Consider the following 115,343-nt stretch of genomic DNA (forward strand, 5'->3'; position numbering starts at 1 on the left):
GCATACCCCTGTCCAATTCGCGTACGCGTGCCCGATTCTGAGTACGCGCGTTGCCGTACACGCATGACGGGGAAAGTACGGGAAAGTACGTGAAAGTACGGGGAGGCGATCGCCATGCGGTCGGATGCGGTAAAAGCCGAGTTCTCGCTCGAACTGCTGGTGCACGGGGTCGGGGGTACGACCCCGCAGACGATGCTCAACGACCCACGGATCACACGGGTCTGCGGTGACGACACCGCCGGGATTTACCGCCGCGCCGACGACGCCGACGCCGAGAGCCGCCCGGGCGACTACGCCGACGCCCCGGTGCCCGACGCGTACTCGTGGTGCAATCTGACCTCAGGGGACGGCAGTCGCGCTCTGTGGCTGCTGCTGCTCCCCTTCATGGTGGCCAATCTCGCGCACTGGATGCGCCCGCCGGTCGACCGCGGCCGGCTGGACCGGGCCTACGACGTGCTGGTGCGGCTGCTCGCCCTCTCGCTCACCGTGCTGCTCGTGGCCGCCGCCTGCGAGGTCGCGATGGATCTGGTCGCCTGGCAGTGTGCGGGCAACGCGGCCTGCGTGCGAGGGAAGAGCTGGCTGAGCTTCCTCGCGGGCGGTGAGCCGGGGCGTCGCATCGCCGCGGGCGCCGCGCTGCCGGTCGGCCTCACACTGCTGCTCTGGTGGCTCTCCCGGCACACCTGGTACGCGTACGAGTCCCAGCGCCCGCTGCCGCTCCCGCCGACGGCCCAGGCCCTGCCGGCGACCGCAGACGTCACCCCGCTGTCCCGGCGCGGTTTCTGGTACGGGCGGCGGCTGGTGGCCCGGCTGCGGGCCGCACACACCGCGGCGGGACTGCTCACGGTGGCGGTCGCGCTCGTGGTGCCGCCGCTCCAGTACGACATGGCGCCGCAGGGCGGCCCGGTGGCGGCCTCCCTGGGGTGGCTGCTCACCGGGAGCCTGGCCGGGCTGACGGTCGCCGTGGTCGCGGTGACCTGTGGGATGGGACGCAGCGAGCACGCGCCGGACGAGGCGCTGGACCCCCGACTGGCCCGCGCGATGCTGGGCGGCACGGCTGCGGCACTCCTGACCGCGGCCCTGTACGCCTGCTGGCACCGCCCGGGCTGGATCTCCACGGGCAGACTTCCCGTCGGGGACGCTTTCGCCTGGCTCGCGCTGCTCCAGATGCTGCTGCTGGCCGTTCTCGGCACCGTCTCCCACCGGATGCACCGGGCCGGGGGCGGGCCAGGAGAACTGAGCGGGCTCGCTGGCCCCGTGGTGGCGCTTCTGGCCTGCGCCCTCGGCGGCGTGCTCAGCGGCGGCATCGCCCAGCGCGTGGCGGACTGGCTCGACCGGGACGGAATGCCCGGTGCCGCGGGCGGCACGGTGGCCGGGCCGCCGGTGCTGCTGTCCTGGCAGGCGGCCGTCATCCCGGCGCTGCTCCTGGTACTGGCCGCGGTCGTCGTGCTGCGGGCACGGCGTCTGTTGCACCGTGGGCGGGAACTGATGCCGCGTGTCGAGGCCGACTACCCGGACGAGGAGCACGAGCCGGCGCGCACCCGGCAGATCGCCATGGCCAGGGCCCGGGCCGAACTCACCGATCAGGCCTCGGTCTTCATCGGGGTCACCGGAGTGGTGTCCTTCCTGCTCGGCGCGGGCGCCCTCGCCGGGGCGTGGCTGAGCGACACGGTGCCGGGCGAGGCGAGCCTCGGAGCTCCCGACGTGGTGCGTACGGCCGCGCAGACAGCCCAAGCCCTGGGCTCCTGGCTGGTGGGCGCGGGCGTGGTCGCCCTCATCGCGCTGGGGCGCAGGGCCTACCGTGACGCGGGGGCGCGCCGGACGATCGGCATCCTGTGGGACGTCGGCACCTTCTGGCCACGTGCGGCGCACCCCTTCTCACCGCCCTGCTACGCCGAGCGGGCCGTCCCCGATCTCACGTGGCGCATGACGACCTGGACCGAGGCGCACCGCGGCCCGATCATCCTCTCCGGGCACTCCCAGGGCAGCGTGCTGGCCGCGGCAGCGGTGTGGCAGCTCGATCCGGCGACCAGGGGACGGATAGCCCTGCTGACCTACGGCTCGCCCCTGTCCCGGCTGTACGGTCGGTGGTTCCCCGCGTACTTCGGCCCCGAAGCGCTGGCGGCCCTCCACCGGGAACTCCAGGCGTGGCGGAACCTGTGGCGCAGTACCGACCCGATCGGGGGCCCGGTCCACATCGACGAACCCGGGCCGCCGGTCGACCGCGGGCCGCTGGCGGACCCGGCGGCGTACGGGCGCACGGAGCAACATCCGCTGCCCGCACCGCTGCTGACGCACTTCGACTACCAGGCCGACCCCGCCTTCGCCGCCGAGCGCGGCGCCCTGCTCGCGTGGGTGTCGGAGCATCAGAAGGAGGTGGTGCCCGCGCAGGCTCAGGGCAGCGGCGGCAGATCCTCCGGATAGAGGAGCTGAAGCTCCTCGTGGCTCGGCTCGCTCACCTGGGCGAGACGCCCCGCGTGGCGCTCCACCATGGCCTCGAAGGTCTGCCGGGCGGTGCGTCCGTTGCCGAACGCCGGGCCCTTGGGGATGGCCGTGAAGTACTTGTACAGCGCCTCGGCGGCGTCGTCGGCGAGCTGGTACTCGTGTTCGTCGGCCTGCGACCGGACGATGCGCAGGAGTTCGACGGGTGTGTAGTCGTCGAAGGTGATGGTGCGGGAGAAGCGGGAGGCGACACCGGGGTTGGCGGACAGGAAGTGCTCCATCTCCGCCGTGTAACCGGCCACGATCACCACCACGGCATCCCGGTGGTCCTCCATCAGCTTGACCAGGGTGTCGATCGCCTCGCGCCCGAAGTCACGCCCGGAGTCCTCGGGGGCCAGCGCGTAGGCCTCGTCGATGAACAGCACACCGCCGCGCGCCCGGTCGAAGGCCTCCTGCGTGCGGATCGCGGTGGAGCCGATGTGCTCGCCGACCAGGTCGACACGGGCGACCTCGACCAGGTGGCCGCGTTCCAGGACGCCGAGCGCGGCCAGGATCTCCCCGTAGAGGCGGGCGACGGTGGTCTTGCCGGTGCCGGGGGAGCCGGTGAAGACCAGGTGGCGGCGCGGCGAGGGCGCCTTGAGCCCGGCCTTCTGGCGGCGACGGCCCACGGCGATCAGGTCGATGAGCGAGCGCACCTCGCGCTTGACGCTGTCCAGGCCTACCAGGGCGTCGAGTTCGCCCAGCACCTCCTCCGAGGGCCGGCTGTCGGGAGCCGGTGGCGTGGGTGCCGAGGACGCGGGGGCGGTGAACGTGGGCTGTACCGGCACACCGCCGAGCAGCCCGAAGGACTGCGTCGCGGGCTGCCGTTCAGCCGAGGGAGAGCCACCGGAGGGGGTCTCTCCGGCGCTCCCGAACTCGCCGCTCTGGTCGCCCGTGCAGTCCTCGGTGACCGGGCCGGGCTCGGCGAACTCGTAACCGCCGCGCGCGCAGCGCTCGGTGCGGCAGCGGGTGAGCGACGAGCGGCAACCGTCGATGATGTGGAAGCCGTAGCCGCGGCTGCCCGTGACGCGACACGCGGTGAAGGTGCCGCGTCCGCCGGCAGAGACGTAGAAGCCGGCCTCGCCGGGGTTGGTAACGACACACCGGTCGATGGAGGGGTCGGCGCCCTTGGTGACGATGACGCCCGTGGCGGTGTCGTCGATGGTGCAGCCGGAGAGTGTGCCGCCGCTGCCGTGGTCGCGGAACCAGGCGCCGGTGGAGGCCTCGCGGATGCGGCAGTCGTCGAGCTGCACGAGGGCGCCGTCGCTGACCGAGACGGCCGTGTTGCGGACCTGGGTGATGTCGCTGTCGACGACATCGGCGCGCGAGCCCCGGTCCAGGACGAACAGGGCGTCGGGCACGTCGTGGACGCGGCAGGACTCGAGGACGGCCGCGGCGCCGTCACTGACCCAGACCGCCGGGTAGTCGCCCTGACTGTCGTGGATCTCGCACTGGTTGGCGTCGGCGCGGGTGCCGGGGTCCCAGACGGACAGGCCGTTGCGGCCGAAGCGGCGCACCGTGGTGCGGGTGAGTGTGAGCACCGAGCGCGAGCGCAGGTCGATCGCGTTCTCGGGGATGTCGTGGATGTCGCAGTCGGAGAGGGTCAGTACGGCGTCGGTGTCCAGGGTGATGCCGTCGCCCGTGGTGCGGTGCACCTGGCAGTCGGTGAGGTGCCCGGCCGCGCGGGAGGCCACCTGCACGCCCGTGCCCTTGACCTCGTAAATCTCGCAGCCGATCGCCTCAGCAGTGGTCCCCTCACCGGTGAGGGCCAGCCCGGCGCCGGAGGTGTTGCGGATCCTGCAGCGCTCCAGCCGGGGTGACGCCCCACCGCGCACGGAGACTCCGCTCTGGCCGGCCGCGACGACCTCGCAGTCCTCGAAGAGACCGCCCGAGGCCTCCAGGATGCTGATGCCGAGTCCGGCGGGGTTGTCCACCGTGCAGCGGCGCACCGTGGGGCGCGCGCCGCCGCGCACCTCTATGCCCACCGCGGAGCGGGTGCTGACGCGCAGTCCGGAGAGTTCGGGAGTGGCGGAACCCTCGATCAGCAGGGCGGCCGCTGAGATGTCCTGGCCCTCGACGGACAGGTCCTGGACGGTCGCCGACGCGCACACGGTGAGCGCGACACCCGAGGGCGGGGCGATGCGCACCGACCCGGCACCCTCGGCTCCGCGCAGCGTTATGGCCTTCTCCACGACGAGGTTTTCCCGGTAGGTGCCGGGGTTGATCGACAGCACGTCACCGTCGGCGGCCGCTTCCAGGGCGGCAGCCAGGCTTTCGTACTCTCCCGTGCGGCGGCGCCACCGTGAGCTGCTGGTATGCGTCACCTGAACCACGCCTTGTGCCATGGAGATGCTGTGCCCCGTCCTCTTGCGCTGCGCCGACCTGGGGGCCTCCACGGTAGCGTGCGCCGGGTGCCCGCCAGCACCGAGACGGGGATCGATCACCTGCCGGATACGTCAGCCGCCGGCGCCGGCCCGGCCCCAGCTCTGCCCCGCGGCGGCCCACTCCCGTTCCCACTCCGCGAGACGCCGGCGCATCAGGTGCCACATGAGTACCTGGCGCCCCATGAGCCCCAGGACGCACGCGGCGATGAAGGTGCCGATCCCGGCGAGCGTCGCGTGGGTGTCCGCGGTCCCGGCGTCCAGCGGGGCGGGAGCGGGTGCCTGCCCGGCCCGGTCGGTCCACAGGGCGATGCGGTCGCCCTTGCCCCGGTCGGCCGAGATCAGCACGTGCGCGGTGTGGGCGCGGCCGTCGGCGGCTGTCCAGCGGACGACAGCCGGGCGGCGCTCCTCGCGCACCTGGCCGGACTCCGGGTCGCTGTCGGACACCGCGCGGGGGCCGACCGTGAGCACCACCGCGGGAAGCTGGGTGCGCTGCGCGTGCTCGGCGCGCACGGTGTTCCTCAAGGAGCTCCCGACGGCTGCGCCCGCGGCCCAGCCCGCGGCAGGCGCGCCCAAGCCGATCACGCACGCGGTGGTGAGCGCCGCCCAGGCCTCGAAGAGATCGGACCGGCGGCGCAGCGCATTACGCCGCCAACGCCATGCCAGCACGCTCCCGGCCATTGCACCGCACCCCCTTCACCGTACAAGTACCGCACACGGCACGGGACATGCGCGGCACCGACCGGGCCGGAGAGAGCCATCTCACCCTCGGCCGGTCCACTGGGATGCCCGGACCGCGCCGCGGCCACGTGACGCGCATCACTCCATAATGGACAACGCGTCGCCGACCCGCAGTGTTCCGGTCCCGAAGGGCACGACATTCTGTCCGAAGACCAGGCCGCCGCCGATCCGGCGGTGCCGGGCGAGCGACCGCAGGGGCTCTTTGCCGCGCTCGGCGGTCCCCTGGTCGGTTGTCGTGACCACACAGCGCCCGCATGGTTTCGCGACGCGGAATTCGACTTCCCCGATTCGGATACGCCGCCATGTGTCCTCCGCCCATGCCGCCGTACCCGCAAGGACGGCGTTGGGGCGGAATCGGTTCATCGGGACCGGCCCCTCATCCGCGTGATCGCCCGCGGCGATCAGCATGTTGAGGGCGTCCAGTGACGCCTCGGTGGTCAGCAGCAGCGGAAACCCGTCCGCGAAACTCACCGTTTCCCCGGGGTGGCCGAAGTCCGGGTCGACCGGGCGCCGGCGGGCCGGGTCGTCGAGGTGGACAAGGGTGACCTCCATGCCCAGGTACGCGCCGAACCAGGCGGCTGCCGCGACCCCCGCGGTCACGGCCTCCACCTTGTCGCGCCAGATCGTCACCGGCGCGGTCGCCCCCGGACCGGGCACGTCCACGATCAACGGGTCCTGCCCCGGGGCGTGCAGCAGCAACCCGCCGTGCGGCAGCGACGCCGCGCGTGCCAGCGCCAGCCGGGGCTGCTCCCGCTGCGTGATGAACTTCCCCGCAGCGTCCACGAGCATCCACCGGCGGTCCCCGGCGAGCCCCCACGGCTCCACCATCGCCTCGGACAGCCGCACGCCCGCGGTCGCTTTGACCGGGTAGACGTGCAGTGCGCTGAGGCGTGGTGGCGGCGTCGGCGTCGTCATGCCGCCATCGTGCCAGCCGGCGCGGTCACCCGTCGGGGGGAAACCGGCCGTCCGGCGTCATGCTCAGCCCGGGTAGTAGCCCTGGCCGAGATTGCGTCGCTGCTGGTAGGGCTGCTGCTCGTCGTAGCCGCCCGGCGCCATCTGGCGCGGGGGCACGGGGCGGGGCGCCACGGGGCGGGCCTGCTCGTAGCCGGCCGGGCCCTGGTACTGCTGCGGGGCCGGCTGCTGCTGCTGGTAGCCGCCGTTGAACGCCGCGGGCCGCGGAGCGCTGGCCTGCTGCGGGATGTAGGGGGCAGGCGCCTGCTGCAGCGGAGGCTGCTGCTGGTAGCCGCCGGGCGCCTGGTAGCCCGAGTACGTGCTCTGGGGCGGCGCGCTCGGGGCCTGGTTGTACGAGGACGGTCCGGCGGGCAGTGCCAGGGGCGCCGCGGGCAGGGCCGGGAGATTGCTGCCGACGCTGCTGCCGACGTCGTACGCGGACGGAACGCGGATCGGCGCGATCTGGGGGGTGCCCCGCTCCGCGACAAGGCTGTCGTAGATGGGCGTGTCGGGAAAGAACGGCGACGTGTAGTAGCCACCGCCGTAAGAACCGCGGGGGGAGGTCATAGCCCATAAGTTAAGCCCACGATGTGCTGGTTGGGGAGACCGATTAGCGGGTCATTTCATGTGCAGCGAGTGACGGGTGAAGCCGATTGTGAGCGAAAGGGAGAAAAACGGGCCACGGTCTCCGTTTCGATCGCGTCAAAGCCCCGGGCCTGGGGTGTTGCCGGTTGTCCGTGGGGCGGTGCGGGCGGGCCTCCGCGGCATTTCCGGAAGCCTTTCCGCCCGTTGCCCTGTGTGACCGAACGGCCACTCATTCGGTCCAACAGGTCACCCGCACGAGGGAGCTGTCAAGCCCTTGGGGTGACTCCGGCGAACTCCCTCGGACCCCACGCCCGGTGTGCCACAGTGGGCCATGCGCGTCGCCATGTTCTTCGGGCAGGCACGTCCCGTCAGGCCGGAGGAGTGGCGCAAGGCCGCGGCCACCGTCGCCGAGGTCGTGGACGTGGTCGCGGTCCGGGAGCTGACCCTGCCCACCCTGCCAGGGCTCCCTTTCGCCGGCCGCGATCCGGAACGGCCCCACCACTACCAAGTCGCTCTTCCCCTCGGTGGCTTCGCCGCGCGGCGTGTCACCGTCGGGCGGATCGGGAGCGTACTGCGGTACGAGGCGGCGGAGTGCGGCCGCGTCGACGTCCTCCACGGTCATGTCCCCGGAGCCGACGACCTCTTGCCGTGGGTCGCGCGCGCCGTGGGGCTGCCCTACGTCCTCAGCGAGGACGACGTCCGCTGGTTCGACAACCCCTCGCGGATGCGCCGCGGCCGGGCCCGCGCCTACCGCGAGGCCGCCTCGGTGCTCGCGGTCAGCGACGCCCTCCTCCTGCGGCTGGGCGAACAGCGGATGCCGGGGCGCCACCGTGTCGTGCCGCACCCCGTCGGCCCCGACACCCTGCCCCGCGTCCCGGCCCGCGCCCGGATCAGCCAGGACCCGGTGCGCGTAGCCGCCGCGGGGAGCTTCGGGCCGCACGAGGGATGGGAGACGCTCGTCCACGCCTTCGCCGCCGCCCGGCTTAAGGACCCGCGGCTACGGCTGGACATCATCGCGGAAGGGAACGCCGAGGTCCCCACCGATATGCGCGGTCTCCTGCGCCGATGCGGCGCGGCCTCCGCGGTCACCGTGCGGCGGACACGCGGGCGTGCCGAGGCGCTGCACGCGGTCGCCCACGCCGATCTCTACGCGGTCGCCGGCGATGCCGAGAGCTTCTGCCTGCGGGCCCTGGACGCCCTGGGCTGCGGCACGCTGGTGGTGGGCACAAGGACCGGCGCCCTGCCCGAACTCGTCGGCCACGACGGGGGATTCCTCGCGCCCCCCGGGGACCCCGCGGCCTTTGCCCACGCCTTGGTGGAAGCCGCCGCGGCGCTGCCCCGGCACCAGCCCGCCGCCCTCGCGGACCGCACCTTGCGCCGGTTCGGCACCGCCGCGGTCGGCGCCCGCCTTGCCGTCGCCTACGCCGAGGCGTCCGGCCGCGCATAGGTGCGGCCTTTCCAGGCCGCCCCGCGGCCGCGGTAGTGCTGCACGGCGGAGTCGACCGTCATCAGCAGATAGAGCACCGCAGTGAACGGCAGCAGCGGCACGAGCCACAGCGGCTGCCGGTAATAGCGCAGCATCGGCACATAGGTGCCGCACATCACCGCCCATGCCGCCGCCCCCGCGGCACACAGCCACCACGCTCCCGCCAGTGCCCCGCCGACGGCGGCGACCGGGGGCAGGACGTAGATCAGCAGCAGTCCCAGCACCGTGCCCGCGAGCAAGGCCGTGCTGTGCCGCAGTTGGGCGTACGCGCTCCGCGAGACCATCCGCCACAGCTCGGACAGCCCGGGGTAGGGGCGGACGCTGTCCACCTCGTCGGCCAGCCCGAGCCAGATCCGGCCGCCACCGCCTTTCACCGCCCTGGCCAGCGCCACGTCGTCGATCACCGCGTGCCGGATCGACTCCGGGACGCCGGCCCGCTCGACGGCCGTCCGGCGGATCAGCACGCAGCCGCCCGCCGCCGCCGCGGTCCGGGAGCGATCGCGGTTGACCCTGCGGAACGGGTACAACTGCGCGAAGAAGTAGACGAAGGCGGGCACGATCAGCCGCTCCCACGGCGTGGCCACCCGCAGTCGCGCCATCTGCGAGACCATGTCGAGCCCGTGGGTCCGTGCCGCGGTCGTCAAGTGGCGCAGCGAATCCGGGGCATGGGCGATGTCGGCGTCCGTGAGCAGCAGGAACTCCGGCGCCACGGCCGGCTGCCCGGCCACCTCGATGCCGTGCCGGACCGCCCACAGCTTGCCCGTCCACCCGGGAGGCGGCGGCCCGGGCGAGACCACCCGCAGCGGCAGTCCGCCCGTCTTCTCCGCCAGGTGCTTCGCCAGTTCACCGGTGCCGTCCGTGCTGCCGTCGTCCACGAGCACCACCTCGGCGCGGCCCGGATACCGCTGCGCCAGCACGCTGGGCAGGCTGAGCGGCAGCACCCCGGCCTCGTCCCGCGCCGGTACGACGACGGTCACGTCGGGCCACGCCCCGGGCCCGTCGGCGTCGCTCGGGGGGAGCGGAGGCAGCCGTACGTCGGTTCGCCAGAACATCCCCTGCGCCAGCAGCAGCCAGAGCCATGCCAGCAACGACATCACGGTCGCCCACGTCAGCCACGTCACCCCGGCAGTCTGCCGCCAGGGCCCCCACCCGCGCGGCATTTCCCCGGCGCACGCCGGAAGCCGCCGGGCCGCCGGGCCGCCGGGCCGACAATCGGATCACGTAAAGTGGTGCCCCGTGAAGATCGCGCTGATGGACTCCGGAATCGGGCTGCTCGCAGCGGCCGCCGCGCTCCGCCGGATGCGGCCCGACGCGGACCTCGTGCTGTCGAGCGACCCCGACGGCATGCCCTGGGGCCCGCGCACCCCCGAGGACGTCACCGAGCACGCGCTGGCCTGCGCACGCGCGGCCGCGGCGCACGGCCCCGACGCCCTGATCGTCGCCTGCAACACCGCGACCGTCCACGCGCTGCCCGCGCTCCGCGCCGAGCTGGAGCCCTCGATCCCGGTCATCGGCACCGTGCCCGCGATCAAGCCCGCCGCCGCCGGGTCCCGCACCGTCGCGATCTGGGCGACCCCGGCGACCACCGGCAGCCGCTACCAGCGCGACCTGATCCGGGACTTCGGCAACGGGGCGTCCGTCACCGAGGTGCCCTGCCCTGGTCTCGCGGACGCCGTGGACCGGGCCGACGAGGCGGCCGCCGCGGCCGCGATCGCCGCCGCGGCGGCGCTCACCCCCTCCGACGCCGAGGCCGTCGTGCTCGGCTGCACGCACTACGAACTGGTCGCCGACCGCATCCGGGCCGCCCTGGACACCACGGCCCCGCTGCTCGGCTCCGCCGACGCCGTCGCGGCGCAGACGCTGCGCCGGATCGGGGCCGCGCCCGCCCCGGCGAATGCACCGACCGGCGGCCTCGCGGTCATCCTCAGCGGCCGGCCGGGCGCGATGACGCCGCAGGCCCTGGCCTACGCGGAGGGACGGTATCTCGCGGAGTCCGCCTCCGCCGCGTCCCGTACGGCGCCCGTCCTCTGACGGTCCACGGCTCCCGGTCGCGTTCGCACGGCTGCCATCCGCCCCGCGGATGAGTACCCTGCTCACATGACGGACGCGCAGCGTGACGACGCGCGTACGCCCCAGGTGTGGACGGGCCACGCCAGCAACCGATTCCAGTGGCTGCTGGCGGGCGTGGGTGCTGCCTGCATGGCGCTGGGCATCGAACTCGCCGTGGACTCCGCCTACACCTCGGGCGTCGCGCCGCTGATCATGTCGGTGGTGGGCTGCATCGCAGCCGGGCTCCTGGTGCTGTTCGGCACCGTGGCGTTCACGCATGTGCGCGTGAAGGTGGACCGGGACGGACTCCAGGTGCGCTGCGGCCACATCGGCGTGCCACGCCGCAGCATCCCGTGGGACGAGATCAACGACGCCCACCTCGCACCCCTGGTGAGCCCGCGGCACTGGGGCGGCTGGGGCTACCGCTGGCGCCCCGAGCAGGGCACGGCGGTGGTCGTCCGGCGCGGACCCGGGGTCGTGCTCGACCTGGGGAACGGGCGGCACTTCACCGTCACCGTGGACGACGCCGAGGGCGCCGTCACGGCCATCCGCACCCGGCTGGGCCTGCGCCCGTAGGCGGACTGCCGCCCGCCCACGGGTTCACCCAGGTGGCCCAGCGCGCCCCGCGGCTCGTCAGGACCGCGTTCCGGTCCGTGCGCGGTGGGCGGCGATCAGGTCGCGGTACCAGGCGTAGCCCGTCTTCGTGATCCGCTCGGCCCCGTGGTCGTGGTCGACGTGGACGATGCCGAAGCGATGCCCGTACCCGCGGGCCCACGCGAAGTCGTCCAGCAGCGACCAGACGGAGTAACCGCGTACGTCCACGCCCGCGTCGATAGCGGCGGCCGGCGCGTGGAGGTGGCCCTTCGAGGAGCGCGACGTCCTCGGTGCGGCGGTGGTAGTGGTCGCACGCGATGTCGCCGGTGGCGCCGTCCACCGTGTGCCTGGGGTGTGGCCGAAGGTGTCTTGGACGGACGGCCCGCCGCCGTCCTCGTCGTGGGCGCCCTCGATCTGGTGGGCCCCGGTCGCGGCGCCGAAGGAGAATCCGGCCGGGAAGGACGGGGAGTTCGGTGGGGTACGGGCAGGCGGTTCAGGCTTGTGCTCCCCGGACGCGTTCAAGATGCTCCAGGCGCACCGGCAGGGCGAGTCCGACCTGATCGAGCGCGACGGCGTGTTCTACCTCGTCGCCACCTGTGACGTGCCCGAGGCCGCGCAGTACGAGCCGGACGGCTTCATCGGCGTGGACCTCGGGATCGAGAACATCGCCACCGCCTCCACCGGCTACCTCGCCGCCGGGCGGGGGCTCAACCGGTACCGCAAGCGACAGCTTGCCCTGCGGGCCAAGCTCCAGAAGAAGCGCACCAAGAGCGCCAAGCGGCGGCTGAAGTCCCGTGCCCGCAAGGAAGCGCGGTACGCCGCGAACATCAATCACATCATCTCCAAGACGATCGTGACCGAGGCTGAACGCACCGGACGCGGCCTGTCCCTCGAAGAACTCAAGGGCATCCGCAACCGGGTACGGCTCCGCAAGCCCCAACGGGTCGCACTCCACTCCTGGGCCTTCGCCCAGCTCGCAGACTTCATCGTCTACAAGACCAAGCGGGCCGGGGTGCCCCTGGTCTTCGTTGATCCCGCGTACACGTCGCAGACGTGCGCCGAGTGCGGCCACGTCGACAAGCGAAACCGTGTCGACCAGGGGCTTTTCATCTGCCGGGGGTGCGGGGGCGTTGCCCACGCCGACCGGAATGCTTCCCACGACATCGCCATCCGTGGCGAGAGCGCGTGGAATGCGGGGGGTGAGTCACGCGTCCCTGCCACCCCATAGGGGTGTCTGGACGGAGGAGTCCACCCCAGCAGCCAGCTGGGCACTACCTCCAAGCCCGGTCCTTCAGGGCCGGGTCAAGTTGACCGCCGGCCGGGGCGCGGACGGGGCGGCGCGACGCAGTCCCGCGCCAGCAGGACGGGGGCGATCAGCCGGGACGTCGCGGCCCCGGGCGGGAAGCCCTGCGCACGGGAGCCGATCGCCTCCACGGCCAGGCGCACGACCTCGGCGGACATCTCCTCCACGGGCAGTTCGACGCGCGGCAGTTCACTGCCGACGACGTCGTCCGGGAGGTTGCCGACCGCCACGACCGACAGGTCCTCCGGGACGCGCAGCCCCTCGGCGGTGAGGGCGGCCAGGATGTGCGGCAGCGCGGCGACGTGCTGCACGACCAACGCGGTCGGCGGCCGTTCGCCGCAGAGCAGGGCGCGGAGCAGGTGCGGCAGTCGCGGCATGTCGCCGGTCGACTCGCGGACCGCGACGTCCGCGCCGGTCTCCGCCGCTGCCCGGCGGGCACCGGCGACCCCGCGCACCGCGTAGCCGCGCCGGGACCGGAGTTCGTGGTCGGTAGTGGCGAGGAACGCCACGTCGCGGTGCCCGGCCGCCACGACGGTACGCACCGCCAGGGCGGTCGCGGCCTCCCAGTCCAGATCGGTCCACGGCTGCGAGTCGTCGGCCGGCCGTCCCAGCAGGGCGGTGGGGAACGAGAGTTCGCGCAGCGCCTCGATGCGGGGGTCCTCCATCTCGACCGCCATGAGGATCGCGGCATCGGCCTGCCGGCCGCCCGCGATCCGGCGCAGCCCAGGGACGCCCTCCCGCGCGGTCGTCAGCAGGACGTCGTAGCCGTGTGCGCGGGCCGCGTCGCTGATGCCGATGGCGAAACGACCGTCGACGGCCCGGTAGCCCCCGGCGACCCGCGGCAGCGCGAGGGCCAGCACCTGTGTCCGCGTGCTGCGCAGCGTCCGCGCGCTCGCCCGCGGGTGGTACCCCAGTTCGTCGATCGCCTGGCGCACGGCGCGGCGCGTGTCCTCGGAGATCTTGCGGGACCCGCTCAGGACGTACGACACGGTGCTCGGTGCGACCCCCGCGCGCTCCGCGACATCCTTGATCGTGGCCATGCGGCTCCTCTCGGGGCGGGGGTATGCGGCGGCGCAGCGGTTGTCGAATCGATTCGACAACCCCATGATGGTAAGCCGCCCTCCTGACCTGCGGCAAGTGCCTCCCCACGGGGCCGCCGTCCGCCTAGTGTGGAATGTCTCGGGTCACGGGGGTGGGATCATGATGTGGTCGGCGGCCGGGGACACGTCCCTCGCGGGGGAATCGGTCATCGCGGTGATCGGCTTCGCCGCGGGTGTGGTGCTCGCCTCCGTCAACGCGCTCCATGCCCGCCGCAATGAGAGCCGCCGCCAGCGTGCCGAACGCGCGGGCGACGCCCTGGTCGACTTCATGCGCGGCATCGCGGAGAACGCCCAGTACCGCGGACGCCTCTATGGCGCCGGACAGGCCGTGACGGCGGAACGAGCGGCCGCACTGGAGGACCGGATCACCGAGTCCCTCGTGCTCGTCTCCTCGGCGAAGGCCCGCCTGGCGACCTACGGCAACGCCGAGGCCGGCCGGATACTCGCCGCGATCGAGCGGGACGGCGGGTTCGTCGGCTCCGATCCCGTGGCCCAGCGCCGCCTGTCCGAACTCGTCGCGGCACTGCGCGCGGAGCTGCGGCTCAGCGGCAATCTGGAGGCGCAGGAGATCCGCGTCATCCTCTTCGGCGCGCCGCCGGGCCCGTCGGCGGCCTGAACAGGCCTTCGCGCGGCAGGCGACGTTCAGCGGACCGGCGGGGGGCCGTCGCGGGTGGGGCGCGAGGTGGTGAGGCCCGCGAGGAGGCCCGCACCGGCGGTGACGGCGGCATAGCTGAGGACGTGATCGACGGCCGACTGCATGGCGAGGCCGGTCAGCGCGGCCGCGGCCGTGAGGACGACCGGTGTGGTGCGGGGCGAGCGGCGCAGGGCGCACAGGAGCCAGGCGTAGGAGGCGGCGAGGAGGGCGACGCCGGGGACACCCTGCTCGGCGGCGAGCTGGAGCGGGGCGGACTGGGGCCTCCCGTCGCCGGAAGGGGTGTCGGCCTCCGGCGCCTGCCCGGCGTCCTCCACCTCCGCGAACCGTCCGGGTCCGATACCGCGCAGCGGGCCGGCTCCCGCGGTGTGCAGGGCCTCGTGCCAGAGCCTGACACGCGCGGGCGTGAGCTGGCCGGACAGGGACGCGGACAGTCCTGGCGGCAGGGCGTCCACGGCGACCGCGTACGTGCCGCCGACCGCCACGGCGGTCGCCAGTGCCAGTCCGGCGAGCCCGATCACCCGTGGCGTGCGGTCGGCGGCGAGGGAGCACAGGAGCACGCCGAGCGACGCGGCGAAGCCCGCCGCCGAGCCGAGGCCGAGAGCGAGCAGCGCCGTCAGGGCGCCGAGCAGTCGCAGTCCGAGCCGCACGGGGCCCAGGCGGCAGGCCCATGCGGCGCAGCACGCGGCGCCGGTGGCGAGCACCATGAGGGCGGCGTCGGCGTTGGCGTACCCCAGCGGCGGGGTCTGCGGTCCGCCCGACAGACGTCCGGGCAGGAGCAGTGTGAGCGCGATCGCGCCCAGGGCTGCGGTCGCGGGCACCGCGACGGGCCGCAAGGCCCCGCCGATCCTCCCGGCGGCGAATCCGGCGGCAACCGCGAGCACCGCGAGCAGGAAGCCCTCGGGCCGCGCGGGACGGCCGACCGCCGAGACCAGCGCCCACACCGCGCTCGTGACCAGGAGCGCCGCCCCGACGGCGTCGGTCCGGCCCGATCGCGGGTTGTCGGGCGGGGCCTCGTCGCCGGCGATGCCGGCCGCGTCGCCCGTTGTCGTGTTCATCCCCGAACCCCCTGACGCCACCCCGCGCGGGCGGGGATCCCCCGGGCTCACGGTAACCGCTGTGGCGTGGTGGTGTGGATATGTCGTGCGGTAACACCGTGGCACTCGCGGCGTCCGTCCGGTACGGCGGACATGATCCAAGTGACCCCGTAGGCTCAGGGAGTGCCGATTCCCGAATTCCTCCGTGAGCTTCGCGCCCTCGTCGGCCACCGGGAGCTGCTGCTGCCAGGTGTCACCGCCGTCGTCTTCGACGACGACAACCGCGTCCTGCTCAACCGCCGTGCCGACAACGGACTCTGGTCCCTGATCGGCGGTATCGGCGAACCAGGTGAGCAGCCCGCGGAGACCGCCGTCCGGGAGGTGCTGGAGGAGACCGGGGTCCGGGTGGTGGCCGAACGCGTCGTCCTGGTGCAGACGATCAAGCCGGTGCGCTACCCCAACGGCGACCGCTGCCAGTACGTGGACATCACCCTGCGCTGCCGTGCCGTGGGCGGCGAGGCCCATGTGGCGGACGACGAGTCGCTGGAAGTCGCCTGGTTCGACGTGGACGGTCTGCCCGAGCTCGGCGGGCACGGCCGGCTGCGGCTCAAGCACGCGCGCGCCGACGGGCCCACCTGGTTCGAGCCGGCGGGGCCGCCGGAAGAGTGAGTGTGGGCGGCGCCCACCAGCTCGTACGCGACTGTGGGCATTGCCCACATCGGTGCGGGCGCCGTCGTTGCCTAGCCTCGTGGCCATGACGGACTCCACCCCCCAGCCCGGCGTCCCCGACCTGGGCGGCCGCACCGCTCTTGTCACCGGCGCCGCGGGCGGCATCGGCCGGGCGTGCGTGCTGCGCCTGGCCGCGGCGGGCGCCAAGGTGCGCGCCGTGGACCGCGACGCCGAGGGCCTGGCCGCCCTCGTGGAACGGGCCACGGCCGACGGCCGCCCCGGCACGGTCGAGGCGCTCACGCTGGACCTCACCGACCTCGACGCCGCCGAGCACGCAGCGGCCGGCACCGACATCCTGGTCAACAACGCCGGGCTCCAACTGGTGCGGCCCATCGAGGACTTCCCGCCGGAGGTCTTCTCCACGGTGCTGCGGGTGATGCTGGAGGCCCCGTTCCGACTCCTGCGCGGCGCGCTGCCGCACATGTACGGCCAGGGCTGGGGCCGCGTCGTGAACATCTCCTCGGTGCACGGGTTGCGCGCCTCGCCGTACAAGAGCGCCTATGTCGCCGCCAAGCACGGCCTCGAAGGACTCTCGAAGACTGCCGCGCTCGAAGGCGCCGCGCACGGCGTCACCTCCAACTGTGTGTGCCCCGGCTATGTGCGCACCCCACTGGTCGAGCGGCAGATCGCCGACCAGGCGGCCGCGCACGGCATCGCCCCCGAGCGGGTGGTCGGCGAGATCCTGCTCGCGGACTCGGCCGTGAAGCGGCTGGTGGAGCCCGAGGAGGTCGCCGAGATGGCCGCCTATCTCTGCTCCCCGCAGGCGTCCTTCGTCACCGGCGCGTCCCTGACCATGGACGGCGGATGGACGGCACATTGATCAACCGGTATGCCTGACAGCGTGCCCGACCACGACGACCCATCCGAGCGCGACGACCACGAGGACACCAGCGGACCCATGCCTCCGTACGGACCCGCCGACGCGCCCTACCTGCGGCTGCTGGCCCGGGGTGCGCCCGCGGAGGAGTACGAGCGCCCGGTACTGGCCGCCCGGGCCGAGGGCGCCGCGCCCACCGTGCTCGCCGAGCTGGAGCAGGCCAAGATGCTGGCGCTGCGGGTGCGGGCCGAACTGGAGGGCCGACGGCGGCGCGAGGCCGAGCTCTCGGCGCTCTTCGAGACGGCCGGCGACCTCGCAGGGCTGCGCGACCTGGACTCCGTACTGCAGGCCATCGTGCACAGGGCCCGCTCCCTGCTCGGCACAGAGGTGGCCTACCTGAGCCTGATCGACCGCAAGGCCGGCGACACCTACATGCGCGTCACCGAGGGCTCGGTCTCCGCACGCTTCCAGCGTGTGCGGCTCGGCATGGGGGAAGGGCTCGGCGGACTGGTCGCCCAGACCGCCATGCCCTACGTGACCGAGTCCTACTTCGACGACGAGCGCTTCCGCCACACCTCCCCGATCGACTCGGCGGTGCGCGACGAGGGCCTGGTCGCGATCCTCGGCGTGCCCCTTGTGCTCGGGACCGGGGTCATCGGCGTGCTGTACGCGGCGGACCGGCGGGCCCGGGTCTTCGAACGGGAGCAGATCGCCCTGCTGGCCTCGCTCGCGTCGCTCGCCGCGGTCGCCATCGACACGGCCAACCTCCTGGAGGAGACCCGCTCGGCCCTCGCCGACCTTGGCGCGGCGAACGAGACCATCCGCACCCACAGTGCGGCGCTGGAGCGGGCCTCCGAGGTGCACGACCGTCTGACCGAACTCGTACTGCGCGGCGGTGACGTCGACGACGTCGCCCACGCGGTCGCCCAGGTGCTCGCCGGAACCGTCCGCGTGGTGGGCCACGACCACGAGGCCATCCCCGGCGAACTGGTCGACGCCATCGCCCGCTCCCGCAAGGACGGCCGCGCCGTCCGCCAGGGCGGCACCTGGGCCGCCGCCGTCACCGCGGGCGGCGAACTCCTCGGTGCGCTGCTCCTGCGGGGCCATCCGGAACTCGGTCCCGTCGACCAACGCACCCTGGAGCGGGCCGCGATGGTCACCTCCCTGCTGCTGCTCGCCCGCCGCAACGCCGCCGAGGCCGAACAGCGCTTCCGCGGCGAACTGCTGGACGACCTGCTGGACGCCCCGCACCGCGACCCCCGGCTGCTGCGGGAACGCGCCGGACGGCTCCACGCCGACCTGGACGCCCCGCACATTGTGCTGGCCGCCCGCATCGACGACGAGACCGACGGCGGCTCCGACCGGCTCCGCCTGTGGTCCGCCGCCTCCCACATCGCGGCCACGCACCGGGGCCTCGCGGCGGCGAGGGACGGCGGTACGGTGCTGCTGCTCCCTCTCGAACGGGACGCCGACGCCTCGTCCACGGCGCGCCGCATCGCCCGCCAGCTCGGCGGCGCGGTCCAGGCCGCCGTCACCGTGGGAGCGTCCCACCCGGTCGCCGCGCCGGTCGGCCGCCCCGGATCCGTGGCACTGGCCTATGCGGAGGCCCAGCGATGCGGCGACGCCCTGCGGGCACTCGGCCGCGCCGGAGACGGCGCCGCGGGGGCCGACTTCGGATTCCTCGGCCTGCTGCTCACCGACGCCCGGGACGTCGACGGCTTCGTCCGCCGGACCATCGGGACCGTCGCCGACTACGACGTCCGCCGCGGCACCGAGCTCGTGCGCACCCTTGACGCGTACTTCTCCAGCAGCATGAGCCCGGTGCGCACCAAGGACGCCCTCCACGTGCACGTCAACACCGTCGCCCAGCGCTTGGAGCGGATATCCCATCTCCTCGGGCCCGACTGGCAGTCGCCGGACCGCGCTTTGGAGATCCAGCTCGCGTTGCGCCTGCACCGCCTCTCCGCGGTTCAGGACTGATCCGCGGCCACGACCAGTTCCACCTCAAAGCCGTCGTCGTTCTCCAGATACGCGGCGCAGTGTCCCTCCCCGCCCGCGTACGGGTGGCGATCGGGGAACAGCAGCCGCCAGCCGTGGCCCGCGGCGCCCTCCACCAGTGCGTCCAGCGCGACCCGGTCCGCGACGTGGAACGCCAGGTGGTTGAGCCCCGTCCGGCGCCGTTCGTACGGGCCGGGGACGAGATCAGGCGACTGCTCGACGACGACATAGGTGGGTCCGAGCCGCCAACTGCGGCCCGCCGGCCACTCCTGGTAGGGCCGGTAACCCATCTCTCCCAGCAGCCAGCCCCATTCGGCGCTCGCCCGCCCGATGTCGGGCACCCACAACTCCACATGGTGCAGCACCCCGGTCCGTCCTCCGTGTCACACGCCGTTACTCACGGTCATGACAGTAGACCCCGCCACCGACAAAGGTGGCGGGGTCCGTGCCGGACCGTGTACGTCCGGGTCGGGCGGCCTCAGTTCGCCGGGGCCGACCGGGCCAGGGGCGCCTCGTCCGCGGCCTCCGGTTCGACGGCCGCCAGGTCGCGGCCGCGGGTCTCCTTGGCCACGGAGACCGCGACCAGGGTGATGACGGCGGCGAGGATGACGTACAGGGCGATCGGTGTGGCGCTGTCGTAGTCGGCGAGCAGCGCCGTCGCGATGAGCGGTGCCGGGGCCCCGGCCGCGACGGAGGCGAACTGCGCGCCGATCGAGGCGCCCGAGTAGCGCATCCGGGTCGCGAACATCTCCGAGAAGAAGGCGGCCTGGGGCGCGTACATGGCGCCGTGCAGGACCAGACCGACGGTGACGGCCAGCAGCAGCGCCGGGAAGCTCTTGGTGTCGATGAGAGCGAAGAAGGGGAACGCCCACAGGCCGACCCCGGCCGCGCCCAGCAGGTAGACCGGCTTGCGGCCGATCCGGTCCGAGAGCGCGCCCCAGGCCGGGATCACCGCGAAGTGCACGGCGGAGGCGATGAGCACGGCGTTGAGCGCGGTCTGCTTGCCCAGGCCCGCCTGGGTGGTCGCGTACACCAGGACGAAGGCCGTGATCACGTAGTAGCTGATGTTCTCGGCCATGCGCGCGCCCATCGCCACCAGCACGTCGCGCCAGTGGTCGCGCAGCACGGCGACCAGCGGCATCCGCTCCACCGTGGCGGTCTCGGTCTTCCGGGCCTCGGCCCGCGCGAGGGCCTCCTTGAAGACCGGCGACTCGTCCACGGAGAGGCGGATCCACAGTCCGACCACGACCAGGACGCCGGACAGCAGGAAGGGCACGCGCCAGCCCCAGGAGGTGAAGGCGGCATCCGACAGCAGGGCGGTCAGTGCGGACAGCACACCGGTGGCCAGGAGCTGTCCCGCGGGCGCCCCGGTCTGCGGCCAGGATGCCCAGAAGCCGCGCTGCCGGGCGTCCCCGTGCTCCGACACCAGCAGCACCGCGCCGCCCCACTCGCCGCCGAGCGCGAATCCCTGCACCAGGCGCAGCGCGGTGAGCAGCACGGGAGCGGCCGCGCCCAGGGTGGCGTGGGTCGGCAGCAGGCCGATGCAGAAGGTGGCGCCGCCCATGAGCAGCAGGCTGAGCACCAGGAGGCGTTTGCGCCCGAGGCGGTCCCCGTAGTGCCCGAAGACCAGCGCGCCGATGGGCCGCGCGGCGAAGCCCACCGCATAGGTGAGGAACGACAGGAGGGTGCCGACCAGCGGATCCGAGCCGGGGAAGAACAGCTTGTTGAAGACGAGGGCGGCGGCGGACCCGTAGAGGAAGAAGTCGTACCACTCGATGGTCGTGCCGATCAGGCTCGCGGCGACGATCCGCCGGAGGCCGGCCGGCGGTGGGGGAGCGGTTGCGGGGGAAGCCATGTGCACCACTTCCAGGCGGTTGTCGGGGACGTTTCCGTGTCGGCACAACGTAGAAAGACGCAGGTCACCGGCCCATGTGGTGGGACACCATAGTTAACGTGCCTGATATGCGCGCGGCCACCACGGCAGGGCGGCGGCCGGAAGCCGGAAGGGCGTCGGCTGGGGGTCGGCAAGGGGTCGCCCGAGGTCGTGGGCGACATATGAGCGGCATATGGGCGGCGGGCGTCACCGCTGCGGGCAGGGTCCCGTCGAGAGGGGTGCGGTCACGAGATATCTTGATGTCGAGCAATGTGGCAATGTGGCAGACGTGGAGCGGAGCACCCGGTGACTGACTCGACCATCATCTATACGCACACCGACGAGGCGCCGGCCCTGGCGACGTACTCGTTCCTGCCCGTGATCCAGGCGTACGCCTCCACGGCCGGAGTCGCCGTGGAGACCCGCGACATCTCCCTGGCCGGCCGGATCATCGCCAGCTTCCCCGAGTACCTGGAGGAGGGCCAGCGCATCCCCGACGCCCTCGCAGAGCTCGGTGAGCTGGCCAAGACCCCCGCGGCCAACATCATCAAGCTGCCGAACGTCTCGGCCTCGATCCCGCAGCTGAAGGCCGCGATCGCGGAGCTGCAGGAGCAGGGCTACGCGCTGCCGGGCTACCCGGACGACGCGAAGTCCGACGAGGACAAGGACGTCCGCGCCCGTTACGACAAGATCAAGGGCAGCGCGGTCAACCCGGTCCTGCGCGAGGGCAACTCCGACCGCCGTGCCCCCGCGTCGGTCAAGAACTACGCCAAGGCGCACCCGCACCGCATGGGCGCCTGGTCGGCCGACTCCAAGACCAATGTCGCGCACATGACCGGTGACGACTTCCGGTCCACCGAGAAGTCCGCGGTCATCGCCGAGGACGGCTCCCTGCGCATCGAGCTGCTCGGCGACGACGGCACCACGACGGTGCTGCGCGAGTCGGTGCCGGTGCTCGCCGGCGAGGTCGTGGACGCGTCCGTCCTGCGCGTCGCGGTGCTCCGCGAGTTCCTGGGCGAGCAGCTCGCCCGCGCCAAGGCCGAGGACGTGCTGTTCTCCGTGCACCTGAAGGCCACGATGATGAAGGTCTCCGACCCGATCGTCTTCGGCCACGTGGTGCGTGCGTTCTTCCCCAAGACCTTCGCGCAGTACGGCGAGGCCTTCGCCGCCGCCGGCCTGACCCCGAACGACGGTCTCGGCGGCATCCTCAAGGGTGTCGAGGCGCTGCCCGAGGGCGCGGCGATCAAGGCGTCCTTCGACGCCGAGCTCGCCGAGGGCCCGGCCCTGGCGATGGTCGACTCCGACCGCGGCATCACCAACCTGCACGTCCCGAGCGACGTCATCGTCGACGCCTCCATGCCGGCCATGATCCGCACCTCCGGCCACATGTGGGGCCCGGACGGCCAGGAGGCCGACACCCTTGCGGTGCTCCCGGACAGCAGCTACGCCGGCATCTACCAGGCCGTCATCGACGACTGCCGCGCGCACGGCGCCTTCGACCCGGCCACCATGGGCTCGGTGCCCAACGTCGGCCTGATGGCGCAGAAGGCCGAGGAGTACGGCAGCCACGACAAGACCTTCGAGATCCAGCACACCGGCACCGTCCGCCTGGTCGACCAGGCCGGCAACGTCGTGCTGGAACAAGCCGTCTCGGCGGGCGACATCTTCCGCGCCTGCCAGACCAAGGACGCGCCGATCAAGGACTGGGTCAAGCTCGCGGTCACCCGCGCCCGCGCGACCGGCGACCCGGCGGTGTTCTGGCTGGACGAGGAGCGCGCCCACGACGCGAACCTCATCGCCAAGGTGAAGCAGTACCTCACGGAGCACGACACCGAGGGCCTGCAGATCGAGATCAAGTCCCCGGTCGAGGCGATCACGTTCTCGCTCGAGCGCATCCGCCGCGGCGAGAACACGATCTCCGTCACCGGCAATGTGCTGCGCGACTACCTGACCGACCTCTTCCCGATCCTGGAGCTGGGCACCAGCGCCAAGATGCTGTCGGTCGTCCCGCTGATGAACGGCGGCGGCCTGTTCGAGACCGGCGCCGGCGGCTCCGCGCCCAAGCACGTGCAGCAGCTGGTCAAGGAGAACTACCTGCGCTGGGACAGCCTGGGCGAGTTCCTGGCCCTCGCCGTCAGCTTCGAGCACCTGGCGACCACCACGGGCAACGCCCGCGCCCAGGTCCTGGCCGACACCCTGGACCGCGCCACGGGCACCTTCCTCAACGAGGACAAGTCGCCCAGCCGCAAGCTCGGCGGCATCGACAACCGCGGCAGCCACTTCTACCTGGCCCTGTACTGGGCCCAGGAGCTGGCGGGGCAGACGGACGACCCGGAGCTGGCCAAGGCCTTCGCCCCGCTCGCCCAGACGCTGGCCGAGCAGGAGGAGACCATCGTCGGCGAGCTCATCGCCGTCCAGGGCTCCCCGGTCGACATCGGCGGCTACTACCGGCCCGACGCCGTGAAGGCCGCGGCCGTCATGCGTCCGTCGGCCACCCTCAACGAGGCTCTGGCGATCCTCGGCTGACCGGCCCGAGGCCCGTACGACGCGAACCGCCCCGGCTGAAGTCCAGCCGGGGCGGTTCGCGTCGTCTCTGCGCGACGGCTCCAAGGCGTGTCAGGCGAAGACGCCGTCGAGCCAGCGCTGCCAGCGCTCCCCGGCGTCCTTGCCGTCGGCGCCCGCGGAGAAGTCGTGCACGCTGATGCCCACCGGCGCGCCGAAGTGGTTGCGGCCGAAGACCCGGTACATGGCGTCGGCGGTGCGCACACCGACGAAGTACGGGTTGCGGAAGTCCACGACGGCGTCCACGGGGGCCGCCGCGCCGGGCAGTCGCAGACGGAGCACGGTGCCCTCGGCGGCGTCGTCGGGCACGCCGAGCGCGCGGCTGACGGCTTCCAGTGCGTCCGGGGCGGTGGAGGCGGCGGGGCCGTTCACGGTGGCGAAGGCGGCGGGGCGGCCCGCGAAGTGCGCCAGGTACTGGCCAAGGGTGTGCAGGTAGAAGTCGGTGTGCTTGCTCGCGCCGTCGTACTGGTTGTCCCAGTCGTCCACGAAGATGCCGCTGTGTACGTAGCGCACACGGGAACCGCCGCCCTCGCGCGCCTCGATGACATGCTCGAGCTGGTTGAAGGCCTGGTTGTCGACGGCGTCGGTGAACTCCGCGCGGGCGGTCAGGTGGTGCGGCGGGTCCCAGACGGTGAGGACACCGCCGAAGGGCGCGGCGCCACCTTGACGGGGCTCGAACTCCTGGGGCCACAGCCAGCCCGCCGAACCGGTGGTGACGGCCTCCCAGACCTCCTCCGGTGCCGCCTCGACCTCGAACTCGCGGACGATCTCGAATTCCTTGCCCATGGTGGTGCTCTCTCCTCGTGCCCGTTGCCGCGCGGGGCGGATGTGGTGTGCGGGGCGGACGTCCGGTCCGGACGCCGGTGCGGTGCGGTGCGGTGCGATGCGGTGTGGGCACGGCGCTTTACGGCGACTCCCCGATGGCCGGCGTGGCCTGCCGCGTGGACTCGGGCGTGGACTCCTGCTCGGGCACCGGGTCCTTGACGGTGGGATGGAGCGCGACGACGATGCGGTGCTCGCGTCCGCCTTCGGCGTTCGCGTCGTGGTACCGGGCGATCAGCGCGCCGACGCCGCGGGTCAGTTCCTCCACGAAGGCGGCCCGGTCGGCGGCGGAGGCGAAGCGCACCTCGCCGTCCAGGGCGTAGGTCGCCAGCCGCTTGCGGGCCTTGGCCGCGCCGGTGATCAACGTGCCGACGTCGCGCACCAGGCGGGCGGCCACGGCCAGCAGCCAGCGGGCGGACAACTGGTCCCGGAAGCGGCCGGGGTCGGGCTGCACGGCGGCCAGCGCGAGCGGCGAGATGACGTACGAGGCGGCGGTCGCCTGCATCAGCCGCTCGGTGACGTTGCCCTTGCGGCGCTCCCCGGCCAGCTCGACCAGGCCGTGCGATTCCAGGGCCCTGAGGTGGTAGTTCACCTTCTGCCGGGGCAGCCCGACCCGGGCGGCGAGCATCGTCGCCGACGCGGGGCCCCCGGCCAGCTCGGACAGGAGCCGGGCCCGTACGGGGTCCAGGGAGGCGGCGGCCGCCGCGGAGTCCTCGATCACGGTCACGTCCAACATGGCCCCAGCGTCTCACCGACGAATATTTTTGTCCAGACTCATGGTCTTGTCGGTGGCGCCACGGCATCGCACCGTCATCCCCGAGGCCGGGACGAAACGCCGATTTCACCGGGCGGGCGATCAGCCCTGACATTGCCCTGATCGCCATCCGCGCAGGTGACGCGACGGAACGCCGGGGCCCGCATCGCGTTACAGCGTGGTACTCCACCCCGCGCTCCCCGGCTCCTAGTGTCAGCCGACAAGCGGCCCGGAGCCGGTCTCCGGGGCCCGCTCACCGCCGCGATTTCGGAGGGAAGACCGATGAGTCGAGTTGTGCGCGCAGCGCTCGTGCAGACCAGGTGGACCGGCGACAAGGAATCGATGATCGACCTGCACGAGCGGTATGCCCGCGAGGCCGCCGCCCAGGGGGCGCAGGTGATCGGTTTCCAGGAGGTGTTCAACGCCCCGTACTTCTGCCAGGTCCAGGAGCCGGAGCACTACCGCTGGGCCGAGCCCGTGCCGGACGGCCCGACCGTGCGCCGTATGCAGGCGCTGGCGAAGGAACTCAACCTGGTCATGGTCGTGCCGGTGTACGAGGTCGAGCAGGCGGGGTTCTACTACAACACCGCGGCCGTGATCGACGCCGACGGTTCGTACCTCGGCAAGTACCGCAAGCACCACATCCCGCAGGTCAAGGGCTTCTGGGAGAAGTTCTACTTCAAGCCGGGCAACCTGGGCTGGCCCGTCTTCGACACCGCGGTCGGCAAGGTCGGCGTCTACATCTGCTACGACCGGCACTTCCCCGAGGGCTGGCGCGCCCTCGGCCTCGCCGGGGCGGAACTGGTCTACAACCCCTCCGCGACCTCCCGCGGCCTGTCGGCCTACCTCTGGCAGCTGGAGCAGCCGGCGGCCGCCGTCGCCAACGAGTACTTCATCGCGGCCATCAACCGCGTGGGCCAGGAGGAGTACGGCGACAACGACTTCTACGGCACCTCGTACTTCGTCGACCCGCGCGGCCAGTTCGTTGGCGACGTGGCCTCGGACAAGGAGGAGGAACTGGTCGTGCGCGACCTGGACTTCGGGCGGATCGAGGAGGTCCGTCAGCAGTGGGCCTTCTACCGGGACCGCCGTCCCGACGCCTACGGCCCGCTGACCGAGGCCTGAGGGGAGGGACGGAACACGTGAGCAGGATTCTGATCCGCGGCGGACTGGTCGTCACCGCCGCCGAGGAGACCCACGCCGACGTGCTCGTCGAGGACGAGCGGATCGTCGCCCTGGCCGCCACCGGCAGCACCGTGGCCGAGGGCTGGACGGCGGACACCGTGATCGACGCGACCGGGACGTACGTCATCCCCGGCGGTGTCGACGCGCACACGCACATGGAGCTGCCCTTCGGCGGCACCCATGCCTCGGACACCTTCGAGACCGGCACGCGGGCCGCCGCCTGGGGCGGCACCACGACGATCGTGGACTTCGCCGTGCAGTCCGTCGGCGAGTCGCTGCGGGCCGGGCTCGACACCTGGCACGCCAAGGCCGAGGGCAACTGCGCCGTCGACTACGCGTTCCACATGATCATGTCCGACGTCACCGAGGACAGCCTCAAGGAGATGGACCTCCTCGTGGACGAGGGCGTCACGTCCTTCAAGCTGTTCATGGCCTATCCGGGCGTGTTCTACAGCGACGACGGCCGCATCCTGCGGGCCATGCAGCGCGGCGCCGACAATGGCGGCCTGATCATGATGCACGCGGAGAACGGCATCGCCATCGACGTCCTGGTCGAGCAGGCGCTGGCCGCCGGGAGGACCGACCCCCGCTACCACGGCGAGGTGCGCAGGGAGTTGCTGGAAGCCGAGGCCACCCACCGTGCCATCAAGCTGGCGGAGGTGGCGGGTTCGCCGCTGTACGTGGTGCACGTGTCGGCCGAGTCGGCGGTCGCCGAACTGGCGGAGGCACGCGACCGCGGCCTGAATGTCTTCGGTGAGACCTGTCCGCAGTATCTGTTCCTGTCGACGGACCAACTCGCGGAGCCGGACTTCGAGGGGGCGAAGTACGTGTGCTCCACGCCGTTGCGGCCGAGGGAGCACCAGGCTTCGTTGTGGCGCGCTCTGCGGACCAATGATCTCCAGGTGGTGTCCACGGACCACTGCCCGTTCTGTTTCGTGGGGCAGAAAGATCTGGGCCGGGGGGATTTCTCGAAGATTCCCAATGGTCTGCCGGGGGTGGAGAACCGTATGGATCTGCTGCATCAGGCGGTGGTGGACGGTCATATCTCGCGGCGGCGGTGGATCGAGATCGCGTGTGCCGCTCCGGCGCGGATGTTCGGTCTGTATCCGCGCAAGGGGACGATCGCGCCGGGGGCGGACGCGGACATCGTGATCTACGATCCGGCCGCCGAGCAGGTCATGTCCGCCGCGACCCATCACATGAACGTCGACTACTCGGCCTACGAGGGCAAGCGTGTGCGCGGAAAGGCCCGCACCGTCCTGTCCCGCGGCACCGTGGTCGTCGACCAGGACCGCTATCTGGGCCGGGCCGGTCACGGCCGCTACCAGACCCGTGCGACCTGCCAGTACCTCGTCTAGCCACGCCCAGCCACCAGGGGAGCAGAGCAATGGAATTCGGTCTCGTCCTGCAGACGGACCCGCCCGCCTCGGGCGTCGTGGAGCTGATGAGGCGTGCGGAGCGCAACGGGTTCAGTCACGGCTGGACCTTCGACTCGGCGGTGTTGTGGCAGGAGCCGTTCGTCATCTACAGCCAGATCCTGGCGCAGACGGAGCGGCTGATCGTGGGGCCGATGGTCACCAATCCGGGTACGCGGACGTGGGAGGTGACCGCGTCCATCTTCGCGACGCTCGCGGACATGTTCGGCAACCGGGTGATCTGCGGCATCGGCCGCGGTGACTCGGCGATGCGGGTGGCCGGGCGCAAGCCCAACACCCTCGCCCGCATCGAGGAGGCCATGCACGTCATCCGCGAGCTCGCCGAGGGCCGCGAGGCGGACCTCGGCGGGGCCTGCGTGCGCATCCCGTGGGTGAAGGAGGGTGCGAGCCTGCCCGTGTGGATGGCGGCGTACGGGCCGAAGGCGCTGGCGCTGACCGGCGAGAAGGCCGACGGCTTCATCCTCCAGCTCGCCGACGTCTACCTGACCGAGTGGATGGTCAAGGCGGTCAAGGATGCCGCGGAGCGGGCCGGTCGCAATCCGGACGAGGTGAGGATCTGCGTCGCCGCCCCGGCGTACGTCACCGAGGACGACTCACCGCAGGCGCTGGCCCACGCCCGCGAGCAGTGCCGCTGGTTCGGCGGCATGGTCGGCAACCATGTCGCCGACCTCGTCACCAAGTACGGCCACCAGTCCGGCGCGATTCCGCAGGAGCTGACGGATTACATCGCGGCCCGTCAGGGGTACGACTATGCCCACCACGGCCGCACCGGCAATCCCGACACGGCTTTCGTCCCGGACGAGATCGTCGACCGCTTCTGCCTGATCGGCACCGCGGAACAGCACATCGAGAAGCTCACCGCCCTCAAGGCCCTGGGCGTCGACCAGTTCGCGCTCTACAACATGCAGGACACCAAGGAATCGGTCATAGACGTCTACGGCACGACCGTGATCCCCGCCGTCAGCGGCTGATTCTGCCGCCCCGGCCGACCCCGGCCACCCGCATCCCCCCGCTACCCGTACGGCAAGCGTTCGATCCCCGTCCGCGTCTCGAACAAAGGGGCTGCTGCCATGACAGCCACCGCTCCACCACCCGCAGGAAGAACCGGGGCCGAAGGCCGCGTCGAGCTCGCGCCCGACGCGATCCCTACCGGCCGCTACGCCAACGAGGACCTGCTCCCGGTCCCCCTGGCCCAACGCAAGTGGACCACGTACAACTTCGCCGCGCTGTGGGTCGGCATGGCCCACAACGTCGCTTCCTGGACGCTCGCTTCCGGCCTGGTCGCGCTCGGCATGGACTGGAAACAGGCGGTGTTCACCATCGCCCTGGCCAACCTCGTCGTCCTGGTGCCGATGCTGCTCACCGGCCACGCCGGGCCCAAGTACGGCATCCCGTTCCCCGTCTTCGCGCGTGCCTCGTTCGGTGTGCGCGGCGCGAACCTGCCGGCCCTGGTGCGCGCGGCGGTGGCCTGCGTCTGGTTCGGCATCCAGACGTGGATCGGCGGCTCCGGCATCTTCCTGCTCGCCGGGAAGCTGTTCGGCGACGACTGGGCGAGCGCCGGCCAGATCGGCGGCTACCCGTGGACGCAGTGGCTGTCGTTCGTGATCTTCTGGATCCTGCAGGTCGCGATCATCGTGCGCGGCATGGAGACGGTCCGGCGGTTCGAGAACTGGGCGGCGCCCTTCGTGATCGTGGGCGCCATCGCCCTGCTGGTCTGGATGAGCGTCAAGGCCGGGGGCTTGGGCCCGCTGCTCGACCAGCCCTCCTCGCTCGGCTGGGGATCCGGCTTCTGGAAGGTCTTCTTCCCCGCGCTCATGGGCATGATCGGCTTCTGGTCGACGCTCTCCCTCAACATCCCCGACTTCACCCGCTACGCCGCAGGCCAGCGCGCCCAGCTGTGGGGCCAGTCGCTGGGGCTGCCGACCACGATGACGCTGTTCGCGCTGCTCTCGGTGCTGGTCACCTCGGGCTCGCAGGCCGTCTACGGGGAGCCCATCTGGGACCCGGTGGCGCTGGCCGCCAAGCTGGACAACTGGGCCGGGGTGCTCTTCGCGCTGATCACCGTCCTGGTGGCCACCTTGTCGGTGAACATCGCGGCCAACGTGGTCTCGCCCGCCTTCGACCTGTCCAACATCGCGCCGCGCCGGATCAGCTTCCGCGCCGGCGCGCTGATCACCGCCGTCGTGGGCGTCGTCATCTTCCCCTGGAAGCTGCTGGCGAGCCCGCAGGCGTACATCTTCACCTGGCTCGGCACGGTCGGCGGTCTGCTCGGCACCGTGGCCGGCATCCTCATCGCCGACTACTGGATCGTCCGTCGCACCCGGCTCGAACTCGCCGACCTCTACCGGGCGGAGGGCCGCTACTGGTACGACGGCGGCTGGAACTGGCGAGCGGTGGTGGCGTTCGTGGCCGGCGGCCTCCTCGCCATCGGCGGCTCGCACTCCGGGCTCGACGCCAAGGGCGTCAAGCAGGGGCCGTTCCCGGTCGACGGGATGATCCCCTTCCTCAAGCCGCTCGCCGACTACGGCTGGGCCGTCGGCCTCGCCGCGTCCCTGGTCGTCTACCTCCTGCTGACCCGGCTCGCCCCGGACCGCAGGACCTGACCCCGGCCGCCCCGCACGCGGGGTCCTGGCCCGGCCGCCTCAGCGGTCGGCCCCGGGCCCCGCGGCGCGCTGCGCCTCGTGCGCGAGGAGCGCGACGTACAGGGAGGTCAGCTGCTCCCAGTCGTCCAGGTCGATGCCGAGCAGTGTCTCGATGCTCTGCAGCCGCCGGTAGAACGCCGGGCGGCTGACGTGCTGCATCTGCGCCGCCGCCGACTTGTTGCGGCCGGTGTCCAGGTAGGTGCGCAGCACGTCCAGCAGTGCCGGGTTCCGCAGCAACGGCCCCAACTCCCGGCCGATGAAGGCCTGGAGCTCCGGTTCGTCCCGCATCAGGCGGACCAGGCCGCGCAGCCGTACGTCCCGCAGCCTTGCCACCGGCGCCGCCGGGGGCCCGGCCACCGCCGCGTCCGCGACGTGCACCGCCTCGACGAAGGAGCGCCGGACCTCGTCCAGTTCCCGGCAGCCGAAGCCCGCCCCCGCGACCGCCGTCCGGCCCCGGACCGCCAGTTCCTCGTGCACCCGGACGGCGACCCGCCGCACGGCGGCGTCGGTGTCCTGCCCGTAGGGGACGCTGAGCAGGACCGCCGTCCCGGCCGGGCCGATCCGGGCCACCAGGCCCGCGACGTCGGGATGCTCCACCAACGCGTGTTCGATCAGCTCGGGCAGGTCGTCCCGGCCGTCCGGTGCCGGGCCGAGGGGACGTACGACCACGGGCACGAGGACGCGCCGGTTGACCGGCAGCCCGGCCGCGCGCACCCGGGTCAGCAACTGCTCCGGGCGGGCGGTGCCCGAGGCCAGGTCGAGCAGCAGCGACTCGGCGGCCTGGTCCTCCCAGCCCCGGTCGCGGTCGCCCAGCAGGCGGTGCACGGCCAGCGCCTCGGCGGCGCGGGCCCCGAGCACATGACCCGACTCCTCCGTGCCCTGGTGGCCGACGAGCACCAGCCGGCCCCACTGCTGCCCCCTGGCCTCCAGCGGTGCCACGATCCAGCCGTCCGGGCCGACCGTCACCGCCCCGCTCCCCGCGAGTTCGGCCACCTGCCGGGAGACCCGCTCCCAGTCGCGCAGGAGGCCGTTGAGCGACCCCTGGTCGCCGGCCGAGGCCAGCACGCGCTGCGCGAGGTTCACCACGAGGGCCGGGCAGCCGCTGAGCGCGGCGATCTCGTCCAGCACCCGTTGCAGTGTCACCCCGGAGAGATTGAGCACGGTCAGCGAGGACCGTATCCGCTCCGACAGGTCGAGGGCCGCGAAGCGGCCGTGCACCAGGCGCGCGTGCACCTCCTCGGTCAGCCGGGCGAACGGCGCCGGCCGGTGCAGCACGATCAGCGGCACCCCGCAGCGCTCCGCGGCCCGGCGCATGGGCTCCGGCGTGGTGCGGAAGGCGCGGCCGAGGCCCAGGACCACGGCGGCGACGTCGGCGCGCTGCATCGACTCGATGTACTCGCGCTGCGCCCGTTCGTCGCCCGCCAGCAGCAGGCCGGTGGTGAGCACCATCTCGCCGCCGCTGAGCATGACCCCGACGTCCAGCGCCTCGGCCACGTGCAGCCAGCGCACGGCGCGATGGAGATGCGCGGAGCCCGCGACGACCTCGGGCCCCCAGGGTGTGACGAGGTCCAGGTCCAGGACGTCGCGCACGGTCAGCCGACCCGCCGTGTGCGGCGGGGGTGCGTCCGGTCTGTCGTCGCCCACGCGATCACGCCCGTCCCTCGTCCTGCCAGGGGTGGGAGTCTAGTCACCGTTGCGGCGGCCGAGCGGGTGCGGCGGCCGCGGACCCCGGGCTGCCGGACCCGCTCGGCCGGAGTCCGTAGACGCGGCGCGCGGTTGCGGAGAACACCGCGTCCCGTTCGGCCGGTGCGAGGCCGTCGGTCAGGGTGCGGGCGGCGTCGACGACCTCGGCGTACGAGGCGGCGAGCCGCGAGACCGGCCAGTCGGAGCCGAACATCAGGCGGTCCGGGCCGAAGGCCTCCAGCACGGTCGCGGCGTAGGGCGCGAGGGCGGCGGTCGTCCAGGAGTCCCAGTCGGCCTCGGTGACCATGCCGGACAGCTTGCAGACGGCATTGGGCAGCGTCGCAAGCGCCCGCACGTCGTCCGCCCACGGCCGCAACGTGCCCGCGGCGATGGGGGGTTTGCCCAAGTGGTCCAGGACGAACACCAGGTCCGGCAGGAGCGCCGCGGCCTTGGCGGCCGCCGGCAACTGCTCGGCGAGCACCACCAGGTCGTACACCAGGCCGGCTTCGGCCACGGCGCGCAGCCCGCGCTGCACGTCCGGGCGGAGCAGCCACTCCGGGTCGGCCTCGCCCTGCACCTGGTGACGGATGCCCACCAGGCGCTCCCCGCCGGGCAGTTCGCGCAGGGAAGCCAGCCGGTCGGCGACAGCCGGGTCCGTGAGGTCGGTCCAGCCGACGACCCCCGCGACGAGACCGCCCCGCGCGGCGAGGGCCAGGAACTCCGGCGTCTCCTCGGCGACGGTGACCGTCTGGACGAGGACGGTGGCGGTGACGCCGGCCGCCCGCGCCTCCGGTTCGAGGTCGGCGACGGAGAACGAGCGGCGCAGCGGGGCCAGCCGCTCGCCGGTGATCCAGTCCTGGTCGCGGACGGCCAGGTCCCAGATGTGGTGGTGGGCGTCCACGACGCCGTGCGGCACGGTCACAGTCGCCACTCCACGGGCAGGCCCGCCCCGGCACCGTCCGCCGAGTAGTCGTGTGCGACCTCCAGAGGCTCGGCCGTCCGCGCCTGCCAGGCGATGTTGACGGGCAACCGCTCCAGTGCGGCGATCATCGCCGGGTAGTCGTCCACGTCCAGGGGAGGGAACAGGCCGGTGCCGCTGCGCCGGATCGTCCACTCGCGCACGCCGGCGGCGCGGGTCGCGGCGGTGAGCTCCCCTGGCACTTCGCGGTGCGCCGTCTCGTACTCCTCGATCCGGTCCGTGCGGACCCTGGTGTGCAGTGCGACCCTCACGGCGCCTCCCCGGCGGGGACGGGCACATCGGCGCCGAGCAGTCCCTCGGCGCGCAGGTCGTCCCAGAGCGCCGCCGGGAGCGGGTGCCGGTACATCTCCTCGGCGTCCCGCACCTCCGCGGGCGAGCGGAGTCCCAGCAGCACGCTCGACACGGCCGGATGCGCGGCCGGGAAGCGCTGGGCCGCCGCGCGCAGCGGGACGCCGTGGCGTCCGGTGACGGTCTGGAGACGGCGGGCACGCGCCAGGACGGGGGCGGGCACCGGCCCGTACTCGTACCGGGCGTCCGGGCGCGGGTCGATCAGCAGGCCGGAGTTGAAGACGCCGCCGACGACCACGCTCTTCCCCCGTGCGGCCGCCTCCGGCAGCACCTCGGCGAGGCCCTCCTGCTCCAGCAGCGTGTAGCGGCCGGCCATCAGCACCACGTCCACGTCGGTGTCGCGCAGGAAGCGCGCGAGCATGGCCGTCTGGTTCATTCCGGCGCCGATGGCGTCCACGACGCCCTCGGACCGCAGCTTCTCCAGGGCGGGGTAGCCCTGTCCGAAGGCCTCGTCCGCGTGCTCGTCGGGATCGTGCAGAAAGACGACGTCGACGCGGTCGAGGCCGAGGCGTTCCAGGCTGTCCTCGACGCTGCGGCGCACACCGTCGGCGCTGAAGTCCCAGACCCGGCGGTGGCCGGCGGGGACGGCGAAGCCGTTCGCCAGGTCGTCGCCTGCCGCGCCCCCGTCCCCGACGGGCTCCAGGAGGCGCCCCACCTTGGTCGAGACGGTGTACTGCACACGCGGACGGTCGCGCAGCGCCGCGCCGAGCCGGCGCTCGGACAGCCCCAGCCCGTAATGCGGGGCGGTGTCGAAGTAGCGGATGCCCGCATCCCAAGCGGCGTCCACGGCCTGCGCCGCCGACTCGTCGGTGACGGGCGTGAAGAGGTTGCCGAGGGCGGCGGCGCCGAAGCCCACCGCCGTCACCGGGACGCCGCTGCGGCCCAGGGTGTTGCGTCGCATCCCGGCCGCTCCCATCACTGCCCGGCCGGGCGCACGCGCAGCCCGGCCATGCCGCCGTCGACCGCGAGCGCGGTGCCGGTGACCGAGGCGGCGGCGGGGCTCGCCAGGTACACGATGGCCGCGGCCACCTCGTCGGCGGTCACCAGGCGGCCCATGGGCTGCCGGGCCCGCAGCGCCGCGCGCTCGGCCTCGGGGTCGTCGGCGGCGTCCAGCAGCCGGGCCACCCAAGGGGTGTCGGCGGTACCGGGGTTGACGCAGTTGACGCGGATGCCCTCGCGGACGTGGTCGGCCGCCATCGCCAGCGTCAGCGACAGCACCGCGCCCTTGCTCGCGCTGTACAGGGCGCGCTGGGGCAGACCCGCTGTCGCGGCGATCGAGCAGGTGTTGACGACCGCCGCGTGGGCGGAGTGCCGCAGGTGGGGGAGGGCCGCGCGGGTGGTGCGGACCATGCCGAGGACGTTGACGTCGAGGACGCGGTGCCACTGCTCGTCCGGGTTGTCCTCGACGGTGCCCTCGGCGCCGATCCCGGCGTTGTTGACGACGATGTCGAGACCGCCCAGCTCCTGCGCCGCCGCGTCGACCGCGGCCCGTGTGGAGGCGTCGTCCGAGACGTCCGCCTTGAAGGCCAGCAGCGGTTCCGGCAGCGCGCCGGGCGCGAGATCGAGCACGGCGACCCGGGCGCCGCGCTCCGCGAGCAGCCGCGCGGTGGCCAGTCCGATCCCGGAGGCGCCGCCGGTCACCAGGGCCGCCAGTCCGCTCAGCCCGTCCAGTTCGCTCATGCCTTCTGTCCCTCCTGCGGTGCCCGGTCGGCCACCCAGAACGTACCGTCCGGGTAGCGGAATTCGTCGATCGATTCCGGTCTCATCTGCGCCGAGAAGCCGGGTTCCACCGGTGCGGTGTAGTGGCCGTGCCGGATGACGACCGGGGTCACGAAGTGCTCGTGGAGATGGTCCACGTACTCGATGGCGCGGTCCTCGGTGGTGCCGGACAGCGCCACGTAGTCGAACATCGACAGGTGCTGCACCAGCTCGCACAGCCCCACGCCGCCCGCGTGCGGGCAGACCGGCACCCCGAAGGCGGCGGCGAGCAGCAGGATGGCCAGATTCTCGTTGACGCCGCCGACGCGGGCCGCGTCGATCTGCAGCACGTCGATCGCCCCGGCCTGGAGCAACTGCTTGAAGACGATGCGGTTCTGCACGTGCTCGCCGGTGGCGACCCGCACCGGGGCCACGGCCTGGCGGATGGCGGCGTGGCCGAGGACGTCGTCCGGCGAGGTCGGCTCCTCGATCCAGTACGGATCGAACTCGCCGAGCGCGTGCACCCAGGCCACGGCCTCGCCGACGTTCCAGCGCTGGTTGGCGTCGATCGCGATGCGCACGTCGGGGCCGACGGCGGCGCGGGCGGCGCGCAGCCGGCGGACATCGTCGTCCAGGTCGGCGCCGACCTTCAGCTTGATCTGGGCGAAGCCGTCGGCGACCGCCTGCTTGGCGAGCCGGGTCAGCTTCTCGTCGGAGTAGCCGAGCCAGCCGGGCGAGGTGGTGTAGCCGGGGTAGCCCCGTTCCCCCAGCGTGGCGGCGCGGCCGGCCGCGCCCTCCTTGCCGCGCCGCAGCAGTTCCAGGGCGCGTTCGGGGGTGAGGGCGTCGGCGATGTAGCGGAAGTCGACCTGGGAGACCAGCCATTCGGGCTCCGCGTCGGCCAGCAGGCGCCACAGCGGCTTGTCGGCGCGCTTGGCGGCCAGGTCCCACACGGCGTTGACGACGGCGCCGATCGCCATGTGCATCACGCCCTTCTCGGGGCCCAGCCAGCGCAGCTGGCTGTCGCCGGTCAGGTCGCGGGCGACCGAGCCGGGGTCGGCGCACACCTCGTCCACCGGGCGGCCGATCAGATGCGGGCGAAGCGCCTCGATCGCCGCCACCTGGACGTCGTTGCCGCGCCCGATGGTGAAAACGAAGCCGTGCCCCTCCAGGCCGTCGCCGGCGTCGGTGCGCAGCACCACGTACGCGGCGGAATAGTCGGGATCCGGGTTCATCGCGTCCGACCCGTCCAGTTCCCGTGAGGTGGGGAAGCGGATGTCGTGGGTGTCGATCGCGGTGATACAGGCGGAGGTCGCGGACAACTGGCTGCCTTTCACGCTCGGCCATGGGCGAGACATCGGAGGTCTCGCGCCAGGGTGACTGTAAGCGCCATCGGCCGGGGCTGGCAATCCATTCCTCGGATGTCTGTGGCGGATGCGCGTACCCCGCCCCCTGGGCAACGGATTCGTCCGATCGTGTCCGTACAGGGGGTTGTCATGGCCGCACGACGGACTTACTTTCCTTCTCGTCCGCGATACCTCGGATGAATCGCCCCGCCCTGGGCAAGGAGAGAACACGGCCATGAAGCTCGCCCGTACGCGCTCCACCGCCGCGATTGCCGCGGCCGCTCTCGCGATGGCCGCCCTCGCCACCGCCTGCAACCGCGGCAGCGACAGTGCCGCCGGGGCAGGTGGGGACAAGCCGGCCATCGGCATCGACCTGCCGCGCTCCGACTCCGACTTCTGGAACTCCTACGCGCAGTACATCGAGAAGGGCATCAAGGACGACGGCCTGAACGCCCTGCCGCGCAGCAACTCCCAGAACGACGTCACCAAGCTCGTCGCCAACGTCCAGGTCTTCGAGAACACCGGTGCGAAGTCCGTCGTGATGGCCCCGCAGGACACCGGCGCGATCGCCTCCACGCTCGACACCCTGGCCGGCAAGAAGATCCCGGTCGTCAGCGTGGACACCCGTCCCGACAAGGGCGACGTCTACATGGTCGTCCGCGCCGACAACAAGGCGTACGGCACCAAGGCGTGCGAGTTCCTCGGCGAGCAGATGGGCGGCAAGGGCAAGGTCGCCGAGTTCCAGGGTGCCCTGGACTCCATCAACGGACGCGACCGCTCCGAGGCGTTCGCGGCCTGTATGAAGGAGAAGTTCCCCAAGATCCAGGTCTTCGAGCTGCCGACCGACTGGAAGGGTGACGTGGCGTCGGCCAAGCTCCAGAGCCTGCTCGCCCAGCACCCCGACCTCGGCGGCGTCTACATGCAGGCCGGCGGCGTCTTCCTGCAGCCCACCCTCGCCCTGCTGAAGCAGAAGGGTCTGCTCAAGCCTGCCGGGGAGAAGGGCCACATCTTCATCGTCTCCAACGACGGCATCCCGCAGGAGCTCGACGCGATCCGCAAGGGCGAGATCGACGCCACCGTCTCCCAGCCCGCCGACCTGTACGCCAAGTACGCGCTCTTCTACGCCAAGGCCGCCGCCGAGGGCAAGACCTTCCAGGCCGGCCCGACCGACCACGACTCCACCATCATCACCATCCCCAACGGCCTGGAGGACCAGCTCCCGGCGCCCCTGGTGACCAAGGACAACGTCGACGACAAGGGCCTGTGGGGCAACAACATCGGCTGATCCGCGGCCCGGGGCCGAACCCGGCCCGGCCGGGTCGTACCGCACCCGCACCCGCACGCCCGCACCGCACCGCACCCGCCCGCACCGCATCCGCAGAACGGAATCCACCATGGCGGACCCCGCCACCGCTCCGCCCCCCGTGGCCGAGGCGACCGGGATCGGCAAACGCTTCGGCGCCACCGTGGCGCTGCGCGACGCCCGCATCTCGGTCGCCGCCGGCGAGTCGCACGCACTCGTCGGCCGCAACGGCGCGGGCAAGTCCACCCTCGTCAACATCCTCACCGGCCTGCACCACCCCGACGCGGGGAGCCTGCGCTTCTCCGGCGAGCCGGCTCCCTCGTTCGGGGACACCGATGCCTGGCGCGCCCGCGTGGCGTGCGTCTACCAGCGCTCCACGGTCATCGGTGAACTGTCGGTGGCCGAGAACCTCTTCCTCAACCGGCAGAGCGCCACCGCCCTGCGGCCCATCCGCTGGAGGACCCTGCGGCGGCGGGCCACGGACCTGCTGGCCGAGTACGGGGTCGATATCGACCCCGCCGCACGGGCCCGCGACCTCACCGTCGAACAGCGGCAGTTCGTCGAGATCGCGCGCGCGCTCTCCTTCGGCGCGCGCTTCATCATCCTCGACGAGCCCACCGCACGCCTGGACGCCCGCGGCATCTCGCGTCTGTTCGACAAGCTCCGCGACCTGCAGCGCCAGGGCGTCGCCTTCCTGTTCATCTCCCACCATCTGCAAGAGGTCTACGATCTCTGCAGCACCGTCACCGTCTACCGGGACGCCCGCCACATCGTCACCGCGCCCGTGGCCGAGATCGACCACGACGCCCTGGTGGAGGCGATGACGGGGGAGTCCGCCGGGTCGGGGCAGCCGCGGGGGACGGCGGCCGCGGCCGCGGTGGCGGCGGAGGGGCCCGAACTTCTCTCCGTCTCCGGACTGACGCTCGACGGGGCGTACCGGGACGTCAGCCTCTCGGTGCGCGCAGGCGAGGTGGTGGGTCTCGCGGGAGCCACCGCCAGCGGCAATGTGCGGCTCGGCGAGACGATCGCGGGGCTGCACCGCGCCGACACCGGGCGGATCGCCGTCGCCGGGCGCCCGGTACGGGCCGGCGGGGTCCCCGACGCCCTCGCGGCGGGCGTGGGCCTGGTGCCCGAGGACCGGCACCACCAGGGACTGGTCGGCAACCGCAGCGTGGCCGAGAACGCCACCTTGACGGTCACCGACCAGCTCGGGCCGTTCGGCACCGTACTCCCCTCGCGCACAAGGGACTTCGCCGAGCGGATGATCGAGGACCTGGACATCAGGACGCCGGGCTTCGCCACTCCCGTCGCGGCACTGTCCGGCGGCAACCAGCAGAAGGTCGTGGTCGCCCGCGCCCTCGCCACCGACCCGCACGTCCTGGTGGCGGTCCGCCCGACCAACGGCGTGGACGTGCGGTCCAAGGAGTTCCTGCTCGGCAGGATCCGCCAGGTCGCCGGCGCGGGCCGGGCAGCACTGATCATCTCCGACGAACTGGACGACCTGAGGGCCTGCGACCGGATCGTGGCGATGTTCCACGGCCGGGTCGTCGCGGAGTTCGGCCGGGGCTGGCGGGACGAGGAACTGGTCGCCGCCATGGAGGGTGTGTCCCGCGCCCCGTCCGCCGGAGCGACCGACACCGCCGGTGTCCCCGGCCCCTCAGAGCAGGAAAGGTAGTCATGTCCGCCACCACCGACGTCACCGAACCCCAGGTGCCCGCCGCGAAGAACTCCGCGGCGGACGAGCCGCGCCGCGGGCCCGGCGGCCTCGCGCGCTTCCGTGAACTCTCCCTCGTGCCGGCCATCTTCGTGCTCGGGATCATCGGGTTCATCGTCTCGCCCGCCTTCCTGACCTCCGACAACCTGATCGGTGTGGCCCAGCAGTCCACCGAGCTGAGCCTGCTGGTGCTCGCCGAGGCGCTGATCCTCATCGCCGGGCGCATGGACCTGTCGCTGGAGTCCACCATCGGCGTCGCCCCGGTGATCGCCGTGTGGCTCGTCCTGCCCTCCTCCGGCGGCCGTTTCACCGGCCTGGAACTCCTTCCCGTGTGGACGGCGATCCCGCTGTGCCTGCTGGTCGGCGCGGTGATCGGCGCGGTGAACGGCTTCCTGATCCTCAAGCTGCGCCTGAACGGGTTCATCGTCACCCTGGGCGCCCTCACCATGCTGCGCGGTCTGCAGATCGCCATCTCCGAGGGGCGGTCCATCGTCGAACTGCCCGGCTCGTTCACCTATCTGGGTCACGCCTCCTGGCTCGGCGTGCCCGCCGCGATCTGGGTCTGCGCCGTGCTCTTCGCCGTCGGCGGTTGCGCGCTGGCCTGGCTGCGCCACGGCAGGGCGCTGTACGCGATCGGCGGCAACCCCGAGGCCGCCCGCACCGCGGGCATCCGCGTCGACCGGATCACCTGGGTCGTGCTGATCGTCGGCGGGGTGCTCGCGGCCTTCGCGGGCGTCCTGTACAGCGGGCACTACGGGTCGATCTCCGCCGACCAGGGCAGCGGCTGGATCTTCCAGGTCTTCGCCGCGACCGTCATCGGCGGCGTCAGCCTCAACGGCGGGCGCGGCACGCTGTTCGGGGCGCTGACCGGTGTGCTCACCCTGCAACTCGTCGTCAACGTCATGACGCTGGCGGGCGTGCCGCCGCTGTGGAACCAGTTCCTCAACGGCGCCATCATCATCGTCGCCCTGGTCATCTCCCGCTTCGCCTCCGGGGAGAAGCAGGAGTAACGCCGGCCGGCTCCCGGTCAGTAGTAGCCCTCGACCGGGACGCGGGCCTCGTCGTAGAGGGCCGGGCCCTCCTGCGGAACGCGCGGGAACCCGGCCTTCGCGGCGGGCGACTTCAGGCCCGTGAGCTGCTCGCCGGACAGGGCGTACACCACCCGGCCGAGGCCGGACCGCTCCAGGGCACCCGCGCACATGCCGCAGGGCTGGCAGCTGGTGTACATCGTCGTGGCGGCCGCGGTTGCCGGGTCCAGTTCCCGCGCCGCCCACCGGGCCAGTTTCAGTTCGGGATGGGCCGTGATGTCGTCGTCGGTGACGCTGCTGTTGCGCTCCTCCGCGAGCACCGTGCCGTCCGGGCCGGCCAGCAGCGATCCGAAGGGCGGATTGCCCGACGCGCGGGCCTCGGCGGCCAGTGCGACGGCCCTGAGCAGCAGGCGTGTGGTCTCGTCGTCCATCGTCACTCCTTCTCCTTCTCCGTGTCCGTGTCCGTGTCCTTGTCGGTCTCCGTGCGCCGGGCGGCCACCGCCGCGAGCGCGTGCCATGCGCGCTGCGGGTGCAGCGTCTCGCGGGGGTCGCCGCCGAAGGGGTCGAGGACGACCGACTCGGCGCCCATCAGGCGCAGTTCCCGAAGGTCGTCCATGACCTGGTCGAGGGTGCCCTCACCGGCCCGGCGGCCGGGCGCGGTGACCGGGGCGTCGGTGAGCCGCAGGAGGATCCGGGGGGTGAACGCCGGTACGGGCCAGTCCGCCTCCCGCGCCGCCGACGCGAGCCTGCCGAGTGCCTCGCGCAGCCAGGGCATGGTGGCGCGCAGCGGATGCCAGGCGTCGCCCAGCCGGACCGCCCTGCGGATGCCCGCGTCGCTGTTGCCGCCGACCCACAGCGGGACCGGCCCGCCGGCGTAGTCGGCTCCGTCCCGCCAGGCCGCCCGGATCACCCCCAGATACTCGTCCGTCAGCCGGCCGCGCCGCTCGAAGGGAACGCCGAGCGCCTCGAACTCCTGCCGCGCCCAGCCGACGCCCACTCCCAGTACCAGCCGCCCGCCGCTCAGCGCGTTGAGGTTGGCGGCCATCCGGGCCACGGCCAGCGGGTGCCGGTACGGGACGATCAGCACCGTGGTCCCGAGGCTCACCCCTTCGGTGACCCCGGCCAGCCACGAGAGCGCGGTGAACGGCTCGTAGAACGGAGCCGGGTACTGCTCGGCCACATCGGGTGTCACCGCGAGGTGGTCGGAGACCATCAGCAGGTCGAAGCCGAGCCCCTCCACCGTTCGCGCCCAGTCGCGCAGCACACCGGGATCGGTACCCGGCCCAAAATTCGGGACGTTCACACCAAAGCGCATGACGGTCAGGCTATCCAGCGCAGGCGGCCGTCCGTAAGGCATTCTCCACGGTCTGAAGGCCAAGTCGCCGTGGATCCAACGGTATTCTGCGCCCATGGCCGAGACTCTTGACGCGACCGACTGGGCGATCCTGAATGAGTTGCAGCGCGACGGACGAGTCCCCTTCACCGAACTCGCGCGCCGGGTCAGCCTCAGCGCCTCGGCGACGACCGAGCGGGTCCGCCGGCTGGAGGCGCTGGGCGTGGTCACGGGCTACCGGGCCGAGGTCGACCTGGACAGGGCGGGGTTCCCGGTGCTCGCCGTCGTCCGGCTGAAGTACCCCGGCAGCCGGCACGAGCCGATGCACCGGCTGCTCGGCGAACGGCGGGAGATCCTGGAGTGCCTGCGGACCACGGGCGACGACTGCTACGTGCTCAAGGTCGCCGCCACGTCCATGGCCCATCTGGAGAAGGTCATGGACGAACTGGCCGGCTTCGGCAGCACGACCACCAGCGTGGTCTACCGGCAGACCCTCCCGTACCGGGGGCCGGGCGGCCCGGCCCCCGAGGCGGAGTGACAGGGCCGGGACCAAGGCGCCGGACCGGACCGGACCGGCTGCCGGGGACACCGTCGCGCAGTGGCCTGTGGCCGGTGGCCGGTGGCCGGTGATCGGTGAGCCGTGAGCCGTGGGCGCCTCGCCGGCAGGGCGAACATCGTCGCCGTCGACCGCGGCCACCGGTCGAGCCCGGTCAGCGGTCCGCGCCCTTTGTGGCGGGCGTGCCGGGTCGAGCCGGTGTGACAGCGCCCGACCGCGGCCCGGCGGGATGCCGGGCGGCGGCCGGGCGTGCGCTGCGCGCGGTCAGCGGGCGGCGATGGCCGGGTCGCTGGTGCTCGTGTAGCCGCTCTCCACGTGCGCGGCCAGCCGGCGCACGAAGGTGCCGTCGTGGTCAGCGGTGACGGTCAGGTCGTACCAGCCCTGGCTGCGCTTGGTCTCCGCGGAGTGCACGACGCGGGCACCGGGACGCAGCGTGTAGCCGGCCGCCTTCTCCTTGCCGTAGCCGTCCGCCACCGTGAACTGCACCGTGCTGGGGCCGTCGTTGGTCAGGACCAGCCGTGCGATGCCGAGGTCTCCGTCGTGGCGGGCGCTGACCTCCGGGCCCGCGCCGGTGACCCGGCCGGCGAAGCGGCGCAGGAAGCCGTTGGGGCCGTGGACGGTGAAGTCGTAGCCGCCCTGCGCGTCCTCGGCGACGCTCCAGGAGTCGGACAGCGAGCGCCCCGACTCGACGGTGTACGTCCACGGTCCGGTGGTGTGCGACGCCGACGTCACCAGGAAGCCGGCCCCCGCGGTGCCGTGCGAGGCGAAGTCGATCCGCAGTGTTCCGGTGGCGGTGCTGACCCGGCCGTCGGCCGACAGGTCGTACGGCAGGGCCCGCGCCGCGCGCATGCCGCCCTCCTGGCGGGGCAGCGCACCCTTGACCGGCGGGGTCGGCACGTAGTCGGGGTGGCGGTCGTTGTCCGGCGGGAGGTAGCCGCTGGTGTCGGGCAGTTCCGCCGCGTCGGTGTCGGTGTGGCGGAAGTCGAACGCGGAGGTCAGGTCGCCGCACACCGCGCGCCGCCAGGGGGAGATATTGGGCTCGGTCACCCCGAAGCGGCGCTCCATCAGCTGGAGGATCGAGGTGTGGTCGAAGGTCTGCGAGCAGACGTAGCCGCCCTTGCTCCACGGCGACACCACGAACATGGGCACGCGCTGACCGAGCCCGTACGGGCCCGCCGGGCGCGAGCCGGAGCCCTTGTACAGGTCGCCGGAGACGTCCACGGTGGACTTGCCCTGCGCGGCGGAAGCCGCCGGGAAGGGCGGCACGACGTGGTCGAAGAAGCCGTCGTTCTCGTCGTAGGTGATCAGCAGCGCCGTCCTGCTCCACACCTCCGGGTCGGAGGTCAGGGCGTCCAGGACCTGCGCGATGTACCAGGCGCCGTAGTTGACGGGCCAGTTGGGGTGCTCGGTGAACGCCTCGGGCGCCACGATCCAGGAGACCTGGGGGAGCTTCCCGGCGGTGACATCGGCGCGCAGGGTGTCGAAGAAGCCCTCGCCGTTCTTGGCGTCGGTGCCGGTGCGGGCCTTGTCGTACAGCGGGTCGCCGGGCTTGGCGTTGCGGTACTGGTCGAAGTACAGCAACGAGTTGTCGCCGTAGTTGCCGCGGTAGGCGTCCTCGATCCAACCCCAGCCGCCGGCCGCGTCGAGGCCGTCGCCGACGTCCTGGTAGATCTTCCACGACACGCCCGCCTGCTCCAGGCGTTCCGGGTACGTCGTCCAGGCGTAGCCCGCCTCCTCGTTGCCGAGGACCGGGCCGCCGCCCTTGCCGTCGTTGCCCGTGTAACCCGTCCACATGTAGTAGCGGTTCGGGTCGGTCGAGCCGATGAACGAGCAGTGGTACGCGTCGCAGATCGTGAAGGCCTCGGCGAGCGCGAAGTGGAACGGGATGTCCTTGCGGGTCAGGTGCGCCATGGTGGTGGCGGACTTGGCGGGCACCCACTTGTCGTACTTGCCCTGGTTGACGGCGGCGTGGCCGTCGTTCCAGCTGTGCGGCAGGTCCTGGAGGAACGCCAGCCCGAGGTCGTCGTGGTCCGGCCGGAACGGCAGCACGTCCTTCGTGCCGTCGGACTGGTACCACACCGGCTTGCCGTTGGGCTGCGTCACGGGGTGGGGGTCGCCGAAGCCGCGGACACCGCGCAGCGTGCCGAAGTAGTGGTCGAAGGAGCGGTTCTCCTGCATCAGGACGACGATGTGCTCGACGTCCTGGAGCGAACGCGTCCTGCGGTTCGCCGGGATCTCCGCCGCTCGGGCGATGCTGGTGGAAAGCACCGACAAGGCGGCGGTCCCGCCCGCCAGTTGCATGAAGCGTCTGCGGTCGATGGCGTTCATGTAAGGCCTGTCTCCCGGGATGTCCGCGGCCGTAACAGGGGTGGCCAGTGTCACCAGGCCCACGCGAACTCCTGTTGGCGGAGAGGAGAAGCACCCGCGAAGCCTGTGCCAACCCGCTGCCTGCCGGACACCGTTGTCCCCGCCCAAAGGGCAAGGCCGTGAAGTTACGTCTTTGAGAGCGCTGACAAGTGTGCCCTGATCTGTGGTTACTCGGGATGTGAGAAGCGGAGCCCCGGTAGAACTGGCAGTCGACCAAGACAGCCGTTCACAGGACCGGAGGCTCCGCTGTCCGATCAGTGTGTCATCACGCGTGAAATCACGGTAGCCAAGGGCCTGTTCGCGCCCGGACACCTCGGAGAACTCACCCAGATCGTCCCGTTCGAGATGGTCGACGAGGCCTTGGAGGAGACCGGCGCCGTCCAGCAACGACTGCGGAAGATCCCCGCCCGGGTGGTGGTCTATCTGTTGCTGGCCGCAGCCCTGTTCGAGGACTGCGGGTATCTGGCTGTTTGGCGCAAGCTCACCGCCGCGCTGGAGGCGATACCGGTCGCGAAGGTCACAGGCACGGCGCTCTGGGACGCCAGGACCCGTCTGGGGGTCCGTCCGATGCGGGCCCTGTTCGACCTGCTGCGGGGGCCGGCCACGGCGATTCGCACCGACGGTGCCCGCTTCAAGGGCCTGCTGACCGTCGCGATCGACGGAACCTACCTCGACGTCCCCGACAGCCCGTTGCACCGGGCCCGCCTGGACAAGACCACGAATCAGTACGCGACCTCCGGCTACCCGCAGATCTGCCTGGCCACGCTCGTGGCGTGTGGAACCCGCGCGGTCCTGGACGCCGCCTTCGGCCCCCGCTCCAGCGGCGAGACCGTCCACGGCAAACGGCTGATGCGCTCCCTCCACGCCGGAATGATCGTCCTGCTCGACCGAGGCTTCTCGGGAAACACGTTCCTGGCCGCCGTTGCCGCCACAGAGGCCGCTTTCCTCGCCCGCGTCACGGCAGCCCGCAAGCCGCCGGTCCTCGACCACTTCGACGACGGCTCCTACCTCTCCCGCTTCGGCAGCACCGAGGTCCGCATCATCGAGTGCGAGATCACCATCACCACCAGCCAGGGTCGCCAAACCGGTCTCTACCGACTGGCCACCAACCTCCTCGACCACCACCGCTACCCAGCATCCAGCCTGGTCAGCCTCTACCACGAGCGGTGGGAGATCGAGTCCGCCTATTTCGCAATCAAGAAATCGATGCTCAGCCGCAGGGTCCTGCGCTCCAGGACCTGGGCCGGCATCGCCCAGGAGGTCTACGCCCTGCTCAGCGCCTACCAGATCCTGCGAATCGCGATCGCCGACGCCACCGAGGCCACGCCCGGCGTCGATCCGGACCGGGCCAGCTTCAGCATCGCTCTTCAAACGGCCCGCGACCAGGTCATCCAGGCCGCGGGCATCATCGCAGACACCACGATCGACCTCGTCGGGGCGATCGGCCGGGCTGTCCTGGACCACCTCATGCCCGCCCGCCGCCTCCGCATCAGCCCCCGCGCCGTGAAACGCCCCCTGTCCCGATACGCATACAAAAGCCTCCGCGTCGACCGACGCACCTACAAAGCAACCCTCAGCATCAACATCTTGACGCCAACGATCAGCCCCTAACTTCACGGCCTTGGCCCAAAGGGTGTACGAGAAGGCGCAGTTGAACGTCGCACCGCCGCCCGCCCGGAGCCGCTCCCGGCCCCGGCGTCCTGGAGCCGTCCGGCGTCCCGTGGATCCCCGTGGACCGGGCGTCGTCGCAGGTCAGCGACGGACACCCCGCCGGGCGCCGGGACGTCCGCCCCGCCGGGAGCGCACGGGATACTGCCCCCATGAACCGTCTCGACCGCTGGGAGCAGCAGACCAGGGCGCCGCTGCTCGCTCTGGCGATGGTGTTCGGCGCGGCTTACGCGTTGCCGATCCTGGTGCCGGACGCCGATCCGGCGCTCATCACCACCGCCCACTGGACCGAGCGCAGCGTGTGGGCGCTCTTCGCGGGCGACTACGCGGTCCGGCTGGGGCTGAGCGAGCGGCGGTGGGAGTTCATCAAGCGCCAGCCGCTGAGCCTGGCCGTGGTCGTGCTGCCACTGCTCCAGCCGCTGCGCCTGCTGCGGCTGGTCTCCGCGCTGTTCCTGGTCGGCCAGCGGGTGCGACTGGCGGCGCAGGTACGGCTGACGACCTATGTGGTGGGCGCGGTGCTGGGGCTGCTCGGGTTCGGTTCGGTCGCCGTCCTGGAGGCCGAGCGGCACTCGCCGCACGGGAACATCCGCACGATCGGCGACGCGCTGTGGTGGTCGTTCACGACGATGACGACCGTGGGCTACGGCGACCACGCCCCCACCACCGGCGTCGGCCGGCTCATCGCCGTCGGCCTGATGCTGTCCGGGATCGCCCTGCTCGGTGTGGTCACCGCCAACATCGCGGCCTGGTTCCTGGCCCGTTTCCAGGAGGACGAGGAGGAGGGCCGGATCCTCCAGGAGCTGACCGAGGAACTGCTGCGGGAGGTCAGGGAACTGCGGCGCGAGGTCGCCGTGCTCGGCGGGACGGCCGTCGCCCCGCCCGGGCGGGCCCGTGAACCGGACCGTGAACCCCGCGAGCCGGCCCGCGGACAGGGCACCGGATAGGGCATCGGAGTGGAACCGATCAAGACGGCCCGGAATGGGCTAGGTCACAGGCGTTGCCCCTGCTGCTCACCTGCTAACGCCCACTAACCTTCGAGCATGACGGTCCTGCCTGACGACGGGCTTTCTCTGGCCGCCGAATTCCCGGATGCGAGCCGTGCGCAATGGCAGTCCCTCGTGGAGGGCGTGCTGCGCAAGGCGGGCAAGGACGTCTCGGGAGAGGCGGTGGAGGACGCGCTGTCCACCATCCTCGAAGACGGGCTCACCACGCGCCCGCTGTACACCGCGCCCGACGCGCCCGGAGCCTTCGGCGACGCGGTCGGACTCCCCGGCTTCGCCCCCTTCACCCGGGGCGCCGCGCCCGCGGGGGCCGTGGCCGGCGGCTGGGACGTGCGGCAGCGCCATACGCGGCCCGACGCGGTCCGCACGAACGAGGCGGTGCTCGCCGACCTGGAGAACGGGGTCACCTCCCTCTGGCTCGCCGTCGGCGACGCATCCGGCGTTCCGGCCGCCGCGCTCGGCACCGCGCTCCAGGGGGTCTTCCTCGACCTCGCGCCCGTGGTGCTCGACGCCGGCCCGGACACCGAGGCGGCGGCGGACGCGCTGTTCGCGCTGTACGAGGAGCGCGGTGTGCCCCGCGAGGCCGCCCGCGGCAACCTCGGCGCCGACCCGCTGGGCCATGTCGCCCGCACCGGGGACCCCGGAGCCCTCGACACGCACACCGCCGCGGCCGCGCGGCTCGCCCGGCGCGCCCACGAGGAGTACCCGGGGCTGCGTGCGCTGACCGTGGACGCCCTGCCGTACCACGAGGCCGGCGGTTCGGCGGCCCAGGAACTCGGCGCCTCCCTCGCCACCGGCGTGGCCTACCTGCGCGCGCTCACCGAGGCCGGGCTGCCGGTCGACGCGGCCTGCGGTCAGCTGGAGTTCCGCTACGCCGCCACCGCCGACCAGTTCCTGACGATCGCCAAGCTGCGCGCCGCCCGCCGCCTGTGGTCGCGTGTCGCCGAGGTGTGCGGGGCGACCGCGACCGTCGCGGCGCAGCGCCAGCACGCCGTCACCTCGCCGGTGATGATGAGCCGTCGCGACCCTTGGGTGAACATGCTCCGCACCACCGTCGCGACGCTCGCCGCCGGTGTCGGCGGCGCGGACTCGGTCACGGTGCTGCCCTTCGACCACGCGCTCGGCCTGCCCGACGCCTTCGCCCGGCGTATCGCCCGCAACACCTCGACCATCCTGATGGAGGAGTCCCACCTGTCCCGGGTCGTCGATCCGGCCGGCGGCTCCTGGTACGTGGAGCGGCTCACCGCGGAACTCGCCGAGGCCGCCTGGTCGTGGTTCCAGGAACTGGAGCGCGCGGGTGGTCAGGCCGCGGCGCTGGCCTCCGGCATGGTCGGCGAGCGACTGGCCGCCACCTGGCAGGTGCGGGCCACGGCGCTGGCCAGGCGCCGCGAGCCCATCACGGGCGTCAGCGAGTTCCCGCTGCTCTCCGAGACACCGGTCGAGCGCGACCCGGCCCCCGGCGCCCCCTCCGGCGGCCTGCCGAGGGTCCGCCGCGACGAGGCGTACGAGGCGCTGCGCGCCCGCTCGGACGCACATCTGGCCGCCACCGGCGCCCGCCCGAAGGTGTTCCTCGCCGCACTCGGCCCCGCCGCCGCGCACACCGGCCGGGTCACCTTCGCCGCCAACCTCTTCCAGGCCGGGGGCATCGAACCCGTCCACGACCCGGCGCCCGCCGGCTGCAGCGACGCCGGCTCCGTCGCCGGGGCCTTCGCCCGCAGCGGCGCCCAGGCGGCGTGCCTGTGCTCCAGTGACGCGCTGTACGAGGAGCAGGCCGCCGCCGCGGCCGCCGCCCTCAAGGCCGCGGGCGCGAGCACGGTTTTCCTGGCCGGACGCCCGGGCCCGCAGGAGCAGGCCTTCACCCAGGCCGGCGTCGACGCGTTCGTCTTCGCGGGCGGCGACGCGGTCGCCGTCCTGACCTCGGTTCTCGACCGGATGGGAGTGGCGTGATGCGGATCCCGGACTTCTCCGAGATCGAGCTGGGACCGGGCACCGGCGGCGGTGCCACCGAGGACCGGTGGCGCGCGGCGGTCAAGGAGACCACCGGCCGCGCCGTCGAGGACCTGCTGTGGGAGACGCCCGAGGGCATCGGCGTCAAGCCGCTGTACACCGGCCGCGACCTGGAGGGCCTGGACTTCCTGGGTACCTACCCGGGCATCGCGCCGTACCTGCGCGGCCCGTACCCCACGATGTACGTCAACCAGCCCTGGACGATCCGCCAGTATGCGGGTTTCTCCACCGCCGAGGAGTCCAACGCGTTCTACCGGCGCAACCTCGCCGCGGGACAGAAGGGCCTGTCGGTCGCCTTCGACCTGCCGACCCACCGCGGCTACGACAGCGACCACCCACGCGTCACGGGCGACGTCGGCATGGCGGGCGTCGCCATCGACTCCATCTACGACATGCGGCAGCTCTTCGACGGCATCCCGCTGGACCGGATGACCGTCTCGATGACCATGAACGGCGCCGTCCTGCCGGTGCTCGCGCTCTACATCGTCGCCGCGGAGGAGCAGGGCGTACCGCCCGAGAAGCTGGCCGGGACCATTCAGAACGACATCCTCAAGGAGTTCATGGTCCGCAACACCTACATCTATCCGCCGAAGCCCTCGATGCGGATCATCTCCGACATCTTCGCGTACACCTCGCAGAAGATGCCGCGCTACAACTCGATCTCCATCTCCGGCTACCACATCCAGGAGGCCGGGGCCACGGCCGACCTGGAGCTGGCCTACACCCTCGCCGACGGCGTGGAGTACCTGCGGGCCGGTCTCGGCACGGGCCTGGACGTGGACGCCTTCGCGCCGCGCCTGTCGTTCTTCTGGGCGATCGGCATGAACTTCTTCATGGAGGTCGCCAAGCTGCGCGCGGCCCGCCTGCTGTGGGCCAAGCTGGTCAAGCAGTTCGAGCCCCGGAGCGTCAAATCGCTGTCCCTGCGCACCCATTCGCAGACCTCCGGCTGGTCGCTCACCGCGCAGGACGTCTTCAACAACGTCACGCGCACGTGCGTGGAGGCCATGGCCGCCACCCAGGGCCACACCCAGTCGCTGCACACCAACGCCCTCGACGAGGCGCTGGCGCTGCCCACCGACTTCTCCGCGCGCATCGCCCGCAACACCCAGCTCCTGCTCCAGCAGGAAGCGGGCACCAACCGGGCCATCGACCCGTGGGGCGGGTCGGCGTACGTGGAGAAGCTGACGTACGACCTGGCGCGCCGCGCCTGGCAGCACATCCAGGAGGTCGAGGCCGCGGGCGGCATGGCCCAGGCCATCGACGCGGGCATCCCCAAGATGCGCGTCGAGGAGGCCGCGGCCCGCACTCAGGCCCGCATCGACTCCGGCCGCCAGCCGGTGATCGGCGTCAACAAGTACCGGGTGGACAGCGACGAGAAGATCGAGGTCCTCAAGGTCGACAACTCCTCCGTGCGCACCCAGCAGATCGCCAAGCTGCGCCGGCTGCGCGAGGAGCGCGACGAGACCGCCTGCCAGGACGCGCTGAGCGCGCTGACCGCCGCCGCCGGCGGCAGCGGCAACCTGCTGGAGCTCGCGGTGAACGCCGCCCGCGCCAAGGCGACCGTCGGCGAGATCTCCGACGCCCTGGAGAAGGTGTACGGCCGGCACGCCGGGCAGATCCGTACGATCTCCGGTGTGTACCGCAACGAGGCAGGGGAGTCGCCGTCCGTGGACCGCACCCGCGCGCTGGTCGGCCGCTTCGAGGAGGCCGAGGGCCGCCGCCCGCGCATCCTCGTCGCCAAGATGGGCCAGGACGGCCACGACCGCGGCCAGAAGGTGATCGCCACCGCGTTCGCCGACCTGGGCTTCACCGTGGACGTCGGCCCGCTCTTCCAGACCCCGGCGGAGGTGGCCCGGCAGGCGGTGGAGGCCGATGTGCACATCGTCGGCGTCTCCTCGCTCGCGGCCGGACACCTCACCCTGGTTCCCGCGTTGCGCGAGGAACTGGCCGCCGAGGGGCGCGAGGACATCATGATCGTGGTCGGCGGTGTCATTCCGCCGCAGGACGTGCCCGAACTGCTGGAGGCCGGCGCGGCCGCCGTCTTCCCGCCCGGCACGGTCATCCCCGACTCCGCACACGACCTGGTCACGCGGCTCGCCGCCGCGCTCGGCCACGAACTGTGAGCCCATGCCCCAGCCAATCGATCCGGACGTCTACGTCAAAGGTGTCCTGGACGGCTCCCGGGCCTGGATCGCGCGCGCCATCACCTTGGTGGAGTCGACGCGGCCGGACCACCGGGAGCTCGCCCAGCGACTTCTGACCGAGCTGCTGCCGCACGCGGGCAAGGCCCGCAGGATCGGCATCAGCGGAGTCCCCGGGGTGGGCAAGTCCACCTTCATCGACGCCTTCGGCACGCTGCTCACCGGTCTCGGCCACCGGGTCGCGGTGCTCGCCGTCGACCCGTCGTCCACGCTGACCGGCGGCTCCATCCTCGGCGACAAGACCCGGATGGAACGGCTGTCGGTGGACCCCGCGGCCTTCGTGCGGCCGTCGCCGTCGGCCGGGACGCTCGGCGGCGTCGCCAAGGCGACCCGTGAGTCGATGGTCGTGGTGGAGGCCGCCGGCTACGACGCGGTCCTCGTCGAGACCGTCGGCGTCGGCCAGTCCGAGACCGCGGTCTCCGGCATGGTCGACTCCTTCCTGCTGCTCACACTGGCCCGCACGGGCGACCAGCTCCAGGGCATCAAGAAGGGCGTCCTGGAGCTCGCCGACGTCATCGCCGTCAACAAGGCCGACGGCCCGCACGAGCGCGACGCGCGAGCCGCCGCCCGCGAACTGTCCGGCGCCCTGCGGCTGATGCAGTCCGTCGATGCCGCCTGGACCCCCCCGGTACTCACCTGCAGCGCCCGCGAGGACACCGGCCTCGACGTGGTCTGGGAACGGCTCGAGCAGCACCGGGCGCTCCTCGACTCCGACGGCCGGCTGGAGGCCAAGCGCCGTGACCAGCAGATGGAGTGGGCCTGGAGCATGGTCCGCGACGAACTGCTCGGCCGGCTGCGGGACCACCCCGGAGTCCGCCGCCTGGCGCCCGAGATCGAACGCCAGGTCCGCGACGGCACGTTGACGGCCACCTCGGCGGCCGGACGCATCCTCGACGCCTTCTCCGGCTGACGCACGGCCCCGGGGTCAGGCCGCCTTCGCCTGGCTCCGGGGCACCGCGCAGCGCCCCGTCGCCCACAGCGCGCCCGGCATGTTGCAGTCCGGGCCGACGCGATGCCGGTCGATCCAGGCGAACAGCCGCCGGGCCTCCGCCATGTGCGGATCGCACGCGAACGACCCGTGTCCTGGCCGCCATTGGACATGCCACACGGCCGGGCCGCCGCAGGGCCGCGTGGCCCCTGTCTCCAGGCGCCCGCACGGAGTCGTTCCGTCGATGGGGATCGGGGTCAGTCGTGGGGTGATCGGATGCTCTGCCACGGGGCTCGGCTCCCTTGTCGCAGGATGCAACGACACATGCGTACCTCTGCGGGTACGGGCGTATTCGCGCCCTCCACAGGGGTGTGCCCGCTCAAGGGTGCCCCCGACGCGCGTTCGGAGGTCAGGAGTTGGTAACCGCCGGGCCCGCCGGGCCCGCCGGGCCCGCCGGGCCCGGCGGGCCCGGTGCTACCGCCGGGCGCGGCGGCGTTCGCGGGAGGCCCGCAGGTTCACGGTGTTGCCGCAGGTGCGGGCGTTGTGCCAGACGGCGCTGCTGTTGCGCGAGTGGTCGTAGAAGGCGACGGCGCAGCGGTCGTAACCGCAGATCTTCAGACGGTGCCATGTGCCGAGCGTCTGGGAGATGAGGCATTCCGCCAGCACCGCGCTGGTGACGCGGCGGGCGCCGTCGCCCTGGGGCTCCACGGTGACGGTGGAATCCGCGGCCAGCCGGAGCGTCACCGGTTCCGCGGCCAGCAGGGTGTCTCCCGCCGCGCCGGGCGATCCGCTGCCGCCGCGGACGGCCAGCGCCTGCCGCAGCCGCGTGCGCAGCCGCTTGAGCTCGTCCAGGTCGCGGTCGATCAGTGCCACGCGGCCACGCCCGCGGCCCGGGGCCGCCGCCCACTCGTCCATGACGCCGTCGAGCCAGCCTTGCGCCGAGGCCACGGTGTCCAGCAGGTCCGGCTGCCGGGGCCGGCCGGCGGGCGAGGTGTTCAGCAGTTCCTGCACCAGGACGAGCCCGCCCGGTGCCGACTGCACCTCGAAGCGCTCACTCGCCGACCACGACATGTCACCACCGTACCCGTTCTTCCCCTGTGTGACAGAAGTGAGTGAACTACGCCCCTGGCAGTCGCGGCGGCCTCAGGCCAGATGGTCGCGGAACCAGGCCCTGGCGGCGCCGCTCGCCTCCGCGAACCGGGTGACGTAAGGATCGAAGTGGCCGCCGGAGATCGTCACGAGCTTCTTCGGCTCCAGGGCCCGCTCGTAGGCGGCGAGCGCCAGATCGGTCACGGTGACGGTGTCGCTCAGCGCGACCACCATCAGCAGCGGCGTCGGCGAGACGCGGGGGACCCACGCCCCGGGTTCGTACATGCGTGAGGCGCGTCCCGAGCGGACGGTCGCCTCATTGGTCCAGATCCCCTCGGGCAGGGGCTGGAGGTAGAAGTCGATCGCTTCCTGCGTGCGGTACGAGGCGGGAACGGCGGGGTCGTCGCTCACGATCGCCGTCCGCCGGGGCGGCTCCCCGCGGAACCGCGCGCGTTCGTCCTCGGTGAACGAGTCCTCGAGTGCGGTGACCGCCTCCGGGGCAACGCGGCGCAGTCCCTGCTCGTAGCCGCTGATGGTCGGTACCTGGGACACGACGCAGCGCAGCCGGCGGTCGGTCGCCCCCAGGACGATGGCGTGCCCGCCGGCGTAGCTGGTGCCCCACAGGCCGATGCGCAGCGGATCGACCTCGGGCAGGCTTTCGAGGAACGAGATCGCGCGCCGCCAGTCGGCGATCTGGCGCCAGGGGTCGATGTCATGACGGGGCTCGCCTTCGCTCGCGCCGAAGCCGCGGTGGTCGTGCAGGAGGACGGCGAAACCGTCGTCCGCGAAGGCCCGGGCGAACGGTTCGAGGCCGTGGCCCCTGGTGCCCGCGTAGCCGTGCGCCATCGTGATGGCCGGGTGGGGGCCGGGCCCGTCGGGCACGAACAGCCATCCGCGCAGCAGCACGCCGCCCTCGGCCTCGAACTCGACATCCTGGCGTTCCAGCATTCGAAGAACCTCCTTTTGTGCGTTCCGGGTGTTCCGGTTCGTGGAAGCGGGGCCAGAGGGGGAACGCCGTCCGCGGAGATCGATGCGGATCAGGAGCAGCGGAGTCGATGATCACCGTGGCCTCCCTGGGACGCCTTGGTGTTCGCTCTCCCGTGGTCCGAAAAACCTGCCGTTGACATGAGCGTAAATTCATCGACTACGTCAGGCAAGGGGGAATCGCCCTCTTTGGGTGCGCTCCGCGTCACTCCCGCTGTCGGCCTCAGCCCGCGTAGGCCGTCGGGGGAACCCCCACGGTCGCCGTGAAGTCCCGGACCAGATGGGCCTGGTCGCTGTAGCCGAGTTCGGCCGCCAGCCCCGCCCAGTCGACGGCTTCCGCGGACTCGGCGCGCTCCAGGGCCTCGTGGATGCGGTAGCGGAGGATGACCCACTTGGGACTGACGCCGACGTAGGCGGCGAACAGGCGTTGCAGCGAGCGCATCGACAGCCCCTCGGCGCGCGCGAACTCGGCCACGCGCAGGATGCCGCGGTCGCGCCGGATCCGCTCGGCGAGCGCCATCGCCAGGCCGGCCTGGGGATCGGGAGCGGGAGCGAGCGACAGCAGGAAGGCGTCCAGGGCGGCGACCCGGTCGTCCTCCTCGTCCGGTCCGAGCACGGCGCCCGGCGTACCGGCGAGACCGGGCAGCGCCTCGTCCAGCGGGACCCGGCGTCCGGTCCAGTGGGAAACTGCCGCCGCGGGTGCGAAGGGCCGGAACCCGCCCGGGCGGAACTGCGCGCCGCACACCCGGCCGGCCCCCTCCAGCTTCTGCGTGAACAGCTCGAGTCCGACGCCGGCGACCTCTCCGAGGTCCGGCGTGCCGGCGAAGCGCTGGAAGACGACGTTGACGCACGGGTGCGGCACGACGTGCGAGGCGTACGGCTCGGTCAGGTCCCAGTCGATCAGCCAGTAGTGCTCCAGGTACGGCCGCAGCGCCGGCGCGGGGGCCCGCCGCCGGAACCGCACGCGTGCGAAGAGTCCCGGGGCGCCGACGATGCCCCGGGTGTCGCGCCGCGGTGTGTCCTGACCGGCCATGAGGGCGATGGTACGGCGGCAGGGTGTCGCATATCTTCAGGCAGTGCGCCCGCGGCCCGCCGGGGCCTCGCGTCATGACGGACACGATCGGTGAACTGCCGGGAGCCGTCCGCGACCGGGCCCTGCCCGTGGTGACAGAAGTGCCGGACGACCGGCCGGCGGCGCCGACGCCGTGCGCGGAGTGCGACGTGCGACGTGCGGGAGCTGCTGAACCACCTCTTCCACGCCCGACCGCCTCGCCGCCCTCGCCGCCCTCGGCGACGGATGGCGCGACCGCTTCGCGGAGGACACCGCGCCGCTGGCGGAGGCGTGGGCCGTGCCCGGCGCCGGCGAGGGCGTGGCCGGCTCGATGAACCTCCCGGCGCGCACCCTCGGCGGCATGGTGCTGCTCGACCTCACCGTCCTCGCCTGGGATCTGGCACGCTCCACGGACCGCGCGTTCGCGCCCGGGGAGTACGCGGTGCGGGTGCCGGCGGCCCTGGTCGACGAGATGGGTCCGACGGCGCGCCATGAAGGTCTTCGGCGAGCCGGTGCCCTTGCCGCCGGGGACTTCCCGCATCGGAAGGCTGCTCGCCGCGACGGGCCGCGACCCGCGATGGACCCCGCCTCGGCCCGCCTGCACCCCGAACCGCGTGCCGGCGGGCGCGCGTCCGCCTCAGCGCGGGCTGCGGGGAAGCACCAGGGCCGAGTCCGTGTGGAGCGTGATGCGCACCGGTACGGGACGGACGGCCTCGAGCGAGGACGCGCCGACGCCGGGATGGCGGGCGAACCGCGGGTGGGCACCCCCGCTGATCTGCCAGCGGACGCGGTGGCCGGCCGCGAAGCGGTGGGCCGCGCGGCTCATCGGCACGGTGACCTCCGACGGCTTCCCGCCCTCGGTCGTGAGCCGGGCCAGTCCGTCGCAGACGTTGGTGGAACGCCCCTGCGGGTCCACGTCGCACAGTCGCGTGAAGATGTCGGCGTGCCCGGTGTCCGTGGAGACGCTCAGCCGCGCGTACACCGGGCCGACGATGTCCATGGCCTCGGCCAGCGGCGGCCCGGTGAACGTCAGGACGTCCTCCCGGGCCTCCAGCGCGCCGTTGTCGCGAGGTCCGGCGGCGCCGGACAGCAAAGGGCCCCCGACGGACGGGGTGGGGTCGGCCGGGTCGTACCGGAACGACGCCAACGGCACGGCGTCGGAGGGCGCCTCCAGCGCGAGAGACCCGTCGGGGGAGGGGAACCACGACGTCGCGTCGGCCGGCGGCGGCCAGTCCTCGAGGTCCCGCCACGCGTCCTCGCCACCGACGTGCACGCGCACCGAGGCGGCCCGCAGGCCGGAGTCGTCGTCGCCCAGGTGCGCGCGAAGCCACGCGAGGCTCTCCGCGAACACCTCCGGCCATCCTTGCCGGAGCGCGGAGGCATGGGTCCACGGGCCGACGAGCAGGGCGGTCTCGCATCCGGCTCGGCGCAGCCGTTCGTACTGCTCGAAGGTCTGGTCGGCGAGCACGTCGTGCCAGCCGGTGATGAGGCACGTGGGGACGCGCAGTCGCTCCGCGGCCCCCGCGGCGGAGGCGCCGTGCCAGAACGGGTCGTCGGCGTCGGGGTGCGTCATCACGCCGTCCAGCCAGGGCACTTCGTCCCCGAGGGCGGAGAGGTACGCCTCGCGCAGCGGCCACCCGGTGGTGACCCGGTCCAGCCGTCGCCGAAGACGCAGCGTCGCCCTCAGGAACGGGACCACCCCGCGGTGCTGGTGCGTCATGCCGACGCCGACGGCGAGGGCGTTCTCCAGCAGGGGCGTGCCGCCCGCGTGGAACAGGGCGTGGGGGTCGTGCAGACCGACCTGCACCACCATGGCGCGGAGCTCGGGCGGTGGGTCCAGCGCGAGCGCCCACTGCACATAGCCCAGGTAGCTGGGGCCCACGGTGCCCAGGGTTCCGGTGAACCAGGGCTGCTCGCGGAGCCAGGCCACGGTGGCCAGGCCGTCGGCGGCCTCGTTGCGCCACAGATCGAACTCGCCGCCTGAGCCGCCGGTGCCGCGGCAGCTCTGCACGATCACATGGAAGCCCTGCTCGGCGAAGAGCATGCCGTACATGGGCGACCAGGGCAGGCCCCTGCCGTACGGCGAACGCACGAGCAGGGTGGGGAAGTCGCCCTCCGCGAGCGGGAACCAGTGGTCGCTGATCAGCGGACTGCCCTCGGCGGCCGGCACCACCAGCCCCGGTTCCCAGCCGGCGCGGTGCCTTCGGGCCGGAAGGCCGCGCCATGTGGCCCTCAGCAGCCGGGCGGACAGCGGCGGCCTCCCGGCGGGCGCGGTCCGGGCCGACCGCGGTGCGGCGTCGCGTGTCGCAGATGTCATCGAGGTCCCCTCCTCTATTCTCGTACGACGTACGAGAATAGAGGTGCTTGAATGGCTCCCGCAAGACGGCGGCGCGGCGGGCAGGGGAGGTGGGCACGGGTGATCCCTGACGGGTCCGGCGCCTCGGGGGTCGACCCCGCGGAACTGTGGCTGGGTCACGACCGGCCCCGCAGAGGGCGCAAGCCCGCGTTCAGCCGTGCGGCGATCACGGCGGCCGCCGTCGAACTGGCGGATGCCGAGGGCCTGGACGCGGTCACCATGCGCCGGGTGGCCGCGAAGGTGGGCGCCGGCGTCATGTCGCTCTACAGCTACGCCCCCGACAAGGAGACGCTGCTGGAGCTGATGGTGGACCACGTCAGCGGCGAACTCCCGTTGGACGCCCCCTTGACCGGCGACTGGCGTGCGGACGTGAAGGCCATGGCCCGGCTTCAGCGCGCTCTCATGCTCCGGCACCCGTGGCTGCCCTCCGCCCTGTCCTCCCGCCGGACGCCCGGTCCCCGCGCGCTGGCCTTCGTGGAACGGGCGCTGGCTGCCCTCCGGCCCGCCCGGCTGGACGGCGCGGCGAGGCTCGAAGTCTTCGCCCAGGTCACGGCGTTCGTCGCCGGGCATGTCGCCTTCGAGATCACGCAGAGCGCGGCCGCGCGGTCGTCCGCGCGGGCCGCGGCCGAGGCCCGCTACCTCGCGGCCGTCGCCGCGGACGGCCGGCATCCCGAGCTCGCCGAGGCCCTTGCCGCGCCGGGGCGCCCGCTCACCGCCGATGCGACGTTCACACGGTTCCTGAACCGCCTGATCGACGGCCTCGACGCCGGCTGATCCGTACCGGCCCCCGCGCACGATCCCGCGCGACGGGCGTGGGCGCCCGCTCTTATGCAACTAGTTGCACAAGTGTCTCCGGGCGGTCTACAAAGGACTGACGACAAGCCGCCGCACCGACGCCCGAGGAGACCCCGATGAGTCGCTACCCGCACCTGCTGCGCCCGCTCGATCTGGGATTCCTCACGCTCCCCAACCGTGTCCTCATGGGCTCGATGCACGTGGGACTGGAGGAGGCCGAGCGCGGCTTCGAGCGCATGGCCGCCTTCTACGCCGAGCGGGCCCGGGGCGGCGTCGGGCTGATCGTCACCGGGGGCATCGCCCCCAACGACCGCGGGCGCCCCTACCCGGGCGGCGCCCGGATGACCACCGAGGAGGAGGCCGGGCAGCACGCCGTCGTCACTCGGGCCGTGCACCACGAGGGCGGCCGCATCGCGATGCAGATCCTGCACTTCGGCCGGTACGCGTACCACCCCGAACTGGTAGCCCCGAGTGCGCTCCAGGCGCCGATCAGCCTCTACGTCCCGCACGCCCTCACCGGCGACGAGGTCGAGGAGACGATCGAGGACTTCGTACGGGCCGCCGAACTCGCCCGCACCGCCGGCTACGACGGCGTCGAGATCATGGGGTCCGAGGGCTACCTGATCAACGAGTTCGTCGCGCCCGCCACCAACCACCGCGAGGACCGCTGGGGCGGGTCGTTCGAGAACCGCACCCGTTTCCCGCTGGAGATCGTCCGCCGCACCCGCGAACGGCTCGGCACGGACTTCGTGATCATCTACCGCCTGTCGATGCTCGACCTGGTCCCCGGAGGTTCGTCCCTGGAGGAGGTTGTCGCCCTCGCCAAGGAGATCGAGGCGGCCGGCGCCACGATCATCAACACCGGCATCGGCTGGCACGAGGCCCGCATCCCCACCATCGCCACCTCCGTGCCGCGCGGCGCGTACACCTGGGTGACGAAGCGGCTCATGGGCGCGGTCTCGGTACCTCTGGTGACCGGCAACCGTGTCAACACCCCCGACGTCGCCGAGCGGTTGCTCGCCGACGGGCACGCCGACATGGTCTCCCTGGCCCGCCCGATGCTGGCCGACCCCGAGTTCGTCGCCAAGGCGGAACAGGGCCGCGCCGAGGCCATCAACACCTGTATCGGCTGCAATCAGGCCTGCCTCGACCACACCTTCAGCGGCCGGCTGACCTCCTGCCTGGTCAACCCGCGAGCCTGCCACGAGACCGAACTCGTCCTCATGCCCACCCGGTTGCGCAAGCGCGTCGCCGTCGTCGGCGCCGGTCCCGCCGGACTGGCCTGCGCGGTCACCGCGGCGGAACGCGGCCACGCCGTCACGCTCTTCGACGCCGCCGACCGGATCGGCGGGCAGCTCAACATGGCCCGCAAGGTCCCCGGCAAGGAGGAGTTCGACGAGACGCTGCGCTACTTCCGCACCCGGCTGACCGAGGAGGGCGTGGAGCTGCGGCTGAACACCTTTGTCACGCCCGAGGCGCTGGCCGCGCAGGACCCCGGCTTCGACGAGGTCGTCCTCGCCACCGGCGTCGCGCCGCGCACGCCGGAGATCGACGGCGTCGACCACCCCAGCGTGCTCAGCTACCTCGACGTCCTGCGCGACGACGCCCCGGTGGGCGAGCGGGTCGCGATCGTCGGCGCGGGCGGGATCGGCTTCGACGTGGCCGAGTTCCTCACCGACGGCGGCGCGGGCGCGAGCCGTGACCCGGAGACGTACTTCCGGCAATGGGGAGTCGACACCGGCTACGCGAACCGGGGCGGGCTGCGGACCCCCGAGCGGCCGGCGCCGCCGCGTACCGTGCACCTGCTGCAGCGCAAGGCCACCAAGGTCGGTGCGGGCCTGGGCAAGACCACCGGGTGGATCCACCGCACCGAGCTCAAGCACCGGGGCGTCACCATGGTCGCGGGCGCCGCGTACGACCGGATCGACGACGCCGGGCTGCACGTCACCGTCGACGGCGAGAGCCGCACGCTCCCGGTCGACACCGTGGTCCTGTGCGCCGGGCAGGAACCGCGCCGCGACCTGTACGACGCCCTGTGCGCTGCCGGGTACGAGGTCCACCTCATCGGGGGCGCCGACGTGGCCGCCGAACTCGACGCCAAGCGGGCCGTCCGCCAGGGCACCGAACTGGCCGCGGCGCTGTGACCGCGCCCCGTCCGTAGGATGCGGGCATGTCCCTCCCGCACGCCATCCTCACCGCCCTCCTGGAGAAGCCGTCCTCGGGGCTGGAGCTGGCGCGCCGCTTCGACCGCTCCATCCGCTACTTCTGGTCCGCGACGCACCAGCAGATCTACCGCGAACTCGGGCGGCTGGAGGAGGCCGGCCTGATCCGCGCCCTGCCCGCGGAGCAACCCGCCCGCGGGCAGAAGAAGGAGTACGAGGTGCTGCCCGGCGGCCGGGCGGAACTGGCGGGCTGGGTCGCCGCGGGCGAGGACCCCCGGCCCATCCGCGACCCGCTGCTGCTGCGCATGCGTGCGGCGGCGGTGGTCGGGGGCCGCGGCCTCACCGCGGAACTGCGCAGGCACCTGACGCTGCACGAGGCCCAGTTGGCCGAGTACACGGACATCGAGCGGCGCGACTTCCCGCCCGGTCGCGTGGCCGACGAGGACCGGCTGCGGCATCTCGTGCTGCGCGCCGGCATCGAGCTGGAGTCGTTCTGGACGCAGTGGCTCCGCGAGGCGCTGGCCGAGGTCGGGACCATGGACCCGGCTTGACCCGACCGGGCTGACCGGGCTGACTGGGCTGTCCGGGCCCGGGCGGTCGGCTCGTCGGCCTCGAAGTCACCGGGCTGTTCGGGAAGGCGCTCGCCCGAAGCGCGACCTCGGGCCCGCGCACCCGCCGTCACGTCCGCGGCCTGCCGGGCGGTGTCCCCTCGCCGGATCGCCGGGCGGCGGCCGTGCGGATCGCCTCGTGATCGGGTCCGAGCCTCAGGGCCGGCCCGTGCGGCGTACCGTCAGCAGTGCCGCGTCGTCCCCCAGCCCGCCGCCGGTCCACGCGTGCAGGTCGAGCAGGACCTTGTCGAGCAGCGCTTCCGGGTCCTGCTCGGTGATGTCCGCGACCCGTTCGGCCAGCGGGTGGAAGCGGCCGCGCCGGTCGCGCGCCTCGGAGACACCGTCGGTGTGGAAGAGCAGCAGGTCGCCCCGGCGGTAGGGCACCGACTGCGGTCGGTAGCGGCCGCCGGTGAGCGCCAGGAGCCCGAGCGGCGGCGCGTACCCCTCGGGTGTCACCTCCGACACGGCGCCGTCGTGGCACAGCAGCGGCGGAGGGTGGCCGCAGTTGACCAGGACGGCCGCGTCGGCGGCGGGGGGCGCGGTCAGCAGTACGGCGGTGACGAACTCCTCTCCTCCGCCGCGGCGTACCAGCGCGCCGTCCAGCCGGGCCGCCACCGCGTCGAGGCCGGGCTCCGCGCGGGCGGCGTCCCGAAAGACCCCGAGCACGTCGGCGGCGGTCTTGACGGCCTCCAGGCCCTTGCCGCGTACGTCGCCCAGCAGGACCCGCACGCCGAAGTCGGTCTCCACGACCTTGTACAGATCCCCGCCGATCCGTGCCTCGGCCTCCGCCGCCACGTAGCGCACGGCCACCTGGAGCCCGCCCACCCGGGGCGGCGGCGGGCGCAGCAGCGCTCCCTGGGCGGCCTCGGCGACACCCCGGACCTGGGCCAGCTCCCGTTCCCTGGCCGTGACGAGGACGACGGCTCCGGTGATGGTGAACGTCACGGCCAGGACGGAGACCGCGGAGGTGACGTGCACCAGGGCGGGGACCCCGCTGTTGGCCGCGGCCAGGAGGAAGACCAGGCCGATCGCCAGGACGCCCGCCAGCAGCGGTACGCGGGCCCGGCGGGCCCTGACCCCCGCCGGCACCGGCAGCGCCGCCAGTACCGGCGCGAGGGTCGTCTCCGGGCCGCTGGCGACGTCGAGGCGACGCACGCCGCGATGAGCGCGTAGGAGGCGGCCAGGAACCACCGGGCCCACCGGGGCAGCGGGAGGGGGCGGGGCGCTGGTGGCCGGGGCCGCGTGCCATGGGTGTCAGCCCTCCTGTCACCGCCGCCGGCGGGTGCCGGCGGCGCCTCCTTTCATTTTTGCCGCACCGGGCCGGGAGTGCGGGAATGAGCGGGGGGTGCCCCGCGTTGAGGGGTACATCCGATGGAAATGAAAACCATTGCGATGACAGAAAGGACCCGCTCATGGCCCGCAGCGAGCAGCGCCCGGTGATCAGGCTCCGGTCGACCGCCGGCACCGGCACCACGTACGTGACCCGGAAGAACCGGCGCAACGACCCGGACCGCATGGTCCTCAGCAAGTACGACCCGGCCGTCGGCCGCCACGTGCCGTTCCGCGAGGAGCGCTGAACCGGCGCCGTTCGTAGCCGTCCGTCCCACCGCACCGACTGGAGGAGCGTCATGCAGCACGCGATCCACCCCGCCTACCGCCCGGTCGTCTTCCGCGACCGCGGCGCGGACCAGGCCTTCCTCACCCGGTCCACGCTGACCAGCGACCGGACCGTCGTCTGGGAGGACGGCAACACCTACCCCGTGTTCGACGTGGAGATCTCCTCGGCGAGCCACCCGTTCTACACCGGCAACGCCCGCGTCATGGACACCGCCGGCCGCGTCGAGCGCTTCGAGCGCCGCTACGGACGCGCCGCCGCGCGCGGCTGACGCAGAGGATCGGGGCAAGGAAAGCACGGAGCACGGACGGCCGCCGCGGCACACACCGCGGCGGCCGTCGCCGTGCCCGGGGCACTTTGGGGATTCAGGTCTTGCGGAAGGTGTACGCCTCCTGGGCCGCCGCCACCACGGCCTCCAGGTCCGCACCCGCCGAGGCCGTGACCACCGCGGCCACCGCGCCCTCCACGAAGGGCGCGTCCACCAGGCGGGTGTTCGGCGGCAGCTCGTCCTCGTCCGCCAGCAGGGTCTTGACCGTCAGCACGGCGCTCCCCAGGTCGGCGATGACGGCCACGCCCTCGCCGCGGTCGACAGAGTGCGCCGCCGCGGTGATCTTCTCCGCGTCGGTGCCGAGCCCGCCGTCGGGGGTGCCGCCCGCGGCGGCCACCGGCACCTTCGCACCGCCGCCGTTCAGTCCGGTCGCCATGTGCGCGACCGACTGTGCGACGGTCGCACTGTGTGACACCAGCACCACGCCCACGGTCATTCCGCGTCCTCCCGCGACGTCATGGCCAGCACGCCGAGCAGCAGCGCCGAGGACGTCGCCCCCGGGTCCTGGTGACCCACGCTGCGCTCGCCGAGGTAGCTCGCCCGACCCTTGTGCGCCACCAGAGGCGTGGTGGCGACGGCGCCCTCCTCGGCGGCCATGGCGGCCGCCGACAGCGCCTCGGCCAGGCCTGCGCCCTTGTCGAGCGCGAAGGACAGCGCCTCGACGGCCGGGGCCAGCGCGTCCACCATCGTCTTGTCGCCCGGCGCGGCCCCGCCCAGCGTCGCGACCGCGTCGACCCCGGCCCGCAACGCCTCGGCGAACTGCTCGGGGGTGACGTGCTCGGCGTCCCCGAGCGCCTTGCCGGCCTTGCGCAGGAGGGTGCCGTAGAGCGGACCCGACGCGCCGCCGACCGTGCTGATCAGTTGCCGGCCGACCAGCACCAGGACACCGCCGGGGGTGTCCGGTGGCTCCTTCTCGACGGCCGTGCGCGCCGCGATGAAGCCGCGCCGCATGTTGGCGCCGTGGTCGGCGTCACCGATGGGGGAGTCGAGCTCGGTCAGCCGCTCGGCCTCCCGCTCGATCACCGAGGCCGCTGAGGCGAGCCAGCGGCGTACGAAAGCCGCGTCGATCGCCGCCGGTCCCGTGGACGGTCCCTCGCTCATCTGTCGTGCTCCTCCTGCTTCTCAGGCGCCCCAGCGCAGGCCCGGTGTGCTCACCGGCGCGTCCCACAGGCGCAGCAGCTCGTCGTCCACCTGGCACAGCGTCACCGAGGCGCCCGCCGCGTCCAGCGACGTGACGTAGTTGCCGACCAGCGTGCGGGCCACCGCGACGTTGCGGGCCGCCAGCACCCGGTGCACCTCGGCGTTGAATCCGTACAGCTCCAGCAGCGGCGTCGCGCCCATGCCGTTGACCAGCAGCAGCACCGGCCCGCTCGGGCGCAGGTCGTCCAGGATCGCGTCGACCGCGAACTCCGCGATCTCGCCGGAGGTCATCATCGCCCGCCGCTCCCGGCCGGGTTCCCCGTGGATGCCGATGCCGAGTTCCAGCTCCCCGGCGGGCAGATCGAACGTGGGGCTGCCCTTGGCGGGCGTGCTGACCGCGGTCAGCGCCACTCCGAAGCTCCGGGTCATCTCGTTCACCTGCCGTGCGACGGACTCCACGCGCTCCAGCGGCGCGCCCTCCTCGGCCAGCGCCCCGGCGATCTTCTCCACGAACAGCGTGCCGCCCGTGCCGCGGCGTCCGGCCGTGTAGAGGCTGTCGGTCACCGCCACATCGTCGTTGACCAGCACCTTGGCGACCTGGATGCCCTCGTCCTCGGCCAGTTCCGCGGCCATGTCGAAGTTCAGCACGTCACCCGTGTAGTTCTTCACGATGAACAGTACGCCCGCGCCGCTGTCGACGGCCGCCGCCGCCCGCACCATCTGGTCGGGCACCGGTGAGGTGAAGACCTCCCCGGGACAGGCCCCGTCCAGCATCCCGTGTCCCACGAAGCCCACGTGCAGCGGTTCGTGCCCGGCCCCGCCGCCGGACACCAGGGCGACCTTCCCGGCGACCGGCGCGTCCCTGCGGATGACCACCCTGTTGTCGACGTCGACCGTCAACTCCGGATGCGCGGCGGCCACTCCCCGCAGCGCATCGGCCACCACGGTCTCGGGGACATTGATCAGCATCTTCATGGGGGACCCTCCGTCTGAGGTTGCTCTGACAAGCGTACGAACTTGCCGCACCATGAGCAGGCGTATCGGTGTGCCCGCTGTGGCCCCTTCCGGCTTCCGTGACTCCGGTGCCCGTTCGGCGACAGCCTGCCGGAAGGACCCGGGCCCCCACCCGCCTCGACGGAATCACCTTCCGCAGCCGGGTGATTACTCCCCGTGCGACCGTCGTCGGCCCTCTCGCGAGGCCGGGGCGCGGGCTGCCTGCGGCGCGTGGCAGGCGCCGGGGTAGGCCAGGCCCATGCCGAGGCACAGCAGCAGCGGGACGACCCGATGGCCCACCAGCAGGCGGGCGGTGCGCTTGTGGCGCATGAGGGCAACTTCCCTCGCGGTCGGAGGTAGGTGTTCGCTCACCGGCCGGACGGCCCGGCCGGTGATTGTCCGTTCGCGGTCGATCACTGCGGGGTGGCCGCCCTCTGCGGGGCGGTACCCGTCAGTCCTCGCGCCGTCGGAATGTCCCGGACGGCCTCGGCGCTACGAACTTTTGCTGTGGGATCCGGGTGGAGGACGTTGGGGAACCGTCGCGCGACCTGGACTCGGCGGTGCACCTGGTCGACGCACGGCTCGCCACGGGGGCCGAGCGCGGCCGACGGCGTGGACGAGGGGCGCTGCGCGGCACGTACACCGGGCACGCCCGGGCTCATCCGGCCGGGCGACATCCCGCGGGCCCGGCCACTGGGCGCCGGGCCCGCGGCAGCCGCCGTGGAGGCAACCGCGGCCGAACTGCTGCTCGCCCTGTGCGGAGCGGCAGCCGTCGTCGACCGGCGTCGTCATGCCAGTTGACGACGCACGAGTTCGTGGAGGCGGCCCTCGGGGTTCGCCAAGAGGTCCGCGGGGCGGCCCTGTTCGACGACGCGGCCGTCGGACATGACGACGACGCGGTCGGCGTCCATGACCGTGGTGAGGCGGTGCGCGATGACGACACGGCTGGCGCGCAGGGCGCGGGTGCTCTCGATGACGACGCGCTGGGTCTCGTTGTCGAGCGCGCTGGTGGCCTCGTCGAAGAAGAGGATGCGCGGACGGCGGACGAGGGCCTGGGCGATCATGAGGCGCTGTCGCTGGCCGCCGGAGACGGTGGCGCCGCCCGAGATCATGGTGTGCAGGCCCATCGGCATCCGCTTGATGTCCTCCGCGAGACCGGCCATCGCCGCCGCCTCCCACGCCTCCTCCTGCGTGAAGGTCTCGGCGCCGCAGATGCAGTCCAGGATGGAGCCGGTGAGGGGCTGGGCGTTCTGGAGGACGACGCCGCACTGCCGGCGGACCGCGGCCTGGTCGAGGGCGGCGAGGTCCTGGCCGTCGTACAGCACGCTGCCCGCGACGGGCCGGTCGAAGCCGATGAGCAGGCGCAGCAGGGTGGACTTGCCACAGCCGCTGGGGCCGACGACGGCCACGAACTCGCCGGGCCGCACGTCCAGCGACACGTCGTCCAGGACCAGCGGGCCGTCCTCGGAGTAGCGGAAGGAGAGCTTGCGGGCCTCGATCGCCCCGGACAGCTCGCCGGGCTGGGTGCTGGCGCCGCGCACCTCGGGGGCCTGGTCGAGCACCGGCTTGATGTGCTCGTACATCGGCAGCGCGGCGGCGGCCGACACCAGCGCCCCGGTGAGCTGGGTGACCGCGGTGAGCAGCATCGTCACCGAGGTGCTGAAGGTGAGGAAGCCGCTCGCGGACAGCGAGCCGCGGGCCGGTCCCGCCAGCAGTACGAACAGCAGCAGCGAGCACAGCGGGAGGTAGACGGCGTTGAGCACGCCCGTGAGGTTCTTGATCCGCCCGGTGCGCTGCTGGAGGTCCCGGCTGCGCGCGAACTCGCGGGCCCAGGCCGCGTAGGCGAAGCTCTCGGCGGCCGCGACGCGCAGCTTGGGCAGCCCGCGCAGGGTCTGGAACGCCTGGTTGTTGAGCCTGTTGCCGAGTTCCACCAGCTGCCGTTGCCAGCGCAGTTGCCACAGTCCGAGGCCGAGGAAGACGGCGCCGATCACGATCAGCATGCCGATCGCGACAAGGGCCAGCGGGACGCTGTAGACCAGCAGCAGCACGAGGTTCATCGCGCCGACCGTGCCGGACTGGACGGCGACCGGGCCGACGCCGGCGAGGACGCGGCGGATGGCGCTCACGCCCATCGCGGCGCTCGCCAGTTCGCCGGTGGAGCGCTCGGCGAAGAAGGACGTCGGCAGCCGCAGCAGCCGGTCCCAGATCGCGGGCTGCAAGGTGGCCTCGATGCGGCCCTCCACCCGCAGCAGGGTGAGGTTCTGCAGCAGCATGAAGGCAGCCGAGACCACGCTGCTGACGATGATCGCGCAGGAGACCTGCACGATCAGCCCGGTCTCCGCGCCGGGCACGTAACGGCCGAGCACCTGCCCGGTGGCGATCGGCACCAGCGCGCCGAGCAGCACGGTGATCAGCCCGCTGATGATGAGTGCGCGCAGGTCGGAGCCGGTGCCGCGCATGCTGAAGCGCAGCAACCGCCAAGGGCGCAGTGGCTGTTCTGGCAGCGGCCGGTAGAACATCACCGCCTGCCGGGCGAACTCCGCTGCGTTGCCGGAAGTGACGCGGATGCGGCTGCCACTGGCGGGGTTGACCGCGTCGTAGCCGCCCCGCCGCCACAGCAGCGCGACCGGCATCCCCGACGCGGCCCGCCGGGCGACCAGGGGGCCGGCGTTCTCCCGCCACCAGCGGCCGTCGAGCCGTACCGGGCGGGTGCGGACCCGCGACCCGACCGCGATGCGTTCGACCGGGTCGACGCGGTCGCTGACCGCGCCGCTCGTGGAGGAGGAGGCGAGTGTGATCCCGGCGGCGCGCGCGACCACCCGGCAGACGGCCCAGGTCGCGTCGTCCGAGGCCGCCGGCGCGCGCGACGGCGCCTTCCGGGAACGGGCGATGGACGCCAGAAGCGCCTGGTCGGCCTGCTCGCGGACGGCCTCGCCGGCCCGGATGCCGGCGGCGGTGCGGTCCTCGTGGGCCTGCTCCAGCCGCTCGATCCAGCGGTCCAGCGTCGACAGCAGGCGGTACTGCTGGTTGACCATGCCCTGCCACATCGCGCCGTCGAGCAGCAGGTCGCCCGCGGCGTCGGTGCTGTAGGCGGCGCCGTACTGCACGCTGCCGGGGGCGACGGGCAGCCACAGGATGTCGTCGTCCGCCACGGCCTCGTCCGCGGTGGTGCGGCCGTCCAGCGGGGCCTCGTACAGCACGCGCTGGCTGCGCCCCACGCCGAGCGCGAACGCGTGCTCCAGCAGGCTGAGGGCCTGCTCCTGGGTGTCGTACGCCCAGGCGGCGTCCTGTGCCGGGCGGTGCAGTTCGCGCAGCGTGATGCGGTGCAGGACGCAGGACGGGAGCGGCCGGCCGACGAGCGTGTGCTGCGGGCCCTCGACGGGACCCAGCAGCAGGGTGCCCGCCTCCAGCCGGCCGAGGAAGTGCCAGTGGCCCTGCTGGGCGGCGTCGACGGCGAACAGGTCGAGGGAGCCGGCCACGATCAGCCACAGGACGTGCGGTCCCTCCAGGGACAGGCTGCGCAGCCCCGCGCAGTCCACCGGCACGCCGAGGCCGCCGAGGGCCGCGATCACCGGGTCGCCGGTGGTGTCGGCGGCGTCGGCGGGTTGTACGGGGATCAACTCAGTGCTCCTTGACCAGATGGGCGTAGGCCCCGCTCGCGGCGACGAGGTCCTCGTGCCGCCCGCGCTCCACGACGGAGCCGTGGTCGAGCACCACGATCTCGTCGCTGTCGCGCACCGTGCTGAGCCGGTGCGCGATCACCACGCACGCGCAGCCGCGCCGCCGCAGATTGTCGATGATGAGCTGCTCGGTCGTCGCGTCCAGGGCGCTGGTCACCTCGTCGAGCACCAGGATGCTGGGGCGCCGCACCAGCGCCCGCGCGATCTCCAGCCGCTGCCGCTGCCCGCCGGAGAAGTTGCGGCCGTCCTGCTCGACACGGCTGTGGATGCCGCCGGGACGGCGGGCGATCACATCGTCGTACAGGGCGGCGTCGCGCAGCGCGGTCACCACGTCCTCGTCGGGGATGGACGGGTCCCACAACACCACGTTGTCGCGCACCGTGCCCTCGAAGAGGAAGACGTCCTGGTCGACGAAGGAGACGGAGGCGGCGAGCACGCTGCGGGGGATGTCCTCCAGGCGCTGCCCGTCGATGCGGATCACGCCCTTCCAGGGGCTGTACAGACCCGAGACGAGGCGGGAGACCGTCGACTTGCCACTGCCGGAGCCGCCGACCAGCGCCACCTGCTGCCCGGGGGCGACCGAGAGCGAGAATCCGGTCAGCAGGGGCTTGTCGAGCGGGCTGTAGCCGAAGGTGATGTCCTCCAGCGTCACATGGCCCTTGAGCCGGCGGGTGCCCGCCTCGGCCTCGGGCCGTGAATAGAGCGCGTCCACGGGGAAGTTCTCCACGTCCTTGAGCCGGGCGACGTCCGCGGCGAAGTCCTGGATGCGTCCCGCGACGCCGTTGAGCCGGGTCACGGGCGCGGTGAAACGGGTGACCAGCGCCTGGAAGGCGACGAGCAGGCCGATGGAGATGTGGCCCTCCACCGCCCGCAGACCGCCGATCCACAGGATCAGGGCGCTGTTGAGCGTGGCGAGCGTGGGCGCGACCACCGACAGCCAGGCGCTCGGCACGCCGAGGCGCTGCTGCTCCTCCAGGGTGACCGCGTGCTGACCGGCCCAGCGGCGGAAGTAGCCGTTCTCGCCGCCGGTGGCCTTCATGGTCTCGATGGACTGAAGGCCGGTGTAGGCGGTGTTGGTCAGCCGGGCGTTGTCGGCCCGCAGCTTCTGCGTCCCTGTGGCCCGCAGCCGTACCACCACCCGCATGGCGACGACGTTGAGCAGGGCGATCCCCACGCCGAGTACCGTCAGTTGGGGGTCGTAGCTCCACAGCAGCAGGGCGTACAGGACGACCACGATCCCGTCCACCGCCGCGGAGGCCAGGTCGCGGGCCAGGGTCTCGGCGACGGCGTCGTTGGACTGCAGGCGCTGCACCAGGTCGGCGGGACTGCGCTGGGTGAAGAAGGCGACCGGCAGCCGGAGCAGATGGCGCAGGAAGCGGGCGCTGCCCAGCGTGGAGGAGATGACGCGGCCGCGCAGCAGGTTCGACTGCTGCACCGACGTGAGGGCGGCGGTGAGCGCGATCATGGTGGCCATCGCGGCGAACAGCACGCCCAGCAGCGAGGTCTGCTCGCCGATCAGGAACAGGTCGATGTAGGTGCGGCTGAGCGCGGGCAGCGCGGCGCCGACCCCGACGAGCAGCAGGCTGGCCAGCAGCGCCGTCAGCAGGGTGCCGCCGGTGCCGCGCAGGCGGGTGGGCAGCGCGGCCAGCACGCCGGGTCTGCGTCCGCCGCGCTGGAAGTCCAGTCCGGGCTCGAAGGTGAGGACGACGCCGGTGAAGCTGGTGTCGAAGTCCTCCAGGGGCACGAAACGGCGGCCCTTGCCTGGGTCGTTGACGTGCACGCCGCGCCGGCCGAGGCGGCGGCCCATGCCGTCGTGGACGACGTAGTGGTTGAACTCCCAGAACAGGATGGCCGGGGCGCGTACCCCGGTCAGCGCCGCCGTCTCCATCTGCATGCCCTTGGCGCGGAGTCCGTATCCGCGGGCGGCCTTGAGCAGGTTGCTGGCCCGGGAGCCGTCGCGGGAGACGCCGCAGGCGATCCGCAGCTCCTCCAGCGGGACGTGCCGGCCGTAGTGGGCCAGCACCATGGCGAGGGAGGCGGCGCCGCACTCCACCGCCTCCATCTGGAGCACGGTGGGCGTGCGCACCGACGGGTACCGGCGCGGCTTGCGCGGCTTGGGCCGGGGGCGGGTGTCCCCCCGCCGGTGGCCGACCTGGGGCGGGGGAGCGGTCGCGGTCACGGGAGCAGCCAATCGAGGGGGCGCTGGGCGGCGAGGTGAACGGCGCCGCCGGCCAGGGTCATGGAGTCGAGCGCGTACGGCGGGCCGTCGGAGGAGGACCACGCGTAGCCGGACTCGGTGCGGCGCGTGGTGTCCAGCCGCACCTGGACCGCGACCGGGCGCCCGCCGCGCGCGAAGGCCTGTGCGAGCTGGCTGTCACCGAGGTAGGCGGAGATCTGCCGGCCGGTCTGCACCGTCCGGCCGACGGCCCGCACGTGGCCGCGCAGTACCCCGTAGCGCTGCTGGGAGACGGATTCGACGGTCAGGTCGACGGCGGCGCCGACCGGCACGGAGGAGGCGCTGCCGGCGGGCACGTACAACGTGGCCGTCAGCGGGTCGTCGGCATGGGCGACGCGCTCCACGGCCGCGACGTCCGTACCCACGGTGACGACCGTGCCGATGGTGGCCGCCAGTGCGGTCACGCGGCCCGCGGCCACGGTACGGATCAGGATGTCGCCGTCCGGGGTGCGCACCTTCAGCAGGGGCGCGTCGGCGGCCAGCCGCCCGCCTTCCTCGGCGAACACGCGGGTGACCTGTCCGGCCACCGGACTCTGCAGTACATAACTGCCCTGGCCGTGCGTGAGAATTCCGGGGGCGTCCATTTTCGATGCGACGGAACCGGTGACCGCCCAAAATGCGGCGGCGGCCGCCACGACAATCGTGACGGACATCACGAGCACGCCTCGTGGTTTTGCGAAACGCACCGGGAGATCGAGATCCTCGGGCGATTGCAGCTTGGTGAGGGCTTTTTGTCGGAACTGCACGGGACTCTTCCCTCAGCCGCATTCCTCGGTATCGGGCGCTATCGAGGACTATCTGGACACGGAGTGCGGGCACGGCCGTGGGCCCCGGAAGGGAGGTTGCCGGGGCCCACGGTTGCGGTGCCGTCTCAGAGACCGGAGACGAGGCCGGTGGCCAGGCCGGTGACCGCTCCGGTGTTGAGGCCCGTGAGGCCCTCGACCGTGCCGACCACGCCGGCGACGGTGCCCGAGACCGGGGCGACGGAGTCGACGGTGCCGGTCGCGTTGCTGACCAGGCCGCCCACCAGGCCGCCGGAGACGTTGTCGAGGTCGGCGTCGGAAATCTCGGCGGTCTCGACCTGCGGGGTGAAGTTCATGATGGTGCTTCCCTTCGTGCTGGCAGATATTGAGTGGCGAATCAGGGAGGACCTCCCGCCACCGCTGAGGATCCAAGCACGGGGCCGCGTGGCCCAGCGAATTGACGGTGCGCGTGTTCGAATGTGGTTCGGATTCTCGACTTCACGTGTGGTCCCGAATTCCCACGGCTTGGTGTCAAATCCTTCACGCGGAGGTGGGGGCCCGCCGCTGGCGGAACCGGGCACTCCGGATCAAAGGTCGCGTGTGGGAGGGGGGACCGGACGGCCGGTCGGGCGCGATATGTCCTCGGCGTGTGCGGTGTGCAGATTTACCGGAGGTAATGCGCCGGGGGGTAGCGTGACACCCGGTGATCGACTCGGCCCGGGAGGTCAGGCATGCCCCACAGCGCACCGGTGGACGGATTCCGGCTCGCCTACGACCGCTGGGGTGCGGGCGCGCCGGTCGTGCTCCTGCACGGGTGGCCGGGCGACCGCAGCGACTACCACGATCTGGTCCCCCTGCTGGTGGGCTCCTGCGATGTGATCGTCCCCGACCTGCGGGGTTTCGGCGGCTCGGACAAGCACGCCGCCGAGCCCGCGGAGCAGTACGGCACGGCCGCCCAGGCGCGCAGCGTCCTCGGACTGGTCCGCGAACTCGGGCTGGAGCGGCCGGTGCTGGCCGGCTACGACATCGGCAGCCGCGTCGCGCAGACCGTGGCTCGCGACCATCCCGACGAGGTGCGCGCGCTCGTCGTCGCCCCGCCGCTGCCGGGCACCGGGCGGCGCATCCTCGACCCGGGCGCGCAGCGGGAGTTCTGGTACCAGTGGTTCCACCGGCTGCCGCTCTCGGAGGAGCTGATCGACGGGGACCCGGTGGCGGTGCGCACCTACCTGCGGCACTTCTGGACGCACTGGTCCGGGCCGTCCTTCGCACCCGACGAGGGGCGGCTGCACCGGCTGGTCGGCTCCTACGGTCCGCCGGGCTCCTTCGCCGCGTCCCTCGCCTGGTACCGGGCGGGCGCGGGACCGGTGGCGAACGCGCTCGCGGAGGCAGCGCCTCCGGCAGGCGAGCGGATCGCCGTGCCGACCACGGTGCTCTGGCCCGAGTTCGACCCGCTCTTCCCCCGCGAGTGGTCCGACCGGCTGGAGGAGTTCTTCGCCGACGTCACTCTCGAACTCGTCGACGGGGTGGGCCACTTCGCGCCGGTGGAGTATCCGGGGCCCCTCGCGGCGGCCATCCGCCGGGCGGTGGAGGGGGAGTCCTAGCCGATCTCCACCCTCGCTTCCACCTCTGGGTCCAGGTGCCGCGGGCCCTGCCGCAGCACGCTTGGGGGCATGACAGCAACCGAGTGGATCACCGACATCGCTCTCATCCTCGTTGTCTTCCGGCAACTGCGGGAAGACCGTCTGCGCCCCCTGTCGTACCTCCTTCCGCTCGGGATCGTGGCCTACGTGGCCCACACGTATCTCGACTCGATCCCCACCGCGGGCAACGACCTGGTCCTGATCGGCGCCCTGATGGGCGTGGGCGCCGCGCTGGGTGTCGCCGGCGGCGTGTACACCCGGGTCCGGGCCTCCGGTGAGCACATCCTGGTCAAGGCCGGCGCGGTCGCGGCGGTCCTGTGGGTGTTCGGCATGGGCGCGCGGATGGGCTTCCAGATGTGGGTGGAGCACGGCGGCGGCGCTGACGACGTCGCCCGGTTCAGCATGGCCCACCACATCACCAGCAGTCAGGCATGGGTCGCGGCCTTCGTCCTCATGGCACTCACCGAGGTGGTGACTCGGCTGGCCACGATCTTCGTCCGGAGCCGGATGGTGAGCCGCATCCGGCAGACCGTGCCGGTCACGCCCGCGCTCGACCACGTCGTGTGACGGCGAGCTCATCCGGAACGCCGGTGGGCTATGGTCGGGCCATGCCCGCAGCCACGCCCCCGCCGCCGGGGCCGGCCCCGTCCTCGGGGGGCGGCTCGCGGCCGGTTCCCGGGCGGGACCCTCGGGTGCAATGGGTCATCCCGGCCGCGGTCGTCGTCGCGGGAGCGCTGACCATCCGGCCCATGGGCTTCGGCGGCCGCGGTCTGGTGGTGCTCGCCCTCTTCGTGGTCAACTGCGCGGCGCTGCTGATCCGGATCGTGCCCGAGACGAGGATGCCCCGGCGGGCCGTCCTGCCCTGGTTCACGCTCGGCGTCGTCGCGGCGGCCGCACTGATCGGTGCCGGTGACGGCGGAACGACCTACCTCTTCGCCTTCTTCATCAGCGGTCACCTCGGATACCGGCTGGAGACCAAGTGGGCTCTGGGCCTCGCGCTCGTCTGCAGTCTGCTGTGCGGCGGTGTCCTGTACTACCGCGTCGGGCAGGGCCATGACGTACTGCCCTGGGCCGTCGGGCTCGCCACAGGCGCCCCGGTTCTGGCGGGGATACTCAACCGCAGCCACCACCAGGCCGTGCGGTCCGCGCTCTCGGCGGCCGAGTTCGCGGAACGCGCCGCCAGGGCCGAGGCGCAGGCCGCCGTGCTGACCGAGCGCAGCCGGATCGCCCGGGACGTGCACGACGTGCTGGCGCACTCGCTGGCGGGCATCAACATGCAGCTGGAACTGGCCGACGCGCTGCTCGACACCGGGGATCTGAACAAGGTCCGCGCGGCCACGGCCAAGGCGCACAGCATGGTCAAGGACAGCCTGCAGCAGGCGCAGTGGACCGTGCACGCGCTGCGCGAGGACGCCCTGCCGCTGGTCGGGAGCCTGACCGCGATGCTCGAATCGTCCGGCCGGCGCGACGCCCTCCGCATCACCGGCACCGTCCGGGAGGTACCGGCCCCGGTGGCGCAGAATCTGCTGCGGATCGCCCAGGAGGCCCTCACCAACGCCGCCCGGCACGCTCCCGGCGGCGAGGTCCGTGTGGAGCTGACGTTCGCTGCGTCCGCGACCGCGCTGAGCATCCGCAATCGTCCCGCGACCCGTACGGTGACCCCGGGTCCCGGGAGCGGGATGGGACTGATCGGGATGCGGGAACGCGTCGCCCTGCTGGGCGGAACCATCACCGCGGGCCCGATCACCGAGGGACCGGACCAGGGCGGCTGGCAGGTGGAGGCAGTGATCCCCGATGAGTGAGCAGACCGGTAACCGCAGGCCGTTGAGAGTGGTCGTCGCCGACGACCAGGCCGCCGTCCGCGAGCCGCTCGCGGCCGTGCTCGCCCTGTCCGAGGACATCGACGTCGTCGCGGCCGCGGCGAACGGGGCCGAGGTGCTGACCGCTGTCGCCGCAGGGCCGGTCGACGTGGTGCTGATGGACCTGCGCATGCCCGTGATGGACGGGACCGAGACGACCCGCCGGCTCACCGAGGAGTACCCGCAGGTGGCCGTGGTCGTGCTGACCACCCTCGCCGACGACGACTCGATCCTGGCCGCGCTGAGCGCCGGGGCCCGGGGCTATCTGACCAAGAACGCCGGGCGGCAGGACATCGTCCGCGCGATCGGGGCGGCCGCCGCCGGGCAGTCCGTGCTCGACCGCGAGGTCCAGAACCGGCTGCTCGCCACGGCGCGGACCAAGCCGCCGGAGTCGGCGCAGCCGCTGCCCGGGGACATCACACCCCGTGAGCGCGAGGTACTCACCCTCATCGGTCAGGGCCTGCCGAACCGGGCCATCGCGGAGCAGCTGTTCATCAGCGAGGCCACGGTCAAGACCCACATCAACAACCTCTTCGCCAAGGCGGGGATCCGGGACCGGGCCGACGCCGTGCGCCGCGCCATCTCGGCGGGCCTGGCCTGACCTCAGCGGCTCCGGTGCCTCAGCGCTCCAGCGCTCCAGCGTCACGGCCGAGCAGACGCGATGCCCGGGACGGCCCAACGGAGCGGATGCCCGGCGTCCACGTCGGCCCGTCCACCTCGGCAACCCGGCCGTCCCGGGCATCGCCGACCTGGACCGCCCCGACCACGGCGACCCCGTGAGTGCCGAGCCCGGCGACGTGCCCGTCCTCTGAGCCTGCGGCGTCACGCCGCAGGCCGCGTCGATGGTCTCGCGCCCGCCGTTCGCCATCACCCACGCGCCGGGGTACATGTTCATCACCGATGTACGGGACATCGACCAGCGGGTCGCGTGAGACGGCGCCCGCACCGTTGCGAGGAGAACGGCACCACCCATGACATCCACCGTGATCGACCTCAACGCGGACCTCGGCGAGGGCTTCGGACGCTGGTCCCTGACCGACGACGAGGCCCTGCTCTCCGTGGTGACCAGCGCCAACGTCGCCTGCGGATTCCACGCGGGCGACCCGTCCATCATGCGCCGCGTGTGCGACCGCGCCGCGGCCGCCGGTGTCCGGATCGGCGCCCAGGTCTCCTACCGGGACCTCGCCGGATTCGGGCGCCGGGCGATGGAGGTGCCGCCGGAGGAACTGGCCGACGAGATCAGCTACCAGATCGGCGCGCTGGAGGTGTTCGCGCGCGCCGCGGGCACGGGCGTCGCGTACGTCAAACCGCACGGCGCGCTCTACAACCGCGTGGTCGCCGACGCCGGGCAGGCCCTCGCGGTCGCCCGGGGCACCCGGCTCGCCGCCCCCGCGCTCCCCGTGCTGTGCCTTCCGGGGTCCGCCCTGCATCAGGCGGCGGCGGAACTCGGGCTGCCCACGGTCGCGGAGGCCTTCGCCGACCGCGCCTATACGGCGGAGGGCACCCTCGTACCGCGCCGCACGCCCGGCGCGGTCCTCACCGACCCCGCGCACGTCGTCCGGCAGGCCGTCGCCCTGGCCCGCGACGGCCAGGTCACGGCGATCACCGGCGAGACCGTCACGGTCCGCGCCCGGTCCCTGTGCCTGCACGGGGACACCCCCGGGGCCGTCGGACTCGCCCGCCAGGTCCGCGCCGCACTCGGCGAGGCCGGCCTCGGGCTGGAGGCCTTCGCATGAGGCTCCTCCCGGTCGGCGAGGACGCGCTCCTGCTCGACCTCGACTCCTCCGAGCAGGCCCAGGCCTGGCACGCCGAACTCCTGCGCCGCCGCGGCGAGGGCGCCCTCGCGCCCGTCCGCGAGATCGTGCCGGGGGACCGCACCGTACTGCTGGCCGGCGTCCCCGATCTCCCCGCCGTGCGCGCCGCGTTGCGGGACTGGTCGGTGCCGCCCCTGCCGGCGGACAGCGGCCCCCTGGTGGACGTCCCCGTCCGGTACGACGGCGCGGACCTCGGCGTGGTCGCCGAGGCGTGGGGGGTGTCGCGGGACGAGGTCGTGCGCCTGCACGCGGCCACCGAACACCGCGTCGCCTTCTGCGGGTTCGCGCCCGGCTTCGCCTACATGACGGGCATGGACGAGCGCCGTGTCGTCCCCCGGCGCGCCGAGCCCCGTACCGCCGTCCCCGCCGGTTCCGTCGCGCTCGCGGGCCACTACACCGGCATCTACCCGCGGGCCTCACCCGGCGGCTGGCAGGTGATCGGCACGACGGACGTCCGGCTGTGGGACCTCGGCCGGGAGCCTGCGGCCCTGCTCGTACCGGGGACGCGGGTGCGTTTCACGCCGGTACGGGACGAGGAGGGGCACGCGTGAGCCACGGCACCCTCCTCGTCGTGCGCGCCGGGGCCCTCACCACCGTGCAGGACCTGGGGCGGTACGGGCACGCCGCGCTCGGCGTCGCCCGCTCCGGGGCCCTGGACGCGCCCGCGCACCGGCTGGCCAACCGGCTGGCCGGCAACCCCGCCGGAGCGGCCACCCTGGAGACCACCCTCACCGGGGTCGCCGTCCGGGCCGGCCGCGCCCTCACGGCCGTGGTCACCGGGGCCCCCGCGGCCGTCCGCGTGGACGGCCGCCCGGCGGCGTGGGCCGAGCCGGTGCTCGTCCCGGCGGGCGCGGTGCTGGACATCGGCCCCGCCGCGAGCGGCGTGCGCAGCTACCTCGCCGTCGCCGGGGGTGTCGCCGTGCCCGAGGTGCTGGGCAGCCGCTCCGCCGACCTGCTGTCCGGACTCGGCCCCGCGCCGCTCGAGGACGGCGACGTACTGCCGCTCGGCGAGCCGGCCGGGCCGCCCGTCCACACCGATCTGCCGCCCTGGCAGGGCCCGCCGGGGGAGCTGGTGCTGCCGGTCCTCCTCGGCCCGCGCGACGACTGGTTCACCCCCGCCGCGCTGCGCACGCTCACCGCGGGCCACTACGCCGTCTCCCCGCGGAGCAACCGCATCGCGCTGCGGATGACCGGTCCCGCGCTGGAGCGGGCCGTCGAGCGCGAACTGCCCAGTGAGGGCATGGTCGTCGGCGCGGTCCAGGTGCCCCCGGACGGCAAACCGGTGCTCTTCCTCGCCGACTCCCCGACCACCGGGGGCTATCCCGTGATCGGCGTCGTCCCCGGACGTCACCTGGCCGCCGCGGCCCAGGCCGCACCCGGTCTGCCCGTGCGGTTCACCCTCGTACGCTGACTGAGGGGACGGCGAGGGACCGCCGTACGCCGAAGGCCCAGGAGGGGGACAGACTCCCGCCTCCTGGGCCCCGGCGTCCGCGGGAGGGCGCTCAGCCGGCGCGGTTCACGCGGTTCACGCGGAGTAGAGCGTCCCGAGGTTGTCGTGGAGCTGGTGGGCCGGGGGCGGTGCGGCGTAGGTGCCGGTCATGACCTCGACGCAGCAGCCCGTAGCGGCCAACTCGCCGTGGCCCGGAGTGTGGTGGACGATCGGGCGAACAGCGGGAGGTGCTCGGCGTAGGCGCCGGCGATGCCGTTGATGGCGCTGAGCTCGCCGACCCCGTACGTGGTGCAGACCGCTCCGACGCCGTGGATCCGGGCGTACCCGTCGGCGCTGTAGGCGGCGTCGAGCTCGTCGCGGCTGCCGATCCGCCGGATGTCCGGATGCTGGGCGATGGCGTCGTTGACCGGGAACGCGTAGTCGCCGGGGACGTGCTCGATCACCGTGCTGGGCATGGGGAGGTCTCTTTCCTTCTTGCGCCGCATCCCCCGGGAGCGGCGCGGGTCAGGTGGTGCGAAGGCACCGCGAGCAGCCGGACAAGCGGTACGTCACGGAGAGCCGATCCCTCGTGACGCAAAGGACAAACCCCGCTCGGGGCGACGGCGCGCGCGGTCCGGTGCGGGAGCGCACCGATCGCACGGCGCGGTCCTATGCTGGGGCCCATCCGGAAGGGGGAGAGCGCCATGCGCGACACGGACCCCGGGCTCTTCGGGCCCGCATCGGTCACCTGGCAGATGCACGGGGACCCCATGATGTGGGTCGCCGGAGTCAGGGCGTTGTATCTCCAGGCCCTGCACCCCCGGGCCGTACGGGGGGTCACGCAGAACTCGGACTTCCGCGAGGACGCCTGGGGCCGGCTGCTGCGGACGGCGGACTTCGTCGGCACCATCACCTACGGGACGACCCTGCAGGCCGAGCGGGCCGGCGCGCGTGTGCGCGGCATCCACCGCAGGCTCAGCGCGCGGGACCCGGACAGCGGCGCCCGGTTCGGGGTCGACGAGCCGGCACTGCTGCTGTGGGTGCACTGCGCGGAGATCGACTCCTATCTGTCCGTCGCCCGCGGCTCCGGCTACCAGCTGAGCGACGCACAGGCCGACGCCTACGTCGATGAACAGCGCGAGGCGGCACGCCTGGTGGGCCTGGACCCGGCGGGCGTCCCGGCCGACACCGCGGAGCTGTCGGCGTACTTCGAGAAGATCCGGCCCGAACTGGCCCTCACACCCGAGGCCCTGGAGGTGTACGCCTTCCTGCGCAGACCTCCCGTCCCGACGGCGCTGCTGCCGGTGCGCGAGGCCCTGTGGGGGCAGGCGGCCGCCCTGGCGTACGCCGCGCTGCCGCCCTTCGCCCACGAGCTGTACGGACGGCCCGCGCCGTCGGTGCCCGTGACGCTGCGGCGGCTGCGCGCCACGGGGCACCTGCTGCGGGCGGTCCCGTCGTATCTGCGCTGGCAGTTGCCGCCCGGCCACATCCTGAAGGCGGTGGGCCGGCTGGGCCCCGGGACGCATCCGTCGGCGTACCGGCTGCGTGAGCGGGCGCGCGCCGGGATCTGACCGGGCCCGCCGTCGATACGCCCGTCGTCGATATGCCCATCGGCTGCCCGCGCGGCCATACTGGGGGAGGGGAGAGTCGGGGAACAACGGGGGCGGCGCGCGGCATGAAGGCGGTACACGAGGGCGACACCTTGCTGCAGGGACGGTACCGGCTGCTGGAACGCATCGGCCGGGGCGGCATGGGCGAGGTCTGGCGGGCAGAGGACGAGGCGCTGGGGCGGGAGGTCGCCGTCAAGTGCCTGAAGCAGCTCAGCCCGACGATGGACCCGTCGGTGGGCCGGATCCTCCAGGAGCGGTTCCGCCGTGAGGCGCGGGTCGCCGCGGCGCTGCCGCACCGCGGGATCACCGTCGTGCACGACTTCGGCGAGCACGAGGGCGTGCTCTTCCTCGTCATGGAGCTGCTGGAGGGGCGGGACCTGCGCCGGCTGCTGGAGGACAACGGCGGCGAGCCGCTGCCCGTACGGGACATCACCGACATCGCCGCGCAGATCGCCGACGCCCTCGCGTACACGCACGCCCGGGGCATCGTGCACCGCGACCTGAAGCCGGCGAACGTCGTGCGGCTCACCGACGGCGTCGTCAAGATCTGCGACTTCGGCATCGCGCGCCTCGGCCACGACATCGGCTTCACCTCCCGGCTGACCGGGACCGGCGTCGCCATGGGCACCCCGCACTACATGTCGCCGGAGCAGATCGGCGCCGACGAGTCGATCGACCACCGCAGCGATCTGTACTCGCTCGGCTGCGTGCTCTACGAACTGGCGACCGGCATCCCGCCGTTCGACTTCGACGACGCCTGGGCCGTGCTCGTCGGCCACCGCGACACCCCGCCCGTGCCGCCGCGTGAGCACCGCGGCGACCTCCCCGCCGGGCTGGACCGGCTCATCCTCGACCTGCTCGCCAAGGAGCCCGCGCACCGTCCGCAGAGCGCGGCCGACGTCGTGGGGCGCCTGGCACCGCTGCGGGACGCTCCCGCCCCCGCACCGGAGGCATGGAAGGACCTGCCGCCGTGGGCGCGGCGGGCCGGGCTGCAGCCGGGCCCGCCCGGCCTGCGGGTCGCGGAGGCCCGGCCGCCGGCGAGCGCCGCCGAGGCGCTGCGCACCTACGAGGACGTCGCCGCCGCGCGCGCCGGCAGCCTCGGCCCTGACCACCCCGACACACTGGCCGCGCTCCAGGAGGCGGCGTACACCCTCGGCAGGCTGGGCCGCCACACCGAGGCGCACGCCGCGTACGCCACCGTGCTGGCCGCCCGCGAGCGCCGGCAGGGCACCGACCACCCCGACACCCTGCACTGCCGGCACAACCTCGCCGTGACACTGGGCCGCCTGGGCCGTACCGCCGACGCCCACACGCTGGCGGCCGAGGTGGCGGCCTCCCGCGCCCGCGTGCTGGGCCCTGACCACCCCGACACGCTCACCACCTGCGGCGAGACGGCGCATCTGCTCGACCTGCTGGGCCGTTGGTCCGAGGCCCGCCTGGAGTACGACCGGATCGCCGCCAAGCGTGCCCGCGCGTTCGGCCCTGAGCATCCCGAGACCCTGGCCGCGCGGCACGAACTGGGCGCCTGCCTCGGCCGGATGGGCATGTACGCCGAGGCGTGCGCGCTGTACGCCGACCTGGCGGAGATCCGCGCCCGGGTCAGCGGCCCCGACCACCCCGAGACCCTCCGCGCCCGGCACGGCCTCGGCGTCAACCTGGGCCGTCTCGGGCGCTGGCAGGACGCGCTGACCGAGGCCCGCGCGGTCGCGGAGGCCCGCGCCCGCGTGCTGGGCGGCGACCACCGGGACACGCTCGTCAGCCGCCGCGAGGCCGCCGTCGCCCTCGGCTGGCTCGGGCGGTGGGACGAGGCCCTGGCCCTGCACGGCGAGGTGGCGACGGCGCGCGAACGCGCCCTGGGCGTGCGCCACCCCGACACGCAGGCCAGCCGCGCCGACGAGGAGCAGTGCCGGGAGCGCCTCGGGCGCCCCGCCCGTTCTGCGGCCGGTGCCACGGCCGCCCAGAGCGGCTGACGGAACGTCAGGACGCCGGCCCGAGTGCATGCGGCGGTCCCGGCTCGGGCGACATCGGGTGCTGTCCTCGTCATGGGAGATGCGGGCAGCGCAGCCGGGGGAGCGGCGACGCCCGGTGCGCGAACGCCGTCTCGCGGCCCCGTGCCGACGGACACGGGCGCCCCAGGGGGCGGGCGAGTCCCCCGCGGACGGTGCGTACGGTGGCGCGGCAGGCGCGGCGGAGTGCTGGCAGCACACGAGGCGCGGCGTGGCCGCGATCGCCTCGCCGCCGGTCGGGGAGCCCGCGGGTGACCTGATCGGGGGGTCGCCAGGGCGCCCCGCGGGGCGGGGGCGCCTACTGTGGGGGTGGGTGGAGGGAGGCGCGTCCGATGATCCGACCCGTGACCGTGGGCCTGGACAGGTCGCCGGAGAGCCGTGCGGCGGTGCGCTGGGCGGCGTGCGAGGCGGTGCGGCGGAACGTGCCGCTGCGGGTGGTGCACGCGGGCGGCCATCCCTACGGGGACGGGATGCTGCGCGAGGCGGCGGAGGAGCTGACGGTCACCCATCCCGGGCTGGCGGTGACCACGGACGTGGCGGACGCCCCGCCGGTGGAGCTGCTGGTGGCGGAGGCCGGGCGCAGCGAACTGCTGGCGCTCGGCTCGCAGGGACTGAGCGGGCTGTCCGGCTACCTCGTCGGTTCGGTCGGCCAGGCCACACTGGCCCGGGCGACGCGCCCCGTCGTGGTCGTCCGTGACGGCGGCGCGCCCGAGGTACGGGACCCCCGGCCGGTCGCGCTGGGCCTGGCCCTGCGGCAGGGCGCCGCCGATGTGACCGCCTTCGCCGTGGAGGCCGCGCAGCGCGGCGGCACGCCGCTGCGGGCGGTCCACACCTGGTCGTACCCGCCGATGTACCGGTACGCCCCCGCGGCGATGGACCCGGCCTGCGGCGCGGAGATCGGGGCGGGCGAGAAGCACGCCGTCGCGGCCGCGCTGGACCCCTGGCGGGAGAAGGCGCCGGGTGTGGAGATCACGTCGGAGGTCGTCGCGGGCAACGCCGCGCAGGCGCTCGTCGACGCCGCCGCCGGTGCGAGCCTGCTGGTCATCGGCCGCCGCAGCCACCAGCCCGCCTGCCTCGGGCCGACCGCGCACGCCGTGCTGCACCACGCGCTCTGCCCGGTGGCCCTGGTCCCGTACGAATGACGCCCGCGGGCCCGGGGTAGCGTCGGGCGCGTGGACGATCTTCGTACGGCACACGTGAACGGGATCCGGCTGGCCTATCGCACCTGGGGCGATCCCGGCGCCCCGCCCTTGGTCCTGCTGCACGGGCGCGGGTCGGACGGCGCGGACTGGGCGCCGGTCGTCCCCGCGCTGGCGCGGACGTACCGGGTGTACGCGCCCGATCTGCGCGGGCACGGCGCGAGCGATTGGCCGGGGGAGTACGCCTTCGAGGCCATGCGCGACGACGTCGCGGGCCTCCTGGACGCGCTCGGCCCCGGACAGGTGACCCTGGCCGGGCACTCCATGGGCGCGGTGGTGGCCTATCTGCTGGCCGCCGCCCGGCCGGAGCGGCTGACCGCGCTCGTCCTGGAGGAGCCCGTGCCGCCGGACCCGGCGGTGCCGCCGCGGGCCGTGCCCACCGGGCCGGAGGGCGGGGAGACCTTCGACTGGCGGGTCGTCGCGGCCGTCAACCGGTGGATCAACGCGCCCGATCCCGCCTGGTGGGACCTGCTGGGCGGCATCACCTGCCCCACACTCGTGATCGCCGGCGGCCCGGCCAGCCACGTCTCCCAGGACGGGATCGGGCGGATCGCCGCACGCATTCCCGGCGCGCTCCTGGCGGCGACCGGAGCCGGGCACCTGGTCCACGAGGCCGACCCGGAACGCTTCCTTGCCGAGGTCAGCTCGTTCCTGCCGGGTCCTCGCCGCCCGTGACCGGCAGTCCCGCGGCCCGCCAGGCCTGGAAGCCGCCTTCGAGGTCGGTGGCGCGCGGCAGCCCGATGTCGTGGAGGGAAGCGGCCGCGAGGCTGGAGGTGTAGCCCTCGGAGCAGGCCACGATCCAGCGCACCTCGTGCCCGGTCGCCTCGGGGATGCGTGCGTCACTGAGCGGGTCGAGCCGCCACTCCAGCACATTGCGCTCGATGACCAGCGCCCCGGTGAACTCGCCCTCCCGGGCCCGCTGCGCGGCCGGCCGGATGTCGACGAGCAGCGCCTCGCCGGCCGCGAGTTCGGCCGCCGCCTCCTGGGGGCCGATCCTGCGCAGGCGGTCCCTGGCGCGGGCGAGCATCCGGTCGATGCCGGACGGGACGGGGGCTTCGGCGGATCCGGTCATCGGGCGACCTCCCGGAGGACTGCGGGCGCGGGCGCGGGCGGGGGCGGCGCGGGCGGGGCCGGCACGGCGGCCGGTTCCGGCGCGTCGGTCAGCACCGTACGCGTACGGCGCAGCGAGCCGGTGTCGTCGACCGCGTAGTAGGCCATCGCCGTCAGCGGCGGCGAGTAGGCGTGCACGCTCACCGCGGGTGCGGCGGAGGAGTTGACGACGTCGTGCACATGCCCGAGAGGGAAGCCCGCGCCGCGTCCGGCCGCCAGCTCGCGGCCGGTGATCCGGCCGTGCCCCTCGCGGTCGTACGTCCAGCGGTGCTCGGTCAGGACGCCGCTGACCACGGTGAGCGCCCCGAGCGACCCCGCGTGGTCGTGGAGTTCGGTGGAGGTGTCGCGCGGCCAGGTGATCAGCCAGACGTCGACGTAGGGGTCTTGGTGCAGTCGCGTGTACCAGCGGCCCTCCGCCAGGTGGACGGGCTGGTGCGTGCCGTCCTCGACGGCTTCCGCGTAGCCGCGCACAAGGGCGCGCAACTGGGGGAGGACGAGCGGGGTGGGACCGCCCGCCCTGTCGTGCAGGGCCATGGGATTCGCTCCAGAGCAATGATCGCCCGGCGCCCCGGAGACGACGGGGTGGCGTCGTGGGGGCCGGTATGGACGAGGCGGACGTCAGCCCCGGCGACAGCTCTGGTCGAAGTGATGCGCACGACGACCGGGCCACAGCGGCCCCAGGTTCCAGATGTTCGTGCGCATGAGCCCATGAAACCACAGGAGGCCTCCCGCGTCGCCCCCCGGCCGTACTCGTCACAGGGGCGAGACACGACCGGCGATGGTCCGCGCGCAGTCGATGGACTCCGTTTGTGTCGTGTCCACTTCGAGGTCGTAGATCACTCCGCGGTGCACCGGGCCGGCCTGCGCGACCGCCATTCCCGGCACGCGGTCGCCGCGCGCGGTCTCGCGTCCCTGGGCCACCTCGGCGGTGCAGCGCACCCCGACCCACAGGACGTGCAGCCCGTCCAGGGCCCGCCGCCAGCGGTCCTGCGATGCCGCGCCGCCGAGGAACACCTCGTCCACGATCACCCGGGCCCCCGCGCGTGCCATCTCCCCGATGCCCCGCGCCCAAGCCTCGTCCAGGGCCCGGAACCCCGGTCCGACCGTGATCTCGCCGTCCGCGCCGAAGGCGATGCCGAGTCCCGAGTCCGAGGCGCGCAGCGCCGCCGGCATTCCGCCGATCAGGGTGTCGACGCCGAAGGTGAGCCAGATGTCCGGGAGAAGCAGCGCCTGGAGGCACCGCGCGATGCCGGACTTGCCGGAGCTGGAACCGCCGTTGAGCACGATCACGCGGGGGGCCATGGTGCCAGGCTAGGTGTCCGCCGCCGCGCGGGGCGACTCAATTGCCGCCCGGCGCCCTGCGGGAGAGCCGGCGCAGCCGTTCCGCCTCCTCCGGCCGCAGGTTGGGATCGGCGAGCCTGGCGGCGACCGCCTCGGCCATGCGCGGGGCCGGATCCACGGCGCAGTCCTCGAGGAATCCGCGCAGGAGGACCCGGACCCCGGCGCGCTGCGTCGGGCCGAGCACGACCCCGCGCAGTACAGCCACGGTCAGCGCGGCGTCGGCGGCCGGATCGCCGGCCGCGGCGGTACGCCAGTCGATGAGCACCGGTCCGCCGGGGGTGAGGACCACGTTCTCGGGGTGCAGGTCGAGGTGGAGCACGCGGTCGCCGCCCTCGCGGCCGGTGGGGAAGCGCGGCGGCAGCCAGCCGGGGGCGGGGACGCGGTGCAGTGCGGCCTGCAGACGGCCCAGCGCGCGCCCGTGCGCGTACGCACGCCAGGGGCGGCGCCCGAGATCCTGCGCCATGGTGGGGCCGGTGAGCCGGTCCATGACCATGTCGGTGTCCGTCACGTCGTGCACGCGCGGCACGGGGCACCCCTGCGTGGCGAGGTAGGCCATGAGGCGGGCCTCCTCCCGGGCGGGGCCGCCGTCCCGGTAGCGGCGCAGCACGCGGGAACCGTCCAGGGCGAAGACGTCCGCGTCCCGGCCCCGGCCGATCAGTTCCACAGCGCGGCGGCGAGCCCGGCGGCCGTGGCGACCTTGCCGAAGCGCGGGAGGTCCTGGGCGACGGCGGCGCTGTGCTCCTCGGCGGTCAGGGCGGCCATCGCGTCCTCGGCGAAGTGGAGTTCGTAGTCGTGGTCGGCGGCGGCCCGCGCGGTGGACTCCACGCCCATGTTGGTCGCGACGCCGCACAGCACCAAGGTGTCGATGCCCTGTCCGCGCAGCAGATCGTCCAGGCCGGTGCGGTGGAAGGCGCCGACCGACCGCTTGACCACCACGGTGTCGCCCTCCTCGGCGAGGCCGGCGACCAGGTCGCTGCCGGGCGGCTGCTCGTCGACGCCCGGGCGCTCGACCCGCACGAGGAAGACCGGGGCCCCCGCCTTGCGGAACGCCGCGGCCAGCGCGGAGGACGCGGCGACGACCTCCTGCCCGGAGTGCGGGGCCAACGGCAGCCCCACGATGCGGTCCATCAGGTCGATCACGACAAGTGCCGTGCGCTGCGGGTCGAGACGCGTCATGGGGCACACCCTAGGCACCCGCGCCCGGGCATGCCCCGGGGAAGCGGAAATCGGCGGCCGGAGGCACATATTCCGTGGTCGCGGGCCCGCAGCCCCAGCCCCGCCCTCGCTCACCCGGTCGCCGGCCGCGCCGACGAGCCGTATGCCCCTCCGCGCGAGCGGGGCGTCTCGCCCGCCTGGTGCACGGCGGGGCCGGGGAGCACCACGTGCACGAGTGGGACGGACCCCGGGTCACGCATATGGCGGCGGATCGCGCTTCTTTTGCGCGTGACTGGTCGGATCCGGCCACCCCGGAGGGTGACGCGGGCATGAACCCGTACCGGGGCCGGGCAGGTTCTCCCATGACCTGTCCGGGCCCGGGCACCCTCGCTAGGCTGGCCCGGACGACGCAGTCGGGAGGAGCACGGACGTGGCCGAGAGCACGATCGGATCGCCGTTGGCGGGCGGAACGAAGCCGCAGCTGGATCTGGTGAACGCCGAGTGGCAGTCGAGCAGCCAGGGAACGGGCGATGTCCAGATCGCCTTCGTCGAGGGCTACATCGCAATGAGGGACGGCCGCAACCCCGAGGGGCCCTCCCTGGTCTTCACGCCCGCGGAGTGGCGCGCCTTCGTTCTCGGCGCCCGCGACGGCGAGTTCGACCTGACGTAGCGGGCCGCTCCCGCGTCATCCGGGTGAATACGGCGCGCGTACCGCGGCCGTCCGCCCCCAGGGTCCTCCGGAGCCCTGGCCGAACGCCGGTCCCCATGGCCCGAGCGGCCGTCAGCGGCAGTTCCCGGGAACCCGAGTGTGTGCCAACGTCCGGGCCGGCGCGCCGCCGGCCCGGACGGCCCGAGCCCCGATCATTCTTGACGGACCGTCACATCATCGGTACGCTCACAACGTCGCGTTCCGCCTGAACTGCCGCCGTTATGGAGCATCCTTGAGTGCGGCGTGGCGTATCCCGCCTGTGCGCCCGCTCCGACGGATCGCCGAAGCCGGCCCTCCGTACGATGCCGAACGTTGCCGAACGAAGTCGATCACGGCGTGAACGTTTGTGAACAGTGGACATCAGTTCACATGTATCCCCTCACCCAGCGTCTCCGTGGGCGTACGCTGAGACGTCACCGGACAGGCGTCCGGACGTCTGCGGCGCGCTCCGGCGCGCGCCGGGTCAAGGCCATTTGGGCCAGGGGGTGCACACATGACACAGCGCACGCCGAAGTCCCGGCGGCCACTGCTGGAACGCGAAGCGGAACTGGTTGCCGTCGACGAGGCACTGGCCGAACTCACCGGCATCAGGGCCGACGACGGGTCCCCGCAGCACGCGGGCCCGCGCCGCGGCGGGCTGCTCGCCGTCGCCGCCCCGGCCGGACTCGGCAAGACGACCCTGCTCACCGAGACCCGCCGCCGGGCCTCCGCACTCGGCTGCACCGTGCTCTTCGCGCGGGGCGGCGACCAGGAGCAGGGCGTCGCCTTCCACGTCGCCCGTCAGTTGCTGCAGCCCCAGCTCGCCGGCGCCGGTGAGGCGGAACTCCGCAACACGCTGGGCAGTTGGTACAGCATCATCGGCCCCGCGCTCGGCCTGTGCACCGCCGAGGGCGGCGCGACCCCGGACCCCCAGGGCATCGGCGACGGACTCGACTGGGTCCTCACCCACATCGCCGTGCGGCGCGCCCCGGTGGTCCTCGTCCTCGACGACGCCCACTGGGCCGACCCCGAATCCCTGCGCTGGCTGGCCTCCTTCGCGCCCCGCGCCGAGGAACTGCCGATGCTCGTCGTCGTCGCCTACCGGCCCGACGAACTCCCCGCCACCGCCGAGGCGTTCCGGGGTCTGCCCGACCGCTCCGGCAGCCGCCCGCTCGGTCTGGAGCCGTTGAGCGCCGCGGCCATCGGGCAGTTGGTGCGGGCCACCGTCGGCGACCACGCCGACGACGCCTTCTGCCGCGAGTGCTGGGCCGTCACCGCCGGCAACCCCTTCGAGGCCGTCGAACTCACCGCCAAGGTCGTCGACCGGCGGCTGAACCCGGAGGAGTCCAGCGCGCACCTGCTGCGCGACCTGGCCGCCGCCGCCAAGGGCAGCGGACTCATCGCCCGGCTGGAGCGGCTCGGTGCCTCCACCGTGCGCATGGCCTGGGCCGCCGCCGTCCTGGGCACGTCCATCTCCCCGGCGATCGCCGCCAGCGTGGCGGGCCTCGGCGGCGAGGAGGCCGCCGACGCGGCGGACCGGCTGCGCAAGGCCCGCATACTCACCGGCAGCGACATCCTGGAGTTCGTCCACCCGCTGATCGCCACCGCCGTCTACCGGGCGATCCCGGACGCGATCCGCGTCGCCCTGCACGGACAGGCCGCCTGGTCGGTCGTCGACGCCGGCCTCGGGCCCTCCGTCGCCGCACGGCACCTGCTGGAGACCCACCCCGAGGGCGACCCCTGGGTCGTCGCGCAGCTCCGCCAGGCCGCCCGCGACACCACGCGCGCCGGCGCCCCGGACGCCGCCCGCCGCTACCTGGCCCGCGCTCTGCGGGAGCCCCCCGCCTACGACGACCGGGCCGCGGTCCTCTTCGAACTCGGCTGCTCCTCACTGCTGAGCGAGCCCGCCACCACCGTCAACCACCTCCGCGCGGCACTGGAGGAGCCCATCGCCGACGCCGGGCTGCGCGCCGCGATCATCTACCGGCTCTCCCAGGCCCTCGCCCACTCCGACCGGCTGGGCGAGGCCGCCGACACCGTGGGACAGGCCGCCCGTACGGCGGGCAACGCCCGCTCCCGCCTGCGGATGCAGGAAGAGCAGTTCATGTGGGACGCCTTCCGCAGCGACGAGCAGGACTCGCCCGCCCGTTCCCGCCGGCTGGCCCGCCTCGCCGACCGGCTCACCGGCCGCGATCTCACCGAGCGGTACATCATCGGCCTGCGCGCGTGGGACGCCACCCTGCGCGGCGAGCCCGCCGAGACCGCCCTGGCCCACTCCGACCGCGCGCTGACCGGCATCCTTCCCTGGGCCAGCGAGGACTTCGGATTCGAGGTCCCCGTCCTCGTCGCGATGACCTACATGTACGCCGACCGCCCGGGCCGGGCGGAGGAACTGTTCGCCATCGGGATCGGCGACTACGAGCGCCAGGGCTGGCGCGGCGCCCACCTCGCCTTCGGCTACTCGCTGCTCGGCTACGTCCGCTACCGCCGCGGCCGCCTCGCCGAGGCCGAGGACTTCGCCCGCGACGGCCTGCGCCTGGCCGACCGCGTCGGCCGGGGCACCCCCGTGCTCTGGTACACCGTCGCCATTCTCATCACCATCCTGGTGGCCCGCGGCCGGGTGACGGAGGCCACCGCCCTCGCGGAGGAGTACGAGTTCGGCGAGCCGTTCCCGGCGGCCGTGACCTTCCCCGACGCCCAGACCGTGTACGGCGAGCTGCTGCTCGCCCGCGGCCTGGTCAAGGACGCCATCACCCAGCTCGGTACGGTCGGCAGGCGCCTCGACCCACGCGGCATGCGCAATCCCGCGTGGAGCCCGTGGCAGCTCCACCTCGCCGTCGCCGAGGCCCACGACACCCCCGACCGGGCCCGCGCCACCGCCGCAAAGGCCGTCGACCGCGCCCGCCAGTACGGCACCGCCTCCGCCATCGGCCAGGCGCTGCGGGTGGCCGCCGAGGTGGCCCCCGAGCCCGAACGGATCAAGCTTCTGCAAGAGGCCGTCAGCCATCTGGAGCGTTCGCCCGCGGGCTACGAACTGGCCAGGGCCCTGGTCGACCACGGCACCGCCCTGCGCCGGGAGGCCCACCTCCAGGAAGCGGCGGAGCAGCTTTACCGCGGGCTGGAGACGGCCGTCCACTGCGGCGCCGACGCCCTCGCCGAGCGCGCCCGCGACGAACTGGCCGCCGCCGGACTGCGACCGCGCCGGCTGCGCGCCACGGAGACCGACACCCTGACCGCCCAGGAACGGGCGGCCGCCGCCCACGCCGCCCAGGGCATGGACGAGGACGGTGTCGCGGCGGCCCTCGACGTCGACACCGACACCGTCACCCGCCTGCTCTCCGCCGTCTACCGCAAGATCGGCACCGACCGGGCGGGCCTGTCGCGGGCCCTGTCGGTGTAGGACTGCGGCCCCGGGCACGTACGCGGCCCGGGGACCGTACGATGGCCCCATGTCGTTCCTCCGCCGCCGCAGTGCCGCAACGCCCACAGGGCCGGAATTCGACGTCCTGGCCATGGACCCGGGCGACTGGCCGGGGGAACTGGGCGCCGGGCTGCTGCCCGGGGAGGACGGCAGCTGCCAGGGCATCTTCCTGCGCTACGACCTGTTCGGCGGCCGCGGTCCCGCCATGCTGATCGGCAACCTCCCCGAGGGCTCGCCGGCCCGCGACCTCGAGGAGGGCCAGCCCCCCTTCGAGGTCGCCCAGCTGCTCGACGCGCTCGGCAACGAGGAGCCGGTCGAGGTCGTCGGTACCGAGGACACCCCGGTCATGCACGGCGACAATCTGCTGATCGTCCGCAGGATCAAGCTCTCCGAGGGGCGTGTGTCCTGCACCCAATTCGACCGCAGCGACGGTGTGCTGGTCACCATCGCCACATGGGACCGGCCGATCACCGACGACCTCTACCAGTTGCTCAAGCCCCTGCCGGCGGAAATGTTCCAGCAGGGATGAACCCGGCCTCGGACGGCAGCACGGTCACGTCCTCGGCCTTCACATAGGCCACCCGGTGGCCGAACTGGATCTCGTAGTAGACCTGTCGGCCCCGCACCACCACATGCCGCGAGGCGTCGAAGGTGACCGCCCGGAAGTACGCGCTGCGCGCCACCTGCCCGACCACGTACCGCTGGCCCGCGGGCAGCTTGTACGGCAGCGGTGAGTCCGGCTGGACCGGCACCCCGGCCGGGTAGGCGGCCGCCTCCGGGTAGGCACGTCCGTACACCGGCACGTCGGTCCGCCCGTCCTTCGGGGTGACCACCCAGCCGCGTCCGTAGAGCGCGGTCGGCTCGGTGCGCGGGTCGAGGAACCACGCCTCCTGCCCGAGGTACCAGATCGCCGTCCAGTCGCCCCGGCGCTCGGCGACGGCGTACTGCTGCCCGGTGGACGCCCGGGCGCCCGTGTCGTTGACCCCCGTCGTCGAATCGCCGGTCGGGTGCAGGCCGATGTCCTTCACCAGAGGAGCGTCCTCGCGCGGCTCGGTGTACAGCCGGACGGCCTCGGAGCCGCGGACGGGGCACGTGTCGCCCGCGGCCGCGCATCCGGTGTAGACGGCTCGGTTGCCGTCGTAGTCGGGGGCGATCGTCACCAGGCCGCCCGCGGGGCCCGCGGTGGCGTGGAAGGGCGCGCCGATCAGCCGGAAGTAGTGCGCCCAGTCCCAGTAGGGCCCGGGGTCGGTGTGCATGCCGGCGACGTAGGCCGACGTGGTCCCCGGGACGTTGTCGTGCCCGAGGATGTGCTGCCGGTCGAGCGGAATGTCGTACCGCCGCGCGAGATAGCGCACGAGGCGCGCCGACGCCCGGTACATCGCCTCGGTGTACCAGGTGCCCGGGTCGGTCAGGAAGCCCTCGTGCTCGACGCCGATCGACGTGGCGTTGACGTACCAGTTGCCGGCGTGCCAGCCGACGTCCTTGGTCCGCACATGCTGGTCGATGTGGCCGTCCGCCGAGCGGATCGTGTAGTGCCAGGCCAGGTAGTCGGGCTTCCGCACCAGCTGGAGGGAGGTGTCCCAGGTGGCCTCGGTGTCGTGCACCACGATGTAGTCGATCGACTGGTCGTGGGGCCGGTCGGCGAGGTCGTGGTTGCCGTAGTTCTTGTCGCCGTACTCCGCATAGGGCGCGGGCAGCCACTCGCACGCCACCGTCCGCGGGCACTCGGTCCCGTCCCGGCCGACGTCGTGCAGTCCCAGTGTCTGGACCTGGGCATGGGCCGGGGCCAGCCCTGGGTGTGCCTCCAGGGCCACGTTCTGGCCGTCGTCGGTCGTGCGCCGGGCGCCGTCCCGGATCACCTGGAAGACGTCGTCGGCGAAGGACGCCGCGGTCTCGATGTCATCGGCGCCCGAGTAGCGGGCGACCGCGCCGTACCACTGGGCGGGGTTCGAACTCAGCGGCACGCCCAGGGACTTCTGCGCCTGCGCGAGCAGGGCCGCGCCGCCCTCGACGTTGGCCGCGGCGCGCCCGCGCAGATCGGCGGCGCGCAGGCCGGTGAGCCGGGCGGCGCGGTCGAGCGTGGTCAGCGTCGCGGGCAGCGAACGCGTCGCCCGGGCCGCAGGCCCGACGTCCTCGAGCGGTCGTTGCTCGTCGCCGCGCGGGTCCTCCCCGCCGTCACCTCGCTGGGGGAAGCCGGCGAGCGCGGTGCGGGCGTCGGTCAGGTGCATGGGCCCGTAGCCGGCGGTGACGCTGGGCAGCCCGCGATGGGTGTCCCAGCGCGACTCCAGGTAGGAGACGCCCAGCAGCACACTCTCGGGCACGTGGTAACGCTCGGCCGCCGCCGCGAAGGCGTGTTGCAGCGGGGCCCGGGGATCGGACGGCGTCGCCTCTGCGGCGGGGGCGGGCGAGAGCGCCGACAACAAGGCGCCCACAGCGACGCTCGCCGTGGCCGTGGTGACGGCCCTCCGATGCCGGCGTCTCGCGGGGTGGGGGGTGACTCCTCGCACTGCAGCCTCCTGTGTGACGCACGGGGCCGATCGGGAACCACAGAGGTATCCCGCGTCCGATCATCCGTCAACTATCGGAGGGGTAGCGCGTTTGTGCATGTCAGCGCCCGTGTCGACGTTCTTCCTGACACGGGCGCCGTGGCCCGCGGTGCGTCAGAGGACGGGGCCGCTGTCGCCCGTTCGGTCCCGGCTGACGGGCCGCGTGCCCCCTCGCACGGCGGCACGCGGCGACCGGGCGGCGGCGAAACGGCCCCTGACCGACCCGCGGATCACCTCGTGCCGACGGCGGCCCGTACGGCCCGTCGGGCGAGCCCCGCGTCGTCGTGCAGCCGGCGCAGCAGCAGCCGCTGCTCCTCACCGGCCTCCGACGCGCCCGGGCCGGCCGGGACGGTGCTGCGCATGGTGCGCTGCATGGCGGTCTCGTAGGTGCGGATCTCCCGGGTGATCACCAGCATCAGATTCACCAGAAAGGCGTCACGCGTGATCGGTCCCGCGGCCTGCGCCATCTGGCTGATCTGACGCCGGGTCATCGGGTCGTCGCCCAGTATCATCCACAGCACCGCGAGGTCGTAGCCGGGCAGGTACCAGCCGGCGTGCTCCCAGTCGACCAGCACCGGGCCGACCGGGGAGAGCAGGACGTTCGAGAGCAGCGCGTCGCCGTGGTTGAACTGCCCCTGGACGTGGGCCAGGCCGTGCAGCATCTTCTGCAGGTCGCCCATGTCGCGGTCGGTGAGCAGACCCAGCTCGTGGTAGCGGGACAGCCGGGCCGCGTAGTCGACGGGGGCGTCGAAGACGCCGGCCGGCGGCCGCCACATGTTGAGGCGGGAGATCGCCCCGAGCGCCATCCGCACGTCGGCGCGCGGAGGGGCTTCGGAGGGGTGTCGCTGGAGGGCTGCGACGCGTCCGGGCATGCGCTCCAGGACCAGCGTGCAGCTCTCGGGATCGGCGGCGATCAGCCGCGGCACCCGGACCGGCGGACGGTGCCGCACGAACGCCCGGTACGCGGCGATCTCGTGCCGGTACCGCTCCACCCAGCCGGGGGAGTGGTCGAGCAGGCACTTGGCGACGGCCGGTGCCCGCCCGGAGGTGCCGACGAGCAGCACCGAGCGGCTGCTGCGGCGCAGCATCTGGACGGGGGTGAACTCAGGGGCGATGCGCTGCACAGAGGCAATGGCCGAGCGCAGCTGCGCGCCCTGTGGGCCGGTCAAGTCGAGCCTCCCGCTGAGCGGATGGGAGACACCGCCCGGGGCGCCCCGTCGAGGGGCGGGAAGCACGGGTCGCGGACGTACGGCGGTCCCTGTCCCGGGGAACCCCGGGAGCTGAGTCGGCCGGGGCGGTGCGGACACGGAGGACGATGCTGAATACATGAGGGGGAGACAGATCCCTTCGTGTGCCAACGAGCTCCTGACGAGGTGGCGGGCCGGCGCGTGGAGCGGAGCCGGATCCGAACCGGGTCCGGTCCCGCATCCTGGGGAATGCGGTTCCGGGCCGGAGGTCCGTTCCCTCCACGCGCCGTGCGCCCCTCGCGGACAAGTACGCACCGGCATCTCAAGGTGTTCAACGCTGATCGGCGTTTTTCGAAAGATGCTCGATTGCGACCGTTCGCGAGCCGACTGTTGCCGGGCCGGGTGGCGCGTTCTTACTTGACCACTGATTGCGGGTGGCAGACCATCTGGCGAACCCTGGCGAACCCTGGCGAATGCTCGCGGCGGCTGTGACCGGCCATTAGTGTCAAGAGTGCCGAGGAACCTGGGGGCTTGAATGGACAAGGAAGCCAACACACGGCTCGCGGACCTGTTCGCACTCACCGGATGGTCCAAAGGGGAGCTCGCGCGGTTGGTCAACCGGCAGGCGGCGGCCATGGGTCACCCGCAGCTGGCGACCGACACGTCGCGCGTGCGCCGTTGGATCGACACCGGGGAATCCCCGCGCGAACCCGTCCCGAGCGTGCTGGCCGCACTGTTCACCGAGCGCCTCGGCCGTGTCGTAACCATCGAGGATCTCGGGTTCGGCCGGCATCGGCTTACGGGGAAGAAGGAGTCCGTCAGCGCCGACGGACTGCCCTGGCCACCGGAGCGAACAGCCGCGGTCCTCACCGAATTCACGGGAATGGACCTCATGCTCAACCGACGCGGTCTGGTGGGCGCGGGCGCCGCGCTCGCCGCGGGCTCCGCAATCAGCAACGCCATGCACGACTGGCTCCACACCGATCCGGCGCTCACCGCCGGGCCGCGGACCACCGGTGACCCCTTCACCGCCGACGCCGCCTCCTACGACCGGTACGAGGCGGCCCCCATCGGCTCCCAGGAGATCGAGGCGCTGGAGCGCTCGGTCGAGGTGTTCCGCGCCTGGGACGCGGCCCGCGGCGGCGGGCTGCAGCGCAAAGCGGTCGTGGGCCAGCTCAACGAGGTGGGCGGCATGCTCGCCTACGAACACCCCACGCACCTCACACGCCGCTTGTGGGGCGTGGCCGCCAACCTGGCGGTACTGGCCGGGTGGATGTCGCACGACGTGGGCCTGGAGCCCACCGCCCAGAAGTACTTCGTGATCGCGGCGCACGCCGCCCGCGAGGGGGGCGACCGGCCGCGGGCCGGCGAGGCGCTGTCCCGTGCCGCCCGGCAGATGGTGCACCTGGGCCGTCCCGACGACGCGCTGGACCTGATGAAGCTGGCGCAGTCGGGCTCGGGGGAGCAGACCCTGCCCCGCACCCGCGCCATGCTGTGCACCATCGAGGCCTGGGCACAGGCCTCCATGGGCCGGGGCCAGGCGATGCGCCGCACGCTCGGAGAGGCGGAGGACCTCTTCGCCTCCGACCGGGGCGACGTCCCGCCACCCAGCTGGATGCAGATGTTCGACGAGGCCGACCTGCACGGCATGCAGGCGCTGGCGTTCCGCACCCTCGCCGAGCACGAGCCGCTCGCGGCGCGGCAGGCGCAGATGCACGCCGGACGGGCACTGGAGTTGCGCGGCAAGGGCCGTGAGCGCTCCAACATCTTCGACTACATCTCGCTCGCCTCGGCCTTGTTCATCGCCGACGACCCGGAGCAGGCAGACCGCTACGCGCGACTCGCGCTGCTCAGCATCCAGCAGAACTCCTCGGTGCGCACGTGGGACCGGCTGCGGGAGATGTACCGGCTCACGGCGCGCTACGCCGACTTCACCAAGATCCAGGACCTGCGCGAGGAGATCGAGAACTCACTGCCCGCCGCGAAGCGCCGTGGCACCGCCGTCTGATCCGACCGTGCCGCCCGCAGCGTCCGACCGGGTGCCCCGAACCGGGTCCAGCCGACTCGACGCCGAACGAGCCGGCTCTCCCGAGCGTTCCGGACACCCCTTCGGATCGGACGCGAGCGTAGGAGGCAGTGGCGAACATGAGGCACCGCACCTGAGGAGGCGGTGACCAGGTCCCGTGAACGTCCCCACCGGACGCCCGCGTGGCCGCGTCGGTCAGTGGAACTTGGCGATGAGCACGCAGGCGTCGTCCTCGCGCTCGGGGGCGCCGAGTTCCTCCACCACGATCCGCACACACTCCTGAGGAGTACGGGCCCGGGCGAACCTCGGGCCGAGCTCCAGCAACCGGCGCACCCCGGCAGGGGCGTCAGCGGCCGACCCGCGACCCGGGCGGCGCGGCGTCAGCCCGTCGGTGTGCAGCACCAGCAGATCGCCGGGCAACATCCGCAGGCTCGCCTGGCCGTACTGCGCGCCGGCGGTGGCGCCGAGCAGCACGCCCTCCGGCGCCTCCAACTGCCGCCCTGCCCCGTCGCGGAAGAGCAACGGGGCGGGGTGGCCGGCCTGCGACCACACCAGGCTCCGGTCGGCGGGGTCGTAGCGGCAGCACAGCGCGCTGCCCAGGGCGGGCTGTGCGGAACTGTCGAGCATCTGGTTGAGCCACCCCATCAGTGGGCCGGGCTCCAGCCCGGCCACGGCCATGCCGCGCAGCGCGCCGAGCAGCATAGCCATACCGGAAGTGGCGGACACCCCGTGCCCGGTGAGATCGCCCACGGTCAGCAGCGCCGAGCCGTTGGGCAGTTGCAGCGCGTCGTACCAGTCGCCGCCGATGAGGGCGCTGGTCGCGGAGGGCAGATAGTGCGCGGCCAGGTCGACCGCCGGCGGGCCGCCGTCCTGCGGGAACCGCAGGGAGCCCCGCCACGGCGGCAGCACGGCCTCCTGCAGCTCAACCGCCAGCCGGTGCTCGGTCTGCGCGATCTGCCGGTCGCGCTGCAGCGAGTCACGGGTCTCGCGCAGCGTTCGCTGGCTGCGGCGCAGTTCGCTGACGTCGCGGAGTACCGCCCACATCGAGGCGGTGGCGCCCGCGGCGTCGAGCACCGGCTCGCCCACCATGTGCACGGTGCGCACCGCTCCGTCCGGGCGGACGATGCGGAACTCGCAGTCGATCGGCCGGGCGTCCACGAGGCAGCCGGTGACGGCCGTGCTGAGGACCGCCTGGTCCTCGGCGAACAGGAACGTGGGCAACTCGTCCAGGGTCAGCGGTCCGTCGTGCCGTTGGCGCCCGAAGATGCGGTACAGCTCCTCGGACCACTCGACACCGTCCGTGACCAGATCCCACTCCGCGCTGCCGGCCCGCCCCAGGGCCCGCACGGCGGCGCGGCCGGGAGCGGGGACGGAGAGGAAGGACCCGGGCGGCGCGAAGGCCGCGGCGTCACGGTCCCGCGCTCCCTCGGCGGCGGCGGCAGCGGTGTCGGAGTCGGAGTCGGGGAGCCCCTCGCGGAGCTGGCCGAGGTGCTCGCCCAGGTCGTCCAGCTGGTGCACGGCCAGGTCGCACAGCGCGCGCTGCCAGCGCTGCCGCGGGTCCTCGATGTCGTCGGCAGCGTCGCGGCGCACCGCGTCCACCCTGCCGCGCAACTGACGTGCCTGAGAGATGAGCGCGTCCACAGCACCGGGTTCCGGTTTCGCGGTGGCACGATCCTCATGCAAAGGGGGCGGCATGACGCTCTCCGAACATGTCTCCGATGCGGACGCCGGCCGAACTGGGGCCGTACGGATGCTCCGGTCACGACTGTTGCACACGGCGTGAGGGCCTGTAAGGGTTTCGGCGATACCCGATCCGGTGGTGCTCCCGGCATATGCCGGGAGCCTTGCGGCGCGGGACGTGTTCACCCTCCGCGGAATCGCCCGGTCCGGGTAAGCTGCGGCACGTCGACCGCGGGGGCCCCGCGGGCCGCCCCGGCCCTGGGTGAAGGGTTTGAACCCGGGACGATCTGCGAAGATACCTCGCAGTCGGCAACGGAAAATCCCGTTGCCAACCTACCCCCCGCACCGGATGCTGACCTCATGTTCGACCCCGACATAGCGCCCAGCGGTACCCTTCTCGGCCTCCTCCAGCGAGGACGCGGAGACGGGACCCTGCATGCCCTCGCGGCGCAGCGAGCCGACGCGCTCGCCGCGCTGGAGCAGTGCGTCCTGCGCGACCCACGCCACGACTGGCGCGTGGAGTCACGCTCCCTTTATTACGCACGCCTGTACTCCGAGCTCGAGGGCCCGCTCGACGGCATCGAACAGCACCTCTTCGCCCCGGACGACCTCGGCGGGACCGACGGCCCCGGCGGCGCCGACTCGACGGCCGGCCCCGACGAGCACCGCTGCGGCCTCGCCCTGTCCGTGCTCGGCCACCTCGCCGGCTACGGCCGCCGCGACGCCGTGTTGCTGCTCCGCCGCTACGCCGCCGAGGGCGGCACCTGGGAATGGGCGCTGGACGAACTCGCGGTGCGTGACGACGACGACGCGCTGAGGGCGCTCGGTCCCTCCGTCCTCGCCCGCTTCCCGCGCACCCCCGAGGGGGACGCGCGACTGGCTGCCGCGCTGCGTGAGGCGTACGAGCCCCGGCCCTGGCGGCTGTGGGCCGAGGACACCGACCCCGAGGTCTCCGAACGCGTGCGCAAAGCCTCGGAGCAGACCGCCTTCGACCGCTGGCAGCGCCAGCTGCGGCCGGCCGGCCCGACCCCGGGGTGGAGCGTGCGCGCCGTGCTGGACTGGGCCGAGGAGGGCCTGTCCGCCAACCCGCCGCAACACCGCGACGCGCCCGCCGCCCGGTGTCTCGCCGCCGTCGCAGGACCGGAGGACCGCGACACGCTCATCGAGGCCGCCAGCGCAGGTCCCGACGCGGCCCGCGCCGCGGCCCTGAGGCACCTCGCAGACCGCCAGGACAGCGCCGCCCTCGACCTCGTGGAGGCGGCCGCCGCCGATCCCTCCGGCATCGTCGCCCGTGCCGCGCTCGAGTCGTTCGCCCGCATGCGCAGCGTCGCCGCGGTCACGCGCGCCCGTGCCTGGTCCGCCCGGGAGGACGCGCTCGGTGCCGCCGCCGGCCGCATGCTCGCCTGCCGCGGCGCCGCACAGGACGCCGACCGCGTCCTCGGTGCCCTGCGCCGCCTCGTCCAGCACGAGGGGGCCGACGCCGACGGACTGGCCGAACTCGTCGAGGGCACCGGCCGCCTGAGGATCGACTGCGCCGCCCCCGTGCTGCGCCACATCTACCGCGAGACCTCCTCCTCGCAGTTGCGTGGCGTCGCCGCCCACGCCCTCGCGTCCACCGACCCCTCCTTCGGCGCCGGTCTGGCCGTCGAGTGCCTCTGGGACTGCGAGGAGACCACCCGCGAGCTCGCCGCGGGTGCGGCCACCACCGCCGACGTCCGCGTGCTCGCGCAGCTCCGCAGGCTCGCCGCCGACCCGGCGGAGGAGGCCGAGGTCCAGACCGCCGTGCGCGGCCGCCTCAGCTCCGGCGAACCCGCCCGCTGACCGCATCCGGCCGACCGGATCCCGGGGGCGGGTCCCCCGGTGGACTCCCGGCGGCCGTGTCCGCGGCGCGGCAACAGGCGTGGCACGCACCGGTTTTCGGACACATTCGCGGGTCGTGGGAACTCGCCGGGAACCGGCGGCGTTCTCTTTCCACGGATGGCACTCGCAGCGCCCCTTGGCAGCCGCAGGACGGCGTATTCCGGGGCAGTCGATCGTTTGGGCCCGGTTCGCCCTGGGACCGGCGCTTCGGGCGGAAGGCCCAGTGAGGGGCCAACGCTCACGGCCCGTTCCCCAAGGTGAAAGATCCACGTGGCCGGGAACACGCCCAGAGAGCCGACAACGTCCGTATGCGAGTAGCCATCGTCACCGAGTCCTTCCCTCCCGACGTCAACGGAGTGGCCCACTGCGCCCTGCGTACGGCCGAGCACCTGGTCCGAAAGGGCCATGAACCGCTGGTGATCGCACCAGCAGGACCGCTCGACGCATCACCCGGAGACGACCCGTGCCCCGTCGTCCGCGTGCCGTCGCTGCCGCTGCCCGGCTACCCGCAGGTGCGGGTGGCGCTGCCGAGCCGCCGGACCGCCGCGGCGATCGCCGCGCACCGCGCGGAACTGGTCCACCTGGCCAGCCCGTTCATCCTGGGGGTGCGCGGCATGGCCGCCGCCACCCGGCAGCGCATCCCGGCCGTGGCCGTCTACCAGACGGACCTGGCGGGCTACGCCCGTACGTACCTGAGCCTCGGCGAGAACACCGCGTGGCGCCGCATCCGCGCCGTGCACTCCGCGGCGGACCGCACGCTGGCCCCGTCGAGCGCGTCGCTGCGCGACCTGGAGGAGCACGGGGTGCCGCGGGTCCACCTGTGGCCGCGCGGTGTGGACTCCTCGCGCTTCGACCCGTCGCACCGCGACGAGGCACTGCGCCGCGAGCTCGCTCCGAACGGGGAGGTACTGGTCGGCTACATCGGCCGCCTCGCCCAGGAGAAGCACGTGGAGCTGCTGGCCGGCGCCTGCCGGCTGCCGGGCGTCAAGGTGATCATCGTCGGCGACGGCCCGAGCGCCCCGAGCCTGCGGGAGGCACTGCCCGGCGCGGTCTTCCTCGGCCGCCGCACCGGCCACGACCTGGCGCGGATCTACGCGTCGCTGGACGTCTTCGCCCACACCGGCCCGTTCGAGACGTTCTGCCAGACGGTGCAGGAGGCCATGGCCAGCGGCCTGCCGGTGGTCGCCCCCGCCGTGGGCGGTCCGCTGGACCTGGTCACGCACGGCCGCACCGGCCTGCTGGTGCCGCCCGGCGACGTGGACGCCGTCACCGAGGCCGTACGGACGCTCGCCTCCGCGCCCGCGGTGCGCGACCAGTTCGGTGCCGCCGGCCGTGCCGACGTCGCCGCCCGCACCTGGGAGGCCGTCGGCGACCTGCTGCTCGACCACTACACCCAGGTGATCGACTCCCGTACGGCGGTGGCCGCGTGAACCGCCCCCTGCGCATCGTCCGGCTGGCCAACTTCGTCACCCCCACCTCCGGCGGCCTGCGCACCGCGCTGCGCCACCTCGGGGAGGGCTACGTCGCCGCCGGCCACGAATCGATCCTGATCGTCCCCGGGGCCACCGGCTCCGACGAGATGACCTCCCAGGGCCGCGTCATCACTCTCCCGGGCCCGCTGGTCGCCGGCACCGGCGGCTACCGCGTGCTGACCGGACGCCCGCGCCTGGAGCAGCTCCTGGGCTCGCTGCGCCCGGACCGCCTGGAGGTCTCCGACCGCACGACGCTGCGCTGGACCGGCGAGTGGGCCCGCCGCCGCCGGGTGCGCGCCGTCATGGTGAGCCACGAGAGCGTCGACGGTGTTCTGCGCACCTGGGGCATGCCCAACGCCATGGCACAGAGCTCCGCCGACCGCCTCAACCGGCGCAGCGCGCACCACTACTCGCGGATCGTGTGCACGACCGGATGGGCCGCCGCCGAGTTCGAGCGGATCGGCGCCCGCAACGTGGTGCGCGCACCGCTCGGCGTCGACCTGGAGAACTGCCACCCCTCGCACCACGACCCGGAGTTGCGGGCCCGGTACGCGGGCGGCGCGGAGATCCTGATGGTGATGTGCTCGCGGCTGTCGCCGGAGAAGCGCCCCGGCCGCGCGCTGGAGGCACTCGCCCACATGCGCAGCCAGGGCGTCGACGCGGTGCTCGTCGTCGCCGGCGAGGGCCCGATGCGGGCACGGCTGGAGGCGCGCGCCCGCGAGGCCCGGCTGCCGGTGTCCTTCCTCGGCCATGTCGCGGGCCGCCACTCGCTGTCCGCGCTCCAGGCCACCGCCGACGTGGTCCTGGCGCCCGGCCCCGTGGAGACCTTCGGGCTGTCCGCTCTGGAGGCCCTGGCCTGCGGCACCCCGGTCGTCGCCAGTGCCCTGTCCGCCCTGCCCGACATCCTCGGCCCGGCCGGTGCCGCCGCCACGGACGACGGCCCCGCCTTCGCCGACGCGGTCGGCCATCTGCTGTCCCGGCCGGAGCACATCCGGCGCGCCGTCGCCCGTGCCCAGGCCGAGCGGTACGGCTGGCCCACCGCGGTCAACGCCTTCCTCGCCGCCCACGACGCCGCTCCCGTGTACAGCCCGGAGGTCGCGACATGACCACGGCGGGCACCGACGCACCCGTCGCCGCGGAGCTGCCCGCGCCCGGGGCCCCGGTGGCCTCTGTGGCGTCCGTGACCGCCGCGCCGGTCACCCCCGTCGCGCCGGTCACCCCCGTCGCGCCGGCGGCGCCGGCAGGGACGTCCGTGCCGTCCCTGGTGTCGAAGCTGGGCGCGCGCGAGGTGCGCTTCGTCGCGCTCGGCGACTCCCTCACCGCCGGGCTCGGCGACCCCGTCGCGGGCGGATGGCGCGGCTGGGCCGCGCTGCTGGCCGCCGGACTCGCGGCGGAGCCCTCGGACGTACGGATGATCAACTGCTCCCGCAGCGGCGCACTCACCAAGGACGTCGCCGAGGAGCAGCTGAAGGAGGCGCTCAGCCACCGCCCGCACATCGCGTCCGTGGTGGTCGGCGCCAACGACACCCTCCGCGGCTCCTTCGACATCGTCACCGTCGCCCGGCGGCTCGACGCGGTCGTGAGCCAACTGCGCGCCCACGGCACGGTGGTGCTCACCGCCTGCCTGCCCGACCCCGGGCGCATGCTCGGACTGCCGTGGCCGCTGGCCCGCCCGCTGGGACGCCGCATGGCCGCGCTGAACGCGGTCGTCCACGCCCTGTCGGAGCGGTACGGGGCGGTGCACCTGCACGCCGCCCGGCACTCCTGGGTCGCCGACCGCACGTCGTGGAGCGCGGACCGGCTGCACCCCAGCGAGCTGGGACACCGCCTGCTGGCCCGCGAGTTCCACAACCTGCTGGTCGCGCAGGGACTGCCGGTCGGCGATCCACCGTCCACGGTCCCCGGAGGCCCCGGGCCCGGCGCCGCGGCGAGCGTGCTGTGGATGGCGACCAAGGGCACGCGCTGGGTGGCGGCCCGCTGCACGGACCTGCTGCCCGACCTCATGCGGCTGGCCGGCCAGGAGGCCCGGCACCGCCTCGCGGGCACCGACGGCCTGCTGGACCTGCGGTCCCGGCACGCCACCGAGCTGGCGCTCGCACGCCTTTCCTGCGTGGCGCCGACGACGACGTGACCCGGGACCGCGCCCCCTGTCCGGGCGGGCGCGGGCCGGTCCGCGGATCCGGCAAGCACAGCAAGCACAGCAAGGGCCGCACGGACAGCACGGACAGCAAGGGCCGCACGGGCAGCACGGGCAGCACGGACAACCAGGACGGCAAGGCCGGCAAGGACGGGGGACGGCAGGGGAGGACGGCGGGGACCTGGGAAGGCGGGGGAGGGCGGCATGGGGACAGACCGGCCGGTCCGCGTCGTTTCGTCCGATGTCGGTGGGACCGCCTAGTCTGTCGTCGTGACCACCACCGTTCCGCACCAGTTCAGCGGCGGTGTCCGGCCCGCGCCGGGACCCGCCGCCGACGAGGGCCTGGCCCGTCGGCTCAAGGCCCTGGCCTGCACCGCGCCGCTGCACGATCTCGACGTGCGCAAGGCCAACCTCGCGGGCGAGTACTCGGTGTACGCGATGGCGGAGGTCGCCCTGGCCGCCATCGACCTGGTCACGCTCAACATGGACTTCGACACCGGTGCCGACCACGACCAGATAATCTCCCGGCTGCTGCCCCGCGTCGCCGCCCAGGCCCCCGGCCGCTCCGCCGTCGAGCACGAGCGGGTGGCCCGCTGGGTGCTGGAGAACCTGATCAACGTCGGCAGCGTCGACCGCGGCTTCCGTGCCGTTTACGGCACTTTCGGGCCCGATGGGTCCTATGTCCGCCGGGATTACGACTTCAAGCTCGTCGAGGAGGTCCCCGGCCGCGACGGCACGGTCTATCTGCGCGCCACGGACGAGGCCGTCAACGTCCTTGTCGGCGCCCTGGACACCGACGTCACCAGCGCCCAGATCGCGGCCGAGGTCAAGCTGGAGGTGCTGGTCAACCGCGGCCGTCTCGCGGACGCCCAGCTCGCCGCCGAGCAGGCCCGCTACCGCACCGTGCAGTACGCCGAGTCGCTGCGCCGCGCCCTGGACGCCACCCGGCGCAACGTCCGCGCCGTCGACTGGCTGCGCACCGTGCCCGACATGATCGACGAGGCGCTGGACCACGTCGCCGACCGCTACCGGCACGAGAACGCGATCCTCACCAACATCCGCAAGGCCCGCGACGAGGCCGAGGATCCCGACAACAAGCGCCGTGCCGCCGAACTCGTCGACATCGTCAAGGACTGCATCCGCCGCCATACCCAGCTCCAGTCACGGCTGCTGGAAGCCGGCCCCATCTTCCGCGCCGAGCAGGACCGCCAGGCCTTCGCCGCCCCGCGCGGCAGTGCCCTTGTCGGCGTGCTCGACCTGTACGGGCAACTGGTAGCCCCCGTCCTCCCGCTCCCCGTGGAACGGGCGCTCCGCGTCACGGACGCCTGGTTCGCCAAGGGCACGGGCTTCCGCACGGCCGCCTCCGTGCGGGTCACCGACCTCGTGGACGCGCTGCTGACCCCGCCGGTGGAACGCGAGCACCTGGGCGCCGAGATGCCCGAGCCGGACCTCATCGCCACCCCGGACGACAGCCGCTTCAGCGACGCGCAGCTGGAGTCCGCCCTCGATCTGCTCGATCTGCCGCACGACGCCCCGCGCCGGCTGTCCGGCCTGCTGGCCGAGGCCCGCCGCCGTGATCCCGAACTGCCCTACCTGGTCGCCCTGCTCGCCGTGCACGCCGCCAGTCCGCCGGTCGGCACCGCCTACCGCCAGGGCGAGGAGCGCCTGCTGTTCGCCGTCGACGACGGCACCGAGCTGGAGGACCCCGAGTTCGGCGGCGCCGACCTCATCGTCGGCACCGCCCGCCTGGACGCTGCCGGGATGGCGGCGGAACGCACGGAGGTGGCGTGACGACGGCCACCACCGCGCGCCGCACCGGCGCCCGAACGACCGCACACCGCACCACCGTCCGTCCCCAGGAGACCACCCCGTGAGCGACCACCGCGAAGGCGAGAGCGCGCCCCAGCCCGCACCCTCCGCCGGCACGGCGGGCGTCACCCCCGCCGACGCCGCGGACGCCGCCCGTCTGGTGGCCTGCGGGCTCCAGCCGAAGCTGCTGCCCGCCCGTGACGCCGAGTACGCCGAGCTGATCCGCCGCTACCGCGAGGACCCCTCCTTCGCCCGGCTCGCCGACGCCGTCGCGACCGGGCTCGGCCTCGTCGTGCTCGAGGTCTCGCCCCGTGCGGGCATGGCGATGGCCGCCGGCGAGGACTCGGTCTTCGCCGTCCGCATAGGCGACTACTCGCGCCGCGCCGCATCCGACGCCGGTGACCGCTTCCTGCACGGTCTGGCCCATCTGGCCACCGCCGCCATGGCCTTCCCCCGCCCGGAGGACCTCGCCGACGACGCCTACATCGGCCGCGTCACCGTCAACGGCATCGACGGGTTCCTGCGCCAGGCCTGCCGGCGACTGGAGGAACGCGCCGAGGAGCAGGGCGAGAACACCGACCCGGCCAGCGACGCGCCCGGGATGGAGGTCGCCTGGCGCGTGTATGTACGCCGCAGCTCGGCCGGCGCCACCAAGGACGCCCGCCGGCTGGCCGGTTCCACGACCGGCATCGTCGGCAAGGCGGTGGCGTTCCTCGTCGACTCCGGCTTCCTTCAGCGCACGGGCGACGAGTCGGGCGGCACGTTCCGTACGACCGCCCGCTACCAGTTGCAGGTCCGCGACATGGCCGGCAGTGCCGCCATGGCGGAGCTGCTGGACCTGGGCATCGTCCCGGTGGCCGACGACTCGGCCGCGCTGCTGCCGCCCGAGGACGGCGAGGACCTGGATCTGGTCGCCGGCGCGGGCCTGCCCTTCCACTCCTGAGCCCCGGCCCGCCTCCCCGATCCTGTCCCCCGATCCCTGACCACCACCACGAGAGTCCGCCATGTACGAGCTGTCCCGGGTCCGCCTCTACTCCATCGGGCCGGCCGGCGCACGCTACGCCGACACCGTGCTGGACCTGCGCGGAGTGGGCGAGCCCGTGCCGCAGCCGGCGCCCGCCCAGGCGGAGTTCTTCGCGGAGGAGCCGGCCGGCCCGCCGCGCCGCCCGGCGCCCGCGGGTGTGCTCTTCCTGGAGAACGGCGGCGGCAAGTCCGTCCTGCTGAAGCTGATCTTCTCGGTCATGCTGCCCGGCCACCGCAACACTCTCGGCGGTGCGAGTTCCGGTGTCCTCCGCAAGTTCCTGCTCGCGGACGACTGCGGGCACGTCGCGCTGGAGTGGCAGCACACGGTCACCGGCGAACTGGTCGTGGTCGGCAAGGTCAGCGAGTGGCGGGGGCGCCAGGTCTCCTCCGACCCGCGGCGGTTCGCCGAGGCCTGGTACTCCTTCCGGCCCGGCCCCGGGCTCAGCCTGGACTCCCTGCCCGTCGCCGAGTCCACCGCCGTGCCGCCGTCCGCCGAGGGCACCTCGGGCGCCCGGGGCCGCCGCCGCACGATGAAGGGCTTCCGCGACGCCCTCACCGACGCCGGCCGCTTCTACCCGCACCTGGACGTGGTGTGGGAGGAGATCCACGACCGCTGGAACGAGCACCTGGGGCTGCTCGGCCTCGACCCCGAACTCTTCCGCTACCAGCGGGAGATGAACGCCGACGAGGGCGAGGCGGCCGGTCTCTTCGCGGTCAAGAAGGACTCCGACTTCACCGATCTGCTGCTGCGGGCGGTCACCGACACCCGGGACACCGACGGCCTCGCCGACCTCGTCCACGGCTTCGCCGGGAAGCTGGGCCGCCGGGCCGAACTCACCGCCGAACGCGACTTCACCGCGGGTTCCCTCGAACTGCTCGGCCGCATCGTGGACGCCACGGCCGCCCGCGACCGGGCCCGCGCCGTGCACGCCCAGTCCGAGCGCCGTACGCGGGGCCTCGCCCGGCGGCTGTCGGCCCGTGCCCACGAGGAACGCGGCCGGGCCGCCGACCTCGCCGAGGACGTGGCCCGGGCCGCGCACACCGTCACCGACGCCGACGCCGCCCGGAGCCGCGGTTCCCTGATCGCCGCCGAACTCGCCTACCGGCACGCCTCGCTGGCACTGGCCGTGGGCGAGAAGAGCGCCGCGGCCCTGCGTCGTGAGCTCAACGACGCCCGTACGTTCCAGTCCGCCTGGCAGGCAGCCGAGATCGTCCTGCGGCACCGCGCCGCCGCCGATCGCCTCGCACGCGTCACCGCCGCCATCCGCGAGGCCGAACGCGACGCCGCACCCGCGCTCGCCGCCCGCACCAAGGCCGCGGGGGACCTGGTGCGCGCCCTGCACGCCGCCGCCGACATCGCCGACGAGCGCGCCGACGCGGAGGAGGAGCGGTCGGCGGAGTTGCAGGCGCGGTCCGAGGCGGCCCATCGTGACGCCACCGACGCGGCCACCGCCGCCCAGCGCGCCCGCAGCGAGTCCGGCCACCTGGCGCAGCGCCTCGCCGAGGTGGAGCAGGAGACCACCGAGGCGGTCCGTGCCGGATGGCTCGACGACTCCTCCCCGGACGCCGATCCGGCCCGCGCGGCACTGGAGGCCTCCGACGCCGAGAAGGCCGCCGCGAACGCCGCCGAGGCGGCCCGCGAGGCCGCTCGCCGCACCGGCGACCTCGCCCGCGTGGCCGCCGCGGCGGAGTCCCGTGCCGAACTCGCCGCCGCCCGTGCCGCGGACGCCCTCGCGGCGGCCGGGACGGCCCACGCCGCCGAGACGCGGGCCGCCGACGCCCTGGCCGCCGAGCCGCGCCTCGCGGAACTGCTGAGCCTGCCGCCTGCCCCTGCACCGGACGGCGGCCGCCCCACCGGTGAGCCGGGCGCCGCCATCCCTCCGCAGGCCACGGGCGCACGTCGTGCCGTTCCGACGGAGGACACCGCCCCCCGCGACCCCGCGGACGGCCCGCTGAGCGCCGCAGAACTCGACGGCTTCGCCGAGTCGTTGGGGGAGATGCTGGAGGGCGCCGTCGCGTCCGCCGAGCGCCAGCTGTTCGACCTGCGCACCGCCGCCGCCGACGACGCCCGCATCCTGGCCGCCCTCGGCGACGGCGGCCTCCTGCCGCCCGGTCCGGACGTGCTGGCCACCGTCGAGTACCTGGGGGAGCACGGCATCCCGGCGCTCCCGGGCTGGCGGTACCTCGCGCAGGCCGTCGACCCGGTCGACCACGCCGCGGTGCTGGCCGCCCGGCCGGAACTGGTGGACGGCGTCGTCGTCACGGACCCCGGCGCCCACGCAAGGGCCCGCGAGGTACTGGCCCAGGCGGCGCTGCTGCCCCGGTCCACGGTGGCGGTCGGCACCTCCGCCGCCCTGCTGGCGCCGCCCGCCCCGGCAGGTCCCGGGCCGGAGGTCTTCCTCGTGCCGCCGAACCCGGCGATGCACGACGAGTTGGCCGCCGACGGCGAGCGCCAGGCGCTGCGCGCGCGGGCCGGCGCCCGCGAGGAGGACATCCGGGGCTTGGCCGCCCGGCTGGCCGAGGACCGCACGCTCGCGGCCCGGCTGTCGTCATGGCGGGACGGCTGCCCGCCGGGCCGACTCGGCGAGCTTGCCACGGTGATCGAGACCGCCCGGACGGCCGCCGGGACCGCCCGCGACGAGCTCACCGAGGCCCGCGGCCGGCGCGTGGAGGCCGATGAGGCCGCAGCCGAGGCGACCGGGCTGCGCGACGAGCGGCAGGAGGCGGCCCAGCTGGCCCGCCGCGCCGCCGACGCCCTGGCCGGCCTCGCGTTCCGGCTGCGCGAACGTGCCACCTGGCAGCGCAGGACCCGCGAACTGGCCGAGGACGCCGCCGAGGCGGAGACCCGCGCCGAGGCGTGCCTGCAGCTGGCCCGCGCCGCCGACGAGGACCGCCGCGCCGCCCAGCGCGCCGCGGACGACGCCCGCCGTACCGCCCGCGTCCTGCGCGCCGAGCGGGCCGAGATCACCGGCGCCCCCGATGAGCCGCCCGCCGACACCGCGCAGGACGCCGGGGGCCCCGCCGGGGCGCTGCCCGCGCTGCGCGAGGCGTACCGGGCGGCCTCACAGCTGTACGAGAAGGTCGGCGTCGGCGCGGACCTGCGCGCCGAGCAGGCACGGGCCGAGAGCAGCGAGCAGTCGGCCCTCACCGAGCTGGAGCGCCTGACCAACAAGGTCCGCACCCGTGCGGCCCGGTTGCTGGAGGGACCGGACGGCGCCGACGGCCCGTCGCGGCAGGCCGCCGCCGCCCGTGCCGAACAGCTCGTGGGCACCCTGGACTCGCGTGCCGCCACGGCGAGCGAACGGCTGGGCCGGCTGCGGGGCGAGGCGGAGCGGCACGCCCCCGCGGACGGCGAGGCGCACACCGGGCTGCCCGGGGAACTGGTGCCCCGCGATGCCGAGCACGCCCAGGAGCTGCTGCGCGGTGCCAACGTCGAACTCGCCGCCCGCACGGACGCGCTCGACATCGCACGCGCCGCCCACGGCGACCTCGTCCGCGCGCACCGCGGCGCCGAGGACGCGGCGAGCGGCTTCGACGAACTCGCCGCGCTCCTGCGCGACCTGCTCCGCGACGGCGACCGGCAGGCGGACGAGGAGGAGGACGAGCCCGAACCGCACCCCGGCTCCCTGGAGGAGGCCAGGACGGCCGCCGCAGAGGCCCGCCGCGGCCTGCGCGGCTGCGCCGCCGACCTGTCGGGCGCCGAGGCGCAGCTGCGCGAGGCGAGCGACGTCCTCGTGCGGCACGCCAACGCCGCCCGCTACGAGCAGGTCAGGACCCCCGCCCGGCAGCAGATCCGGGAACTGCCGGCTTCGGCGCTGCCGGAGCACGCGGCGGCGTGGCACCTGGCGTTCGAGCCCCGGCTGCGCGTACTCACCGACGAGCTGGCGCAGTTGGAACGCAACCGCGACAGCATCGTGGACCGGATGCGGGGCCTCGTGGAGTCCTCGCTGGCGACCCTGCGCTCCGCGCAGCGGCTGTCCCGTCTGCCGGAGGGGCTGGGGGAGTGGTCCGGGCAGGAGTTCCTGCGCATCCGCTTCGAGGACCCGGACCACGCCGTCCTCGGTGAACGGCTCGGAGAAGTGATCGACGAGGCCACCCGCGCCGCCGTCCGCAAGAACTCCGATCTGCGGCGCGACGGGATGTCCCTGCTGCTGCGGGCGGTGGCCGCGGCGCTGGAGCCCAAGGGCGTGGCCGTGGAGATCCTGAAGCCGGACGCCGTGCTGCGGGCCGAGCGCGTCCCCGTCGGGCAGATGGGCGACGTCTTCTCCGGCGGCCAGTTGCTCACCGCCGCCATCGCGCTCTACTGCACCATGGCGGCGCTGCGGAGCAACGACCGGGGCCGCGACCGGCACCGGCACGCGGGCACGCTCTTCCTGGACAATCCCATCGGCCGCGCCAACGCCACGTACCTGCTGGAGTTGCAGCGTGCCGTCGCCGACGCGCTCGGCGTCCAGCTGATCTACACCACCGGTCTGTTCGACACCACGGCCCTCGCGGAGTTCCCGCTGGTGGTGCGGCTGCGCAATGACGCCGATCTGCGGGCGGGGCTGAAGTACATCAGTGTGGAGGAGCACCTGCGTCCCGGACTGCCGCAGCGCGACCCGGAGTCCGAGCCGGTGCACGGCGAGATCACCGCGACCCGGATGTTCCGCCGCCCGGCGGAGCAGTCCGCCGCGCAGGCCGCTGTCCAGTCCGCCGTTCAGGCCGCCGTGCAGGACGGCGGCTGACCGGGCCGTCCCGCCGTGCCGTGGGAACCGCCGCCCGGAGGCCGCCCTACGAGGCCACCCGCGCGCTGTGCCCGGGCAGCCTCCGCGCGCCGCCCGCGCCGCGGCGCGCACGGCGCCGCTCCCGCCGCCGTTCACGGCGCAGCGCGCGGGCGGCGCTGCTGGGGCTGGAGAGCACGCCGTTGCGCTGGTTCCACACCTGGCGGGTGATCCACACGTCCAGCACCGCCCAGGTCGCCACCACGGTGCTGCCTATGGCGGCGACCGTCGCGGGCGCGGCGATCCAGGAGTCGCCGGCCGCCGCCAGTGTCGCGACCACCGCCGCGATGAGGCTGAGGGACACGATGAGCACCGCCCGCACGGCCGAGACGCGGACCGGATCGGGCATGCGCGGGCGTCCGACCGGCTCCTCGGCCCACAGGGAGCGCCGCTTCCGCCGCTCCGGAATGTCGCGATCCAATGCGTCCTCGACAAGGTCGTCCATGAAATCTGCTCCCTCGCGGGATCCGGGTGGTGCGGTGCCGGACCCCCGATGTCCGACTCCAGAGTGGCTGCCCGGTATCCGCCGATGAATGCCCCCGCATTCCGGAGCGCCCCTCCCGCCGGGATCACGAACAAAGGGTGCCGGTGGTTCCCGGTGCGCTGCATTTCGGCCAGGGACGGCCACCGTTCATCGGTACGAAACGGGTCTTCCCGGGACAAGGGAGCAAGGTGGGCTTTCGGATGGGGCAGGTTGCAGTAGTAGGCTCGCGCCGTTTATTGCCGGAACAGGACGTCCCGTGACCGGGTCCGACGTTGGGGAGGCCATGCGCTTTCGCGGTACGACGATCCGGCGGAAGATCGTGGCACTGCTGCTCATTCCGCTGGTGTCCCTCACGGTCATCTGGGCCTTCGCCGCCACCCTGACGGGTCGTCAAGTGTGGGGCCTGTTCGGTGTGGAGCGCACGGTCAACGAACTCCGCTATCCCGTCGAGGACACCGTTCAGGCGCTCCAGCAGGAACGCCGCGCCGCCCTGGTGTACTTGGCCGATCCTCGCCGGTCCGACGCCCGCGGCGTCCTGCTGCGCCTCGAGCGCCGGACCGACGATCTGCTTGTGCAACTGCGCTCCAACGCCGCGTCCCCCGGCAACCGGGCCCCGCTCACCGAGGACGCGCGCCGCCGACTCGATCTCGTCGTCAGCGGTTTCGGTGCCGTCGACGCGCTGCGCGACAAGATCGTCAAGGGCACCGTGAGCCGCAATGGGGCCTTCGCCGCCTACAGCGCGCTGTTCGGCCCCTGCTACGACTTCCTCGACACGCTCAACCCGCTCAACAACGCGGCGATCGACAAGCAGAGCCGCGCCCTGATCCAGCTCGTCCGGGCCCGCGAGGCGGTCAGCCAGGAGGACGCCCTCATGGCCGCCGCCATCACGGCCGGCCACATGAGCCCGCAGGAGATGCGCTCGTTCACCTTCGCCGTGGCCGAGCAGCGTGCCTACTTCGCCGACAACCTCGGCCTGTTGACGGAGGCCGAGCGCGCCGTCTACCAGGACTACTGGGACGGCGGGTCAGGACGTGCCCTGCGTAAGGCCGAGGACGCCGTGATCGCCGCCGGCGCCGGCGGCGCACCCCGGGCCGCCGACCGCGCCTCGTGGCAGGACACGGCGACCACCGCGCTCGGCGACCTGGACCGTACCGGCACCGAGGCCGGCGATCTGTACAAGAAGAGCGCGGAGCCGATCGCCATGCGGCTGCTGGCCGGCGCCGCGATCGCCGGCGGGCTCGGCCTCGTCGCCGTGATCGCCTCCGTCATCGTCTCCATCCGTATCGGCCGCGCCCTCATCCGCGACCTGTCGCGGCTGCGCAAGGAGGCCCAGGAGGTCTCCGGTGTCCGGCTGCCCCGCGTCATGCGCCGGCTCGCCGCGGGCGAGGAGGTCGACGTGGAGACCGAGGCCCCCCGCCTGGACTACGCCGACGACGAGGTCGGCCAGGTGGGCAAGGCCGTCAACACCCTTCAGCGGGCCGCCGTCGAGGCCGCCGTGCGCCAGTCCGAGATGCGCCGCGGCGTCTCCGAGGTCTTCGTCAACCTCGCGCGCCGCAGCCAGGTCCTGCTGCACCGCCAGCTGACGCTGCTGGACGCCATGGAGCGCCGTACCGAGGACGCCCTGGAGCTCGCGGACCTCTTCCGGCTGGACCACATGACCACCCGCATGCGCCGGCACGCCGAGGGCCTGGTCATCCTCTCCGGCGCGGTGCCGTCGCGGCAGTGGCGCAAGCCGGTCCAGCTGATGGACGTGGTCCGCGCGGCCATCGCCGAGGTCGAGGACTACGAGCGCGTCGAGGTGCGCCGGCTGCCCCGGCTCGCGGTCGCCGGTACGGCCGTCGCCGACCTGACCCACCTGATCGCCGAACTCATCGAGAACGCCACGGTGTTCTCGCCCCCGCACACCGGCGTCCAGGTGCACGGCGAGGCCGTCGCCAACGGCTTCACCCTGGAGATCGACGACCGCGGCCTCGGGCTCACCCCCGACGCCATGCTGGAGGCCAACCTCCGGCTCGCCGAGACCCCCGAGTTCGAGCTCTCCGACACCGACCGGCTCGGCCTCTTCGTGGTCAGCCGCCTCGCCAGGCGACAGGGTGTGCGCGTCTCGCTGCGCCAGTCCCCGTACGGCGGCACCACGGCGGTCGTCCTCGTCCCCACGGCGCTGCTGACCGACAGCGGAGACGCCGCTGCGGGGGGCCGTGCCGGGGACGGCGACCTCAACGGACCCGACGACGCCCGGCTGGCCGCCACCGAGCACGGCTTCCGCACCTGGGGCCTGAACCCCGAGCCGGACGAGGAGCCGCGCGAGCACCGCGGGCACGACGCGGAGTCCGGGGCCGCGCCGCTGTCGGCGATCCGGCCGGCGACCCCGCAGGCCGCGCCGGAACCGGCCGCGCCGGGAGCCCTGCCGCGCCGCCGCCGGCCCCCGGTACTGGTCGCCGAGAACGGCCGGCCGGTCGGCGCGGTCATGAAGGAGCGCCCCGGGCCCGCCGCGGAGACGCCCGAGACGCCCGAGACGCCCGAGACGCCCGAGGTTCCCGAGACGCCGGAGGCGGGCGCATCCGGCGGGCTCCCGCGCAGGGTGCGGCAGGCCAGCCTCGCCCCGCAACTGCGCACGGACGGGACCACGCAGACGCGTACGCCGGCCGTCCGTCCGACCGGGGACGACGGGGGCCGCGAGCGGACCCCCGAGGAGGTGCGCGACCGCATGGCCTCCCTCCAGCGCGGCTGGGAACGCGGCCGGGCGGACCACCTCGACGAACCAGACACCCCCCGTCCCGCCCGCACGGGGGTTCCCCCGGCGGAGCCGGGGGAAGACAGCGCAACCAGAACCACCACGGAGGGGAACGGTCCATGACCGCACCATCGAGCCCGACCCGCGAGCTGAGCTGGCTCCTCGACGAGCTGGTCGGCCGCGTCGCCAGCATCCGCAAGGCCCTCGTGCTGTCCGGCGACGGCCTGGCCACGGGCGC

General features: G+C 73.3%; 96 protein-coding genes and 3 pseudogenes (1 of these 99 cut by a window edge). 53 read left to right on the forward strand and 46 right to left on the reverse strand.

Annotated elements, in window-relative coordinates; all coding sequences use genetic code 11:
• The first annotated feature begins 114 nt into the window (after nt 1-114).
• Entirely contained in the window at nt 115-2,421 is a 2,307-nt protein-coding gene (locus RV983_RS30065) for a hypothetical protein (RefSeq protein ID WP_475988841.1), read from the forward strand.
• Here the strand turns inward: RV983_RS30065 and RV983_RS30070 are convergent.
• The 4 genes from RV983_RS30070 to RV983_RS30085 form a co-directional block, all read right to left on the reverse strand.
• The gene (locus tag RV983_RS30070) at nt 2,391-4,823 is read right to left on the reverse strand and encodes a right-handed parallel beta-helix repeat-containing protein (RefSeq protein WP_475988842.1); all 2,433 of its coding nucleotides are present in this window, start codon (nt 4,821-4,823) and stop codon (nt 2,391-2,393) included. The genes RV983_RS30065 and RV983_RS30070 overlap by 31 nt on opposite strands.
• A gap of 111 nt (nt 4,824-4,934) precedes the next feature.
• Nucleotides 4,935-5,540, reverse strand: a complete 606-nt coding sequence (locus tag RV983_RS30075) for an Rv1733c family protein (RefSeq protein ID WP_475988843.1) — start codon at nt 5,538-5,540, stop codon at nt 4,935-4,937.
• Between the two features lie 138 nt (nt 5,541-5,678).
• On the reverse strand, nt 5,679-6,515 hold the full coding sequence (locus RV983_RS30080; protein ID WP_475988844.1) for an MOSC domain-containing protein: 837 nt from the start codon (nt 6,513-6,515) through the stop codon (nt 5,679-5,681).
• A gap of 63 nt (nt 6,516-6,578) precedes the next feature.
• Nucleotides 6,579-7,118, reverse strand: a complete 540-nt coding sequence (locus RV983_RS30085) for a DUF6643 family protein (protein WP_475988845.1) — start codon at nt 7,116-7,118, stop codon at nt 6,579-6,581.
• A gap of 349 nt (nt 7,119-7,467) precedes the next feature.
• Here RV983_RS30085 and RV983_RS30090 point away from each other — a divergent pair, with 349 nt between their 5' ends.
• Complete coding sequence (locus RV983_RS30090; RefSeq protein WP_475988846.1) at nt 7,468-8,583, forward strand: glycosyltransferase; 1,116 nt, start codon at nt 7,468-7,470, stop codon at nt 8,581-8,583.
• On the opposite strand, the gene RV983_RS30095 is transcribed toward RV983_RS30090, so the two are convergent.
• Nucleotides 8,556-9,716 carry a glycosyltransferase gene (locus RV983_RS30095; RefSeq protein WP_475990505.1) on the reverse strand — a complete coding sequence of 387 codons (1,161 nt, stop codon included), beginning with the start codon at nt 9,714-9,716 and terminating at the stop codon, nt 8,556-8,558. The genes RV983_RS30090 and RV983_RS30095 overlap by 28 nt on opposite strands.
• A gap of 142 nt (nt 9,717-9,858) precedes the next feature.
• Between RV983_RS30095 and RV983_RS30100 the strand changes: the two genes are divergently transcribed.
• On the forward strand, nt 9,859-10,653 hold the full coding sequence (locus RV983_RS30100) for a glutamate racemase (protein ID WP_475988847.1): 795 nt from the start codon (nt 9,859-9,861) through the stop codon (nt 10,651-10,653).
• 66 nt (nt 10,654-10,719) lie between these two features.
• A complete protein-coding gene (locus RV983_RS30105) occupies nt 10,720-11,247 on the forward strand; it encodes a hypothetical protein (RefSeq protein WP_475988848.1) in 528 nt (175 codons plus the stop codon).
• A gap of 57 nt (nt 11,248-11,304) precedes the next feature.
• Here the strand turns inward: RV983_RS30105 and RV983_RS30110 are convergent, their stop codons facing one another.
• Nucleotides 11,305-11,493, reverse strand: coding sequence for a family 1 glycosylhydrolase (locus tag RV983_RS30110; protein ID WP_475988849.1), 189 nt, complete (start codon nt 11,491-11,493; stop codon nt 11,305-11,307).
• Between the two features lie 43 nt (nt 11,494-11,536).
• Nucleotides 11,537-11,787: pseudogene (locus RV983_RS30115) on the reverse strand (family 1 glycosylhydrolase); the annotation flags it as partial.
• Here RV983_RS30115 and RV983_RS30120 point away from each other — a divergent pair.
• Nucleotides 11,729-12,493 (forward strand): annotated as a pseudogene (locus tag RV983_RS30120) (RNA-guided endonuclease InsQ/TnpB family protein); the annotation flags it as partial. The pseudogenes RV983_RS30115 and RV983_RS30120 overlap by 59 nt on opposite strands.
• Before the next feature lie 74 nt (nt 12,494-12,567).
• On the opposite strand, the gene RV983_RS30125 reads toward RV983_RS30120, so the two are convergent.
• Nucleotides 12,568-13,608, reverse strand: coding sequence for a LacI family DNA-binding transcriptional regulator (locus tag RV983_RS30125; RefSeq protein ID WP_475988850.1), 1,041 nt, complete (start codon nt 13,606-13,608; stop codon nt 12,568-12,570).
• Nucleotides 13,609-13,768: 160 nt separating this feature from the next.
• On the opposite strand from RV983_RS30125, the gene RV983_RS30130 reads away from it, so the two are divergent.
• Nucleotides 13,769-14,284, forward strand: coding sequence for a hypothetical protein (locus tag RV983_RS30130; protein WP_475988851.1), 516 nt, complete (start codon nt 13,769-13,771; stop codon nt 14,282-14,284).
• Nucleotides 14,285-14,310: 26 nt separating this feature from the next.
• Here the strand turns inward: RV983_RS30130 and RV983_RS30135 are convergent, their stop codons facing one another.
• Entirely contained in the window at nt 14,311-15,378 is a 1,068-nt protein-coding gene (locus RV983_RS30135; RefSeq protein ID WP_475988852.1) for an O-antigen ligase family protein, read from the reverse strand.
• A gap of 162 nt (nt 15,379-15,540) precedes the next feature.
• On the opposite strand from RV983_RS30135, the gene RV983_RS30140 reads away from it, so the two are divergent.
• The 3 genes from RV983_RS30140 to RV983_RS30150 all read left to right on the forward strand — a co-directional run bounded on the left by RV983_RS30140 (nt 15,541) and on the right by RV983_RS30150 (nt 18,883).
• Nucleotides 15,541-16,026 carry an NUDIX hydrolase gene (locus RV983_RS30140; protein WP_475988853.1) on the forward strand — a complete coding sequence of 162 codons (486 nt, stop codon included), beginning with the start codon at nt 15,541-15,543 and terminating at the stop codon, nt 16,024-16,026.
• A gap of 85 nt (nt 16,027-16,111) precedes the next feature.
• Nucleotides 16,112-16,906: a 3-hydroxybutyrate dehydrogenase gene (locus RV983_RS30145; protein WP_475988854.1), complete on the forward strand. Its 795-nt coding sequence runs from the start codon at nt 16,112-16,114 to the stop codon at nt 16,904-16,906.
• Nucleotides 16,907-16,984: 78 nt separating this feature from the next.
• Nucleotides 16,985-18,883, forward strand: a complete 1,899-nt coding sequence (locus RV983_RS30150; RefSeq protein WP_475990506.1) for a helix-turn-helix domain-containing protein — start codon at nt 16,985-16,987, stop codon at nt 18,881-18,883.
• Here the strand turns inward: RV983_RS30150 and RV983_RS30155 are convergent.
• Nucleotides 18,874-19,266, reverse strand: a complete 393-nt coding sequence (locus RV983_RS30155; protein ID WP_475988855.1) for a VOC family protein — start codon at nt 19,264-19,266, stop codon at nt 18,874-18,876. The genes RV983_RS30150 and RV983_RS30155 overlap by 10 nt on opposite strands.
• 113 nt (nt 19,267-19,379) lie before the next feature.
• Entirely contained in the window at nt 19,380-20,756 is a 1,377-nt protein-coding gene (locus RV983_RS30160) for an MFS transporter (protein ID WP_475988856.1), read from the reverse strand.
• 324 nt (nt 20,757-21,080) lie between these two features.
• Here RV983_RS30160 and RV983_RS30165 point away from each other — a divergent pair, with 324 nt between their 5' ends.
• Complete coding sequence (locus RV983_RS30165; protein ID WP_475988857.1) at nt 21,081-23,300, forward strand: NADP-dependent isocitrate dehydrogenase; 2,220 nt, start codon at nt 21,081-21,083, stop codon at nt 23,298-23,300.
• Between the two features lie 90 nt (nt 23,301-23,390).
• Here the strand turns inward: RV983_RS30165 and RV983_RS30170 are convergent, their stop codons facing one another.
• Entirely contained in the window at nt 23,391-24,122 is a 732-nt protein-coding gene (locus tag RV983_RS30170; protein WP_475988858.1) for an SRPBCC family protein, read from the reverse strand.
• 118 nt (nt 24,123-24,240) lie between these two features.
• Nucleotides 24,241-24,894 carry an ArsR/SmtB family transcription factor gene (locus RV983_RS30175; protein ID WP_475988859.1) on the reverse strand — a complete coding sequence of 218 codons (654 nt, stop codon included), beginning with the start codon at nt 24,892-24,894 and terminating at the stop codon, nt 24,241-24,243.
• A 300-nt stretch (nt 24,895-25,194) separates the two neighbouring features.
• Here RV983_RS30175 and RV983_RS30180 point away from each other — a divergent pair, with 300 nt between their 5' ends.
• From RV983_RS30180 to RV983_RS30195, 4 genes are all read left to right on the forward strand, one after another.
• Nucleotides 25,195-26,037, forward strand: coding sequence for a nitrilase-related carbon-nitrogen hydrolase (locus tag RV983_RS30180; protein ID WP_475988860.1), 843 nt, complete (start codon nt 25,195-25,197; stop codon nt 26,035-26,037).
• A 17-nt stretch (nt 26,038-26,054) separates the two neighbouring features.
• The gene (hydA, locus tag RV983_RS30185; RefSeq protein WP_475988861.1) at nt 26,055-27,455 is read left to right on the forward strand and encodes a dihydropyrimidinase; all 1,401 of its coding nucleotides are present in this window, start codon (nt 26,055-26,057) and stop codon (nt 27,453-27,455) included.
• Between the two features lie 29 nt (nt 27,456-27,484).
• Nucleotides 27,485-28,504: a TIGR03842 family LLM class F420-dependent oxidoreductase gene (locus RV983_RS30190; protein ID WP_475988862.1), complete on the forward strand. Its 1,020-nt coding sequence runs from the start codon at nt 27,485-27,487 to the stop codon at nt 28,502-28,504.
• A 99-nt stretch (nt 28,505-28,603) separates the two neighbouring features.
• Nucleotides 28,604-30,136, forward strand: coding sequence for an NCS1 family nucleobase:cation symporter-1 (locus RV983_RS30195; RefSeq protein ID WP_475988863.1), 1,533 nt, complete (start codon nt 28,604-28,606; stop codon nt 30,134-30,136).
• Between the two features lie 39 nt (nt 30,137-30,175).
• Here the strand turns inward: RV983_RS30195 and RV983_RS30200 are convergent, their stop codons facing one another.
• Genes RV983_RS30200 through RV983_RS30225 form a run of 6 tightly spaced genes read right to left on the reverse strand, consistent with a single transcriptional unit; the run spans nt 30,176 to nt 36,202 of the window.
• Nucleotides 30,176-31,819 carry a PucR family transcriptional regulator gene (locus tag RV983_RS30200; RefSeq protein ID WP_475988864.1) on the reverse strand — a complete coding sequence of 548 codons (1,644 nt, stop codon included), beginning with the start codon at nt 31,817-31,819 and terminating at the stop codon, nt 30,176-30,178.
• Nucleotides 31,820-31,862: 43 nt separating this feature from the next.
• Nucleotides 31,863-32,780, reverse strand: a complete 918-nt coding sequence (locus RV983_RS30205) for an amidohydrolase family protein (RefSeq protein WP_475988865.1) — start codon at nt 32,778-32,780, stop codon at nt 31,863-31,865.
• Entirely contained in the window at nt 32,777-33,088 is a 312-nt protein-coding gene (locus RV983_RS30210; RefSeq protein ID WP_475988866.1) for an L-rhamnose mutarotase, read from the reverse strand. Before RV983_RS30210 ends, RV983_RS30205 begins: the two co-directional genes overlap by 4 nt.
• Complete coding sequence (locus tag RV983_RS30215) at nt 33,085-34,086, reverse strand: aldo/keto reductase (RefSeq protein ID WP_475988867.1); 1,002 nt, start codon at nt 34,084-34,086, stop codon at nt 33,085-33,087. Before RV983_RS30215 ends, RV983_RS30210 begins: the two co-directional genes overlap by 4 nt.
• A gap of 14 nt (nt 34,087-34,100) precedes the next feature.
• Entirely contained in the window at nt 34,101-34,865 is a 765-nt protein-coding gene (locus tag RV983_RS30220) for an SDR family NAD(P)-dependent oxidoreductase (protein WP_475988868.1), read from the reverse strand.
• A complete protein-coding gene (locus RV983_RS30225) occupies nt 34,862-36,202 on the reverse strand; it encodes an enolase C-terminal domain-like protein (protein WP_475988869.1) in 1,341 nt (446 codons plus the stop codon). Before RV983_RS30225 ends, RV983_RS30220 begins: the two co-directional genes overlap by 4 nt.
• A 259-nt stretch (nt 36,203-36,461) precedes the next feature.
• Between RV983_RS30225 and RV983_RS30230 the strand changes: the two genes are divergently transcribed.
• The 3 genes from RV983_RS30230 (at nt 36,462) to RV983_RS30240 (ending at nt 40,253) form a co-directional block, all read left to right on the forward strand.
• Entirely contained in the window at nt 36,462-37,511 is a 1,050-nt protein-coding gene (locus RV983_RS30230) for a sugar ABC transporter substrate-binding protein (RefSeq protein ID WP_475988870.1), read from the forward strand.
• Between the two features lie 109 nt (nt 37,512-37,620).
• Nucleotides 37,621-39,204: a sugar ABC transporter ATP-binding protein gene (locus tag RV983_RS30235; RefSeq protein ID WP_475988871.1), complete on the forward strand. Its 1,584-nt coding sequence runs from the start codon at nt 37,621-37,623 to the stop codon at nt 39,202-39,204.
• Nucleotides 39,205-39,206: 2 nt separating this feature from the next.
• Entirely contained in the window at nt 39,207-40,253 is a 1,047-nt protein-coding gene (locus RV983_RS30240; RefSeq protein ID WP_475988872.1) for an ABC transporter permease, read from the forward strand.
• 17 nt (nt 40,254-40,270) lie between these two features.
• Here RV983_RS30240 and RV983_RS30245 read toward each other — a convergent pair whose 3' ends face one another.
• Nucleotides 40,271-40,702 carry a nucleoside deaminase gene (locus tag RV983_RS30245; protein WP_475988873.1) on the reverse strand — a complete coding sequence of 144 codons (432 nt, stop codon included), beginning with the start codon at nt 40,700-40,702 and terminating at the stop codon, nt 40,271-40,273.
• A gap of 2 nt (nt 40,703-40,704) precedes the next feature.
• Nucleotides 40,705-41,586, reverse strand: coding sequence for a TIGR03619 family F420-dependent LLM class oxidoreductase (locus RV983_RS30250; protein WP_475988874.1), 882 nt, complete (start codon nt 41,584-41,586; stop codon nt 40,705-40,707).
• Nucleotides 41,587-41,680: 94 nt separating this feature from the next.
• Between RV983_RS30250 and RV983_RS30255 the strand changes: the two genes are divergently transcribed.
• Nucleotides 41,681-42,142, forward strand: coding sequence for an Lrp/AsnC family transcriptional regulator (locus RV983_RS30255; protein ID WP_475988875.1), 462 nt, complete (start codon nt 41,681-41,683; stop codon nt 42,140-42,142).
• Between the two features lie 282 nt (nt 42,143-42,424).
• Here the strand turns inward: RV983_RS30255 and RV983_RS30260 are convergent, their stop codons facing one another.
• Nucleotides 42,425-44,488 carry a phosphocholine-specific phospholipase C gene (locus tag RV983_RS30260; protein ID WP_475988876.1) on the reverse strand — a complete coding sequence of 688 codons (2,064 nt, stop codon included), beginning with the start codon at nt 44,486-44,488 and terminating at the stop codon, nt 42,425-42,427.
• Between the two features lie 333 nt (nt 44,489-44,821).
• Here RV983_RS30260 and RV983_RS30265 point away from each other — a divergent pair, with 333 nt between their 5' ends.
• The 5 genes from RV983_RS30265 to meaB all read left to right on the forward strand — a co-directional run bounded on the left by RV983_RS30265 (nt 44,822) and on the right by meaB (nt 52,314).
• Nucleotides 44,822-46,138, forward strand: a complete 1,317-nt coding sequence (locus tag RV983_RS30265; protein WP_475990214.1) for an IS4 family transposase — start codon at nt 44,822-44,824, stop codon at nt 46,136-46,138.
• Between the two features lie 209 nt (nt 46,139-46,347).
• The gene (locus tag RV983_RS30270; RefSeq protein WP_475988877.1) at nt 46,348-47,139 is read left to right on the forward strand and encodes a potassium channel family protein; all 792 of its coding nucleotides are present in this window, start codon (nt 46,348-46,350) and stop codon (nt 47,137-47,139) included.
• 96 nt (nt 47,140-47,235) lie between these two features.
• A complete protein-coding gene (locus RV983_RS30275) occupies nt 47,236-49,143 on the forward strand; it encodes a methylmalonyl-CoA mutase family protein (protein ID WP_475988878.1) in 1,908 nt (635 codons plus the stop codon).
• Nucleotides 49,143-51,326, forward strand: coding sequence for a methylmalonyl-CoA mutase (gene scpA, locus RV983_RS30280; protein ID WP_475988879.1), 2,184 nt, complete (start codon nt 49,143-49,145; stop codon nt 51,324-51,326). The genes RV983_RS30275 and scpA overlap by 1 nt, the downstream gene beginning before the upstream one ends.
• Before the next feature lie 4 nt (nt 51,327-51,330).
• Nucleotides 51,331-52,314: a methylmalonyl Co-A mutase-associated GTPase MeaB gene (meaB, locus tag RV983_RS30285; RefSeq protein ID WP_475988880.1), complete on the forward strand. Its 984-nt coding sequence runs from the start codon at nt 51,331-51,333 to the stop codon at nt 52,312-52,314.
• Nucleotides 52,315-52,329: 15 nt separating this feature from the next.
• On the opposite strand, the gene RV983_RS30290 is transcribed toward meaB, so the two are convergent.
• The 5 genes from RV983_RS30290 to RV983_RS30310 form a co-directional block, all read right to left on the reverse strand.
• Entirely contained in the window at nt 52,330-52,458 is a 129-nt protein-coding gene (locus tag RV983_RS30290; protein WP_475988881.1) for a hypothetical protein, read from the reverse strand.
• A 348-nt stretch (nt 52,459-52,806) separates the two neighbouring features.
• Nucleotides 52,807-53,403, reverse strand: coding sequence for a CGNR zinc finger domain-containing protein (locus RV983_RS30295; RefSeq protein ID WP_475988882.1), 597 nt, complete (start codon nt 53,401-53,403; stop codon nt 52,807-52,809).
• 72 nt (nt 53,404-53,475) lie between these two features.
• Complete coding sequence (locus RV983_RS30300) at nt 53,476-54,468, reverse strand: alpha/beta hydrolase (protein ID WP_475990507.1); 993 nt, start codon at nt 54,466-54,468, stop codon at nt 53,476-53,478.
• Nucleotides 54,469-54,628: 160 nt separating this feature from the next.
• On the reverse strand, nt 54,629-55,438 hold the full coding sequence (locus RV983_RS30305; protein ID WP_475988883.1) for a DUF6597 domain-containing transcriptional factor: 810 nt from the start codon (nt 55,436-55,438) through the stop codon (nt 54,629-54,631).
• Nucleotides 55,439-56,093: 655 nt separating this feature from the next.
• A complete protein-coding gene (locus RV983_RS30310; protein ID WP_475988884.1) occupies nt 56,094-57,773 on the reverse strand; it encodes a CocE/NonD family hydrolase in 1,680 nt (559 codons plus the stop codon).
• 51 nt (nt 57,774-57,824) lie between these two features.
• On the opposite strand from RV983_RS30310, the gene RV983_RS30315 reads away from it, so the two are divergent.
• From RV983_RS30315 to RV983_RS30325, 3 genes are all read left to right on the forward strand, one after another.
• Nucleotides 57,825-58,586, forward strand: a complete 762-nt coding sequence (locus RV983_RS30315; protein ID WP_475988885.1) for a TetR/AcrR family transcriptional regulator — start codon at nt 57,825-57,827, stop codon at nt 58,584-58,586.
• A 137-nt stretch (nt 58,587-58,723) separates the two neighbouring features.
• The gene (locus tag RV983_RS30320) at nt 58,724-60,751 is read left to right on the forward strand and encodes an FAD-dependent oxidoreductase (protein WP_475988886.1); all 2,028 of its coding nucleotides are present in this window, start codon (nt 58,724-58,726) and stop codon (nt 60,749-60,751) included.
• Nucleotides 60,752-60,777: 26 nt separating this feature from the next.
• On the forward strand, nt 60,778-61,320 hold the full coding sequence (locus tag RV983_RS30325) for a PadR family transcriptional regulator (protein WP_475988887.1): 543 nt from the start codon (nt 60,778-60,780) through the stop codon (nt 61,318-61,320).
• A gap of 213 nt (nt 61,321-61,533) precedes the next feature.
• Here the strand turns inward: RV983_RS30325 and RV983_RS30330 are convergent, their stop codons facing one another.
• On the reverse strand, nt 61,534-62,532 hold the full coding sequence (locus RV983_RS30330) for a PP2C family protein-serine/threonine phosphatase (RefSeq protein ID WP_475988888.1): 999 nt from the start codon (nt 62,530-62,532) through the stop codon (nt 61,534-61,536).
• A 257-nt stretch (nt 62,533-62,789) separates the two neighbouring features.
• Between RV983_RS30330 and rpmG the strand changes: the two genes are divergently transcribed.
• Together rpmG and RV983_RS30340 are read left to right on the forward strand one after the other, a co-directional pair.
• Complete coding sequence (gene rpmG, locus RV983_RS30335) at nt 62,790-62,954, forward strand: 50S ribosomal protein L33 (RefSeq protein ID WP_319664230.1); 165 nt, start codon at nt 62,790-62,792, stop codon at nt 62,952-62,954.
• A 51-nt stretch (nt 62,955-63,005) separates the two neighbouring features.
• The gene (locus RV983_RS30340) at nt 63,006-63,263 is read left to right on the forward strand and encodes a type B 50S ribosomal protein L31 (protein WP_475988889.1); all 258 of its coding nucleotides are present in this window, start codon (nt 63,006-63,008) and stop codon (nt 63,261-63,263) included.
• A 94-nt stretch (nt 63,264-63,357) separates the two neighbouring features.
• Here the strand turns inward: RV983_RS30340 and dhaM are convergent, their stop codons facing one another.
• The 8 genes from dhaM to RV983_RS30380 all read right to left on the reverse strand — a co-directional run bounded on the left by dhaM (nt 63,358) and on the right by RV983_RS30380 (nt 72,468).
• On the reverse strand, nt 63,358-63,756 hold the full coding sequence (gene dhaM, locus RV983_RS30345; RefSeq protein WP_475988890.1) for a dihydroxyacetone kinase phosphoryl donor subunit DhaM: 399 nt from the start codon (nt 63,754-63,756) through the stop codon (nt 63,358-63,360).
• The gene (dhaL, locus tag RV983_RS30350; RefSeq protein ID WP_475988891.1) at nt 63,753-64,421 is read right to left on the reverse strand and encodes a dihydroxyacetone kinase subunit DhaL; all 669 of its coding nucleotides are present in this window, start codon (nt 64,419-64,421) and stop codon (nt 63,753-63,755) included. Before dhaL ends, dhaM begins: the two co-directional genes overlap by 4 nt.
• A 21-nt stretch (nt 64,422-64,442) precedes the next feature.
• Nucleotides 64,443-65,435 (reverse strand): dihydroxyacetone kinase subunit DhaK, encoded by a 993-nt coding sequence (gene dhaK, locus RV983_RS30355; protein ID WP_475988892.1) that lies wholly within the window; start codon nt 65,433-65,435, stop codon nt 64,443-64,445.
• A 186-nt stretch (nt 65,436-65,621) separates the two neighbouring features.
• Entirely contained in the window at nt 65,622-65,783 is a 162-nt protein-coding gene (locus RV983_RS30360; RefSeq protein WP_475988893.1) for a hypothetical protein, read from the reverse strand.
• A 458-nt stretch (nt 65,784-66,241) separates the two neighbouring features.
• The gene (locus RV983_RS30365) at nt 66,242-69,073 is read right to left on the reverse strand and encodes an NHLP bacteriocin export ABC transporter permease/ATPase subunit (protein WP_475988894.1); all 2,832 of its coding nucleotides are present in this window, start codon (nt 69,071-69,073) and stop codon (nt 66,242-66,244) included.
• Nucleotide 69,074: 1 nt separating this feature from the next.
• Nucleotides 69,075-71,204 carry an NHLP family bacteriocin export ABC transporter peptidase/permease/ATPase subunit gene (locus RV983_RS30370; protein WP_475990508.1) on the reverse strand — a complete coding sequence of 710 codons (2,130 nt, stop codon included), beginning with the start codon at nt 71,202-71,204 and terminating at the stop codon, nt 69,075-69,077.
• 104 nt (nt 71,205-71,308) lie between these two features.
• Nucleotides 71,309-72,115 (reverse strand): hypothetical protein, encoded by an 807-nt coding sequence (locus RV983_RS30375; protein WP_475988895.1) that lies wholly within the window; start codon nt 72,113-72,115, stop codon nt 71,309-71,311.
• A gap of 125 nt (nt 72,116-72,240) precedes the next feature.
• Entirely contained in the window at nt 72,241-72,468 is a 228-nt protein-coding gene (locus tag RV983_RS30380; protein WP_475988896.1) for a type A2 lantipeptide, read from the reverse strand.
• A 375-nt stretch (nt 72,469-72,843) separates the two neighbouring features.
• On the opposite strand from RV983_RS30380, the gene RV983_RS30385 reads away from it, so the two are divergent.
• The 8 genes and pseudogenes from RV983_RS30385 (at nt 72,844) to RV983_RS30420 (ending at nt 78,836) form a co-directional block, all read left to right on the forward strand.
• A complete protein-coding gene (locus RV983_RS30385; RefSeq protein WP_475988897.1) occupies nt 72,844-73,713 on the forward strand; it encodes an alpha/beta fold hydrolase in 870 nt (289 codons plus the stop codon).
• Nucleotides 73,714-73,782: 69 nt separating this feature from the next.
• On the forward strand, nt 73,783-74,319 hold the full coding sequence (locus RV983_RS30390) for a hypothetical protein (RefSeq protein ID WP_475988898.1): 537 nt from the start codon (nt 73,783-73,785) through the stop codon (nt 74,317-74,319).
• A gap of 125 nt (nt 74,320-74,444) precedes the next feature.
• On the forward strand, nt 74,445-75,554 hold the full coding sequence (locus RV983_RS30395; RefSeq protein ID WP_475988899.1) for a sensor histidine kinase: 1,110 nt from the start codon (nt 74,445-74,447) through the stop codon (nt 75,552-75,554).
• Nucleotides 75,547-76,212 carry a response regulator gene (locus RV983_RS30400; protein WP_475988900.1) on the forward strand — a complete coding sequence of 222 codons (666 nt, stop codon included), beginning with the start codon at nt 75,547-75,549 and terminating at the stop codon, nt 76,210-76,212. Before RV983_RS30395 ends, RV983_RS30400 begins: the two co-directional genes overlap by 8 nt.
• Before the next feature lie 148 nt (nt 76,213-76,360).
• Nucleotides 76,361-76,453 (forward strand): annotated as a pseudogene (locus RV983_RS30405) (D-glutamate cyclase family protein); the annotation flags it as partial.
• Nucleotides 76,454-76,582: 129 nt separating this feature from the next.
• The gene (locus RV983_RS30410; protein WP_475988901.1) at nt 76,583-77,347 is read left to right on the forward strand and encodes a LamB/YcsF family protein; all 765 of its coding nucleotides are present in this window, start codon (nt 76,583-76,585) and stop codon (nt 77,345-77,347) included.
• Nucleotides 77,344-77,976 (forward strand): 5-oxoprolinase subunit B family protein, encoded by a 633-nt coding sequence (locus RV983_RS30415; protein ID WP_475988902.1) that lies wholly within the window; start codon nt 77,344-77,346, stop codon nt 77,974-77,976. The genes RV983_RS30410 and RV983_RS30415 overlap by 4 nt, the downstream gene beginning before the upstream one ends.
• The gene (locus tag RV983_RS30420; protein WP_475988903.1) at nt 77,973-78,836 is read left to right on the forward strand and encodes a 5-oxoprolinase subunit C family protein; all 864 of its coding nucleotides are present in this window, start codon (nt 77,973-77,975) and stop codon (nt 78,834-78,836) included. The genes RV983_RS30415 and RV983_RS30420 overlap by 4 nt, the downstream gene beginning before the upstream one ends.
• A 185-nt stretch (nt 78,837-79,021) precedes the next feature.
• Here RV983_RS30420 and RV983_RS30425 read toward each other — a convergent pair whose 3' ends face one another.
• Nucleotides 79,022-79,330 (reverse strand): thiamine pyrophosphate-binding protein, encoded by a 309-nt coding sequence (locus tag RV983_RS30425; RefSeq protein WP_475988904.1) that lies wholly within the window; start codon nt 79,328-79,330, stop codon nt 79,022-79,024.
• 228 nt (nt 79,331-79,558) lie between these two features.
• Between RV983_RS30425 and RV983_RS30430 the strand changes: the two genes are divergently transcribed.
• From RV983_RS30430 to RV983_RS30445, 4 genes are all read left to right on the forward strand, one after another.
• Nucleotides 79,559-80,425, forward strand: coding sequence for an oxygenase MpaB family protein (locus RV983_RS30430; protein ID WP_475988905.1), 867 nt, complete (start codon nt 79,559-79,561; stop codon nt 80,423-80,425).
• Nucleotides 80,426-80,529: 104 nt separating this feature from the next.
• Entirely contained in the window at nt 80,530-82,434 is a 1,905-nt protein-coding gene (locus RV983_RS30435; protein ID WP_475988906.1) for a serine/threonine-protein kinase, read from the forward strand.
• Between the two features lie 368 nt (nt 82,435-82,802).
• Nucleotides 82,803-83,612, forward strand: coding sequence for a universal stress protein (locus RV983_RS30440; RefSeq protein WP_475988907.1), 810 nt, complete (start codon nt 82,803-82,805; stop codon nt 83,610-83,612).
• A 30-nt stretch (nt 83,613-83,642) separates the two neighbouring features.
• Entirely contained in the window at nt 83,643-84,344 is a 702-nt protein-coding gene (locus tag RV983_RS30445) for an alpha/beta fold hydrolase (protein ID WP_475988908.1), read from the forward strand.
• Here the strand turns inward: RV983_RS30445 and RV983_RS30450 are convergent.
• From RV983_RS30450 to RV983_RS30470, 5 genes are all read right to left on the reverse strand, one after another.
• The gene (locus tag RV983_RS30450; protein WP_475988909.1) at nt 84,310-84,741 is read right to left on the reverse strand and encodes a rhodanese-like domain-containing protein; all 432 of its coding nucleotides are present in this window, start codon (nt 84,739-84,741) and stop codon (nt 84,310-84,312) included. The two genes, RV983_RS30445 and RV983_RS30450, sit on opposite strands and share 35 nt — an antisense overlap.
• A complete protein-coding gene (locus RV983_RS30455; protein ID WP_475988910.1) occupies nt 84,738-85,313 on the reverse strand; it encodes a cysteine dioxygenase in 576 nt (191 codons plus the stop codon). The genes RV983_RS30450 and RV983_RS30455 overlap by 4 nt, the downstream gene beginning before the upstream one ends.
• A gap of 219 nt (nt 85,314-85,532) precedes the next feature.
• The gene (cpt, locus tag RV983_RS30460) at nt 85,533-86,081 is read right to left on the reverse strand and encodes a chloramphenicol phosphotransferase CPT (RefSeq protein ID WP_475988911.1); all 549 of its coding nucleotides are present in this window, start codon (nt 86,079-86,081) and stop codon (nt 85,533-85,535) included.
• Nucleotides 86,082-86,118: 37 nt separating this feature from the next.
• Nucleotides 86,119-86,784: a phosphotransferase gene (locus RV983_RS30465; protein ID WP_475988912.1), complete on the reverse strand. Its 666-nt coding sequence runs from the start codon at nt 86,782-86,784 to the stop codon at nt 86,119-86,121.
• A complete protein-coding gene (locus tag RV983_RS30470) occupies nt 86,775-87,296 on the reverse strand; it encodes an isochorismatase family protein (protein WP_475988913.1) in 522 nt (173 codons plus the stop codon). Before RV983_RS30470 ends, RV983_RS30465 begins: the two co-directional genes overlap by 10 nt.
• 409 nt (nt 87,297-87,705) lie before the next feature.
• On the opposite strand from RV983_RS30470, the gene RV983_RS30475 reads away from it, so the two are divergent.
• The 3 genes from RV983_RS30475 (at nt 87,706) to RV983_RS30485 (ending at nt 91,913) form a co-directional block, all read left to right on the forward strand.
• Complete coding sequence (locus RV983_RS30475; protein ID WP_384275196.1) at nt 87,706-87,945, forward strand: DUF397 domain-containing protein; 240 nt, start codon at nt 87,706-87,708, stop codon at nt 87,943-87,945.
• Nucleotides 87,946-88,477: 532 nt separating this feature from the next.
• The gene (locus RV983_RS30480; protein WP_475988914.1) at nt 88,478-91,363 is read left to right on the forward strand and encodes an ATP-binding protein; all 2,886 of its coding nucleotides are present in this window, start codon (nt 88,478-88,480) and stop codon (nt 91,361-91,363) included.
• A 49-nt stretch (nt 91,364-91,412) separates the two neighbouring features.
• Entirely contained in the window at nt 91,413-91,913 is a 501-nt protein-coding gene (locus tag RV983_RS30485; RefSeq protein WP_475988915.1) for a hypothetical protein, read from the forward strand.
• Here the strand turns inward: RV983_RS30485 and RV983_RS30490 are convergent.
• Complete coding sequence (locus RV983_RS30490) at nt 91,876-93,891, reverse strand: N-acetylmuramoyl-L-alanine amidase (protein ID WP_475988916.1); 2,016 nt, start codon at nt 93,889-93,891, stop codon at nt 91,876-91,878. The genes RV983_RS30485 and RV983_RS30490 overlap by 38 nt on opposite strands.
• 269 nt (nt 93,892-94,160) lie before the next feature.
• Nucleotides 94,161-95,258: an aminoglycoside phosphotransferase family protein gene (locus RV983_RS30495; protein WP_475988917.1), complete on the reverse strand. Its 1,098-nt coding sequence runs from the start codon at nt 95,256-95,258 to the stop codon at nt 94,161-94,163.
• 394 nt (nt 95,259-95,652) lie between these two features.
• On the opposite strand from RV983_RS30495, the gene RV983_RS30500 reads away from it, so the two are divergent.
• Complete coding sequence (locus RV983_RS30500) at nt 95,653-97,125, forward strand: DNA-binding protein NsdB (protein WP_475988918.1); 1,473 nt, start codon at nt 95,653-95,655, stop codon at nt 97,123-97,125.
• 213 nt (nt 97,126-97,338) lie between these two features.
• Here the strand turns inward: RV983_RS30500 and RV983_RS30505 are convergent, their stop codons facing one another.
• On the reverse strand, nt 97,339-98,838 hold the full coding sequence (locus tag RV983_RS30505; RefSeq protein WP_475988919.1) for a PP2C family protein-serine/threonine phosphatase: 1,500 nt from the start codon (nt 98,836-98,838) through the stop codon (nt 97,339-97,341).
• A 345-nt stretch (nt 98,839-99,183) separates the two neighbouring features.
• Here RV983_RS30505 and RV983_RS30510 point away from each other — a divergent pair, with 345 nt between their 5' ends.
• From RV983_RS30510 to RV983_RS30540, 7 genes are all read left to right on the forward strand, one after another.
• The gene (locus tag RV983_RS30510) at nt 99,184-100,644 is read left to right on the forward strand and encodes a HEAT repeat domain-containing protein (RefSeq protein ID WP_475988920.1); all 1,461 of its coding nucleotides are present in this window, start codon (nt 99,184-99,186) and stop codon (nt 100,642-100,644) included.
• Nucleotides 100,645-100,991: 347 nt separating this feature from the next.
• Nucleotides 100,992-102,113 (forward strand): glycosyltransferase family 4 protein, encoded by a 1,122-nt coding sequence (locus RV983_RS30515; RefSeq protein WP_475988921.1) that lies wholly within the window; start codon nt 100,992-100,994, stop codon nt 102,111-102,113.
• A complete protein-coding gene (locus RV983_RS30520) occupies nt 102,110-103,261 on the forward strand; it encodes a glycosyltransferase (RefSeq protein ID WP_475988922.1) in 1,152 nt (383 codons plus the stop codon). The genes RV983_RS30515 and RV983_RS30520 overlap by 4 nt, the downstream gene beginning before the upstream one ends.
• A complete protein-coding gene (locus RV983_RS30525; RefSeq protein ID WP_475988923.1) occupies nt 103,258-104,286 on the forward strand; it encodes an SGNH/GDSL hydrolase family protein in 1,029 nt (342 codons plus the stop codon). The genes RV983_RS30520 and RV983_RS30525 overlap by 4 nt, the downstream gene beginning before the upstream one ends.
• A gap of 276 nt (nt 104,287-104,562) precedes the next feature.
• Complete coding sequence (locus tag RV983_RS30530) at nt 104,563-106,083, forward strand: hypothetical protein (protein ID WP_475988924.1); 1,521 nt, start codon at nt 104,563-104,565, stop codon at nt 106,081-106,083.
• A 79-nt stretch (nt 106,084-106,162) separates the two neighbouring features.
• A complete protein-coding gene (locus RV983_RS30535) occupies nt 106,163-107,044 on the forward strand; it encodes a hypothetical protein (RefSeq protein WP_475988925.1) in 882 nt (293 codons plus the stop codon).
• Nucleotides 107,045-107,105: 61 nt separating this feature from the next.
• A complete protein-coding gene (locus tag RV983_RS30540) occupies nt 107,106-111,851 on the forward strand; it encodes a coiled-coil domain-containing protein (protein ID WP_475988926.1) in 4,746 nt (1,581 codons plus the stop codon).
• Between the two features lie 46 nt (nt 111,852-111,897).
• Here the strand turns inward: RV983_RS30540 and RV983_RS30545 are convergent, their stop codons facing one another.
• The gene (locus RV983_RS30545) at nt 111,898-112,332 is read right to left on the reverse strand and encodes a hypothetical protein (protein ID WP_475988927.1); all 435 of its coding nucleotides are present in this window, start codon (nt 112,330-112,332) and stop codon (nt 111,898-111,900) included.
• Between the two features lie 322 nt (nt 112,333-112,654).
• Here RV983_RS30545 and RV983_RS30550 point away from each other — a divergent pair, with 322 nt between their 5' ends.
• Nucleotides 112,655-115,228 carry a sensor histidine kinase gene (locus RV983_RS30550; protein WP_475988928.1) on the forward strand — a complete coding sequence of 858 codons (2,574 nt, stop codon included), beginning with the start codon at nt 112,655-112,657 and terminating at the stop codon, nt 115,226-115,228.
• A protein-coding gene (locus RV983_RS30555) for a roadblock/LC7 domain-containing protein (protein WP_475988929.1) crosses the window boundary here: on the forward strand, nt 115,225-115,343 show its 5' end (the start). 298 nt of this gene lie beyond the right edge of the window; the window shows 119 of its 417 coding nt (coding positions 1-119); the start codon lies at nt 115,225-115,227; the stop codon falls past the right edge of the window. The genes RV983_RS30550 and RV983_RS30555 overlap by 4 nt, the downstream gene beginning before the upstream one ends.

The sequence above is a fragment of the Streptomyces sp. RLA123 genome, assembly GCF_056270165.1.

Coding starts and splice junctions, on each gene's coding strand:
- RV983_RS30065 (WP_475988841.1), top strand. CDS start 115: ATGCGGTCGGATGCGGTAAAAGCCGAGTTCTCGCTCGAACTGCTGGTG.
- RV983_RS30070 (WP_475988842.1), bottom strand. CDS start 4,823: ATGGCACAAGGCGTGGTTCAGGTGACGCATACCAGCAGCTCACGGTGG.
- RV983_RS30075 (WP_475988843.1), bottom strand. CDS start 5,540: ATGGCCGGGAGCGTGCTGGCATGGCGTTGGCGGCGTAATGCGCTGCGC.
- RV983_RS30080 (WP_475988844.1), bottom strand. CDS start 6,515: ATGACGACGCCGACGCCGCCACCACGCCTCAGCGCACTGCACGTCTAC.
- RV983_RS30085 (WP_475988845.1), bottom strand. CDS start 7,118: ATGACCTCCCCCCGCGGTTCTTACGGCGGTGGCTACTACACGTCGCCG.
- RV983_RS30090 (WP_475988846.1), top strand. CDS start 7,468: ATGCGCGTCGCCATGTTCTTCGGGCAGGCACGTCCCGTCAGGCCGGAG.
- RV983_RS30095 (WP_475990505.1), bottom strand. CDS start 9,716: ATGTCGTTGCTGGCATGGCTCTGGCTGCTGCTGGCGCAGGGGATGTTC.
- RV983_RS30105 (WP_475988848.1), top strand. CDS start 10,720: ATGACGGACGCGCAGCGTGACGACGCGCGTACGCCCCAGGTGTGGACG.
- RV983_RS30125 (WP_475988850.1), bottom strand. CDS start 13,608: ATGGCCACGATCAAGGATGTCGCGGAGCGCGCGGGGGTCGCACCGAGC.
- RV983_RS30130 (WP_475988851.1), top strand. CDS start 13,769: ATGATGTGGTCGGCGGCCGGGGACACGTCCCTCGCGGGGGAATCGGTC.
- RV983_RS30135 (WP_475988852.1), bottom strand. CDS start 15,378: ATGAACACGACAACGGGCGACGCGGCCGGCATCGCCGGCGACGAGGCC.
- RV983_RS30145 (WP_475988854.1), top strand. CDS start 16,112: ATGACGGACTCCACCCCCCAGCCCGGCGTCCCCGACCTGGGCGGCCGC.
- RV983_RS30150 (WP_475990506.1), top strand. CDS start 16,985: ATGCCTCCGTACGGACCCGCCGACGCGCCCTACCTGCGGCTGCTGGCC.
- RV983_RS30160 (WP_475988856.1), bottom strand. CDS start 20,756: ATGGCTTCCCCCGCAACCGCTCCCCCACCGCCGGCCGGCCTCCGGCGG.
- RV983_RS30170 (WP_475988858.1), bottom strand. CDS start 24,122: ATGGGCAAGGAATTCGAGATCGTCCGCGAGTTCGAGGTCGAGGCGGCA.
- RV983_RS30175 (WP_475988859.1), bottom strand. CDS start 24,894: ATGTTGGACGTGACCGTGATCGAGGACTCCGCGGCGGCCGCCGCCTCC.
- RV983_RS30180 (WP_475988860.1), top strand. CDS start 25,195: ATGAGTCGAGTTGTGCGCGCAGCGCTCGTGCAGACCAGGTGGACCGGC.
- RV983_RS30190 (WP_475988862.1), top strand. CDS start 27,485: ATGGAATTCGGTCTCGTCCTGCAGACGGACCCGCCCGCCTCGGGCGTC.
- RV983_RS30195 (WP_475988863.1), top strand. CDS start 28,604: ATGACAGCCACCGCTCCACCACCCGCAGGAAGAACCGGGGCCGAAGGC.
- RV983_RS30215 (WP_475988867.1), bottom strand. CDS start 34,086: ATGCGACGCAACACCCTGGGCCGCAGCGGCGTCCCGGTGACGGCGGTG.
- RV983_RS30220 (WP_475988868.1), bottom strand. CDS start 34,865: ATGAGCGAACTGGACGGGCTGAGCGGACTGGCGGCCCTGGTGACCGGC.
- RV983_RS30230 (WP_475988870.1), top strand. CDS start 36,462: ATGAAGCTCGCCCGTACGCGCTCCACCGCCGCGATTGCCGCGGCCGCT.
- RV983_RS30235 (WP_475988871.1), top strand. CDS start 37,621: ATGGCGGACCCCGCCACCGCTCCGCCCCCCGTGGCCGAGGCGACCGGG.
- RV983_RS30240 (WP_475988872.1), top strand. CDS start 39,207: ATGTCCGCCACCACCGACGTCACCGAACCCCAGGTGCCCGCCGCGAAG.
- RV983_RS30245 (WP_475988873.1), bottom strand. CDS start 40,702: ATGGACGACGAGACCACACGCCTGCTGCTCAGGGCCGTCGCACTGGCC.
- RV983_RS30250 (WP_475988874.1), bottom strand. CDS start 41,586: ATGCGCTTTGGTGTGAACGTCCCGAATTTTGGGCCGGGTACCGATCCC.
- RV983_RS30255 (WP_475988875.1), top strand. CDS start 41,681: ATGGCCGAGACTCTTGACGCGACCGACTGGGCGATCCTGAATGAGTTG.
- RV983_RS30260 (WP_475988876.1), bottom strand. CDS start 44,488: ATGAACGCCATCGACCGCAGACGCTTCATGCAACTGGCGGGCGGGACC.
- RV983_RS30270 (WP_475988877.1), top strand. CDS start 46,348: ATGAACCGTCTCGACCGCTGGGAGCAGCAGACCAGGGCGCCGCTGCTC.
- RV983_RS30275 (WP_475988878.1), top strand. CDS start 47,236: ATGACGGTCCTGCCTGACGACGGGCTTTCTCTGGCCGCCGAATTCCCG.
- scpA (WP_475988879.1), top strand. CDS start 49,143: ATGCGGATCCCGGACTTCTCCGAGATCGAGCTGGGACCGGGCACCGGC.
- meaB (WP_475988880.1), top strand. CDS start 51,331: ATGCCCCAGCCAATCGATCCGGACGTCTACGTCAAAGGTGTCCTGGAC.
- RV983_RS30290 (WP_475988881.1), bottom strand. CDS start 52,458: ATGGCGGAGGCCCGGCGGCTGTTCGCCTGGATCGACCGGCATCGCGTC.
- RV983_RS30295 (WP_475988882.1), bottom strand. CDS start 53,403: ATGTCGTGGTCGGCGAGTGAGCGCTTCGAGGTGCAGTCGGCACCGGGC.
- RV983_RS30305 (WP_475988883.1), bottom strand. CDS start 55,438: ATGGCCGGTCAGGACACACCGCGGCGCGACACCCGGGGCATCGTCGGC.
- RV983_RS30310 (WP_475988884.1), bottom strand. CDS start 57,773: ATGACATCTGCGACACGCGACGCCGCACCGCGGTCGGCCCGGACCGCG.
- RV983_RS30315 (WP_475988885.1), top strand. CDS start 57,825: ATGGCTCCCGCAAGACGGCGGCGCGGCGGGCAGGGGAGGTGGGCACGG.
- RV983_RS30320 (WP_475988886.1), top strand. CDS start 58,724: ATGAGTCGCTACCCGCACCTGCTGCGCCCGCTCGATCTGGGATTCCTC.
- RV983_RS30325 (WP_475988887.1), top strand. CDS start 60,778: ATGTCCCTCCCGCACGCCATCCTCACCGCCCTCCTGGAGAAGCCGTCC.
- rpmG (WP_319664230.1), top strand. CDS start 62,790: ATGGCCCGCAGCGAGCAGCGCCCGGTGATCAGGCTCCGGTCGACCGCC.
- RV983_RS30340 (WP_475988889.1), top strand. CDS start 63,006: ATGCAGCACGCGATCCACCCCGCCTACCGCCCGGTCGTCTTCCGCGAC.
- dhaM (WP_475988890.1), bottom strand. CDS start 63,756: ATGACCGTGGGCGTGGTGCTGGTGTCACACAGTGCGACCGTCGCACAG.
- dhaL (WP_475988891.1), bottom strand. CDS start 64,421: ATGAGCGAGGGACCGTCCACGGGACCGGCGGCGATCGACGCGGCTTTC.
- dhaK (WP_475988892.1), bottom strand. CDS start 65,435: ATGAAGATGCTGATCAATGTCCCCGAGACCGTGGTGGCCGATGCGCTG.
- RV983_RS30360 (WP_475988893.1), bottom strand. CDS start 65,783: ATGCGCCACAAGCGCACCGCCCGCCTGCTGGTGGGCCATCGGGTCGTC.
- RV983_RS30380 (WP_475988896.1), bottom strand. CDS start 72,468: ATGAACTTCACCCCGCAGGTCGAGACCGCCGAGATTTCCGACGCCGAC.
- RV983_RS30385 (WP_475988897.1), top strand. CDS start 72,844: ATGCCCCACAGCGCACCGGTGGACGGATTCCGGCTCGCCTACGACCGC.
- RV983_RS30390 (WP_475988898.1), top strand. CDS start 73,783: ATGACAGCAACCGAGTGGATCACCGACATCGCTCTCATCCTCGTTGTC.
- RV983_RS30400 (WP_475988900.1), top strand. CDS start 75,547: ATGAGTGAGCAGACCGGTAACCGCAGGCCGTTGAGAGTGGTCGTCGCC.
- RV983_RS30410 (WP_475988901.1), top strand. CDS start 76,583: ATGACATCCACCGTGATCGACCTCAACGCGGACCTCGGCGAGGGCTTC.
- RV983_RS30415 (WP_475988902.1), top strand. CDS start 77,344: ATGAGGCTCCTCCCGGTCGGCGAGGACGCGCTCCTGCTCGACCTCGAC.
- RV983_RS30425 (WP_475988904.1), bottom strand. CDS start 79,330: ATGCCCAGCACGGTGATCGAGCACGTCCCCGGCGACTACGCGTTCCCG.
- RV983_RS30430 (WP_475988905.1), top strand. CDS start 79,559: ATGCGCGACACGGACCCCGGGCTCTTCGGGCCCGCATCGGTCACCTGG.
- RV983_RS30435 (WP_475988906.1), top strand. CDS start 80,530: ATGAAGGCGGTACACGAGGGCGACACCTTGCTGCAGGGACGGTACCGG.
- RV983_RS30440 (WP_475988907.1), top strand. CDS start 82,803: ATGATCCGACCCGTGACCGTGGGCCTGGACAGGTCGCCGGAGAGCCGT.
- RV983_RS30450 (WP_475988909.1), bottom strand. CDS start 84,741: ATGACCGGATCCGCCGAAGCCCCCGTCCCGTCCGGCATCGACCGGATG.
- RV983_RS30455 (WP_475988910.1), bottom strand. CDS start 85,313: ATGGCCCTGCACGACAGGGCGGGCGGTCCCACCCCGCTCGTCCTCCCC.
- cpt (WP_475988911.1), bottom strand. CDS start 86,081: ATGGCCCCCCGCGTGATCGTGCTCAACGGCGGTTCCAGCTCCGGCAAG.
- RV983_RS30470 (WP_475988913.1), bottom strand. CDS start 87,296: ATGACGCGTCTCGACCCGCAGCGCACGGCACTTGTCGTGATCGACCTG.
- RV983_RS30480 (WP_475988914.1), top strand. CDS start 88,478: ATGACACAGCGCACGCCGAAGTCCCGGCGGCCACTGCTGGAACGCGAA.
- RV983_RS30485 (WP_475988915.1), top strand. CDS start 91,413: ATGTCGTTCCTCCGCCGCCGCAGTGCCGCAACGCCCACAGGGCCGGAA.
- RV983_RS30495 (WP_475988917.1), bottom strand. CDS start 95,258: ATGTATTCAGCATCGTCCTCCGTGTCCGCACCGCCCCGGCCGACTCAG.
- RV983_RS30500 (WP_475988918.1), top strand. CDS start 95,653: ATGGACAAGGAAGCCAACACACGGCTCGCGGACCTGTTCGCACTCACC.
- RV983_RS30505 (WP_475988919.1), bottom strand. CDS start 98,838: ATGCCGCCCCCTTTGCATGAGGATCGTGCCACCGCGAAACCGGAACCC.
- RV983_RS30510 (WP_475988920.1), top strand. CDS start 99,184: ATGTTCGACCCCGACATAGCGCCCAGCGGTACCCTTCTCGGCCTCCTC.
- RV983_RS30515 (WP_475988921.1), top strand. CDS start 100,992: ATGCGAGTAGCCATCGTCACCGAGTCCTTCCCTCCCGACGTCAACGGA.
- RV983_RS30525 (WP_475988923.1), top strand. CDS start 103,258: ATGACCACGGCGGGCACCGACGCACCCGTCGCCGCGGAGCTGCCCGCG.
- RV983_RS30540 (WP_475988926.1), top strand. CDS start 107,106: ATGTACGAGCTGTCCCGGGTCCGCCTCTACTCCATCGGGCCGGCCGGC.
- RV983_RS30545 (WP_475988927.1), bottom strand. CDS start 112,332: ATGGACGACCTTGTCGAGGACGCATTGGATCGCGACATTCCGGAGCGG.
- RV983_RS30550 (WP_475988928.1), top strand. CDS start 112,655: ATGCGCTTTCGCGGTACGACGATCCGGCGGAAGATCGTGGCACTGCTG.